The 115,343-nt window shown below is 59.9% G+C and carries 91 protein-coding genes, 2 tRNA genes, 2 pseudogenes and 1 riboswitch (2 of these 96 cut by a window edge); of the genes and pseudogenes, 64 read left to right on the forward strand and 31 right to left on the reverse strand.

Going from position 1 to position 115,343, the window contains the following annotated elements; translation table 11 throughout:
• The 5 genes from msrA to aceE all read right to left on the reverse strand — a co-directional run.
• Positions 1-96: the 5' portion of a peptide-methionine (S)-S-oxide reductase MsrA gene (msrA, locus tag ACYZT1_RS02880; protein ID WP_462017583.1), read on the reverse strand. It extends 552 nt beyond the left edge of the window; 96 of the gene's 648 nt are visible here — the first part of the coding sequence; its start codon is at positions 94-96; the stop codon falls past the left edge of the window.
• Positions 97-191: 95 nt separating this feature from the next.
• The gene (locus tag ACYZT1_RS02885) at positions 192-2,885 is read right to left on the reverse strand and encodes a putative bifunctional diguanylate cyclase/phosphodiesterase (RefSeq protein ID WP_462017584.1); all 2,694 of its coding nucleotides are present in this window, start codon (positions 2,883-2,885) and stop codon (positions 192-194) included.
• 191 nt (positions 2,886-3,076) lie between these two features.
• Entirely contained in the window at positions 3,077-4,471 is a 1,395-nt protein-coding gene (locus tag ACYZT1_RS02890) for an alkaline phosphatase D family protein (RefSeq protein ID WP_462017585.1), read from the reverse strand.
• Between the two features lie 264 nt (positions 4,472-4,735).
• Entirely contained in the window at positions 4,736-6,706 is a 1,971-nt protein-coding gene (gene aceF, locus ACYZT1_RS02895) for a dihydrolipoyllysine-residue acetyltransferase (protein WP_462017586.1), read from the reverse strand.
• An 11-nt stretch (positions 6,707-6,717) separates the two neighbouring features.
• Positions 6,718-9,363, reverse strand: coding sequence for a pyruvate dehydrogenase (acetyl-transferring), homodimeric type (gene aceE / locus ACYZT1_RS02900; RefSeq protein ID WP_462017587.1), 2,646 nt, complete (start codon positions 9,361-9,363; stop codon positions 6,718-6,720).
• A gap of 384 nt (positions 9,364-9,747) precedes the next feature.
• Between aceE and glnE the strand changes: the two genes are divergently transcribed.
• The 14 genes from glnE (at position 9,748) to ACYZT1_RS02970 (ending at position 26,275) form a co-directional block, all read left to right on the forward strand.
• On the forward strand, positions 9,748-12,687 hold the full coding sequence (gene glnE, locus ACYZT1_RS02905) for a bifunctional [glutamate--ammonia ligase]-adenylyl-L-tyrosine phosphorylase/[glutamate--ammonia-ligase] adenylyltransferase (RefSeq protein WP_462017588.1): 2,940 nt from the start codon (positions 9,748-9,750) through the stop codon (positions 12,685-12,687).
• A gap of 194 nt (positions 12,688-12,881) precedes the next feature.
• Positions 12,882-13,916 (forward strand): lipopolysaccharide heptosyltransferase II, encoded by a 1,035-nt coding sequence (gene waaF, locus ACYZT1_RS02910; protein WP_462017589.1) that lies wholly within the window; start codon positions 12,882-12,884, stop codon positions 13,914-13,916.
• Position 13,917: 1 nt separating this feature from the next.
• Positions 13,918-14,979, forward strand: coding sequence for a lipopolysaccharide heptosyltransferase I (gene waaC, locus ACYZT1_RS02915; RefSeq protein ID WP_462017590.1), 1,062 nt, complete (start codon positions 13,918-13,920; stop codon positions 14,977-14,979).
• On the forward strand, positions 14,979-16,100 hold the full coding sequence (locus tag ACYZT1_RS02920) for a glycosyltransferase family 4 protein (RefSeq protein ID WP_462017591.1): 1,122 nt from the start codon (positions 14,979-14,981) through the stop codon (positions 16,098-16,100). The genes waaC and ACYZT1_RS02920 overlap by 1 nt, the downstream gene beginning before the upstream one ends.
• Positions 16,100-16,906 (forward strand): lipopolysaccharide core heptose(I) kinase RfaP, encoded by an 807-nt coding sequence (rfaP, locus tag ACYZT1_RS02925; protein WP_462017592.1) that lies wholly within the window; start codon positions 16,100-16,102, stop codon positions 16,904-16,906. Before ACYZT1_RS02920 ends, rfaP begins: the two co-directional genes overlap by 1 nt.
• The gene (locus ACYZT1_RS02930; RefSeq protein WP_462017593.1) at positions 16,906-17,640 is read left to right on the forward strand and encodes a lipopolysaccharide kinase InaA family protein; all 735 of its coding nucleotides are present in this window, start codon (positions 16,906-16,908) and stop codon (positions 17,638-17,640) included. The genes rfaP and ACYZT1_RS02930 overlap by 1 nt, the downstream gene beginning before the upstream one ends.
• Positions 17,637-18,389, forward strand: a complete 753-nt coding sequence (locus ACYZT1_RS02935) for a lipopolysaccharide kinase InaA family protein (RefSeq protein ID WP_462017594.1) — start codon at positions 17,637-17,639, stop codon at positions 18,387-18,389. Before ACYZT1_RS02930 ends, ACYZT1_RS02935 begins: the two co-directional genes overlap by 4 nt.
• Positions 18,389-19,840: a lipopolysaccharide kinase InaA family protein gene (locus ACYZT1_RS02940; RefSeq protein ID WP_462017595.1), complete on the forward strand. Its 1,452-nt coding sequence runs from the start codon at positions 18,389-18,391 to the stop codon at positions 19,838-19,840. Before ACYZT1_RS02935 ends, ACYZT1_RS02940 begins: the two co-directional genes overlap by 1 nt.
• Positions 19,841-19,958: 118 nt before the next feature.
• On the forward strand, positions 19,959-20,294 hold the full coding sequence (locus tag ACYZT1_RS02945) for a YceK/YidQ family lipoprotein (RefSeq protein WP_462017596.1): 336 nt from the start codon (positions 19,959-19,961) through the stop codon (positions 20,292-20,294).
• 173 nt (positions 20,295-20,467) lie between these two features.
• Positions 20,468-22,225 carry a carbamoyltransferase family protein gene (locus ACYZT1_RS02950; protein ID WP_462017597.1) on the forward strand — a complete coding sequence of 586 codons (1,758 nt, stop codon included), beginning with the start codon at positions 20,468-20,470 and terminating at the stop codon, positions 22,223-22,225.
• Complete coding sequence (locus tag ACYZT1_RS02955; protein WP_462017598.1) at positions 22,209-23,339, forward strand: glycosyltransferase; 1,131 nt, start codon at positions 22,209-22,211, stop codon at positions 23,337-23,339. The genes ACYZT1_RS02950 and ACYZT1_RS02955 overlap by 17 nt, the downstream gene beginning before the upstream one ends.
• 19 nt (positions 23,340-23,358) lie before the next feature.
• Positions 23,359-24,315: a glycosyltransferase family protein gene (locus ACYZT1_RS02960; protein ID WP_462017599.1), complete on the forward strand. Its 957-nt coding sequence runs from the start codon at positions 23,359-23,361 to the stop codon at positions 24,313-24,315.
• A 55-nt stretch (positions 24,316-24,370) separates the two neighbouring features.
• Complete coding sequence (locus ACYZT1_RS02965; RefSeq protein WP_462017600.1) at positions 24,371-25,132, forward strand: glycosyltransferase family 2 protein; 762 nt, start codon at positions 24,371-24,373, stop codon at positions 25,130-25,132.
• Between the two features lie 48 nt (positions 25,133-25,180).
• Positions 25,181-26,275, forward strand: a complete 1,095-nt coding sequence (locus ACYZT1_RS02970; RefSeq protein ID WP_462017601.1) for a glycosyltransferase — start codon at positions 25,181-25,183, stop codon at positions 26,273-26,275.
• Here the strand turns inward: ACYZT1_RS02970 and ACYZT1_RS02975 are convergent.
• Positions 26,270-26,875: a BUD32 family EKC/KEOPS complex subunit gene (locus ACYZT1_RS02975; RefSeq protein WP_462019176.1), complete on the reverse strand. Its 606-nt coding sequence runs from the start codon at positions 26,873-26,875 to the stop codon at positions 26,270-26,272. The genes ACYZT1_RS02970 and ACYZT1_RS02975 overlap by 6 nt on opposite strands.
• 108 nt (positions 26,876-26,983) lie before the next feature.
• Between ACYZT1_RS02975 and ACYZT1_RS02980 the strand changes: the two genes are divergently transcribed.
• The 3 genes from ACYZT1_RS02980 to hldE all read left to right on the forward strand — a co-directional run bounded on the left by ACYZT1_RS02980 (position 26,984) and on the right by hldE (position 31,597).
• On the forward strand, positions 26,984-28,156 hold the full coding sequence (locus ACYZT1_RS02980) for an O-antigen ligase family protein (protein WP_462017602.1): 1,173 nt from the start codon (positions 26,984-26,986) through the stop codon (positions 28,154-28,156).
• A gap of 15 nt (positions 28,157-28,171) precedes the next feature.
• On the forward strand, positions 28,172-29,980 hold the full coding sequence (msbA, locus tag ACYZT1_RS02985; protein ID WP_462017603.1) for a lipid A export permease/ATP-binding protein MsbA: 1,809 nt from the start codon (positions 28,172-28,174) through the stop codon (positions 29,978-29,980).
• Between the two features lie 195 nt (positions 29,981-30,175).
• Positions 30,176-31,597 (forward strand): bifunctional D-glycero-beta-D-manno-heptose-7-phosphate kinase/D-glycero-beta-D-manno-heptose 1-phosphate adenylyltransferase HldE, encoded by a 1,422-nt coding sequence (gene hldE, locus ACYZT1_RS02990; RefSeq protein WP_462017604.1) that lies wholly within the window; start codon positions 30,176-30,178, stop codon positions 31,595-31,597.
• A 64-nt stretch (positions 31,598-31,661) separates the two neighbouring features.
• Here hldE and ACYZT1_RS02995 read toward each other — a convergent pair whose 3' ends face one another.
• From ACYZT1_RS02995 to ACYZT1_RS03010, 4 genes are all read right to left on the reverse strand, one after another.
• Complete coding sequence (locus tag ACYZT1_RS02995) at positions 31,662-32,630, reverse strand: metal ABC transporter ATPase (protein WP_462017605.1); 969 nt, start codon at positions 32,628-32,630, stop codon at positions 31,662-31,664.
• A 33-nt stretch (positions 32,631-32,663) separates the two neighbouring features.
• Positions 32,664-33,476, reverse strand: coding sequence for an aldo/keto reductase (locus tag ACYZT1_RS03000; protein WP_462017606.1), 813 nt, complete (start codon positions 33,474-33,476; stop codon positions 32,664-32,666).
• The gene (locus ACYZT1_RS03005) at positions 33,473-34,648 is read right to left on the reverse strand and encodes an NAD(P)/FAD-dependent oxidoreductase (protein ID WP_462017607.1); all 1,176 of its coding nucleotides are present in this window, start codon (positions 34,646-34,648) and stop codon (positions 33,473-33,475) included. The genes ACYZT1_RS03000 and ACYZT1_RS03005 overlap by 4 nt, the downstream gene beginning before the upstream one ends.
• Positions 34,649-34,839: 191 nt before the next feature.
• Positions 34,840-35,172 (reverse strand): DMT family transporter, encoded by a 333-nt coding sequence (locus ACYZT1_RS03010; protein ID WP_015093202.1) that lies wholly within the window; start codon positions 35,170-35,172, stop codon positions 34,840-34,842.
• A 97-nt stretch (positions 35,173-35,269) separates the two neighbouring features.
• Here ACYZT1_RS03010 and ACYZT1_RS03015 point away from each other — a divergent pair, with 97 nt between their 5' ends.
• Positions 35,270-36,172 carry a LysR family transcriptional regulator gene (locus tag ACYZT1_RS03015; protein WP_462017608.1) on the forward strand — a complete coding sequence of 301 codons (903 nt, stop codon included), beginning with the start codon at positions 35,270-35,272 and terminating at the stop codon, positions 36,170-36,172.
• An 11-nt stretch (positions 36,173-36,183) separates the two neighbouring features.
• Positions 36,184-37,497, forward strand: coding sequence for a lipid IV(A) 3-deoxy-D-manno-octulosonic acid transferase (gene waaA / locus ACYZT1_RS03020; protein ID WP_462017609.1), 1,314 nt, complete (start codon positions 36,184-36,186; stop codon positions 37,495-37,497).
• Here the strand turns inward: waaA and ACYZT1_RS03025 are convergent.
• Entirely contained in the window at positions 37,481-38,914 is a 1,434-nt protein-coding gene (locus tag ACYZT1_RS03025) for a TolC family outer membrane protein (RefSeq protein WP_462017610.1), read from the reverse strand. The genes waaA and ACYZT1_RS03025 overlap by 17 nt on opposite strands.
• Before the next feature lie 202 nt (positions 38,915-39,116).
• Positions 39,117-39,222: riboswitch (TPP riboswitch) on the forward strand.
• A gap of 163 nt (positions 39,223-39,385) precedes the next feature.
• Here ACYZT1_RS03025 and thiC point away from each other — a divergent pair.
• On the forward strand, positions 39,386-41,275 hold the full coding sequence (gene thiC, locus ACYZT1_RS03030) for a phosphomethylpyrimidine synthase ThiC (protein ID WP_462017611.1): 1,890 nt from the start codon (positions 39,386-39,388) through the stop codon (positions 41,273-41,275).
• 98 nt (positions 41,276-41,373) lie between these two features.
• On the opposite strand, the gene ACYZT1_RS03035 is transcribed toward thiC, so the two are convergent.
• Positions 41,374-42,120, reverse strand: coding sequence for an RsiV family protein (locus tag ACYZT1_RS03035; protein ID WP_462017612.1), 747 nt, complete (start codon positions 42,118-42,120; stop codon positions 41,374-41,376).
• A gap of 214 nt (positions 42,121-42,334) precedes the next feature.
• Here ACYZT1_RS03035 and ACYZT1_RS03040 point away from each other — a divergent pair, with 214 nt between their 5' ends.
• The 9 genes from ACYZT1_RS03040 (at position 42,335) to ACYZT1_RS03080 (ending at position 51,745) form a co-directional block, all read left to right on the forward strand.
• Complete coding sequence (locus ACYZT1_RS03040; RefSeq protein WP_462017613.1) at positions 42,335-42,952, forward strand: NUDIX domain-containing protein; 618 nt, start codon at positions 42,335-42,337, stop codon at positions 42,950-42,952.
• Positions 42,943-43,395: a DUF1249 domain-containing protein gene (locus ACYZT1_RS03045; protein ID WP_462017614.1), complete on the forward strand. Its 453-nt coding sequence runs from the start codon at positions 42,943-42,945 to the stop codon at positions 43,393-43,395. Before ACYZT1_RS03040 ends, ACYZT1_RS03045 begins: the two co-directional genes overlap by 10 nt.
• 95 nt (positions 43,396-43,490) lie before the next feature.
• Complete coding sequence (cpdA, locus tag ACYZT1_RS03050) at positions 43,491-44,306, forward strand: 3',5'-cyclic-AMP phosphodiesterase (protein WP_462017615.1); 816 nt, start codon at positions 43,491-43,493, stop codon at positions 44,304-44,306.
• A gap of 186 nt (positions 44,307-44,492) precedes the next feature.
• The gene (locus ACYZT1_RS03055) at positions 44,493-45,101 is read left to right on the forward strand and encodes a YqiA/YcfP family alpha/beta fold hydrolase (protein ID WP_462017616.1); all 609 of its coding nucleotides are present in this window, start codon (positions 44,493-44,495) and stop codon (positions 45,099-45,101) included.
• 54 nt (positions 45,102-45,155) lie between these two features.
• A complete protein-coding gene (parE, locus tag ACYZT1_RS03060) occupies positions 45,156-47,063 on the forward strand; it encodes a DNA topoisomerase IV subunit B (RefSeq protein ID WP_462017617.1) in 1,908 nt (635 codons plus the stop codon).
• The gene (locus ACYZT1_RS03065; RefSeq protein WP_462017618.1) at positions 47,063-48,052 is read left to right on the forward strand and encodes an esterase-like activity of phytase family protein; all 990 of its coding nucleotides are present in this window, start codon (positions 47,063-47,065) and stop codon (positions 48,050-48,052) included. Before parE ends, ACYZT1_RS03065 begins: the two co-directional genes overlap by 1 nt.
• Entirely contained in the window at positions 48,049-48,573 is a 525-nt protein-coding gene (locus ACYZT1_RS03070; RefSeq protein WP_462017619.1) for a retropepsin-like aspartic protease family protein, read from the forward strand. Before ACYZT1_RS03065 ends, ACYZT1_RS03070 begins: the two co-directional genes overlap by 4 nt.
• A 7-nt stretch (positions 48,574-48,580) precedes the next feature.
• On the forward strand, positions 48,581-50,848 hold the full coding sequence (parC, locus tag ACYZT1_RS03075) for a DNA topoisomerase IV subunit A (protein WP_462017620.1): 2,268 nt from the start codon (positions 48,581-48,583) through the stop codon (positions 50,846-50,848).
• Between the two features lie 186 nt (positions 50,849-51,034).
• Positions 51,035-51,745 (forward strand): PqiC family protein, encoded by a 711-nt coding sequence (locus tag ACYZT1_RS03080; protein WP_462017621.1) that lies wholly within the window; start codon positions 51,035-51,037, stop codon positions 51,743-51,745.
• Positions 51,746-51,983: 238 nt separating this feature from the next.
• Here the strand turns inward: ACYZT1_RS03080 and ACYZT1_RS03085 are convergent, their stop codons facing one another.
• Entirely contained in the window at positions 51,984-53,513 is a 1,530-nt protein-coding gene (locus ACYZT1_RS03085; protein WP_462017622.1) for an AhpA/YtjB family protein, read from the reverse strand.
• 134 nt (positions 53,514-53,647) lie between these two features.
• Here ACYZT1_RS03085 and serB point away from each other — a divergent pair, with 134 nt between their 5' ends.
• Entirely contained in the window at positions 53,648-54,862 is a 1,215-nt protein-coding gene (serB, locus tag ACYZT1_RS03090) for a phosphoserine phosphatase SerB (RefSeq protein ID WP_462017623.1), read from the forward strand.
• Positions 54,863-55,063: 201 nt separating this feature from the next.
• Here serB and ACYZT1_RS03095 read toward each other — a convergent pair whose 3' ends face one another.
• From ACYZT1_RS03095 to ACYZT1_RS03110, 4 genes are all read right to left on the reverse strand, one after another.
• Positions 55,064-56,848 carry a molecular chaperone gene (locus ACYZT1_RS03095; RefSeq protein WP_462017624.1) on the reverse strand — a complete coding sequence of 595 codons (1,785 nt, stop codon included), beginning with the start codon at positions 56,846-56,848 and terminating at the stop codon, positions 55,064-55,066.
• A 126-nt stretch (positions 56,849-56,974) separates the two neighbouring features.
• Positions 56,975-57,835 (reverse strand): archaetidylserine decarboxylase, encoded by an 861-nt coding sequence (gene asd, locus ACYZT1_RS03100; RefSeq protein ID WP_462017625.1) that lies wholly within the window; start codon positions 57,833-57,835, stop codon positions 56,975-56,977.
• A 19-nt stretch (positions 57,836-57,854) separates the two neighbouring features.
• Positions 57,855-58,670, reverse strand: a complete 816-nt coding sequence (locus tag ACYZT1_RS03105; RefSeq protein WP_462017626.1) for a rhodanese-like domain-containing protein — start codon at positions 58,668-58,670, stop codon at positions 57,855-57,857.
• A 42-nt stretch (positions 58,671-58,712) separates the two neighbouring features.
• Complete coding sequence (locus tag ACYZT1_RS03110; protein ID WP_462017627.1) at positions 58,713-60,251, reverse strand: HDOD domain-containing protein; 1,539 nt, start codon at positions 60,249-60,251, stop codon at positions 58,713-58,715.
• 166 nt (positions 60,252-60,417) lie between these two features.
• Here ACYZT1_RS03110 and motA point away from each other — a divergent pair, with 166 nt between their 5' ends.
• Together motA and motB are read left to right on the forward strand one after the other, a co-directional pair.
• Positions 60,418-61,269 carry a flagellar motor stator protein MotA gene (motA, locus tag ACYZT1_RS03115; protein ID WP_462017628.1) on the forward strand — a complete coding sequence of 284 codons (852 nt, stop codon included), beginning with the start codon at positions 60,418-60,420 and terminating at the stop codon, positions 61,267-61,269.
• A gap of 3 nt (positions 61,270-61,272) precedes the next feature.
• Complete coding sequence (gene motB, locus ACYZT1_RS03120; protein ID WP_462017629.1) at positions 61,273-62,304, forward strand: flagellar motor protein MotB; 1,032 nt, start codon at positions 61,273-61,275, stop codon at positions 62,302-62,304.
• Positions 62,305-62,659: 355 nt separating this feature from the next.
• On the opposite strand, the gene ACYZT1_RS03125 is transcribed toward motB, so the two are convergent.
• From ACYZT1_RS03125 to rsgA, 4 genes and pseudogenes are all read right to left on the reverse strand, one after another.
• Positions 62,660-63,145 carry a toll/interleukin-1 receptor domain-containing protein gene (locus ACYZT1_RS03125; RefSeq protein ID WP_462019177.1) on the reverse strand — a complete coding sequence of 162 codons (486 nt, stop codon included), beginning with the start codon at positions 63,143-63,145 and terminating at the stop codon, positions 62,660-62,662.
• 107 nt (positions 63,146-63,252) lie between these two features.
• Positions 63,253-63,375 (reverse strand): annotated as a pseudogene (locus ACYZT1_RS03130) (caspase family protein); the annotation flags it as partial.
• Between the two features lie 2 nt (positions 63,376-63,377).
• Positions 63,378-63,506 (reverse strand): hypothetical protein, encoded by a 129-nt coding sequence (locus ACYZT1_RS03135; RefSeq protein ID WP_462017630.1) that lies wholly within the window; start codon positions 63,504-63,506, stop codon positions 63,378-63,380.
• Between the two features lie 210 nt (positions 63,507-63,716).
• The gene (gene rsgA, locus ACYZT1_RS03140) at positions 63,717-64,748 is read right to left on the reverse strand and encodes a small ribosomal subunit biogenesis GTPase RsgA (RefSeq protein WP_462017631.1); all 1,032 of its coding nucleotides are present in this window, start codon (positions 64,746-64,748) and stop codon (positions 63,717-63,719) included.
• A 107-nt stretch (positions 64,749-64,855) separates the two neighbouring features.
• On the opposite strand from rsgA, the gene orn reads away from it, so the two are divergent.
• Both orn and ACYZT1_RS03150 read left to right on the forward strand, forming a co-directional pair.
• A complete protein-coding gene (orn, locus tag ACYZT1_RS03145; protein WP_462017632.1) occupies positions 64,856-65,398 on the forward strand; it encodes an oligoribonuclease in 543 nt (180 codons plus the stop codon).
• Positions 65,399-65,557: 159 nt separating this feature from the next.
• The gene (locus tag ACYZT1_RS03150) at positions 65,558-66,169 is read left to right on the forward strand and encodes a trimeric intracellular cation channel family protein (RefSeq protein ID WP_462017633.1); all 612 of its coding nucleotides are present in this window, start codon (positions 65,558-65,560) and stop codon (positions 66,167-66,169) included.
• 22 nt (positions 66,170-66,191) lie between these two features.
• Here ACYZT1_RS03150 and queG read toward each other — a convergent pair whose 3' ends face one another.
• Positions 66,192-67,256 (reverse strand): tRNA epoxyqueuosine(34) reductase QueG, encoded by a 1,065-nt coding sequence (gene queG, locus ACYZT1_RS03155; protein ID WP_462017634.1) that lies wholly within the window; start codon positions 67,254-67,256, stop codon positions 66,192-66,194.
• A gap of 63 nt (positions 67,257-67,319) precedes the next feature.
• On the opposite strand from queG, the gene ACYZT1_RS03160 reads away from it, so the two are divergent.
• From ACYZT1_RS03160 to ACYZT1_RS03215, 12 genes are all read left to right on the forward strand, one after another.
• Entirely contained in the window at positions 67,320-68,819 is a 1,500-nt protein-coding gene (locus ACYZT1_RS03160) for an NAD(P)H-hydrate dehydratase (protein WP_462017635.1), read from the forward strand.
• Positions 68,807-69,277, forward strand: a complete 471-nt coding sequence (gene tsaE / locus ACYZT1_RS03165; protein ID WP_462017636.1) for a tRNA (adenosine(37)-N6)-threonylcarbamoyltransferase complex ATPase subunit type 1 TsaE — start codon at positions 68,807-68,809, stop codon at positions 69,275-69,277. The genes ACYZT1_RS03160 and tsaE overlap by 13 nt, the downstream gene beginning before the upstream one ends.
• On the forward strand, positions 69,278-70,705 hold the full coding sequence (locus ACYZT1_RS03170) for an N-acetylmuramoyl-L-alanine amidase (RefSeq protein WP_462017637.1): 1,428 nt from the start codon (positions 69,278-69,280) through the stop codon (positions 70,703-70,705). It begins immediately after the preceding gene.
• Positions 70,702-72,612: a DNA mismatch repair endonuclease MutL gene (gene mutL / locus ACYZT1_RS03175; protein ID WP_462017638.1), complete on the forward strand. Its 1,911-nt coding sequence runs from the start codon at positions 70,702-70,704 to the stop codon at positions 72,610-72,612. The genes ACYZT1_RS03170 and mutL overlap by 4 nt, the downstream gene beginning before the upstream one ends.
• On the forward strand, positions 72,612-73,583 hold the full coding sequence (gene miaA, locus ACYZT1_RS03180) for a tRNA (adenosine(37)-N6)-dimethylallyltransferase MiaA (RefSeq protein WP_462017639.1): 972 nt from the start codon (positions 72,612-72,614) through the stop codon (positions 73,581-73,583). Before mutL ends, miaA begins: the two co-directional genes overlap by 1 nt.
• Positions 73,584-73,677: 94 nt before the next feature.
• Complete coding sequence (gene hfq, locus ACYZT1_RS03185; RefSeq protein ID WP_007902656.1) at positions 73,678-73,938, forward strand: RNA chaperone Hfq; 261 nt, start codon at positions 73,678-73,680, stop codon at positions 73,936-73,938.
• A gap of 12 nt (positions 73,939-73,950) precedes the next feature.
• Entirely contained in the window at positions 73,951-75,252 is a 1,302-nt protein-coding gene (gene hflX / locus ACYZT1_RS03190; RefSeq protein WP_462017640.1) for a ribosome rescue GTPase HflX, read from the forward strand.
• A gap of 96 nt (positions 75,253-75,348) precedes the next feature.
• Positions 75,349-76,521, forward strand: coding sequence for an FtsH protease activity modulator HflK (gene hflK, locus ACYZT1_RS03195; protein ID WP_462017641.1), 1,173 nt, complete (start codon positions 75,349-75,351; stop codon positions 76,519-76,521).
• Positions 76,521-77,390 (forward strand): protease modulator HflC, encoded by an 870-nt coding sequence (gene hflC, locus ACYZT1_RS03200; RefSeq protein ID WP_462017642.1) that lies wholly within the window; start codon positions 76,521-76,523, stop codon positions 77,388-77,390. The genes hflK and hflC overlap by 1 nt, the downstream gene beginning before the upstream one ends.
• Positions 77,391-77,702: 312 nt before the next feature.
• Entirely contained in the window at positions 77,703-78,890 is a 1,188-nt protein-coding gene (locus tag ACYZT1_RS03205) for an ATP phosphoribosyltransferase regulatory subunit (protein WP_462017643.1), read from the forward strand.
• 55 nt (positions 78,891-78,945) lie between these two features.
• Positions 78,946-80,235 (forward strand): adenylosuccinate synthase, encoded by a 1,290-nt coding sequence (locus ACYZT1_RS03210; protein ID WP_462017644.1) that lies wholly within the window; start codon positions 78,946-78,948, stop codon positions 80,233-80,235.
• A 150-nt stretch (positions 80,236-80,385) separates the two neighbouring features.
• On the forward strand, positions 80,386-82,320 hold the full coding sequence (locus ACYZT1_RS03215) for a methyl-accepting chemotaxis protein (RefSeq protein ID WP_462017645.1): 1,935 nt from the start codon (positions 80,386-80,388) through the stop codon (positions 82,318-82,320).
• 30 nt (positions 82,321-82,350) lie between these two features.
• Here ACYZT1_RS03215 and ACYZT1_RS03220 read toward each other — a convergent pair whose 3' ends face one another.
• The 4 genes from ACYZT1_RS03220 to ACYZT1_RS03235 all read right to left on the reverse strand — a co-directional run bounded on the left by ACYZT1_RS03220 (position 82,351) and on the right by ACYZT1_RS03235 (position 85,719).
• The gene (locus ACYZT1_RS03220) at positions 82,351-83,916 is read right to left on the reverse strand and encodes an ABC transporter permease (RefSeq protein WP_462017646.1); all 1,566 of its coding nucleotides are present in this window, start codon (positions 83,914-83,916) and stop codon (positions 82,351-82,353) included.
• Complete coding sequence (locus ACYZT1_RS03225; protein ID WP_462017647.1) at positions 83,916-84,926, reverse strand: extracellular solute-binding protein; 1,011 nt, start codon at positions 84,924-84,926, stop codon at positions 83,916-83,918. The genes ACYZT1_RS03220 and ACYZT1_RS03225 overlap by 1 nt, the downstream gene beginning before the upstream one ends.
• A gap of 452 nt (positions 84,927-85,378) precedes the next feature.
• Positions 85,379-85,465 (reverse strand) — tRNA-Leu (locus ACYZT1_RS03230).
• Positions 85,466-85,632: 167 nt separating this feature from the next.
• Positions 85,633-85,719, reverse strand: a tRNA-Leu gene (locus ACYZT1_RS03235).
• A 226-nt stretch (positions 85,720-85,945) separates the two neighbouring features.
• Between ACYZT1_RS03235 and rnr the strand changes: the two genes are divergently transcribed.
• The 11 genes from rnr to ACYZT1_RS03290 all read left to right on the forward strand — a co-directional run bounded on the left by rnr (position 85,946) and on the right by ACYZT1_RS03290 (position 102,862).
• The gene (gene rnr / locus ACYZT1_RS03240; protein WP_462017648.1) at positions 85,946-88,576 is read left to right on the forward strand and encodes a ribonuclease R; all 2,631 of its coding nucleotides are present in this window, start codon (positions 85,946-85,948) and stop codon (positions 88,574-88,576) included.
• On the forward strand, positions 88,573-89,334 hold the full coding sequence (gene rlmB / locus ACYZT1_RS03245; protein WP_462017649.1) for a 23S rRNA (guanosine(2251)-2'-O)-methyltransferase RlmB: 762 nt from the start codon (positions 88,573-88,575) through the stop codon (positions 89,332-89,334). The genes rnr and rlmB overlap by 4 nt, the downstream gene beginning before the upstream one ends.
• A gap of 236 nt (positions 89,335-89,570) precedes the next feature.
• Entirely contained in the window at positions 89,571-89,993 is a 423-nt protein-coding gene (gene rpsF, locus ACYZT1_RS03250) for a 30S ribosomal protein S6 (protein ID WP_462017650.1), read from the forward strand.
• A 28-nt stretch (positions 89,994-90,021) separates the two neighbouring features.
• Positions 90,022-90,252, forward strand: coding sequence for a 30S ribosomal protein S18 (gene rpsR, locus ACYZT1_RS03255; RefSeq protein ID WP_002551829.1), 231 nt, complete (start codon positions 90,022-90,024; stop codon positions 90,250-90,252).
• Positions 90,253-90,288: 36 nt separating this feature from the next.
• Positions 90,289-91,182, forward strand: coding sequence for a hypothetical protein (locus ACYZT1_RS03260; protein WP_462017651.1), 894 nt, complete (start codon positions 90,289-90,291; stop codon positions 91,180-91,182).
• 19 nt (positions 91,183-91,201) lie between these two features.
• The gene (rplI, locus tag ACYZT1_RS03265; protein WP_150580985.1) at positions 91,202-91,648 is read left to right on the forward strand and encodes a 50S ribosomal protein L9; all 447 of its coding nucleotides are present in this window, start codon (positions 91,202-91,204) and stop codon (positions 91,646-91,648) included.
• A gap of 122 nt (positions 91,649-91,770) precedes the next feature.
• A complete protein-coding gene (gene dnaB, locus ACYZT1_RS03270) occupies positions 91,771-93,165 on the forward strand; it encodes a replicative DNA helicase (RefSeq protein ID WP_109627711.1) in 1,395 nt (464 codons plus the stop codon).
• A 319-nt stretch (positions 93,166-93,484) separates the two neighbouring features.
• The gene (locus tag ACYZT1_RS03275) at positions 93,485-95,788 is read left to right on the forward strand and encodes a YgiQ family radical SAM protein (protein WP_462017652.1); all 2,304 of its coding nucleotides are present in this window, start codon (positions 93,485-93,487) and stop codon (positions 95,786-95,788) included.
• Between the two features lie 342 nt (positions 95,789-96,130).
• On the forward strand, positions 96,131-99,397 hold the full coding sequence (locus tag ACYZT1_RS03280) for a transglutaminase family protein (RefSeq protein WP_462017653.1): 3,267 nt from the start codon (positions 96,131-96,133) through the stop codon (positions 99,395-99,397).
• Positions 99,398-99,485: 88 nt separating this feature from the next.
• On the forward strand, positions 99,486-101,972 hold the full coding sequence (locus tag ACYZT1_RS03285; RefSeq protein WP_462017654.1) for a circularly permuted type 2 ATP-grasp protein: 2,487 nt from the start codon (positions 99,486-99,488) through the stop codon (positions 101,970-101,972).
• A complete protein-coding gene (locus ACYZT1_RS03290; RefSeq protein ID WP_462017655.1) occupies positions 101,972-102,862 on the forward strand; it encodes a transglutaminase family protein in 891 nt (296 codons plus the stop codon). Before ACYZT1_RS03285 ends, ACYZT1_RS03290 begins: the two co-directional genes overlap by 1 nt.
• Positions 102,863-103,015: 153 nt before the next feature.
• On the opposite strand, the gene ACYZT1_RS03295 is transcribed toward ACYZT1_RS03290, so the two are convergent.
• Together ACYZT1_RS03295 and ACYZT1_RS03300 are read right to left on the reverse strand one after the other, a co-directional pair.
• Positions 103,016-103,207: a hypothetical protein gene (locus ACYZT1_RS03295; RefSeq protein WP_462017656.1), complete on the reverse strand. Its 192-nt coding sequence runs from the start codon at positions 103,205-103,207 to the stop codon at positions 103,016-103,018.
• 68 nt (positions 103,208-103,275) lie between these two features.
• Positions 103,276-103,440 (reverse strand): annotated as a pseudogene (locus ACYZT1_RS03300) (TIGR00730 family Rossman fold protein); the annotation flags it as partial.
• Between the two features lie 285 nt (positions 103,441-103,725).
• Here ACYZT1_RS03300 and azu point away from each other — a divergent pair.
• Positions 103,726-104,172 carry an azurin gene (azu, locus tag ACYZT1_RS03305; protein WP_462017657.1) on the forward strand — a complete coding sequence of 149 codons (447 nt, stop codon included), beginning with the start codon at positions 103,726-103,728 and terminating at the stop codon, positions 104,170-104,172.
• A 189-nt stretch (positions 104,173-104,361) separates the two neighbouring features.
• Here azu and nadE read toward each other — a convergent pair whose 3' ends face one another.
• The 3 genes from nadE to ACYZT1_RS03320 form a co-directional block, all read right to left on the reverse strand.
• Entirely contained in the window at positions 104,362-105,189 is an 828-nt protein-coding gene (gene nadE / locus ACYZT1_RS03310) for an ammonia-dependent NAD(+) synthetase (protein ID WP_462017658.1), read from the reverse strand.
• 4 nt (positions 105,190-105,193) lie between these two features.
• Positions 105,194-106,417 carry a nicotinate phosphoribosyltransferase gene (gene pncB, locus ACYZT1_RS03315; protein ID WP_462017659.1) on the reverse strand — a complete coding sequence of 408 codons (1,224 nt, stop codon included), beginning with the start codon at positions 106,415-106,417 and terminating at the stop codon, positions 105,194-105,196.
• 127 nt (positions 106,418-106,544) lie between these two features.
• Complete coding sequence (locus ACYZT1_RS03320) at positions 106,545-107,447, reverse strand: LysR family transcriptional regulator (protein ID WP_462017660.1); 903 nt, start codon at positions 107,445-107,447, stop codon at positions 106,545-106,547.
• 173 nt (positions 107,448-107,620) lie between these two features.
• Between ACYZT1_RS03320 and amaB the strand changes: the two genes are divergently transcribed.
• The 6 genes from amaB to ACYZT1_RS03350 all read left to right on the forward strand — a co-directional run.
• A complete protein-coding gene (amaB, locus tag ACYZT1_RS03325) occupies positions 107,621-109,111 on the forward strand; it encodes an L-piperidine-6-carboxylate dehydrogenase (RefSeq protein ID WP_462017661.1) in 1,491 nt (496 codons plus the stop codon).
• Positions 109,112-109,325: 214 nt separating this feature from the next.
• Complete coding sequence (gene amaA, locus ACYZT1_RS03330) at positions 109,326-110,609, forward strand: L-pipecolate oxidase (RefSeq protein ID WP_462017662.1); 1,284 nt, start codon at positions 109,326-109,328, stop codon at positions 110,607-110,609.
• Positions 110,610-110,973: 364 nt separating this feature from the next.
• Positions 110,974-112,107 carry an ABC transporter substrate-binding protein gene (locus ACYZT1_RS03335; RefSeq protein WP_462017663.1) on the forward strand — a complete coding sequence of 378 codons (1,134 nt, stop codon included), beginning with the start codon at positions 110,974-110,976 and terminating at the stop codon, positions 112,105-112,107.
• Between the two features lie 240 nt (positions 112,108-112,347).
• Positions 112,348-113,262: an ABC transporter permease subunit gene (locus ACYZT1_RS03340; protein WP_150580974.1), complete on the forward strand. Its 915-nt coding sequence runs from the start codon at positions 112,348-112,350 to the stop codon at positions 113,260-113,262.
• A 3-nt stretch (positions 113,263-113,265) separates the two neighbouring features.
• Entirely contained in the window at positions 113,266-114,549 is a 1,284-nt protein-coding gene (gene livM, locus ACYZT1_RS03345) for a high-affinity branched-chain amino acid ABC transporter permease LivM (RefSeq protein ID WP_462017664.1), read from the forward strand.
• Positions 114,546-115,343 carry the 5' portion of an ATP-binding cassette domain-containing protein gene (locus ACYZT1_RS03350; RefSeq protein WP_462017665.1) on the forward strand. 75 nt of this gene lie beyond the right edge of the window, so 798 of the gene's 873 nt are visible here — the first part of the coding sequence; its start codon is at positions 114,546-114,548; its stop codon lies beyond the right edge, outside the window. The genes livM and ACYZT1_RS03350 overlap by 4 nt, the downstream gene beginning before the upstream one ends.

Here is a 115,343-nt window from a genome sequence, read left to right on the forward strand (position 1 = left end):
TTCCGGCAGGTTCATCGGGGTTTCGCGGCCAGGCAGAGCCTGTTCTTTAGTTGGTAGCACGTTTTTGTTCACCAGAATTTCCGAGCGCAAGACCATGTTCAGTCCCCTCAGTCAGGTTGAAAGGTTGGAAGTCAGACCGCCAGTGTGCCCAAAGCTGCCCGGTTACGCACTACCGCATGGGCATGTCGATGTCAGACCAGCGGCCCGCGAGGGTAGCGTTTGAGCTTCTCAACCAGCTCCGAGCCCGGAATCGGACGGTCGAATAGATAGCCTTGGCCGACATCGCAACGGTGACGGCGCAGGAAGGCCAACTGCTCGGCAGTCTCGATGCCTTCAGCCACGACCTTGAGTTTGAGGTTATGCGCCATGGCGATCACGGCGGAGGTGATCTCCATGTCATCCTGGTTGTCCGGGATTTCGTGGATGAAGCTTCGGTCAATCTTGATGATGTCGATCGGGAATTTTTTCAAGTAGCTGAGCGACGAGTAACCGGTGCCAAAGTCATCCATGGCCAGCGTCAGGCCCAGGCGCTTGAGCTGGTCGAGCTGCAAATGGGTGTCTTCGGTGGCTTCCAGCAGCAGGCCTTCAGTCAGCTCCAGCTCCAGCAGCCGGCCCGGCAACGCTTCTTCCTTGAGAATGTTGGCAATCGATGCGACCAGATCCGGGTCGGAAAACTGTTTCGGCGACAGGTTGATCGCGACCTGCAGATCGCCCAGGCCGGCGGCGGTCAGTGCTTTGCTCATTCGGCACGCCTGACGGGCGATCCACTTGCCGATCGGAATGATCAGCCCGGTTTCTTCAGCGACGCTGATGAACTGGTCCGGGCGGATCATGCCTTTTTCCGGATGGTTCCAGCGCAGCAGTGCTTCCATCCCCAGCAAGCGGCCGCTGCGCAGGCAGAGCTTGGGCTGATAAAACACGTCCAGCTCGTTTTGCGTCAGGGCGCGTCGCAGGTTGTTTTCGACAAAGAGTTTGTAACTGGCCTCTGCGTTCAGGGTTTCGGTGAACACCTGAACCTGATGTTTGCCATTGGCCTTGGCCTTGTGCAGCGCGAGGCCGGCGTTGCGCATCAGGGTTTGCGGGTCGCGACCGTGCAGCGGCGCACAGGCGAGGCCAACGGAGCCGGTCACGCTGATCAGCTGGTTGTCGACGAACATCGGCTTGTCGAGCGTCGCCAGTAACAGGTTGGCGATTTGCTGGCCTTCCAAGAGGTCGGTGTTGTCCAGCAATACGGCGAATTCGTTACTGGCAAAACGTGCCAGGCTGCCGCTCGGGCTCAGGCTGTTGCGCAAGCGGCGGGCGAGACTGATCAGCAGTTTGTCGCCGGTCTGATGGCCGAGGCTGTCGTTGATGCGCTTGAAGTTGTCGATGTCCACCAGCACCAGGCAAATTGGCGTGTCGGTGTCGCGGGCGAAGCGTTCATCGAGGTTGCGAATGAATGAGGGGCGATTGCCGAGATTGGTCAGGTTGTCGGTGTAGGCCAGGCGCTCGATGCGCTGTTGGGCGAGTTTGGTCTGAGTGATGTCTTCGTAGATGCCGATGTAGTGCGTCAGCTCCCGGTTGTCACCGTAGACTTTGGAAATCGACAACTGGCCCCAGTACGGTTCGAGGTTTTTCCGCCGGCTTTTGAACTCGCCCTGCCAGCTGTTGCTTTTGGCCAGTGCGGAGGGCGCGTCGAACAGCAACTCGCTGAGATTCTCCAGCGCCGGCAGTTCCGACAGCCGCTGGCCGTGGACCTCTTCGGTGGTGTACTGAGTGATCGCCGTGAAACTCGGGTTTACGTATTCGACCACGCCGTCGCAATTGACCAGCAGGAAAGCGTTGGCGCTTTGCTCCACGGCCCGCTGGAACAAGTGCAAGGCGCTGGTGGCGGTGCGACGGTTGTGATTGTTGATGACCTGAGCAAACTGGTCGGCCAGCTCGCCCGCGAAGGCGATTTCGTCGGATTGCCAGGCGCGGGTGGCACCGATTTGCTCCAGGCACAGCACGCCCACCACTTGCCCGTCGACGCGGATACTGGCGTCGAGCATGGCGTTCACATCGCGCGGTCGCAGGCTTTCAGCCATCCCTCGGGTGCGCGGATCGTCCATGGCATTGTGCGCGTCGATCGCGCGGCTGCTCTGCAATGCTTCGAGATAATCCGGGAAGCCACTGATGTCGATTGGCTCGGGCATCAGGTAGTCGCCGGGCGCGCGGTGATAAGCGGAGATCGGCACCAGCATTGAGCCGTCGAGATTCCACAGGCTGGCGCAGTCGATTTCGTAAATGTCGCAGGCACTGCGGGTGATCAGTTTGGCGGCTTCCTGCAGGGAGTTGCCGTTGCTGTAGCGCTGGCGAGTCAGCAGTAGAATCAGGTCTTGTTGCGCGCGCACACGGTCCAGATGCAGGAGCTGTTCCTGCTGTGCTCGCTGATTGAGTTCCAGGGCGATTTGCAGTCGTGAATTCTGGGTTTCGAGATCGAGCGCGGCCGGCAGCGGCTCACCCTCGAACATTCCGTCGACGACCATCAGGTAGCCGCGCAACAGGTGTCGATTGTGTTGGCGATAGCGTTCGCCGACTTCCAGCAGGCTCAACGACCCGGCGGCCGTGTGCAGGGTGTAGCGGATCAGGTAATGCGAACTTTCCGTCAGTTGCTGCTGGACGGCGTCGTGCAGCTGATAACGTGCTTCCGGCTCCATCAGGCTGGCGTAGGGCGAGCCGATCAGGGCGCATAGCTCGACGGCCGGCAAACCGAACTGGCGCTCGCAGTTGGGATCGAGGAACAGCAGCGCCCAGCTAGGTTCATTCAGCCGTTCGAAACGCAGCATGCCGAGCCGCGAGGGCACGGGCAATTGCGTCACTACCTCGGCCACCATACGGCTGGTGGCATCAGGTTGGCTTTTCATAGGGAGGGAAACTCGCTTCGATTATGCTGATCGCGCCGGGCTCTCGCCCTCTTGTCTGTTGTCTGCGGCAAGGTTGCATCATTGCAACACCGACTGACAAGAGACATGAAGGCCAAGTGCTATAAGAATATGTCGGCAGGCGGGATGATTTCTCCAGCGCACGGCTGAAACTAATGGTTTCAGCCGAAAAATCATCGAAGCGCTATGGCTATCGACTGCAGCAATTTGCCGTCGCGATCATGGTAATTGACGTGAATTTGCTCGGCATCAACGACCAGATGGGCAAAGTTATCCTGGCTGATCACTTGGCTGGTCAATTCATGCCGGTAATTCCCAGCGGCCGTTCTGGCCAGTGGCTGGTCGAGAATGAACGTCGATGCCTTGGCGTACGGCAGCATTCTACTGTTGCACAGAGGCGACGACACGATGGTGTGAACCTCGAAGTCCGGGTCTGCACTGTGGGTCAGTCGACTCGTCAGGGAGCCATGCACATCGCCGGAGACGAAGAAGACGTTTTTGAGCCGACGTGTACGAACGGTTTCCAGCAGCCGTAGGCGTTGCTCGGGGAACGCCTTCCAGGCGTCATCGCCCAGGCGTTTTCGGTCGGGGTAGAACATGACACTGGTGACCACCATTTTCACCCGTGCGGGGCTGGTGATCAGCCATGTGCACAGGGCCTGCTCCTGTTCAGCGTCGAGGATGCGCCGATTGCCCGCTGATAAATTTCGTCGGGTGCGACTGTCGGTGACAAACCATTCGATATCGCCGTCGGCGAATTGATACCAATAGCGGTCAAGATCAGGGCTGACCTTCCCGTCGGCCAACAGCATGGGCGCAGGGCTGTGACTGGCCTGGTACAGTTCATAAGCGGCGATGGCGTTCTTGTACAGAGATTCATCATTGTCATTCTTCTTGGCGGGCCAGTTGTCTTCAATTTCGTGATCATCAAGGATCATGTAAGTGGGTACGCCCGACATCAACTTGCTTATATGCGGCTGAGAGAACGCTGTCCGATACTTGGTTAGTATTTCTTTGTATTCGCGGTCGGGCGCAATGATATGCAAGTCGTCGACGTAAATTTGATCCCCAGTCATCAGCATTGCGCTGATGGCGGGTTCTGCACGCTGTACCAGATTATTGATCGAAGCAAAAATGCGGTCGCCCAAATGCGGTGCCGAAGGTAGGCCCGCGGTCATCCGCAAATAACGACAGGAGCCCACGATATAAGCTCTTGGGACCTTGAGTTGGTTCGACAATGTACGAAAACGGTAAAGATCCTTGGGCCATTGCAACGGCAATTCCTGTACCGAATCAACCGTGTGCATCGGGTTCATGGGACTGAACCAGCCTGCCTGGTATTCGTATTCCGTGTTGGCGGCGAGATCGTTTAATACAATGATTTCCGCCATGTCCCGCGATGATGCCAGTTGCGCGAACGTACCTTGTGACCACTGTTGTTCGCGAGCTCGTCGATAACGGATGCCCGCAAATGCCACGGAGTTTTGTTGATGTTCGCCGCGCAGAAGAATGCGCGCGTGGTGAGAAGTGGTGTGGCCAATAATTGGTCCGACGGTAGGTTTCAGCATGATCGAGTCCATTCGAAGTTCATTTGAATTTCAGGTTTTACTCGTCTTGAAGACTTAACCAAGCCTAAGTATTGAACCTTGAAAAAGATTGAGCCGAAATGGATGTGAGTTGTAGGTGATGTCAGCTACAAAAGTAGGAAGCGGTTTCACGTTAAAAACGCAGGCAAAAAAAAGCCCCGCCAAATTGACGGGGTTGAGGTACGAGCGTGGCGCTCGGAAAACGTGGATCGCAATCGGCCCTCGAGTGAAGAGGGCCGGTCGCTGTTACAGCAGGATGGTGCGGATGTCCGCCAGCAGGTCGCTCAGACGCTTGGTGAAGCGTGCAGCAGCGGCGCCGTTGATCACACGGTGATCGTAGGACAGCGACAATGGCAGCATCAGCTTCGGCTGGAAGGCTTTGCCGTCCCAGACGGGCTGAATGGTCGCCTTGGAAACACCCAGGATCGCCACTTCCGGCGCGTTGACGATCGGCGTGAAGCCGGTGCCGCCAATGTGGCCGAGGCTGGAAATGGTGAAGCAGGCGCCTTGCATGTCGTCAGCGGTGAGCTTCTTGTCGCGGGCTTTGGCGGCCAGCGCAGCGGCCTCGGCAGCCAGTTGCAGCAGGCTCTTCTGGTCGACATTCTTGATGACCGGTACCAGCAAGCCTTCAGGAGTGTCGACGGCGAAGCCGATGTTCACGTACTTCTTGCGGATGATTGCCTTGCCGCTTGGCGCCAGCGAACTGTTGAAGTCCGGCAGTTCCTTGAGCAGGTGCGCGCAGGATTTGAGCAGCAGCGGCAGAATGGTCAGCTTGACGCCGGCTTTCTCTGCAACGGCTTTCTGCGCGATGCGGAACGCTTCCAGCTCGGTGATATCAGCCGAATCGAACTGAGTCACGTGTGGAATGTTCAACCAGCTGCGGTGCAGGCTCGACGCGCCGATTTGCATCAGGCGAGTCATCGGCACTTCTTCGGTTTCGCCGAAACGGCTGAAGTCCACTGCCGGAATCGGCGGAATGCCCGCGCCACCGGTCGTACCGCCAGCAGCGGCCGGTGCTTCCTTGGCCTTCTGCATCATGGCTTTGACATAAACCTGCACGTCTTCTTTCAGCACACGACCGTGCGGGCCGCTTGAGCTGACTGCGCTCAGCTCGACGCCGAATTCGCGGGCCAGTTGGCGTACCGCCGGGCCTGCGTGAACCTTGGCGCCCGGTTTGGCTGGCGCAGCAGCCGGCGCGGCGGGTGCCGGAGCAGCGGCCGCAGGGGCTGCTTCAGCCTTGGCGGCCGCAGGCGCGGGTGCTGCAGCGGCTGGAGCCGGAGCAGCTGCAGGCGCCGCGCCTTTGACTTTGAGCTTGAGGATCAGGTCGCCGGTACCGACTTCGTCGTCCAGCTTGATCGAAACACTTTCCACGACGCCAGCGGCAGGCGATGGGATTTCCATGCTCGCCTTGTCGGATTCCAGAGTGATCAGCGACTGATCGGCGGTGACGGTGTCGCCAGCCTTGACCAGCACTTCGATGATCTTGGCCTTGCCCGACGAACCAATGTCCGGCACGTGGATGTCCTGAACGGTGTCGGCAGCCGGCGCAACCGGAGCAGCGGCAGGCGCCGGAGCAGCAGCGGCAGCCGGCGCAGCAGCCTGAGCTGGCACGGCAGCGACCGGTGCCGCAGCACCCGCCACTTCCAGGTCCAGAATCAGGTCGCCAGTACCGACTTCGTCGTTGAGCTTGACGCTGATGGCTTTGACCACGCCAGCGGCAGGCGACGGGATTTCCATGCTGGCCTTGTCGGATTCGAGGGTGATCAGCGACTGATCAGCCTCGACGGTATCGCCGACCCTGACCTGGATCTCGATGATCTGGGCCTTGCCCGACGAACCGATGTCCGGCACGTGCACTTGCTGAACCGAGGCGGCCGCGGGTGCAGCAGCAGGCGCCACGGCCGGAGCAGCAGAAGCTGCCGCCGGTTTCTCTTCAGCCTTGGCCGCAGGAGCCGCGTCAGCCGCAGGAGCCGCTTGCGCAGCACCTTCGACTTCCAGCTCCAGCAACTCGTCGCCTTCTTTCAAGCGATCGCCCAGTTTGACTTTCAGGCTTTTGACGATACCGGCTTTGGGTGCAGGCACTTCCATGCTCGCCTTGTCCGATTCCAGCGTCAGAATGCTTTGCTCGGCTTCGATACGGTCGCCGACCTTCACAAACAGTTCAATTACTTCACCTTCACCGCTGCCGATGTCAGGTACGCGAATGAGTTCGCTCACAGGGTGTCTCCTCAGCAGTCCAGTGGGTTGCGTTTTTCCGGGTCGATGCCGAACTTGGCGATGGCTTCAGCCACCACTTTAGGTTCGATATCGCCTCGGTCAGCCAATGCTTCAAGGGCTGCCAACACCACGAAATGACGATCGACTTCGAAGAAGTGACGCAGCTTCTTGCGGCTGTCACTGCGGCCGAAACCGTCGGTGCCCAGGACTTTGAATTCCTTGGACGGGACCCACTGGCGGATCTGCTCAGCGAACATCTTCATGTAGTCGGTAGACGCAATGACCGGACCTTGACGGCCGTTCAGGCACTGCTCGACGTAGCTCAGCTGTGGTTTCTGGCCCGGGTGCAGACGGTTGCTGCGCTCGACGGCCAGGCCATCGCGACGCAATTCGTTGAAGCTGGTAACGCTCCACACGTCAGCGCCGACATTGAACTGTTCACGCAGAATCTTCGCCGCTTCGCGAACTTCACGCAGGATGGTGCCGGAGCCCATCAGCTGAACGTGGTGCGCCGCTTCGCGGGTGTCCTCTTCAAGCAGGTACATGCCCTTGATGATGCCTTCTTCAACACCGGCCGGCATGGCAGGCTGCTGGTAGGACTCGTTCATCACGGTGATGTAATAGAAAACGTCTTGCTGCTGTTCGGTCATCTTCTTCATGCCGTCCTGAATGATCACCGCCAGCTCGTAGCCGTAAGTTGGATCAAAGGTGCGGCAGTTCGGGATGGTGGCAGCCAGGATGTGGCTGTGACCGTCTTCGTGTTGCAGGCCTTCGCCGTTCAGCGTGGTCCGACCGGCGGTGCCGCCGATCAGGAAGCCACGGGTGCGGCTGTCGCCAGCGGCCCAGGCGAGGTCGCCGATACGCTGGAAGCCGAACATCGAGTAGAAGATGTAGAACGGCAGCATTGGCTGGTTGTGGCTGGAGTACGAAGTACCGGCAGCGATGAAGGAGCTCATGGCGCCCGCTTCGTTGATGCCTTCTTCGAGAATCTGGCCCTTCTTGTCTTCCTTGTAGAACATCACCTGGTCTTTATCGACTGGCTCGTAAAGCTGGCCGACGGAGGAGTAGATGCCCAACTGACGGAACATGCCTTCCATGCCGAAGGTACGGGCTTCGTCCGGGATGATCGGCACGATGCGCGAACCGATCTCCTTGTCCTTGACCAGCTGCGCGAGAATCCGCACAAAAGCCATGGTGGTGGAAATTTCACGGTCGCCCGAGCCGTCCAGGATAGCCTTGAGGGTATCGAGCGGCGGTGTCGGGATGTCGAAGCTCTTGGCGCGACGCTGTGGCACGAAACCGCCCAGTGCGGTGCGGCGCTCGCTCAGGTAACGGGCTTCGGCGCTGTTCGGCTCAGGCTTGAAGAACGGCAGGTTTTCCAGTTCTTCGTCGCGCACCGGAATGTCGAAACGGTCGCGGAACAACTTCAGGCTGTCGACATCGACTTTCTTGGTGTTGTGCGCGGTGTTTTTCGCTTCGCCGGCACCGGTGCCATAACCCTTGATGGTCTTGGCCAGGATGACGGTGGGTTGTTCTTTGTGATTGACCGCTTCGTGGTACGCCGCGTAGACCTTGTACGGGTCGTGGCCGCCACGGTTGAGTTTCCAGATTTCGTCGTCGGACAGGTCCGCAACCATCGCCTTGAGTTCAGGCGTGTTGAAGAAGTGTTCACGCACGAATGCGCCGTCTTTGGCTTTGTAATTCTGGTACTCGCCGTCGATGACTTCGTCCATGCGACGTTGCAGGATACCGTCGACGTCTTTGGCCAGCAGTGGGTCCCAGAAACGGCCCCAGATGACTTTGGTCACGTTCCACTGAGCACCGCGGAACACGCCTTCGAGTTCCTGGATGATCTTGCCGTTGCCGCGAACCGGGCCGTCGAGGCGCTGCAGGTTACAGTTGATGACGAAGATCAGGTTGTCGAGCTTCTCGCGGCCAGCCAGCGAGATCGCGCCCAGGGATTCCGGCTCGTCGCACTCGCCGTCGCCCAGGAAGCACCAGACTTTCTGCTTGCCTTGCGGAATGAAACCACGGGCTTCCAGGTACTTCATGAAGCGAGCCTGGTAGATCGCCTGGATCGGGCCCAGACCCATGGAAACGGTCGGGAACTGCCAGAAGTCAGGCATCAGCCAAGGGTGCGGATAGGACGACAGGCCCTGACCGTCCACTTCCTGGCGGAAGTTGTTCATCTGGTCTTCGGTGATGCGGCCTTCCATGAATGCGCGGGCGTAAACGCCTGGCGAGGTGTGGCCCTGGAAGTAGATCAGGTCGCCGCCGTGTTCGTCGGTCGGGGCCTGGAAGAAATAGTTGAAGCCGATGTCGTACAAGGTTGCGCTGGAGGCGAAGCTGGAGATGTGACCGCCCAGGTCAGAATCTTTCAGGTTCGTGCGCATCACCATGGCCATCGCGTTCCAGCGTACCAGCGAGCGAATGCGGCGTTCCATGAACAGGTCGCCAGGCATGCGTGCTTCGTGGGTAACGGGAATGGTGTTGCGGTATGGCGTGGTGATGGCGTAAGGCAATTGCGAACCGCTGCGGGTTGCGAGTTCGCCCAAACGGGTCATCAGATAATGAGCGCGGTCTTCGCCTTCTTTGTCGAGAACCGATTCCAGGGCGTCCAGCCATTCCTGGGTTTCGACGGGATCGAGGTCTTGCATGGCTTGCTCCAGGGCGGAAAGGCTTCCAGAATCGGTTGCCTGAGTTTGCGACTGGCCTTGTGGGCAGACGATATAAATTCTTGGATTGCCGAGAGGTAGGTTCCGGCGGCGTGTAGTTTTACTACAAATCATTGAGCATTTCAGCTATCCGAATGTATATACGAGTAGTAAAACTACAGATGAGCGGCTTGTGGCCTCCAGCTCCGTTGTGAGAATAATCGTTAAGGTTGGTCGTTTGCCAACCGAAAAAGGTGAATGCTTGATGCTCGCTGCCAACAATAAAGAAATTTCAGCTATTTCTAACTTTTGTTCGACAGTCGGTCGCGTAGTGCTTTCTGAAAATTCACTACATGCAGCCCTCCACACGCCGATCAAGGATAGACCATGAGCCTGCCTACGCTTGCCGAACTGCCCGGCATTCTCCTGCCGTTTGTCACCCGTGCCGAGCAGTCTTTGCGCGCGGCCGTCGCCGAACTGGATGACGATCAAGCGCTGTCCGCCTGGACGCCAGAGCGCTGGGCGCAGTTCGCCCGCGTGACGGCTGCCAGCGATTTTGTCATTGAACAAAGTGTGCGTGACCCTTTGATGTTGCTGGCGCTGGTGCAGTCCGGCGAACTGGACCGCAGTTTTGCCCCTGGCGAGTTATGCGCACAGATCGCGGCGGCGGCGAATGCCGCTGAAAGCGAAGATGAACTCGGGCGGGTATTGCGCCGCCAGCGCACCCGTCATCAGGTGCGGATCATCTGGCGTGACCTCAACCGCCAGGCCGATCTGATCCAGACCTGTCGCGACCTTTCCGACATGGCCGACGCGAGCATCGATCAGGCGTATCAATGGCTGTACGCGCGCCACTGTCAGCAATTCGGCGTGCCCACCGGCCGACGCAGCGGCGAGCCGCAGCAAATGGTCATCCTCGGCATGGGCAAGCTTGGTGCGGTCGAGCTCAATCTGTCGTCCGACATCGATCTGATCTTCGCCTACCCCGAGGGCGGCGAAACCGTGGGCGTGAAGCGCTCGCTGGATAACCAGGAATTTTTCATCCGTCTCGGCCAACGGCTGATCAAAGCGCTGGACCCGATGACCGTCGACGGTTTCGTCTTTCGCGTCGACATGCGTCTGCGCCCTTACGGCTCATCCGGCGCGCTGGTGCTGAGCTTCAACGCGCTGGAGCAGTATTACCAGGATCAGGGTCGCGACTGGGAACGTTACGCGATGATCAAGTCGCGGGTCGTGGCCGGCGATCAGGCCGCCGGTGCGCAACTGCAAGAGATGTTGCGTCCGTTCGTTTATCGGCGGTATCTGGATTTTTCCGCCATCGAAGCGCTGCGCACCATGAAGCAGCTGATTCAGCAGGAAGTGCGGCGCAAAGGGATGGCCGACAACATCAAACTCGGCTCGGGTGGCATTCGTGAGGTGGAGTTTATCGCGCAGGCGTTCCAGCTGATTCACGGCGGCCGCGACCTCAGCCTGCAGCAGCGTCCGCTATTAAAAGTATTGAGCACGCTCGAAGGCCAGGGTTACCTGCCGCCCGCGGTGGTGAGCGAGCTGCGCGAAGGCTATGAATTCCTGCGTTACACCGAGCACGCGATTCAGGCGATTGCCGATCGTCAGACGCAGATGCTGCCGGACGGCGCAGAGGATCAGGCGCGCATCGCCTTCATGCTCGGTTTCGACGATTGGCCGGCCTTCCACCAGCAACTGATGCATTGGCGCGGTCGCGTGGCGTGGCACTTCGGGCAGGTGATTGCCGATCCGGACGAAGAGGAGGGCACCGAGAGCGAAGTCGTGGTCGGCGGTGAATGGCTACCGTTGTGGGAAGAGGCTCAGGATGAAGAAGCCGCCTGCCGTCAATTGGGCGAGGGCGGTTTCGTCGACGCGACCAAGGCGCTGAAAGCCCTGGCCGCGCTGCGCGCCAGCCCGCAATTGCGGGCGATGCAACGTCTTGGGCGCGAGCGTCTGGACGCATTTATCCCTCGATTGCTGGCGCAGGCCGTGGAGCACGCCAACCCTGATCTGGTGTTGGAGCGGGTCTTGCCCCTGGTGGAAGCGGTTGCCCGGCGTTCCGCGTACCTGGTGTTGCTGACCGAAAACCCCGGCGCACTGCGACGCTTGCTGACACTGTGCGCGGCGAGCCCATGGATCGCCGAGCAAATCACCCGCTTCCCGCTGCTGCTTGACGAGCTGCTCAACGAAGGCCGGTTGTTCAAGCCGCCCTTGGCACCGGAGCTCGCCGCCGAATTACGTGAGCGTCTGACGCGCATTCCCGAAGATGACCTCGAACAACAAATGGAAGCGCTGCGCCATTTCAAACTGGCGCACCGCTTGCGGGTGGCCGCTTCGGAAATCGCCGGCAGCCTGCCGTTGATGAAAGTCAGCGATTATCTGACCTGGCTCGCTGAAGCGATTCTCGAGCAGGTGATGGCGCTGGCGTGGCGCCAGACCGTGGCCAAATATGGAACACCCCTGCGCAACGACGGCAGTTTCTGCGATCCAGGCTTCATCATTGTCGGTTACGGCAAAGTCGGCGGACTGGAACTGGGGCATGGTTCGGACCTCGATCTGGTGTTCATCCACGACGGCGATCCGCAGGCTGAAACCGACGGGCCGAAACCCATCGACGGTGCACAATTCTTCACTCGGCTGGGGCAGCGAATCATTCACTTGCTCACGGCCCAGACCAACTCTGGCCAGCTGTATGAAGTGGATATGCGCCTGCGGCCGTCCGGCGCTTCCGGCCTGTTGGTCAGCTCGCTCGGGGCCTTTGCCCGCTATCAGGAAAATGAGGCCTGGACCTGGGAGCATCAAGCGCTGGTGCGCGCGCGGGTGCTGGTCGGAAGTCAGGATGTCGGTCAGGCATTCGAGAAGGTCCGCGCGGTGATATTGGGCCGTCCGCGGGACCTGCCGACATTGCGTCAGGAAGTCAGCGAGATGCGCACAAAGATGCGCGATAACCTCGGCACCAGGAGCACCGCGGCCGGCACCGCAGCAAATGCATTCGAGCCCACGGCGCCGTTCGATCTCAAGCAGGACGCCGGAGGTATCGTCGATATTGAATTTATGGTGCAATACGCCGCCCTGGCGTGGTCGCAAGCACACTCGCCCTTGCTGCGCTGGACAGATAACATCCGCATTCTGGAAGAGCTGGAGCATGAAGGGCTGATGCCCGCCGAGGACGCCGCTCTGCTGCGCGAGGCCTATAAAGCCTACCGCTCAGCCGCGCACCGGCAGGCATTGCAGAAAGACCCCGGAGTGATTCCGGGCGATCAGTTCGCGGATGAGCGCCGGCAGGTCATGCGAATCTGGCGTGAGTTGGGGCTAAGCTGAAACCGGTTATTTGAAACACCTGATGCCCTTGTGGGAGCGAGCTTGCTCGCGATGGCGGTCTGACAGTCAGCATAAATGTTGTATGGGGCGGCCACATCGCGAGCAAGCTCGCTCCCACAGTGGATTTGCAGGCGTTTTGTAGAATTCTCGAGGCGGGGAGGCGTATGCCTCCCCGGTTCGTTTTTGGAAACCACATGAAAATTCTGATCGTTGGGCCCAGTTGGGTCGGTGACATGGTGATGGCGCAGACACTGTTTCAGTGCCTCAAACAGCGCCATCCGCAGTGCGAAATCGACGTGCTGGCCCCCGAGTGGAGCCGGCCGATTCTTGAGCGCATGCCCCAAGTGCGTCAGGCGTTGAGCTTTCCGCTCGGTCACGGCGTGCTGGAGCTGGCGACGCGCCGGCGCATCGGCAAGTCCCTGGCCGGTCAGTACGACCAGGCGATCCTGCTGCCCAATTCCCTGAAGTCGGCGCTGGTGCCGTTCTTCGCCGGCATCGCGAAGCGCACCGGCTGGCGTGGCGAGTTTCGCTACGGCCTGCTCAACGACGTGCGTACGCTGGATAAAGAACGTTATCCGCTGATGATCGAACGTTTCATGGCCCTGGCTTACGAGCCCGGCCTCGAGCTGCCGAAACCGTATCCGCGACCGACCCTGCAGATTAACCCGGTGACCCGCGAAGCGGCCTTGGCGAAATTCGGCTTGAGCCTCGATCGCCCGGTCCTGGCCCTGTGTCCCGGCGCCGAGTTTGGCGAATCCAAACGCTGGCCGTCCGAGCATTACGCTCAGGTCGCCGAAGCGAAAATTCGCGAAGGCTGGCAAGTCTGGCTGTTCGGTTCGAAAAACGATCACGCCGTCGGTGAAGACATCCGCGCGCGGCTGATTCCCGGTTTGCGCGAAGAATCGGTGAACCTCAGCGGCGGCACTTCCCTCGCCGAAGCCATTGATCTGTTGTCTTGCGCCGACTCGGTGGTGTCCAACGATTCCGGCCTGATGCACGTTGCCGCCGCGTTGAACCGGCCTTTGGTGGCGGTGTACGGCTCGACTTCGCCGGGCTTCACTCCGCCGCTGGCCGAGCACGTCGAAATCGTGCGCCTGGGCATCGAATGCAGCCCATGCTTCGACCGCACATGCCGGTTCGGTCATTACAATTGCCTGCGCCAACTTATGCCGCAAGCGGTGAACGAAGCCTTGCAGCGGTTGCAGGGCACTGTGGTCGAGGTCCAATAGTTTGCGGGTTCTGTTGATCAAGACATCTTCGCTGGGCGATGTGATTCACGCGTTGCCAGCGTTGACCGATGCAGCCCGGGCGATTCCCGGAATCACATTCGACTGGGTCGTGGAAGAAGGCTTCGCCGAAATCCCCACCTGGCACCCGGCTGTGGGTAAAGTGATTCCAGTGGCAATCCGGCGCTGGCGCAAGAACATCTGGCAAACCCTCAAAAGCGGCGAATGGAAACGTTTCAAGCAAAGCGTTCGGGCCACGAAATACGATCTGGTGATCGACGCGCAAGGGTTGCTGAAAAGCGCCTGGCTGACCCGTTACGTCAAAGCTCCGGTGGCCGGTCTCGACAAAAGCTCGGCACGCGAGCCGATGGCCGCGCGATTTTACAATCGGCGTCTGGCAGTTGCCCGGGGTCAGCACGCAGTGGAGCGTGTCCGTCAGTTGTTCGCCATTGCCCTGGGGTACGACTTGCCCAAAGGCCTGGGCGATTACGGCCTGAACGTCGAACGGCTGGTGGAGCTGCCGCGTAAGAATCCGTACGTGCTGTTCCTGCATGGCACCACGTGGGACACCAAACACTGGCCCGAAGCCTACTGGCGTGAACTGGCCGAGCGAGTCGGCTATCTGGGTGTCGGTGTGAAACTGGCGTGGGGCAGTCCGGCTGAAAAAGCCCGGGCCGAACGCATCGCCAAGGACATGCGCCACGTTGAAGTGCTGCCGAAACTGAATCTGGCGGGCGTCGGCAAAGTGCTTGCCGGTGCGCAGGCTTGCGTCGCGGTAGACACCGGTCTGGGTCATCTCGCCGCGGCCCTCGACGTACCGACGCTGTCACTTTTCGGTCCCACCAATCCCGGCCTGACCGGTGCCTATGGCAAGGCGCAGATTCACGTCGCCAGCGATTGGCCATGCGCGCCGTGCCTGCAAAAGAAATGCACCTATCAACCGACGGCCGAAGATGCCCGTCAGTTCGACCTGAAACGCGAGTGGCCACTGTGCTTCACGCGCCTGAATCCCGAGCGTGTCGCCACCCGACTGAGCACGTTGTTACTGGCTGAGGAGCTGCGCTGATGCAGTTGGCATTCGTCTTGTACAAATATTTTCCGTTCGGCGGCCTGCAGCGTGATTTCATGCGCATCGCCCTGGAATGCCAGCAGCGCGGCCATCAGATTCGCGTCTACACCTTGATCTGGGAAGGCGAAGTGCCGCCGGGTTTCGAAGTGCTCGTGGCGCCGGTCAAAGCCTTCTTCAATCACCGCCGCAACGAAAAACTCAGCGAATGGATGGAGGCCGATCTGGCCAAGCGTCCGGTGGACCGTCTGATCGGCTTTAACAAGATGCCGGGGCTCGACGTTTACTACGCCGCCGATGGCTGCTTCGAAGACAAGGCGCAGAACCTGCGCAATTCGCTGTACCGGCGCTGGGGCCGCTACCGGCACTTCGCCGAATACGAGCGTGCGGTGTTCGCCAAGAGCGCCAAAACTGAAATATTGATGATCTCCGAGGTTCAGCAACCCCTGTTCATCAAACATTACGACACACCGCTGGAACGCTTCCATCTGCTCCCGCCGGGCATTTCCCAGGATCGTCGCGCGCCGGCCAATGCCGCTGAGATCCGCGCCGATTTCCGTCGCGAATTCAACCTCGAAGACGATGACCTGTTGCTGGTACAGATAGGCTCCGGGTTCAAGACCAAAGGCGTCGATCGCAGCCTCAAGGCAGTGGCGGCATTGCCCGCTGATCTGAAGAAACGCACCCGACTGTTTGTAATTGGCCAGGATGACCCCAAATTGTTCCAGATGCAGAGCGCCACCTTGGGGCTCGGCGACAATGTCACGTTTCTCAAGGGCCGTAGCGATATTCCGCGTTTCCTGCTCGGCGCCGACGTTTTGATTCATCCGGCGTACAACGAAAACACCGGGACCGTGTTGCTTGAAGCCTTGGTGGCCGGGCTGCCGGTGCTGGTCAGCGCGGTCTGTGGCTACGCCCATTACATCGCCGAGGCGGAAGCCGGTCTGGTACTGGATCAGCCATTCGATCAGGCGCAATTGACGCGCTACCTGACCGACATGTTGAACGACGCAACTGCACGGGCGGCCTGGAGCCGCAACGGTCTGTCCTATGCCGAAACGGCCGACCTCTACAGCATGCCGCAACACGCGGCCGATGTGATTCTGGCGGAGCACGCTTAATGAAGTTGATGCTGGCTGAACCGTTCAAAAGCCTCTGGGCCGGACGCGACCCGTTCGTCGAAGTCGAAGGACTCGAGGGCGAGGTTTACCGCGCGCTGGAAGCGCGCCGCACCTTGCGTACCGAAGTGAATGGCGAAGGCTTTTTCGTAAAGATTCACCATGGCATCGGCTGGCGCGAGATTTTCAAGAACCTGCTGACGGCCAAGCTGCCGGTACTTGGCGCGGGGCAGGAATGGGCTGCCATCCAGCGCCTGCAGGAAGTCGGCGTACCGACCATGACCGCCGTCGCCTACGGCGAAAAGGGTACCAACCCGGCGGACCATGATTCGTTCATCATCACCGAAGAATTGGCGCCCACCATCAGTCTTGAAGATTTTTGCATGGATTGGCCGGCGCAGCCTCCCGAGCCGACACTCAAGCGCGCGCTGATCGCCGAAGTCGCACGCATGACCGGCATGATGCACCGTGCGGGGGTGAACCATCGCGACTGCTACATCTGCCACTTCCTGTTGCACACCGACAAGCCGGTGACCGCCCACGACCTGAAGCTCTCGGTCATCGACCTGCACCGCGCCCAGACCCGCCCCACGATTCCCGCGCGTTGGCGGAACAAAGACTTGGCAGCGCTGTATTTTTCCGCGATGGATATCGGCCTGACCCGGCGCGACAAGTTGCGTTTCCTCAAGGGCTATTTTCAGCGCCCCCTGCGCCAGATCCTGAGCGAGGAAAGTGGTTTGCTGGTGTGGTTGCAAAGCAAGGCCGACAAGCTCTACGACCGCAAACAGCGCTACGGGAATGCGCTCTGATGTCGGGTTGGAATCTGGAACCGGCCTATGGCGCTCTGGCTGACGATTTCGGTAGCCTGGATGCAGTGTTCGCCCTGCAAGGCGAGCGTTTGACGCGTGATCCGTTGTCCGAAGTCATCCGCGTGCAGCGCAATGGCGTCAACTATTACGTCAAGCGCTACGTGGGCGCCGGTAAAGGCCTGCGGCGGTACCTGGGCAAACCCCGGGTGAAAGCCGAATGGCAGAATCTCAAACGCTTCGCCAAGTGGGGCATCCCCACCGCCGAAGTGGTGGCCTGGGGCCTGGAACGGCGCGGCGCGACCTACGATCGCGGGGCGATGATCACCCGTGAATTGCCGCATACCGAAGATTTGTCGGCCCTTGCCGAACGTCACGATCCGAAACTGGCGGACCGCGCCTGGGTCGACACCGTCAGTCGTCAACTGGCCGGCTATACCCGGATCATGCATGACCACCGCTTCACGCATAACGATTTGAAGTGGCGCAACTTGCTGATCGACGATCAGGCGCGACTGTTCCTGATCGACTGCCCGAACGGTGATTTCTGGCGCGGTTTCTGGCTCAAGTACCGCATTACCAAAGACCTCGCGTGTCTCGACAAGGTTGCCAAATATCAGTTGTCGGCGACTCAGCGTCTGCGTTTTTACTTGCAATACCGGCAGCAGCCCCGGCTCGATGCCGCGGATAAAAAGCGCATTCGTCATGTGCTGAGATTTTTCGAGGGTCGTGAATGACAGATTTTCTCGCCGCTGAAGACCGTGCGCTGCTTGAGCGCCATGGCCTCGGTACCTTTGACGCGCTGTGGGCCAGAGAGCTCGAGGCGGTGGACGAGCCCAACAACGTGCGCGGAGGCTGGAGCAGTGTGTCCCGTCTGGACCTGGAGGGGCAGGGGTTCTACCTCAAGCGCCAGAGCAACTACCAAATGCATACGTTGCATGCGCCGTTGGGTGAGCCGAGCTTTGCCCGTGAGTTTCGCAATATCAGTCGCTACGAGAAGCTTGGCATTCCGGCGCTGAAGGCGTCGTACTTCGGTGAGCGCAGGGTCGACGGTGAAGTCCGGGCGATTTTGCTGACCCGCGCGCTCGACGGCTGGGATGACCTGGATTCGCTGTTGCAGCATTGGTCGGACCTGAGCGCGGCGCAGCAGTCGGGGATTTTGCAGGCCTGTGGCCGGCTGGCCCGACGTCTGCACGGTGCACGGCAGGTTCACGGCTGCTTTTATCCAAAACACATATTTCTTCAGGTTGCTCACGACGGATACGTGGCCCGGCTGATTGACCTGGAAAAAACCCGGCCTCTGTTGTTCGGTCGGCGTGATCGGGTCAAGGATCTGGAGCCGTTGACGCGGCGCGCGCCAGAATGGAGCGAAGCGCAGCTGCGCGAGTTGCTCGCGGCCTATCTCGAGCAACCGCAGGACGCTTCGCTGATCGACGGCTGGCTGACGCGCCTGACCGCGCGGCGCAGTTACAAGGGGGCTAACTGATGCGATTGTCCGAACTGAAAAACGCCGGCCGCCAACCTGACCTGCCCCTGAGCATTACCCTGGCCGATGCGGCCGGGCCTGCCGAGTTGCAGTTGTTGAGTCTGTTGCGGGTGTTGCCGGGCCAGCGCTATGTCGGCGCCGGCGTCTGGCGCAGTCGCCCGGTGCTGGCCAAGTTATTGGTGGGCAGTAAGGCTGCGCGGCATTTTCAACGCGAGCTGGGCGGCGTGCGCTTGCTCGCCGCGCAGGGGCTGACCACGCCGCAGCTGTTGGCCGACGGTTTGAAGGATGGCGACGGCGGCTGGCTGCTGTTCGATTTTCTGGAAAATGCCGAAAGCCTCGGAGGCGCCTGGCAACAGGTCGAGCATTTGCCGATGCTGGCCGATGAGCAATCGAGGGTGTTGGCCGATGCCTTGGGCGCGGTCGGGCAAATGCACCGCAAAGGCCTGTGGCAGGAGGACTTGCATCTGGACAATCTGCTACGCCAGGGCGGGCGACTGTACTTGATCGACGGTGCCGGGATCCGTGCCGAAACGCCGGGCCAACCGTTGTCGCGCCAGAAAGTGCTGGAAAATCTCGGGGTGTTTTTCGCCCAGCTACCCAAGTCGCTGGAGCCCTTCACCGAAGAATTGCTGGTGTATTACCTGTTGAGCAATGGCGAGCATGCGTTGCCCATGGAGGCGTTGCAAAAGCAGATCGACAAAGTCCGCGCCTGGCGCCTCAAGGATTTTCTGGCCAAGGCCGGTCGCGACTGTACGTTGTTCAGCGTTCAGCGCGGGCCGTTCGGTTTGCGGGCGACACGTCGCGATGAGGAGGCGGCGATGCTGCGGGTGCTGGAACAGGCCGATGTGTTGCTCGAACAGGGTCACCTGTACAAGACCGGTGGCACGGCCAGTGTCGGCAAGGTCGAGGTCGGCGCTCGCACATTGCTGATCAAGCGCTACAACATCAAAGGGTTCGCTCATTGGCTCAAGCGTTTCTGGCGCCCAAGTCGAGCCTGGCATTCCTGGCGCGAAGGCCATCGGTTGGCGTTCCTGGGTATCGCCACGCCAAAACCCCTGGCGATGCTCGAAAAACGCTTTCTCGGATTGCGCAGTCGGGCTTACCTGGTGACCGAGCACTTGTCCGGTCCGGATGTCATCGAGCGTTTTGCGCCTTACGTTGAACGGGGCGACGCGCCCGAAGCCGAGCTGGCGGCGCTGGATCACTTGTTTGCCGAGCTGATTCGCGAGCGCATCAGCCACGGCGACTTCAAGGGCCACAACCTGTTCTGGCAAGACAATCGCTGGGTGCTCATCGATCTGGATTCGATGCGCCAGCACGGCTCAGTGGAAAGTTTCGCCCCGGCCTACGCACGCGATCGGGCGCGGTTCATGCGTAACTGGCCGTCGAGCAGTGCGCTGTATCAGCTGATCGATCAGCGCTTGCCCCGCGACGTTTCCAGCACTGCCTGAACTGATCGGGCGAGTGAACACGGCTTGGTGAAACGTCCTACGTGATTCTCGGAACTCGTGAACTGTGTCCTGAATTAGTCCGATGGTAGCTTGCCCTGACGTTCTCGGAGGGCAAATCTTGACCATAAAAACGGCTGTCATGCTCGGCGTCTGCTCACTGGCTTTGACCGGTTGCGGAACGGTTCTCACAGTGCTGCAAGGTGACGAAGACGCCGCCCGAGGTCTCAGGAAACAGAAAACCTACTGTCAGTCCGTCCCGCGAATCTACAGCGGTCTGGCCTACGATTTTTGCCTGTTGAATGCGCCGCCCGACCCGACCGGCGTACTGATTCCGTTTGTTCTTCTGGACATCACTCTGTCCGGCGTTCTGGACACCGTGGCGCTGCCCTACACGATCTATCGGCAGGCAGCGCACGGCAATCTCGGCATTTACTGGCGGGCAGGCCGTGGATAGAAGGCTTCATGTGCTTTCCCGGCATCTTCCTCATACGGGCAATTACCGCTGGGTCTTTCCTGCCATGTTTACGCTATAATCCCGCCCTTTAGCTGCCCGTCGCCCCTTTGCGAAGGCACATTAATTTTTGAGGCGCGTTGCGCCTGCATGCAGACTTAAGAGGCTAGACCCCTGTGGCATTGACGATTCTTGGCCTGTCCGGCGCCCTTAGCCATGATCCTTCAGCAGCGTTGTACATTGACGGCAAGCTGGTCGCTGCAGCTGAAGAAGAGCGCTTCGTGCGCGATAAACATGCAAAGAACCGCATGCCTTACGAATCGGCGAAGTTTTGCCTCGAACAGGCCGGCATCAAACCGTCGGACGTCGACGTGGTGGCGATTCCATTCGCGCCAATCAGCCTGTTCGGCAAGGCGCGCTGGCACTACGCCAAGCGTTACTGGTACGCCCCGGACCGCGCACTCGACGCGATCCTGATGGGCAACCGTCGCTACAAGCGCTACCGCAACAAGATCGTCTGGTGCCTCGAGCAACTGGGCTTCGATCCGAAGAAAATCAGGATCGAGCCGGTCGAGCATCACCTCGCCCACGCCTCCAGTGCCTACCATTGCTCCGGTTTCAAAGAAAAAACCGCGATCCTCGGGATCGATGGCAAGGGTGAATACGCCACGACCTTCTTCGGTTACGGCGAGAACGGCAAGATCCACAAGATCAAGGAATTCTTCGATCCGGACTCCTTGGGTGGCCTGTACGGCGCAATCACCGAGTTCCTCGGTTTCGAGATGCTCGACGGTGAATTCAAGGTCATGGGCATGGCGCCGTACGGCGATGCCGGCAAGTATGACTTCTCGCGTCTGGCCTCGTTTGAAAATGGCGAGCTGGTGATCAACACCGATTACGCCAACGTCATCGGCCTGCGTCGCTATAAAGAGAAGGGCAAGGGTTTTTACTTCTCGCCAAAACTGATCGAGTGGCTGGGACCGAAGCGCGAAGGCGACATCGCCGACGAGCCTTACATCCACTACGCCGCGAGCATGCAAGCGCTGTTCGAGAAACTGGCGTTGCAGATGATCGACCATTACCTGGGCGACGTACTCAAGGAAACCGGCAAACTGGCCTTCGCCGGTGGCTGTGCGTTGAACGTCAAGCTGAACCAGAAAATCATCGCTCGCGATGACGTCAAAGAGCTGTTCGTTCAGCCTGCCTCCGGCGATGCCGGTACTGCAGTCGGTGCTGCGGCTTATGTTTCTCATGCCCGTGGCGTTCCGGTCGAGAAGATGGAGCACGTCTACCTCGGCCCGTCATACAGCAACGAAGACGTCCTCGCTGCCTGCGCCCGTCACCCGAGCAAACCGGTGTGGCGCAAGCTTGAGAACATGCCGGAAAACATCGCCAAAATCATGGTCGATGGCAACCCGGTGGCGTGGTTCCAGGGGCGCATGGAATTCGGTCCGCGTGCCTTGGGCGGTCGTTCGATCATCGGTTGCCCAAGCGCGACCGGCGTGGCCGACCGGATCAACCACCAGATCAAGTTCCGCGAGCGCTGGAGGCCCTTCTGCCCCTCGATGCTCGACACGGTCGCTCCACAAATGATCAAGATCGATCACCCGGCGCCCTTCATGACCTTCACTTTCGAAGTTGCCGAAGAGTGGAAGACCCGCGTGCCGGAAGTCGTCCACGAAGATGGCACTTCCCGGGCCCAGGTGCTCAAGCGCGAATACAATCCGCGCTACTACGACATGATGAAAGCCCTCGAAGTGCTGACCGGTAATGGCGTGTCGCTGAACACCTCGCTCAACCGTCGCGGCGAACCGATGATCTGCTCGCCGACCGATGCCTTGAACATGTTCTTCGGTTCCGACCTGCAGTACCTGATCATGGAAGACATTCTGGTGGTCAAAGAGGGCGCGGACGCTTATGACACGCTCGGCTGAGCGCCATGTGTTGCAGTTCTGCCACGGCTATGACGGGCCGTTTCTGGATTGCGCACGGCAGTACGCCAGCCTGTTCGCGGGGACCGGTTATCGAGTGACCACGGTTTTTTTGACCGGGGCCGCCGATGCCGACGTCGCCGCGGGCTGCTCCAGCGACGAAGTGCTGTTCATGGAATACAGCTCCAAAGCCATTCGCGGCCTGAAGCTGGGCGCCATCAGCGACCTGCGCAAGATCGCGGCTTCGCGCAATTTCAGTTTTTGTATCGCTCACCGTTCCAAGCCGATCTACATCGCCCTGCTGGGGACGTCTTTGCCGGTGATTGGCGTGCATCATGCGCTGGGCGACTACACGCGCGGCACACGCAAACTCTTCGCCGGTATTTTCCGCAAGCGCCTGAGTCTGCTCGGGGTATCCGATGCGGTGCGCGATGACATCCGCAACAGCCTGCCGAAATGGCCTGCCGGACAAATCCAGACGCTCTATAACCGCATCGATGTGCAGGCCTTGCAGGACAGCCAGGTGTCGGTTCGCGAAGCCCGGGAAGCCCTTGGTTTGTCGATGGATGCCTGGATTGTCGGCAACGTTGGCAGGCTGCATCCTGACAAGGACCAGGCCACGTTACTGCGTGGGTTTGCCGCGGCGTTACCGTGTTTGCCCGCGAACAGCCAATTGGCGATTCTCGGCGTTGGCCGGTTGGAGCAGGACCTGAAGGCGCTGGCCCACGAACTGGGGGTCGCCGACCGTGTGCTGTTCCTTGGCCAGGTTCCCGAAGCCCGGCGCTATTTTCGCGCATTCGATGTGTTCGCCTTGAGCTCCGATCACGAACCTTTCGGCATGGTGCTGCTGGAGGCGATGGCGGCCGGTTTGCCGTTGCTCGTGACCGCGTGCGGTGGCGCGAAGGAAGTGGTCGAAGGCGTCGGCATTCTGTTCCCGCTGGGCGATGCCGAGCGCATGGCCCAGGGCCTGCAACGACTGGCCGCCATGGATGATCAGGAGCGTCAGCAGTGTGCGCAGCTGATGCTCGACCGCTTGCACGAGCGCTTTTCCGATCGCGCGGTGCGTGACGTTTTCTGGCATCTGCCCTTCGTCATCGAACGTGAGCCGAGGGCTTGATGCTGGAGCAAGGAAGACGATGAAAGTTTTATTTCTGGTCCAGAAAGATCAGCGAGCCATTCTTGACCGCTTGTACGAAGGCGTTGCCGCGCACTGCGAATGCGAGATGCGCTGGCTCGGCAGTGAGGAGCAACGCAACCTGCGTGGCTACTTCCGTCGTGAGGTCGACGTGTCACGGTATGACCGCATCGTGTTCTTTCTGCGCTTCAAGCAGGAGATTCGCCAGGCCGGGTTCATTCGTACCATCCCCAATCTGGTGATTCTTGAGCACGACGCCTACCAGAACTACATTGCGTGCAAGTACACCGGCAAGTTCAGTGCGCATTATCGGCGTATGCCGTGGGCCCGAATCATCACCTCCGGTTTCGTGGTTGGCGAACGCTTGCGCGGTGAAGGGTTTGACGCCGTTTTCGTTCCCAAAGGTTACGACCAGGCGTTGTTGCAGGACCAGGGCCGCGAGCGCGATATCGAACTGGCGTTTGTGGGCAGCACCAGCAGCGGCGCCTACAGTGGTCGCAAGGCACTGCTTGATGAGTTGGCAGGTGTCGAACCCTTGGTTGTAACCCGCACCAATTCGGGTGACGAGTACCGTGACACGCTCAACCGCATACGCTTTTTCGTCAGCGCCGATGTCGGCATGGGCGAGTTCATGATCAAGAATTTCGAAGCCATGGCTTGCGGCTGTGTGCTGCTCGCCTATGATCAGGGCGCGGCCGAAAGTAATGCATTGGGCCTGCAGGATATGCACAACGTGGTGTTCTATCAGGACATTGCACAGCTCCAGGAAAAGTTGCGCAGGTTACGCGCGGATCCGGAGCTGGCGCAGCGTATTGCGTGCAACGGTCGTGACCTGGCGGTCAGCCAGTTCAGCTTTGCGCGAATCGGTCAGCGGATCGTTGAGGCGATCGAGCCGGCATTGCGTGCGCGTGCGCCGTTGAGTTTCCTCGAAACAGTTCGCCTGAATTTGGGCATTTGACACGGGCCACTCGGCGATTGATATTGCTGCCGACTCCGACTTTATTGAGAATCAGGTGCAATTTTCACAACAAAGCAACATTACATTGGTGGTCACGAGTTGTGGCCGGCTGGATTTGCTCAAGGCAACGCTCGACAGCTTTGATCGGTTCAACACGGCTGCCATTCGTGAGGTCTTCATCACCGAAGATGCCGGCGACGAGGGCGTTCGCGCGATCATTCCCGCTCACTGGAAGGATCATTGCACGGTATTCGTCAATCGCCCGAAGCTGGGTCAACTGGCGTCCATCGACCTGGCCTATGAGCACGTCAAGACGCCGTACATCTTCCATTGCGAAGACGACTGGCAGTTCTATCGCTCGGGGTTCGTCGAGGACTCGATGATCATTCTCGATGCGCGTGAGGAAATCCTCCAGGTCTGGCTGCGCAACTATATTTACGACTTGAAGGTGCACAGCCCCTACATTCATCGTGGAGAAAGAGAAGTCATCGGCGGCGTGGCCTGCTACCCGTTGATCTCCGAAAAACCGGAATGGCAGGGCTTCTCGCTCAATCCCGGGTTACGCCGGGTCAAGGAATATCGGTTGTGTGCCCCGTTTTCTGCGCACGGTGGCGAGAAGGCACTCTCACAACGCTATGCACAGCTCAACCTGAACGCCGTGACGCTCGAAGCTGACGCCGTTTTGCATACCGGTTTCGGTGAACACGTGCAGACGCCTGCCGAGCGGCAACGCAAGGCCCGCCGCAGTCGTCGCGAACAGATCAGGTCCGCATTATTTTTGTTGCTGGGAGTCTGCATTGGCTGGTTTATCAACTAGGTGCACCGCAGCTCGTTTGCAGATTTCCCGACATTGGCTCCTGCGCCTATGAGTATTCTCAACGTCATGTGGGCCGGCGGCGCGCCGTTTGCCTCGATCCACAAGGTGCATCAGCAGATATTGTCCCAAGCGGACCCTTCCATGCCGATCAAAACCTGGTTGCTGCAAGGCTCGGCGGCCGGTTGCGGCGGCAATGTTGATGAAGCCACGGAGTGGAGACTGTCATCCGCCCGGTTAAAGGGGCGGCATATCTGGCGCTTGACCAGACCCTGGATGATGGCCAGGTTTCACAAAGCCTTGAAGGACAGTGATGCCCGGGTGCTGCTGATTGACGGCTTGGGTGTCGCGCGCACGTTGTTGCCGTTACTCGAAGACCTGCCGCATATCCGCGCCGTGGTGATTTTTCACGGGTCGTCACGCCTCTATGCGGCTGATCCAGGTCTGTTTCACAGACTTGCGCCAGGTCGACTCACCCTGGCTGCGGTATCGAATACGCTTGCGGCTTCGTTGAGCCATGAACTGCAAATGCCGGTCATGACATTGCGCAGTGCCTTTGATCCTGTGGCCTTTCGCGCCGCCGCATTTTCTCGACAACAAGCCCGCAGCCGTCTGGGATTGCCCCAGGATGGCACGCCGGTGCTGGGTGCGGTGGGGCGCCTGGTCGCGGAAAAAGGCTTCGCCTGCCTGCTCGACGCTTTCGCCGCGGCGCTACGTGAGCGTCCCGATCTGCGACTGGTGATCATTGGCGAAGGGTCGGCGCGAGCCACGCTTGAAGCGCGCGTCGAGCAACAGGGCTTGCGCGACAACGTCTTGTTGCCGGGCCATCTGGACGACGCCGCGCAGCTCTACCGCGCGTTTGACTGGGTAGCGATTCCATCCTTGAGCGAAGGGCTGGGGCTGATCATGCAGGAAGCGGTCATGGCGGGCGTTCCCGTGCTGGCCAGCGAGCTGCCGGTATTTCGCGAACAATTGGCCAGCGCCGGCTGGTATGCCCCGGTTGACGATGCGCGTGGCTGGAGCGATGCCATCGTCAAAGCCTTCAGCGTTTCCCCTGAACAAATCGCCGCCGATCAATACAAGGTGCTGTCTCCCGAGGACGCCTGGCTGCGTTTCAGTCAGGACGCCCGTGCATTGCTTTCATGATGCCAGCACTGCCCTTTCCAATGATTGCATTGGAAAGGTGTCGTTCAGCTTTTCACGCGCAATATAGCGAGCGAAGTGCTGCAGGTTGCGCTTGACCAGGCGTTTGGGCAAAGGTCCTCGAAAGAAGCGCATATCCGCTACATCGATCAGGCCCATCTGGTTGTCCGGTGTGACCACGATGTTGCCCAGGTGCAAGGAGCGGAAATAGATTCCCGACTGGTGCAGGCGGTGTATCAACCCGGTCAGGGCCGGTAGCGTCTGTTGCCAGTTGAAATCCTGCTTCTCGGAGATTTGGCGCAGGGTTTCTCCGGCCAGTGGCCGGTAAAGCACAGCGGTCATGCCTGGAGCCGGCAGTCGATGAAATTGCAGGACTTGCAAGGTCGGCACGCCGCGCGTTTGCAGTTTGGCGACATTGTCGATAAAGCGTTTCGAATACGGGCGAAACAGCGCTGAAGAGAACAGACGCTTGCGCCGAAACACTTTGAGCATATTCCCATCCTGTAACAGGTAGACTTTCGGCCCAAAGCCGTCGGCCTCCAGTATTCTGGCGCCTTCAATCATTTGATCCAGTGCGTCTTGTGGAAGGCGGGAGCATTGCATCGTAAGAAGCCTTGTTGAAATGGCGGGGCACAGTAGCAGGCAATGATGCCGAAAAGTGTCGGCTTTAACCATCCGGGTTATCGGGTGAACTCTTTCAGGAGCAATCTGATGCACGAAACACGCTGGGCGCAAACATGGATGACGGTGGGGTTGTTGTGGTTTCTGCTGGCCATTGCACTCGCGCCTACGAACAAGATCTTCCAACAAGGCCTGATCGCCTTGCTCTGGTTGCCAGCCCTGGTGTTTTGCTGGTCGGCGCGGGTCCGGGTCGTGGAATTGCTCCGGGAGCAACGCTGGGTGTATTTGCCGATGCTCGGGTTGCTGATCTGGTCGCTGATCAGTCTTTCGTGGACGAATGCCGAAGAGCCGGGCCGTGAAGCCAAGCGTCTGCTCTACATCATGCTGTTCCTGCTGTTTTTCCCGGTGTTTGCCAATGGCCGCTCCGAGCGGGTGATTCGCCTCATGCAATGGGGCGGTATCGGGTTGGCGGTCACTGCGCTGATGGCCATCATCCGGTTTTACGGGATCAATCAAAACGGCTGGGTTGCGCGTGTCGAAGGATTGGGCGAGTTGTCGCATCCGATTCTGGGCGGTTATGTCATTGGTCTGGCCGCCGTCTGGCTTCTCCATTGGGTGCCACGCTCGCGCTGGATGCAGGTGGGTTGGGTGATAGCGCTGAGCTTTCTGTGCGTGTTCGTAATGCTGAGCCAGAGTCGAGGCGCGGCGTTGGCGCTGCTGCTCACGGTCCTTGCGATGCCGATCTGGTGTCGCGACCAGCGCAGTCGGGTCATCGCTGTCGCGGCGCTGGCAGTGGCCATGTTGGCGTTCTGGGTTTTCGAGCCTTTGGTCATGGCACGCGGTGTTTCCTTTCGCCCGCAGATACTGGTCTCCAGTTTGCATATGATTGCTGAGAATCCCTGGCTGGGCATTGGTCTGGGCGGAAACTACAGGGTATTGGCCGAAGGTGTGCTGTTCGATCACACGCACAATCTGTTCACCCATGTGGCCATCGAGCTGGGGCTGCCGGGGCTGTTGTTGTGGTGCACGGTGTGGCTTGCGGTGCTGCGCGAGGCCTGGAAAGCCCGGGCAACGATTTATGGTCAAGGCGTCATCGGCATCTGGTTATTTTCCTCGCTGGCCCTGCAATTCGATGCCGCCAACCTGACCGGAACACCGCGGCCCGAATGGTTCATCACGTGGCTGCCCGTGGGCCTGGCCAGTGTTTTGGTCTGGGTGCGGGGCAATCCCGGTGCTTGTGATAAAATTTCGCGTTCTACCTAACCAGTGAGCTCTACGATGAGTGACGCACCGCCCAAAGCGGGACAGGAATCCAGCCTGAAAATTTATTTTCGGCTGTTGGGGTATGTGAAACCCTATGTGGGCCTTTTCCTCCTGAGTATCGTGGGCTTCGTGATCTTTGCCTCCACCCAGCCAATGCTGGCGGGGATTCTCAAGTATTTCGTCGATGGTCTGAGCAACCCGCAAGCCGTGCTGTTCCCCAACGTGCCATATTTGAAAGATCTGCAGCTGCTGATGGCGGTGCCGTTGCTGATCATCCTGATTGCCGCATGGCAGGGCCTCGGGTCGTTCCTGGGTAATTACTACCTGGCGAAAGTCTCGCTGGGGTTGGTACACGATCTGCGCGTCGAGTTGTTCAACAAGTTGCTGGTGCTGCCAAACCGTTATTTCGACACCCATAATTCCGGGCACCTGATCTCACGCATTACGTTCAACGTGACCATGGTCACCGGCGCCGCCACGGACGCCATCAAGGTGGTCATCCGCGAAGGGCTGACCGTGGTATTCCTGTTTGCCTACCTGGTGTGGATGAACTGGAAGCTGACGCTGGTGATGCTGGCGATTCTGCCGGTGATCGCGTTCATGGTTGGCAATACCAGCAAGAAATTTCGCAAGCAGAGCAAGAAAATCCAGGTGGCCATGGGTGACGTTACTCACGTCGCGTCAGAGACCATTCAGGGTTATCGCGTGGTCCGCAGTTTCGGTGGCGAAAGCTACGAACAGCAGCGTTTTGCCAAGGCCAGCCACAGCAACACCGACAAACAGCTGCGCATGACCAAGACCGGAGCGGTCTACACCCCGATGCTGCAGCTGGTGATCTATACGGCCATGGCGGTGCTGATGTTCCTGGTGCTGTTTCTGCGCGGCGATGCGACCGCCGGTGACCTGGTGGCCTATATCACCGCCGCAGGCCTGTTGCCGAAGCCAATTCGGCAGCTGTCGGAAGTCAGTTCGACGATTCAGAAAGGCGTCGCCGGCGCAGAAAGTATCTTCGAGCAGCTGGACGTCGAACCCGAAGTCGATAAGGGTACTGTCGAGAAAGATCGGGTCAATGGCCATCTGGAAGTACGCAACTTGAGCTTCACTTACCCCGGGACCGACCGTGAAGTGCTGAAAAACATCAGCTTCACCGCGGCGCCGGGGCAGATGATTGCACTGGTAGGGCGCTCCGGCAGCGGCAAGTCGACCCTCGCCGCGTTGATTCCGCGTTTTTACCACCACGAAACCGGTGAGATTTTGCTCGATGACGTGGAAATTGAAGACTATCGCCTGCGCAACCTGCGACGCCATGTCGCTCAGGTGACCCAACACGTCACGCTGTTCAATGACACGGTCGCCAATAACATTGCTTATGGAGACCTGGCCGGCGCTCCGCGTGAGGACATCGAGAAAGCCGCGGCAGACGCCAATGCAATGGACTTTATCGCTCAGCTGCCACAAGGGCTGGACACGGACGTCGGCGAGAACGGCGTATTGCTGTCCGGCGGCCAGCGCCAGCGTCTGGCGATTGCCCGCGCATTGCTGAAAAACGCGCCGCTGCTGATTCTCGATGAAGCCACTTCGGCCCTGGATACAGAGTCGGAGCGTCACATCCAGGCGGCGCTGGACAAGGTCATGAAAGGTCGCACAACGCTGGTGATTGCGCACCGGCTGTCTACCATCGAGAAAGCAGACCTGATTCTGGTCATGGATCACGGTGAAATTGTCGAGCGTGGTACTCATGCTCAACTGCTGGCCGAGGGCGGTTACTATTCGCGCCTGCACGCCATGGGGCTGGACGAGCCTGCTCCGCTCGGCATCACCTGACCCCGCTGCGGCATGCTGGTCAGGAGAGTTTCGGTATCGATAAAAACATCCGGAGTACCCTTGGGTATCCGGATGTAATTGTTTGAACGTGAACATTTACACTTCTTGGCGCCAGCCCGATAAAGCCGCTGCGCAAGCTCTTGCCAACCCTGTGCTAATATCGCGCCCCTGTTCATTTTGTATGTGGGTTGCTCCATGAAGTTGTCCATGCCGCGATTCGATCAAGCGCCTGTCTTGGTGGTCGGCGATGTCATGCTCGACCGTTACTGGCATGGTGGTACCTCGCGGATTTCACCTGAGGCACCTGTTCCGGTGGTCAAGGTCGAGCAAATCGAGGACCGCCCGGGCGGTGCCGCCAACGTTGCGTTGAACATTGCCGCTCTCGGCGCACCTGCTTCCCTGGTCGGCGTGACCGGCGACGATGAAGCCGCCGACAGTCTGGTCAATAGCCTCAACGGCGCCGGCGTACGGGCACTGTTTCAGCGCATTGCGCATCAGCCGACCATCGTCAAGCTGCGGGTCATGAGCCGGCACCAGCAGCTGCTGCGTATCGACTTCGAAGAACCCTTCGCCACCGACGCGCTGGCGTTAGGCGAGCAAGTCGAAGAGCTGCTCGAAGGTATCAAGGTGCTGGTGCTGTCCGACTACGGCAAAGGCGCGCTGAAGAATCACCAGATGCTGATTCAGGCTGCCCGTGCCCGGGGCATTCCGGTACTGGCCGACCCCAAGGGCAAGGATTTCTCGATCTACCGGGGCGCGAGCCTGATTACGCCCAACCTCAGCGAATTCGAAACCATCGTCGGCGGTTGCGCCGATGAGCACGACCTTGTGAGCAAAGGCGCGCAGTTGATGCACGACCTGGATCTCGGCGCATTGCTGGTGACCCGCGGCGAGCACGGCATGACCCTGCTGCGCCCGGACCATCCGGCGCTGCATTTGCCAGCGCGCGCGCGCGAAGTGTTTGACGTGACCGGTGCCGGTGACACGGTGATCTCCACTCTGGCTGCCGCAATCGCCGCAGGTGAAGAGCTGCCGCACGCGGTGGCCCTAGCCAATCTGGCGGCGGGCATCGTTGTCGGCAAGCTCGGTACGGCGGCCATCAGCGCCCCGGAACTGCGTCGCGCCATCCAGCGTGAGGAAGGTTCCGAGCGCGGAGTGCTGGGCCTCGAACAACTGCTGCTGGCGGTCGACGATGCGCGTGCGCACAAAGAGCGGATCGTCTTCACCAACGGTTGCTTCGACATCCTCCACGCCGGCCACGTGACCTACCTCGAGCAAGCGCGGGCCCAAGGCGACCGTCTGATCGTCGCGGTCAATGACGATGCATCGGTCAGTCGACTGAAAGGGCCAGGCCGTCCGATCAACAGCGTTGACCGCCGCATGGCTGTTCTCGCAGGTCTGGGCGCGGTGGACTGGGTGATCAGCTTCGCTGAAGGCACACCGGAAAACCTGCTGCGCGAGGTCAAGCCGGACGTGCTGGTCAAGGGTGGCGATTACGGGATCGAGCAAGTGGTCGGTGCGGACATCGTCAGTGCGTATGGTGGGGTCGTAAAAGTGCTGGGGTTGGTGGAAAACAGCTCGACCACGGCAATTGTCGAAAAAATCCGCCAGTCGTAGGTGCTGTTTCGGCATCACCTGAATCGTAAAGTCAAAGATCGTCCGAACGGACGATCTTTTGCTTTCAAGAGCTGGCCTTTTTGCGCGGTACGATCTTCTTCAGCAGTTGCTTGGCCTTCCCGCCTAATCGGGCTAATCCGGATTTCTTCCCCGGTGGACTCAGACCCTGCTGCTGTACCCAATCCTTCCAGCGAATTCGCTCGTCGCGCACCAGCCAGCCCTCCTGCCGGGCAAAACTTTCCGCCAGGTACAACCCGCGGGTACTCGCCGGATAAAGCTGATCCTTTTTCAACGTATACAGTTCGGCCATTGGCTGGCCGTCCTGCAGTGGCATCAAATACAGATCGGGGCGCTTGCGATCCAGCCGGGTCACCAATTGATCCCCCTCCAGTCGTTCGTCAACATGGAACAGACTCAGGGATTTGGCTTCCTTTGGCACGTCGAGTCGCAAGTCATAAATCAGTTGCAATGATGCAGTCGGCAAATGCACATACGCCCACGGACGCTCCAGCAGTTGCAGGTGGCCGCACCGTACCGGGCGTGGCGCGCCGGACAACGGCGTCAAACGAAATGGCAGAGCTTCGCGATAGTGCAGCGCGGCGGCGTAGGGCGCCGGCAGCCAGGTGTCATTGAAGCGTCCGCCAAGCCAGCCTTCCGGGGTTTCCAGCATGCACTCTTCGGCAATTTCCTGAATTGCGGTGTGCAGCGGCAGGTTGAGCTCATGAGCCGGTACATATCCGGAAATCAGCTTGAGCACCACATCGCCACGGTCTTGCCGACGCTGGCGCACCAGAATCCAGTAATCGCGATTCTGCCAGTGCAGGGTCAATCGCACCGACACCCCAAGATTGGCCAGCTCCAGTGCGAATCGTTCAGGGTCGGTTACGGTGACCGGGCGGCGGCGTTGCAGGGTTTGCGCGAAATTGAGCGGCATCCCGACGCTCTGATAACTCAAGCCTTCGGGAGTCGCTTCGACGGATAACGGCAGGGTCTTGAAGTTGCTCGGATTCTTTCTGATGAGCGTGCGCGGCATGTCGGCTCCTGCTTAAGGGCCGCATGCGCGGCATCAGTTTCTACGAAGGACGTTGGCAACGGTTGCGACATTGTGGCCGAGGTGCAGCGGATTGATGGTCCCGACAATAGCACTGGCAATACCCGGACGTTCAAACAACAGCTCGAAGCTGGCGCGCACCGGGTCAACGCCCGGGCTCAGGCACACATGGCCGCTGGCCAATGCTTTTTTCACCAGGATGGCTTTGCCGTGTGCAGCAGCATAGTCAATCACCGGCCTCTCGTTCTGTTCGTTCAGATTGTAGGTGACCATTGCGCAATCACCCTGTTCCAGAGCCTTCAAACCACCTTCGACGGTTTTGCCGGAGAAACCGAAGCCGCGAATTTTACCTTCGGCCTTGAGCGCGGCGAGGGTGGCGTAAACTTCGCTGCCTTCAAGAATCGCCAGGTCGTTGCCGTCGGAGTGCACCAACACCAGGTCGATGAAATCCGTTTGCAGGCGTTGCAGACTGCGCTCCACCGAGAGCCGTGTGTGCGCGGCACTGAAATCATGGCTCGATTGCCCGTCGGCAAATTCTTCACCGACCTTGCTGACGATCACCCAGTCTTTGCGTTGACCCTGCAGTAACGGGCCGAGGCGTTCTTCGCTGCGACCGTAAGCCGGGGCGGTGTCGATCAGGTTGATGCCCAGATTACGCGCGAACGTGAGCAGCCTGCGTGCTTCGTCGTCGTCGGGGATCTTGAAACCGTTGGGGTATTTCACGCCTTGGTCACGGCCGAGTTTCACCGTGCCCAGACCCAACGGCGACACAGAAAGGCCGGTGCTGCCCAGCGGGCGATGGAGTTCGTGCAGTGTCGGTTGGCTCATGGCAGCAGTTGCTCCCAGGCGGGGATGCCCATTGGTGGTTTTGGCAAGTCGGGCAAAGGCGCTGTCTGGGTCGGCTGGATGCCGTCGCGCTCAAGGTTTGCGATGACCCGATCGGCAAAGTCCGGTGCCAGCGCCAGTTTGGTCGGCCAGCCGACCAGCAGTCGGCCTTCTTCGGCCAGGAATGCATTGTCCGGGCGGGTCAGGCCGGTTTGCAGCGGTTCGGCGCGGTCTACGCGCAATGTCGCCCATTGCGCCGTACTCAGGTCGATCCATGGCAACAATTGAGCGAGTTCTTTCTGTGCGGTGGCAATCTGCTCGGCCGGTTGACGGTTGACCCCGTCGGTTTCGGCGATGTCACCGCCGAGGTACCAGACCCATTGGCCATCAGCCGTCGGATGCGTGGTAATGGTGATGCGCGGTTTGGTTCCGCCGCCCAGGCAGTGGGCATACAGCGGTTTAAGGCCAGGGCCTTTGGCAATGATCATGTGCAGCGGCCGGCGCTGCATGGCCGGGCGACTGATACCGAGCGTTTCGAGCAAGGCTGCTGTGCCGGCACCGGCGCTGAGGACGATGCGCTGGGCGCGAATCTCGTGCTCATCGACGTTCAGCCCGACCAGTTTTCCACCTTCGAGCAGCGGTGCGATCGATTGCCCGGCGAGCAAGCTGTCGCCTCCAAGATCTGCAAGTCGCTGGATCAAACTCGGCACATCAACCACCAGTTCCGCCAAGCGATAGACTTTGCCCTTGAAACGCTTGTCCTGCAGGGCGGGTGGCAGTTGATCGCCTGTGACCTGATCGACTCGGCCACGTACGGCTTTACTGGCGAAGAAACTGGTGAGGTTGCCGGCGAGCGTGCCCGGGGACCACAGGTAATGGGCTTCGGACAGCAGGCGTACGCCGGACAGGTCCAGTTCGCCGTTGCCGGCAAGGGCTTCGCGCCAGCGCCTTGGCATGTCGGCGATGGCTTCCGAGGCGCCGGTCAGTGCGCCGTGCAAGGCGTATTTGGCGCCGCCATGAATGATGCCCTGTGACTTCATGCTCTGCCCGCCACCGAGCGTGGCGCTTTCCACCAACACGGTCGAAAACCCTTGGCGGCGCAGGCGCGCATTGAGCCAGAGGCCGGCGACACCAGCGCCGACAATCAGAACGTCGGTGGAAATAACAGATGGCATGCAGCGACCTCAGTGTTCAAGACGAGGGCGCAGTATACAGATTCATGCCGGGCGCCATATTTGTAGCAGCTGCCGCAGGCTGCGTTCGGGGACGAAGTCCACGCCTGCGGTTACTGGCCAAATCGGACGACTGCTGCGCCGTGGCGCATTGACGCCTCGGCTTGGGCGAGTCCATCCAATTACAGGGGACGTCAGTGTCCTGCGGTTTTCGAGAACAGCTGGATCACCACCACGCCGAGCACGATCAACGCCATCCCCAACATCGCCGGCACGTCCAGTTTTTGTCCGTAAATGAACAGCGCCGCGACGCTGACCATCACGATCCCCATCCCGGCCCACACGGCGTAAGCCACGCCCACCGGCACGCTGCGTACCACCAGAGTCAGCATCCAGAAGGCAATGCCATAACCGACAATAACCAGAACCAACGGCAATGGCGTGCTGAACCCTTTGACAGCTTTCATCGAAACAGTGGCGATCACTTCTGCGCAGATGGCAATGGCCAGGTAGTAATAAGCGGTCATGGATGCATCCTCGTGTGAAGTGTTGCTGATGAGATCGGCATTCTAGAGATTGTTTAGATGCGGTAAAGTCATTACCTATCTGTTTGGGAGATGGCTTATGCGCGTGCAATGGAATCTCGAGCAGCTACGCCTGTTCGTCAGCGTGGCGGAGCGTCGCTCGTTCTCGGCCGTTGCGCGTGATCTGCGTAAAGCGCAATCAGCTGTCAGCAGTTCGATTGCAATGCTCGAGGCGGATCTGGGTGTGAATCTGTTCGAGCGTAGTTGCGGTCGCCAGCCGAAACTTACCGAGGCGGGCCACGCGCTGCTCGACGAGGCGCGGGAAGTACTGCGCCAGTGCGAGCGCCTCAACGGTCGGGCGCTGGCCATGATGCGCGGTCAGGAGGCTCGTTTGCGCGTGGCGCAGGACGAAGCGATGCCGTATCAGCCGATCATCGAAAGCTTCGAGGCGCTGGCCGACACATTCCCCAGCCTGGAGGTGCAACTGACCAGCGCCGCACAGGGCGAGGTGGCACGCAAACTGGTGGAGCGCCGGGCCGACCTGGGCTTGCTGTTTTATCACGACCAGATTTCCGAAGCTCTGGAGCGGCGGGTGCTGGGCAGTGTCGAGATGGTTACGGTGTGCGGTGTGGGCCATCCGCTTGCGCAACGACATCAGGTGGACCGTCAGTTATTGGCGCAACACCGGCAACTGCTGATGTCCACACAATCCAGCGTGTACCCGGGCAGCGAGCCCGCCAGCCCGCAGGTGTGGCGGGCCGACAGTTTTTACGTGATGGCCGAATGGCTGGTCCGTGGCCTCGGCTGGGCGTGGTTGCCACGGCACGTGGTGCAATATCCGGCGTATCAGGGGCAAATGGTCGAATTGCTCAGCGAATGGACGCCGCCGGCGCTTATCGTGGAACTGGTGTGGCGCCGCGATGAGCCTTTGGGCCCGGCCGCCCGTTGGCTGGCGGAACGTTTTGCCGTGCACTTGCAGGCGATCGGTGACAAAAGCCGATAAACTCCGCCGCCATGAATAGAACTCTCTACACCGCGCTGTTTTACCTGGGGCTGCCACTGGTAGCGATTCGGCTGTGGCTGCGCTCGCGCAAGGCGCCGGCGTATGCCAAGCGCATCGGTGAGCGGTTTTCCGTCGGCCTGCCGACGATGCAACCCGGTGGCATTTGGGTGCACGCGGTGTCCGTGGGTGAGAGCATTGCCGCTGCGCCGATGATTCGTGCCTTGTTGCAACGCTACCCGGCGCTGCCGGTCACCGTGACCTGCATGACCCCGACCGGGTCGGAGCGCATACAGGCACTGTTCGCCAACGAGCCGCGCATTCAGCACTGCTATCTGCCCTACGATTTGCCGTGTGCAGCGGCACGGTTTCTTGATCGGGTTCAGCCGAAACTGGCCGTCATCATGGAGACCGAGTTGTGGCCCAACCACATTCATCAATGCGCCAGACGCGGGATTCCGGTGGCCCTGGCCAATGCACGATTGTCCGAGCGTTCGGCCAGAGGTTACGGGCGTTTCAGAAAGCTGACCGGCCCGATGCTCGCGGAGATGAGCCTGTTTGCCGTGCAAACCGAAGCAGAGGCCCGGCGCTTCCGCGATCTGGGCGCCCGTGCGCAAACCGTCGAAGTCACCGGCTCGATCAAATTCGACCTGACCATCGATCCGCAATTGCTTGAGCGCGCCGCCGCTTTACGCGGCCAGTGGCAGGCGCAAGAGCGCCCGGTATGGATTGCTGCGAGCACCCACGACGGTGAGGATGAAGTGGTGCTGGCGGCCCATCGGCGGTTGTTGACAGATCATCCCGATGCGTTGCTGATTCTGGTGCCACGCCATCCCGAGCGTTTCAACGCCGTGTTCGAGTTGTGCCAGCAGCAGGGTTTCGCCACGGTGCGTCGATCTTCCGACGAGGCGGTGACTGCCAGCACTTCGGTGTTGCTTGGCGACACCATGGGTGAATTGTTGTTTCTCTATGCGTTGGCCGATACCGCGTTCGTCGGTGGAAGTCTGGTGGCCAATGGTGGGCATAACTTGCTGGAACCGGCGGCGCTGGCCAAACCAGTGCTCAGCGGCCCGCACCTGTTCAACTTCCTCGAAATCGCCGCGCAGTTGCGTAATGCTGGAGCGTTGCAGGAAGTGGACGATGCCGAAAGCCTGGCGCTGGCGGTGCAGCGCCTGTTCGAATTGCCGCGCGATGCGCAGCGGATGGCAGAGGCGGGGTTGCAGGTGATGCGGCGTAATCAGGGTGCGTTGCAGCGATTGCTGGATGGGTTGGGGCGTTTGATCTCGCCTCAGAATGTATTCCATTCGGAGGTTAAGGCCGGGCCTTGAGTTGCTCGGCCGCAGCCTTGGCCAGATCCGGCGGGAGGAAATCCTTGTCCGGGTTGTAGTCGGCCTTGAGATAACGCTTCAGGTCCTCCAGATCCCCCGGGTTCAACGTGCCGGCCGCTTGCTTCAGGCGCAGGTTGTCGAGGATGTAGTCGTAACGGGTGTTGTTGTAATTGCGCACGGATGTGTACAGCTGGCGCTGGGCGTCCAGTACATCGACGATATTGCGCGTGCCCACCTGATAACCGATTTCGGTCGCTTCCACCGCGCTCTGGTTGGAGATGATCGACTGCTTGCGCGCCTGTACCTGTTCCACATCGGTATTCACCGCGCGGTGCAGGTTGCGGGTGTTCTCCACCACTTGCCGGCGCAAGCCTTCACGCTGTTGCTCGGTCTGATTCAGGCGCGCGTACGACTCGCGCACCTGTGAGCTGGTCAGGCCGCCGCTGTAGATCGGAATATTCAGTTGCAGCGCCAGGGTGCGTTGCTCGACCGGGCCACCGTAAGCCTGGCCGAACGCGTTGGGGTTGCTGAAGCCAAACGAATCGTTGTCGCCCTTTTCATAGCGCGCTACCGCATCCACGGTCGGTGCATGCCCGGCCTTGCGCTGCCGGAGGGTTTCTTCAGCGGCGCTAACGGCGTAGTTGCTGGCCAGCAGATTGAGGTTCTGTCGGGCCGCCGTGTCGACCCACGACTTGGCGTCATTCGGTGCTGGCGGCAGAATCGGCAAAGTGTGGACGATGCCTTGAATCGAGTTGTACTGACGGTTGGTCAGGGTGATCAACGCCTCGAATGCATCATCCACCTGACGCTGCGCGACAATCCGGTTGGCCCGCGCGGTGTCGTAGCTGGCCTGGGATTGCAGCACATCGGTCTTGTCCGACAGGCCGACGTCGAAGCGCTCGTTGGACTGATCCAGCTGACGCTTGAAAGCGGCTTCTTCGGCCTTGGTCGAGGCCAGGTTGTCCTGACTGCGCAGCACATTGAAATAGCTCTCGGCGCTTTGCAGAATCAGGTTCTGCTCGGTCGCCGACAGTTGCAGCGCAGCTTGCTCGTTGACGTCCTTGGCCGCCTGATACTGGAACCAGCGATCGGCGCGAAACAGCGGCTGGGAAAGCGTCGCCTGATAAGAGTTGGCGCTGCGGTTGGCCACTGCCGACGGTTGATTGATGTCGGTGCGCACGTTGGCCACCTGGCCACCACCGGACAGGTTCGGCAGCAGCCCGGCACGGGCCTGGGGCACGACTTCTTTTTGCGCGCCATATTGCGCGCGGGCAGCGGCGAGGTCAGCGTTGTTGTCGACCGCTTCCTGATAAACGCTGACCAGGTCGGTATAGGTGGATAGGGGCGCTTCGGCAGCCCAGGCCATTCCATTGGAAGCACAAGACACGGCAAGGGCCAGTGAAAGTTTGCGCAGCATGCGGCCATCCCAAAAAATTACACTGAAAATTGGCGCCGGTTCACAGCGCGACGTTGTCTATGTCGAAAGCGCAGCATCAATCTGCTGCGCGGCGTAGCGAGTGTAGTTGCGCGCACGTTCGGCAACAATCCTGTAATTGCGCCATTCATCACGGTGTTTACTGCGGTGTTGGCGTTCTTTGTCAGTTGTGTCTAGACTGGCCGGGTTCTTGTCGGGGTGCCTTGCTATGAGGCTGAGATCGAATAATTTCGGATCCCGTTGAACCTGATCAGGTTAGCGCCTGCGTAGGGAACAAGATTTCTCGTCACCCGGCGAGTCCTCTTGTGCTTCGTCCGGGATGTTGTTCGACAATCGAACACCCTCGAGCACTGAGCACAGCACTGCTGGTTACACCAGCGCCCGTGCTTCCATTCGTTTACAGGTTCGCTCCGACAAAAATCCACTGCCTGGATGTTGTCTGGAGAGCCCGTGATGACGATAAAACTAAAAAACACAACGAACCTGAGTGACTCGGCACAAGTCGATCAACAGTCTGTTCAGCCGTTTACCCGCTCGCAAAAAATCTACGTCCAGGGCTCGCGTCCGGACATCCTCGTGCCGATGCGCGAAATCAGCCTCGACGTGACGCCGACCGACTTCGGTGGCGAGATCAACGCGCCTGTCGTCGTGTACGACACCTCGGGCCCGTACACCGACCCCAACGTCATCATCGACGTGCGCAAAGGCCTCGCCGATGTGCGTTCGCCGTGGATCGAATCCCGTGGCGACACCGAGCGCCTGCCGGGCCTGAGCTCCAATTTCGGCCAGGAACGTCTCGCCGATGCCGAGCTGACCAAGCTGCGTTTCGCCCACGTCAACAACCCGCGCCGCGCCAAGGCCGGGGCCAATGTCAGCCAGATGCACTATGCGCGCAAAGGCATCATTACCGCCGAGATGGAATACGTCGCCATCCGCGAAAACATGAAGCTTGAAGTTGCTCGCGCGGCTGGCCTGCTGGACCAGCAACATGCCGGCCACAGCTTTGGCGCCAGCGTTCCGAAAATCATCACTCCCGAATTTGTCCGTGACGAGATCGCCCGCGGTCGCGCAATCATTCCGGCCAACATCAACCACACCGAACTGGAACCGATGATCATCGGCCGTAACTTCCTGGTGAAGATCAACGGCAACATCGGCAACAGCGCCCTCGGTTCGTCCATCGAAGAAGAAGTGGCGAAACTGACCTGGGGCATTCGCTGGGGTTCGGACACGGTCATGGACTTGTCCACCGGCAAACACATTCACGAAACCCGCGAGTGGATCATTCGCAACTCGCCGGTGCCGATCGGCACCGTGCCGATTTATCAGGCGCTGGAAAAAGTCGGCGGCGCAGCCGAAGACCTGACCTGGGAGCTGTTCCGCGACACGCTGATCGAACAGGCCGAGCAGGGCGTCGACTATTTCACCATCCACGCCGGCGTGCTGCTGCGCTACGTGCCGCTGACCGCCAAGCGCGTGACCGGCATCGTCTCCCGTGGCGGTTCGATCATGGCCAAGTGGTGCCTGGCGCATCACAAAGAGAACTTCCTCTACACCCATTTCGAAGACATCTGCGAAATCATGAAGGCCTACGACGTCAGCTTCTCGCTGGGCGATGGCCTGCGTCCGGGCTCGATTGCCGACGCCAACGATGCCGCGCAATTCGGCGAGCTGGAAACCCTCGGCGAGCTGACCAGGATCGCCTGGAAACACGACGTGCAATGCATGATCGAAGGCCCCGGCCACGTGCCGATGCAGTTGATCAAAGAGAACATGGACAAGCAGCTCGAGTGCTGCGACGAGGCGCCGTTCTACACCCTCGGCCCGCTGACCACCGACATCGCGCCGGGCTACGACCACATCACCTCCGGCATCGGTGCGGCGATGATCGGCTGGTTCGGGTGCGCGATGCTGTGCTACGTCACGCCCAAGGAACACCTGGGCCTGCCGAACAAGGATGACGTGAAGACCGGGATCATCACCTACAAGATCGCGGCGCATGCTGCCGACCTCGCCAAAGGTCATCCGGGTGCGCAGATTCGTGACAATGCCTTGAGCAAGGCGCGCTTCGAATTCCGCTGGGAAGACCAGTTCAACCTGGGGCTGGACCCGGATACGGCGCGCTCGTATCACGATGAAACCCTGCCGAAGGATTCGGCCAAGGTCGCGCATTTCTGCTCGATGTGCGGGCCGAAATTCTGCTCGATGAAGATCACCCAGGAAGTCCGCGAGTACGCGGCCAACCAGCGCATCGAAACCGTCGACGCCGACGTTGCCCAAGGATTGGCGGAGCAGGCTGAGCGCTTCAAGCAGGAAGGCAGTCAGCTTTATAAGAAAGTTTAAGCGGCAAGCGGCAAGCGGCAAGTTTAAAGCACGCGTCACGCCCGCTTTTACTTGCAGCTTGAAGCTTGAAACTTGTAGCTATCAGCCTGTGAGCGCCCTCAGCTACGGCCGGGAAACAGCTCGGGCTTGAGAATGCCATTCAGGCGCGGATAAGGGATCTTCAATTCGACGTGACCCAGCGCATACGGGGCGATGGTGCTGGTTTCGTACTTGAGGATCACGCCGCCGTAGGTCAGTGCCACGTTCTGGGTTTTCTGAAATTGCCATTGTTTGAGGAATTCCGGTTCCTGATCGAGCTTGGTGCTGATCAGCCAGCTGTTGTGTGCCACCTGCGCGGCTTTCCAGAACGCTTCTTCCTGGCCTGGCAGCAACATGTCCGACAGGGTCAGCACTTTATGCTGTTGGCGCGAATAGTTGATGAAACTGCGACCCGGCGTGCCATGGGCACCGCCGGTGTCCAGGTAGCTGGAGAATTCGATGATCACCAAGCCGTCATGCTGCTCGCGTACCTTCGCTTGCAGGTAGCTGCTGTTGCGCGGGCCGGCGTTGCGCAGGAACTCGTCGCGATAGGCTGCCAGGGTTGGCGCTACCGGTGCATCGGGCGCGGTGCGGGTCATTTGCAGCAGGCGTTTTTCAACGATGCCATCCAGTTGCGGTTCGCCCGGAAAACGCAGCGTGTCGATGTTCACCAGCGGGCAATCCTGACTGGCGCAACCGGGTTTCAGTTGTTCGGAGGCGTCTCGGGTGGTTTCCAGCGGTGCCCGGAAAGTGGGCTGGAACAAACTCTGGCAGGCGCCCAGGGTCAGGGCGATTGCAGCCACGGAGGCGATTTTAAAAAGCGACATGGGCGTCCTTCATAAAACAGGGAAAGGCGAAAAGTTACCCGCTTCGACTGTCAGCGAGGGAATCAGTTCGCCACTAAGCTCATTAGAGTTGGTTTCGCCCTCACCGTCTATCCCGCTTGCTGGAAAGGGGCTGCATCAAATGTCACCCGCGCGTTAGGATGGCGCGAAGTCGAGGCTGGAGCTTCGCAACGGATTTGTTTAAACGAGGATTGTCATGACTGATTTTGCCAACGCCATTCCGTCCGCCGTCGAGATCGTGCGGCGCGAAAAGTGCTACGAGGGCTTTTACAAGCTCGACCGTGTGCACTTGCGCCACGAGTTGTTCGCCGGGGGCATGAGCCGCGAAATCAACCGGGAAGTGTTCGTCCGCCATGACGCCGTCTGTGTGCTGCCGTATGACCCGCAGCGTGACGAAGTGGTGCTGATCGAGCAGTTTCGCGTGGGCGCCATGGGCAAGACCGATAACCCTTGGCTGATCGAGCTGGTCGCCGGTCTGATCGACAAGGATGAAGTGCCGGAAGAAGTTGCTCACCGCGAAGCGCAGGAGGAAGCTGGGCTGGTATTCGGGGCGCTGTGGCCGATGACCAGATATTTCCCGTCGCCGGGCGGCAGCAATGAATTCGTGCATTTATTCCTCGGGCGTTGCGAGACAACCGGGGCCGGCGGCCTGCATGGGCTGGAGGAAGAAGCGGAAGATATTCGCGTGACGGTGTGGGCCTTCGAAGATGCCCTGCAAGCCGTGCGCGACGGACGTATTGCCAACGCGGCCAGCATCATTGCCTTGCAATGGTTGGCGCTGAACCGCGCTGAAGTGAGGGGGTTATGGTCGTAAACAAGCTGCGCGATCGCTATCGGGTAGACCTCGTGGGGCTGCAAGCCGCGTGCGAGGCCAACTACGCGCGTCTCATGCGACTGCTGCCGGACATGCGCAGCGAACCGGCGGCGCGGCGCATTGCCGTGACCCATGGCGATCAAATGCTGGGTGTGCTCGCTCTCGAAGTGCTGCAGGTCTGCCCTTACACCACGACGTTGCAAGTACGCCAGGAACACAGCCTGCCCTGGTTGCCGGTACCGCAGCTGGAAGTTCAGGTCTATCACGACGCCTGCATGGCCGAAGTGGTCAGCGCCGAACATGCACGACGCTTCCGCGGCATCTATCCTTACCCGAACGCCGCAATGCACCAGCCGGACGAAAAGGCCCAGCTGAACCTGTTCCTCGGCGAGTGGTTGAGCCATTGTCTCGCGCTGGGACATGAGTACGAAGTCGTGCGCTAAGTGTGAACTGCGTCAGATTCACGCGTTCCTCTTTTGCCCATCCCCCAGCATAATCGCGGCATTCATTCATCCCTTGTTCGCCCTGGGAGAACGCCTTGCCGAGCGTATCCACATTGTCTACTGCCGATTCGGTGCTGCTGGTGCAGCTTTCCGACAGCCACTTGTTTGCCGGAGCGGACGGTACGTTGCTGGGCATGAATACGCGCGAGAGCTTGCAGCAGGTGATCGAGCTGGTCAGGCAGCAGCAGCCGCACATTGACCTGATCATCGCCAGTGGCGATATTTCCCAGGATGGTACGCTGGAGTCTTATCAGCAGTTTCGCGATCTGACCCGCCAACTCGATGCGCCGGCCCGGTGGATTCCGGGCAATCACGATGAACCGCAAATCATGGCCGAGGCTGCGGTGCAGACTGCGTTGCTGGACCCGGTGGTGGACGTCGGCAAATGGCGCGTGACCTTGCTCGATTCAGCGGTACCGGGCTCGGTGCCCGGGTTTCTGCAGGACGAACAGTTGCAACTGCTGGCCTGCTCGCTGAGTGAGACGCCGGAGCGCCATCACCTGGTGTGTTTCCACCATCACCCTGTGTCCATCGGTTGTGCCTGGATGGAGCCGATCGGATTGCGCAATCCTGAAGCATTGTTCGCCGTGCTCGACCGGTTTCCGCAAGTGCGCGCGGTGCTCTGGGGGCATGTGCATCAGGAAATCGAGCAGATTCGTAACGGCGTGCGTCTGATGGCTTCGCCATCGACCTGCATTCAGTTCGAGCCGGGCAGCGACGATTTCAAGGTGGGTAAGCAAGCTCCGGGGTATCGGTGGCTGCGACTGCTGCCTGATGGCCAGCTCGAAACCGGCGTGGAACGCGTAACGGGTTTCGAATTTGAGGTCGATTACGGCTCAAACGGCTACTGAATATCTGCGGTGCTGCCATCGCCAGCAGGCTGGCTCCCACATTGAATCTGCGTCGTGCACAGAACCCTGTGGGAGCCAGCCTGCTGGCGATGGCGTCCGCTCGGACGGCATCAATTCCACGGATATCCCCGATTCCCCAAACACCCTGTAAACTCCGTCTCTTTGACCGACGCACAGGGAGCTCAGATGTCCGGTTCGATCCTTTATATCCACGGTTTCAACAGCGCACCTTCGTCGAAGAAGGCCTGCCAGTTAATCGATGTGATGGGCCGCCTGGGCTTGAGTGATCATTTGCGCGTTCCGGCGCTTCATCACTATCCGCGCGAGGCCATCGGTCAGCTCGAAGAGGCGATTTCGCAGCTGGGGCGGCCATTGCTGGTCGGCAGCTCACTCGGCGGCTACTATGCGACTCACCTGGCCGAGCGCCATGGCCTCAAGGCTCTGTTGATCAACCCTGCCGTCAGCCCGCACCGTATGTTTGACGGGTATCTGGGAACGCAGAAAAACCTGTACACCGAAGAAACCTGGGAGCTGACCCACGACCACGTCACGGCCCTTGCCGAACTGGAAGTGCCGGCGCCTCAGGACCCGCAGCGGTTTCAGGTATGGTTGCAAACCGGTGATGAAACGCTCGATTATCGCCTCGCCCAGCAGTATTACCGCGCCTGCGCCCTGCGCATCCAGGCCGGTGGCGATCACAGTTTTCAGGGCTTTGCCGCGCAACTGCCGGCAATGCTGAGTTTTGCCGGCATCGGCGCAGACGTGTACCAGGCGATCGATTTCGCTGCACTGTGAATCGTCGCTCCTTTGACAGCCCCTATTTTCTACAGACACTGACGACGAGACCCTATGGCCACTCCCAGCGCTAGCTCCTATAACGCCGACGCCATCGAAGTCCTCTCGGGCCTCGACCCGGTGCGCAAACGCCCCGGCATGTACACCGACACCAGTCGGCCGAACCACCTCGCCCAGGAAGTCATCGACAACAGCGTCGACGAAGCCCTGGCCGGCCACGCCACCTCGGTACAGGTCATCCTGCACGCCGATCACTCCCTGGAAGTCAGCGATGACGGCCGGGGCATGCCGGTGGACATTCACCCGGAAGAAGGCGTTTCCGGGGTCGAGCTGATCCTCACCAAGCTTCATGCGGGTGGCAAGTTTTCCAACAAGAACTATCAGTTCTCCGGCGGTCTGCACGGGGTGGGTATTTCCGTGGTCAACGCCTTGTCGACCGAAGTGCGGGTACGCGTGAAGCGTGACGGCAACGAATACCAGATGACTTTTGCCGACGGTTACAAGAACACCGATCTTGAAGTGGTCGGCACTGTTGGCAAACGCAACACCGGCACCAGCGTGTTTTTTGCCCCGGACCCGAAATATTTCGATTCGCCGAAATTCTCCATCAGCCGTCTCAAGCACGTGCTCAAGGCCAAAGCCGTTTTATGTCCGGGCCTGCTGGTCAGCTTCGAAGACAAAGGCACCGGCGAGAAAGTCGAGTGGCATTACGAAGACGGCCTGCGCTCGTACCTCGTGGATGCGGTCAGCGAATTCGAACGTCTGCCCAATGAGCCGTTCTGCGGCAGCCTGGCCGGCAACAAGGAAGCGGTGGACTGGGCGCTGTTGTGGTTGCCCGAAGGCGGCGACAGCGTGCAGGAAAGCTACGTCAACCTGATCCCGACGGCGCAGGGCGGTACCCACGTCAACGGTTTGCGTCAGGGCTTGCTGGATGCCATGCGCGAATTCTGTGAATTCCGCAGCCTGTTGCCGCGCGGCGTGAAGCTGGCGCCGGAAGACGTCTGGGAACGCATCGCCTTCGTCTTGTCGATGAAAATGCAGGAGCCGCAATTTTCCGGCCAGACCAAGGAACGCCTGTCCTCCCGTGAGGCAGCGGCGTTTGTCTCCGGCGTGGTCAAGGACGCCTTCAGCCTGTGGCTCAACGCCCACCCGGAAACCGGCATGCTGCTGGCCGAGCTGGCGATCAACAACGCCGGCCGTCGTCTGAAAGCCAGCAAAAAGGTCGAGCGCAAGCGTATTACGGCGGGGCCGGCGTTGCCGGGCAAACTCGCGGACTGTGCCGGGCAGGACCCGATGCGTTCCGAGCTGTTCCTGGTGGAAGGTGATTCCGCCGGCGGTTCGGCCAAGCAGGCGCGGGACAAAGAGTTTCAAGCGATCCTGCCGTTGCGCGGCAAGATTCTGAACACCTGGGAAGTGGACGGCAGCGAAGTGCTGGCCAGCCAGGAAGTGCACAACATCGCCGTGGCCATCGGCGTTGATCCGGGCGCGGCGGACTTGAGTCAGCTGCGTTATGGCAAGATCTGCATCCTCGCCGACGCCGACTCCGACGGTCTGCACATTGCGACGCTGCTCTGCGCCTTGTTTGTCCAGCATTTCCGCCCATTGGTGGATGCCGGTCATGTCTACGTCGCAATGCCGCCGCTGTACCGGATCGACCTCGGCAAGGAAATTTATTACGCCCTGGACGAAGCGGAGCGCGATGGCATCCTCGATCGTCTGGTCGCCGAGAAAAAACGCGGAAAGGTGCAGGTGACCCGATTCAAGGGGCTGGGTGAAATGAACCCGCCGCAGCTGCGTGAAACCACCATGGACCCGAACACCCGGCGCCTGGTGCAACTGACGCTCGGTGACACCTACGAAGCCACCGCAGAAATGATGGACATGCTGCTGGCCAAGAAACGCGCCGGCGACCGCAAGACCTGGCTCGAATCCAAAGGCAACCTGGCCGAGGTTCTTGGCTGATGCGGGTTGGTTTTGCCTTGGCCTGTGCGTTGCTTGTGAGTTCGCTGTCGGCGTTGGCCGCCCCGGCTCCACAGTTGCGCCTGGTGTCCGAGCACCCGGTGGACGGCATGCACGGCGGCAACCTGTCCGGGTTGGCGCAGTGCGGCAAGGACATGTGGACGGTGTCGGACCGCGATGACGCGCAGATCTACCGCCTCGATACCGGCCAAAGCACCTGGCAAGCCGAAACCGTGCACATCGACGCACCGCCGGTGCCCGACAGCGGGTTGCCCTGGGGCTTGCGCTCGCGGACCTGGGTGGCGTCATTCGTGCGCGGCGGGAATCTGGATTTCGAAGGCATCACCTGCGACAGCATCGGCACGCGCTATATCGTCAGCGAGGCGCATGCCGCCGTCCTGCAAGTGCCGCTGTTCGGGCCGGCGTCATGGCTGAAGATTTCGCCGATGCTGGTTCGCGAAGCACGCGCCAGCGGTTTGTTGCTGAACTTCAACTCGTTGTTCGAGGGGCTGGCGATCAACCCGGCTGGCGATCATTTATGGCTGGCCGCCGAGCGTGAGCGGCGCGGTTTGCTTTTGCTCAAGCGCAAGCAAACTGTCTGGAATTGCGACGGCAGCTGCGTGTTGCTCAGCGAAGCCGGCAAGGAAATGCAGCCGCCGCAATTCAGCAAAACCAACGTGGTAGCGCGGGATTTCGCTGATCTGTCTTTGTTCAACGGCAAGTTGTTCACCCTTGAGCGCTTCGACCTGGAGATCTGCCGCCGCGACGCGCAAACCGCCAAGGTCGAGCGTTGCTGGTCGTTTGCCGATGAGGCGATGCTGCCCGATCGACGCTATCCACAACCCTACGGGCTGGCAGAAGCGCTGGTAGTAGACGCGCAAGGCGCCTGGGTCGGCATCGACAACAATTTCACCCCCCGCGCTGATGGCGAGCAGCGCCCGGTGGTCTGGCGTTTCGCCGCGCCCGAAGGTGGCTGGAGTGCCAAGCCATGAGCCAGCAAACGCCGGGCAAACGCATCGGCCGCGTGCTGATGGTGCTGGCGTGGTGCGCGGCGCTGTTTCTGGCCACACGCTTTTTCGGCCAGTGGGAGCAGCGTCAGCACAATCCCAATGCGGTGGTCAGCTCGGAGCAGGGCGAAGGTTTCATCGAAGTGAAACTGGTCGGCAACCGTCAGGGCCACTTCGTTGCCAGCGGCCAGATCAACGGTCAGCCGGTGGATTTAATGCTCGATACCGGAGCGACCGATGTCGCCATTCCCGGCGGCCTTGCCGAACGGCTCAAGCTCGAAAAAGGTTTTGCAGTGACCTTGAGCACTGCCAGTGGCCGAACCGAAGGCTATCGGACTCGTATCCAGCAATTGCAACTGGGCGACATTGTCTTGCGCGATATTCGCGGGCTTGTCGTGCCAGGCCTTGAAGGCAATCAGGTGCTGCTCGGCATGAGCGCACTGAACCAACTTGAATTTACCCAGCGCGGTGGCACCATGCTGCTGCGCCAGACAACGAACCGATGAGGCCCGCATGAGCGACATCCTTGCAGACAGCTTAGACGGCATTGAACGCCGATCGCTGGCTGACTTCACCGAAAGTGCCTACCTCAACTATTCCATGTACGTGATCATGGACCGTGCCTTGCCGCATATCGGCGACGGCCTGAAACCGGTACAGCGGCGCATTATTTACGCCATGAGCGAGTTGGGGCTGGACGCCGACTCCAAACACAAGAAATCGGCGCGGACCGTTGGTGACGTGCTCGGCAAGTTTCACCCGCACGGCGACTCCGCCTGCTACGAAGCCATGGTCCTGATGGCCCAGCCCTTCAGCTACCGCTACACACTGGTCGACGGTCAGGGCAACTGGGGCGCTCCGGATGATCCAAAATCCTTCGCCGCCATGCGTTACACCGAAGCGCGGCTGTCGCGTTATTCCGAAGTGCTGCTCAGCGAACTGGGCCAGGGCACGGCGGACTGGGGTCCGAACTTCGACGGCACCCTCGACGAACCGCTGGTGTTGCCGGCGCGTTTGCCGAACATCCTGCTCAACGGCACCACCGGCATTGCCGTCGGCATGGCCACCGATGTGCCGCCGCACAACCTGCGCGAAGTGGCGACCGCTTGCGTTCGCTTGCTGGACGAGCCGAAAGCCACGGTTGAACAACTCTGCGAACACATTCAGGGCCCGGATTACCCGACCGAAGCGGAAATCATCACGCCGCGCGCCGACCTGCTGAAAATCTACGAAACCGGGCGCGGCTCAGTGCGCATGCGCGCCGTGTATCACGTCGAAGACGGCGACATTATTGTCACCGCGCTGCCGCATCAGGTTTCCGGCGCCAAAGTGCTGGAACAGATCGCAGCCATGATGCAGGCCAAGCCATCCAAGGCGCCGCAGATTGCCGATTTGCGTGATGAATCCGATCACGAAAACCCATGCCGCATCGTGATCATCCCGGGCGCACGGAAAAATTTCGACCACGACGCGTTGATGCAGCACCTGTTCGCCAGCACCGAGCTGGAATCGAGCTACCGGGTCAACATCAACATCATTGGTCTGGACGGCAAGCCGCAGCTGAAAAACCTGCGCGCGCTGTTGGTGGAATGGCTGGAATTCCGCGTGCGGACCGTGCGTCGGCGTCTGCAATTCCGCCTCGACAAGGTCGAGCGTCGCCTGCACCTGTTGGACGGTTTGTTGATTGCTTACCTCAACCTGGATGAAGTGATCCACATCATCCGCACCGAGGAACACCCCAAAGCTGCGTTGATCGCGCGCTTCGCCCTCAGCGAAATCCAGGCCGACTACATTCTCGATACCCGTTTGCGTCAGTTGGCGCGACTGGAAGAGATGAAGTTGCGTGCCGAGCAGGATGAACTGCTCAAGGAACAAGCCAAGCTGCAAGCCCTGCTGAGCAGCGAAGCCAAACTGAAAAAACTGGTGCGCACCGAACTGATCAAGGATGCCGAAACCTACGGTGATGATCGTCGTTCGCCTATTGTCGAACGTGCAGAAGCCAAGGCGCTGACCGAGCACGACCTGCTGCCGAACGAGAAAGTAACCGTCGTGCTCTCGGAAAAAGGCTGGGTTCGCTCCGCCAAAGGGCATGACATTGATGCTACCGGGCTTTCCTATAAAGCCGGGGACGGTTTCAAAGCATTGGCGCCGGGACGTTCCAACCAGTTCGCAGTGTTTATCGACTCCACCGGGCGCAGTTATTCGGTGCCGTCGCACACGTTGCCATCGGCCCGTGGCCAGGGCGAACCGTTGACCGGCCGCCTGACGCCGCCGCCGGGTGCAAGCTTCGAATGCGTGCTGATGCCCGAAGACGATTCGCTGTACGTCATCGCCTCCGACGCCGGTTACGGGTTTGTGGTCAAGGGCGAAGACTTCCAGGCGAAGAACAAGGCCGGCAAGGCGCTGTTGAGTCTGCCGAACAATTCCAGGGTTATCCTGCCGCGTCCGGTGTCTGATCGCGAGAATAACTGGCTGGCATCGGTGACGACCGAGGGTCGTCTGTTGATCTTCAAGATCAGCGATCTGCCACAATTGGGCAAGGGCAAGGGCAACAAGATCATCGGGATTTCCGGTGAACGCGTAGCCAGCCGCGAAGAATACGTCACCGACATTGCAGTTCTGCCGGAAGGCGCTACCTTGGTGCTGCAGGCCGGAAAACGTACGTTGTCGCTTAAAGCGGACGACCTTGAACATTACAAAGGTGAGCGAGGGCGTCGGGGTAACAAGTTGCCCCGTGGCTTCCAGCGAGTGGATGCACTGCTCGTCGAAAACCTCAATTAGCCGAGGACGCCCTCCCTAGAGCGCTCGACCTGCGAAATAACGCGCAGATCGACGCTTTGGCGCTGGAGTCGGGAGGAATATTCACGGATGATATGCCCTTTCCAGCGCCGGCGTGGCCGAGCGTTCTTCATATTTATTGAGTATTTTCACTGTGGTTAGCCTTGTGGCAGCCACCTGGATGGGACGATGACTGCTCTGCGCCTTCCTTTTATTTTGATGCTCGCCGGCGTTCTTGGCCTGGCGGGTTGCAGCGTACATCAACCGGTGTCGCTGTATCAGCTGGACAGCGGCAGTCCGGCGCCGCCTGCGCAAAGCACAGGCATGGCGGTTTTGCTGGGTCCGGTCACCCTGGCTGATTACCTGCAGCGTGAAACCCTGCTTCAGCGTCAGCCGGATGGCAGCTTGCAGGCGTCCACCGACGGCCGCTGGGCTGGCAGCCTTTCATCCGATATCGACCAACTGTTGCTGCGCCAGGTCGCGGGGCATCTGGATAGTCAGCGCGTAGTGCTGTCGCCGGCAACCGGTGGCTTCACCCCGGATGTCCAGGTTCTTTTGACCATCACCCGTCTGGATTCAGGAGAGTCCCAGCCGGCGATCCTTGATGCGCAATGGCGCCTGATCGACCGTCGCGGCAAGGTGCGCGATAACCGCATCGTCCATTTGCAGGAACAGCATGCGGGCGGTACGGCTGCTCAGGTCCAGGCACAGGGCCTGTTGCTGCAGCGCCTGGCCCAGCAATTATCGGTGGCGCTCAAGCCACTGGCTAATCAGCCGCCAATCGCCGAGACACGCAAGCCGGCGGCCAAACCCGCTGCGCCGGCAAAAGAGCAGGACAAGCAGCCAAAGATTCCGATGGCTTCGCCAATTCGCACGGACATGGAAGTGTTCAGGTTCTGAGCCTGGAATGATTGATAACAAAGCCCGCCCAGTGCGGGTTTTGTCGTTTCTGTGCGTAGATATCGTCGTGTCGGCTGGCCGCTTCGCGAGCAAGCTCGCTCCTACATTTAATCGGATTTCACTTGAAGGAACCCGGTCGAATGTGGGAGCGAGCTTGCTCGCGAAAGGGATCAGGCAGGCAACAAAAAGCCCGCAGACAATCATTTGTCTGCGGGCTTCTTCACATCAGGGCTTTGGCTTAAGCCCGACGCTCATGCATCCGCGCCAATTGTCGCTCCAGCATCGACGGGTACGGCTCCATCAATCGTTCTACGCAGCACGCACCTTCAGGGCTGGCAATCGGACGAATCCGCGCACGCTGGCGGATCAGCGGGTCGTCGTTGATCTTGCGTTCCACCAGCAACAGATTGCGGCTGTGTTGCGATAAGGCCAGGGCGTCCTGGGCCGGCTCGGTCAGCAGCAGGTCGATCTGGCTCAGGCCGAACAGCTCGTCACCCAGGGTCAGACCCAACTGCAATTGCAGGGTGATGCCGCTGTCAGCGACTTCGATCTGCAACTGGTGACCCAGCGCCCGGAGCAATTCACCGCAGCAGATCGCATTGGTCAGGTAATCGTCGCCACTGTTTTCGCTGTGGAACAGCATCAGCGTGCTGCCGTCATTCAGTGTGTGCAGTTCACTCTCGTACAGCGACGCCGCCTGATCGAGGCAATCGCGGTAGCGTTTGAGCAGTTCTTCCAGACGCGCGCGCGGCAAACGACGCAGCTGGTCCTGAGCGCCCAGTTGCACGGCGAGCACGGCACTGTGTTGCGGCACGTTCGAAGGTTGCGGCTTTACCAGCGGTTTTGGCGAACTGTCTACGGATACGTCGCGCAGGTCGGCGAACGGGTCCTCGTCGTCATCGTCATCTTCAACGGTGCTGACGACGCGCTTGGGCGCAGGCTTCAACGCTGCTACCGGGCGACTCTCGTCAAAGCTCGGATCGCGCAGGTTACGCACTTCAAAAGCCGGGTCGGCTTGGTCATCGTTCTCGACGTCATCGAACTCGGGCTCGGGCTCGGGTTCCGGTGCAACCGGTTCCGGCGCGTAGCTGGCGTGCAGCTGGCGAGCCAGGTCGCCGATCTCGTCCTGGCGACCGGTGCCGGGGGTGTATTCGTCGATGTTGCGCAGCCACACACGCAGTTGCATCAGCGGCGTGGTCAGATTGCGGCCCAGACGCAAGCTCAAGGCCAGCGCGAGGGCGAGCAGAATGGCGCTGAGAATGCCCATGCTCTGCAGGCTGATGGTCATCGGCTGCTGGAACTGATCCATGTCCAGACTAATGCGCAGCTGGCCGGCGGTTACATCCTGAAAGGTGATCTTGCTCTGATACATGCCCTCGGCTTCGCCCAGCAGGCTGTGCTTGGGGCGCTGACCGGCTTCGGCAAGGATGCGGTTATCCGGACTGTAGATGGCCGCGTGGGCGACCAGCTTGTTTTTGGTCAGGTTGTTGAGCAGCACGTTGAGGCTGAGGATGTCGTTGGACACCAACAGCTCGGTCGCCGAGGTAGCGGTCTGCGTGGTCAGGCTTTCGCCCAGGGCATCGGCTTGTTCGTGCATGGCCTGCTTGAACTGCAAACCCATCACACAGGCGTAGATCACCAGGGCCAGAGCGACCAGGATCACGTTGTGGCTGGCGATGCGCAATGCAATCGGTACACGGCGATGACGCAGTGCACGGAAGATCAGCAGAAAGAAGTTATCGGTTTTTACTGGCGTGGGCCGGTTCACTTGAGCTCGGCTCTTGGTCCGTGAAGTTGACGCGCAGTATAGCGACAGGCCCAGTACCGGCAAAGCGTTGACGGTGCCCGATGGTCACTGAATGTGGGTAGAATGCGATTTTTTTCCACCTGCGGGGGTGCGCCTTGCGCGAAATCGTCCTGATAAACATCACGGGAGTCGACCGTCCGGGTCTGACTGCGGCCATTACCGGTGTTCTGGCCCAGGGTGGTGTGAGCATTCTCGACATCGGTCAGGCGGTGATCCACGACACCCTGTCGTTCGGCATCCTGGTTGAAATCCCCGACACCGAGCACGGCAAGTCGGTGCTCAAGGACATTTTGTTCAAGGGCTACGAGCTGGATCAGCAAGTACGTTTCACGCCGGTTTCCGAAGAGGATTACCAGCAGTGGGTCGGCAATCAGGGCAAGAAGCGCCACATTGTCACCCTGTTGACGCGCAAAGTGACGGCCGAGCAGTTACAGCGCGTGAGTTCCATCACCGCCAAATACGGGCTGAACATCGATCACATTGATCGTTTGTCCGGCCGCATGCCGCTGGATACCCCGGCCGACAAGGGCAAGGGCTGCATCGAGTTTTCCGTGCGTGGCGAAGCGGCAGATTCGCAGGCGCTGCGCGCCGAATTCCTCAGCGTCGCGCAGGAATTGAATGTCGATATCGCCTTTCAGGAAGATTCGCTGTTCCGCCGCAACCGTCGCCTGGCGGTGTTCGACATGGACTCGACGCTGATCGAAGCGGAAGTCATCGACGAATTGGCGAAAGCGGCCGGCGTGGGTGATCAGGTGTCAGCCATCACCGAGCGGGCCATGGCCGGCGAGCTGGATTTCCGCGCCAGCTTCAAGGAGCGTCTGGCGCTGCTGCAAGGGCTGGACGTCAGCGTGCTGGACTCGATCGGCGCCTCGCTGCGCCTGACCGAAGGCGCTGAAACCCTGTTCGCCGAGCTCAAGCGGTTGGGCTACAAGACGGCGATTCTATCGGGCGGCTTCACGTATTTTGCCAAGCAGTTGCAGGCTAAATTGGGCATTGATTACGTATTCGCCAACGAGCTGGAAGTGGTCGACGGCAAGGTCACCGGCGTGGCGGTGGAACCGATTGTCGATGCGCAGCGCAAGGCTGATTTGCTGAAGGAGCTGGCGCACAAGGAGGGCTTGCGACTGGAGCAGACCATCGCGGTCGGCGACGGTGCCAACGATTTGCCGATGCTGGCGATCGCCGGGCTGGGCGTAGCGTTCCGCGCCAAGCCGCTGGTGAAGCAATCGGCCAAGCAGGCGATTTCCACGTTGGGGCTGGATGGCGTGCTGTATTTGTTGGGTTTCCGGGATCGTGACGGGCAGCTCTGAGTCTGCTCTGACTCAGAGGGCTTTGTGGCGAGCGAGTTTGCTGTGGCAAAGGGGCTTGCTGTGGCGATGAGGCTTGCTGTGGCAAAGGGGCTTGCCGTGGCGAGGGGGCTTGCTGTGGCGAGGGGGCTTGCTGTGGCGAGGGGGCTTGCTGTGGCGAGGGGGCTTGCCCCCGTGGGGCCGCGAAGCGGCCCCCCCCTCACATCAAAGCGTCTTCCACAACGAATCAAAATCTTCTTCCACACTGACCACGCCGCCTGCGGCGTTTTCGGTTCTGGCTGTCTCCAGCGAACGATAGGCGAACTGGTTGAAGCTGTTGGTGCTCGCCACCCGCCGATCCAGCCCGGCGCGCCGCTCTTCACCGTTGGTGTTGATCACCACCTTGTTGCCTTCTTCGAAGGGCAGTCGAGGCGCGAGCAGCGTCGCTGGCAGATCGATCGCACTGATTGCCGGCAATAACAGACCCCGAAGATACTGACTGTGATCGTCGCGCGTGCGCACCAGCTGCAACCCGCAAGGTTCGGCGTAGGGCGCGACTTGCTCGATGCCCATTTGCGTGCCGCCACCACGGACCTGACGAATCCAGCGCACCACGGCGATGCTCCAGCCTTGCCCGGCTGAATCTTCGATGCCGACCATCTCTCCGGCCTGCAACTCGGCAGGTACTGCCCCAGGCCACGCCAGGCAATAACCGCCAGGACTATGATTGACTACCGGCAGCGGGTAAGTCGGGAATTGCCGGTTGCGATCCGCTGCATCATGGCTGTCATCGTTCTGCAGCTGCGGGTATTCGATTTCTTCGTAAGGCAACAAGGCATCGGCGGTGCCTTGGGGCGCGGCATCGAAGGCATGGCTCCATGGATCCTTTTCCCGGCTGGTCGGCGATGTTGCGGCAAAGTACGCAGGACGAGACACCGGATTCTTCAGGATGTCGCTGAACGAACGTTGCCCGCCCAGATAAAAATGCAGCGCGCTCATGCCCACGCATACGTTCAATGTGCCTTGACTGGCGGTGCGCTGAAAGCTGCGTTCGGCCGCCTGACCCCAGGCCGCATGCAAGTGCTGCAACGTGTCTGTGCTCAAGCCGGCCGGCACCGGCAGCGGCGTCGCACTGTCGGTTTTGTGCAGATGGGCTTCGATGGCCGCCACCAGCGGTTGCGGGTCGATGCCGAGTAACGTCTCTTGCTGCTCGGCGCGAAATTTCGTGCGGTAACGCGGCCCGATATCCAGCTGCGCCGCGACGGCGAACAGGCCGATAGCCGGTTTTTCCGGTTGCAGTTGGAGCCATTGGCTCCACGGCTCCAGCACTTCGGCAAGCCGTGCGATCTGGTTCTGGCGCAGCTGATTACAGCGCGCTGCGCCCAGCAGCAGTGCTGCCACGTAAGTGTGTTCGACGCTCAGTTGATGCGTCTGGCTGGCCAGCTCATCCCGCACGCTGACATGCTGCAGCCGATGGGTGCAGGCAATTCGATAAAGCTGATGCAGGTCCAGCCACAAGCCTTCCGGCACCGGGCTGTAAAGCTGGGTGGCGCGGATCAGCGGGCCGTTGAGGCAGTGAATCGCCCTTTGCAGCGCCTGTGTCAGCAAGGGTGCACGGTCTTTGCTCAAGCGCGGCGCAATGCGCGCGACGATCTGTTTGTAGCCAATCGCCAAATGGCCCTGAAGCGCCTGGCAGAGGTTGGCGATCTTGCGCGAGCGTTCGTCGAGCACAATTGCCTGGTGCAGAAAGTGCCGCTCCAGGTGCTTGCAGACGTAATACACCTCGGGCCGCAGCAGTTCGAGCATTTGCAGACGGTTGTCGCTGGGCGTCAGCAACTGGTTGAGTTCGCTCAAGCCTTGGTAGAGCTGGCGAGCCGTCTCGCCGATGTTGGCTTTGGGCAAGTTGGCGATCCAGCGTTTCAGATCGCGCGGCGTCGCATCGCAGAACGACAGACGCGTTTGCGTCGGGATCGGCGCTCGTAGCAGGAGACGGGTATTGGAGTCATTCATGCCAAAAACCATAGCAGAATCGGAACGGTAGGAGCTGCCGCAGGCTGCGATCTTTCGCATTTAAAGCGAGATCAAAAGATCACAGCCCGCGGCAGGTCCTACGGGAGGTGGCGCAGAGGCGCTGAGTCAGACTTGCGGCAAGCCCAGGCCCTGGCCCATCTGCACCGGCGAACCGGCCGCGAGCTCTTCAGCCCACTTCACCTGATCCGGGCCGAACAGCACGACCGCCGTCGAACCGAGTTTGAAGCGACCCAATTCCGCACCTTTCTCCAGGTGGATAGGCGCACGGGCGGCTTCGTCGTAGCGGAAGGTTTTCAGCTCGCGTTTTGGTGGTGTGACCAGTCCCGCCCACACGGTTTCAATCGATGCCACGATCATCGCGCCAACCAGCACCACGGCCATCGGGCCACGCTCGGTGTCGAAAATGCACGCGACACGCTCGTTGCGGGCGAACAGTTCCGGCACGTTTTCGGCGGTGGTCTGGTTGACCGAGAAAATTCGGCCCGGGATGTAGACCATTTCGCGCAGGGTGCCGGCCAACGGCATGTGCACGCGGTGATAGTCCTTCGGCGACAGGTAAATGGTCGCGAAGTCGCCGCCCATGAACGGCGCCGCGTTGGCCGCGTCGCCACCGAGCAATTCCAGCACGCTGAAGCTGTGGCCTTTGGCCTGGAACACGCGACCGTGCTCGATCGGTCCGAGCTGGCTGACCGCGCCGTCGGCAGGGCTGAGGATCGCGCCTGGCGTTGAGTCCAGAGGACGCGCCCCGTCTTTCAGAGCACGGGTGAAAAAAGCGTTGAAATGTTCGTAGGCGGTCAGGTCTTCGACCAGCGCCTGCGACATGTCCACCTGATAGCGTTTGGCGAACCACGCTGTGAAAGCATTCTTGAACCAGCGTACGCGGCATTCGGCGATGCAGCCGGCCAACCGTGAAAGCAGGTGATGGGGCAGCAGGTATTGGCTGAGGATAAACAAATGCTTCTTCATGAACGGTCCTTTAAAAACCTTAAATCTCTACGGGGGTGTCGGGATGGTTGCCCCATTCGCCCCAGGAGCCGGCGTAGCCTTTGACCCGCGGATACCCGAGGGATTTGGCCACCAGATAAGTGAAGCCAGAGCGATGGTGAGTCTGGCAGTGGGTGATAATTTCCTTGTCTTTGCTGATCCCGAGTTGTTCGAGGATCTGCGGCATGTCGGTGCGGATGCGCAGTTGGCGCGCCTGATCCATCCCTGCTGTCCATTCGAAATTGACCGCGCCGGGAATGTGCCCGGCCTTGGCCGCCAGAACTTTTTCACCGGAATATTCCAGCGGGCCGCGAGCATCCCACACCGCCAGGTCGGCGGCGCCAAGACGGCTTTGCAGGTATTCGCGGGTAGCGGTGGGTTCGTCGTGCAGGGTCAGGCTCACCGGGCCGCCGACCGGGGCAGGCACGTCGGTTGACAACGGCAAACCTTCCGCCAGCCACGACAACAGACCGCCATCTACATAGTGGTAATTTTTGTGGCCGATGACATCCAGCAGCCAGATAAACCGACCGGCCCAACCGCCGCCTTCGTCGTCATAGACCACGTAAACCGCGTCCTTGTTGTGGCCCAGCTCACCAAACAGCGCTTCAAGTGCGGCCGGTGGCGGCATCAGCCCAGGCGCTGGCAGTTGACCCAATTGCGTGCGTTTCGGATCGACAAAACGCGCGCCGGGGATATGCCCCTCGGCATAGCGGGCGCTGCTGGTCAGGTCGACCAGTATCAGCTCGCGGGCGTCGAGCCGGGCGAGCAGGTCGCTCGGCTCGATCACCAGAGCCAAGCCAGAGAAGTCAGACATGTGAGGTCTCCAGAGCACAAAAATGGGGATTGTAACGCAGGGTCATTGGCCTCGGTGGCTAAAGCTGTGCAAGGCCTTCTCGATGCACTGCGCGGTTTTACCGAAGGCTTGCACGGTGATCTCGCAGAACGGCCCGCCGCCCTGATCAGCCACTACGATCATGATCACGCGGCCGTTGTTGACCAGTGAGCGCATCAGCAAGTGTTCGCCAGCAAACTGCGAGCGCAGGCTGGCCGGCAGCAACGCGGAAAATTGCGCCGTGTTGTCCGGGGTCAGACGCACTTGCGCCTGTTGCGAGAGCAGGCGTTGCAACAACTTGCTCTGGCTCACCACAAAATTCAGGTTGGCCGTTTCTTTTGGCAAACCGGCGATCTGGTGCACGCGCAGATTGGCGTGCGTGCGATCGGCCATCAAAATCATCACCCGGCGCATGCCGCACGCGACCAGCGCATCGCGGGCAGACGTGGTCAGGTGCATGGCGTTGGTAAAACGACTCGGCTCGACCAACAGCTCGGCGCACTGTTTGCGCCACCGCGCCAGGTCAACGGCCGTTGGCGCTGCGGCGGGGCGCAAGCCGGCGTGGATGCGGTGAGCACCGGTGGGCCAGAGCAGGGCAACGGCCGGGTGCCAGAGATCGGGCATGGCGTGCTGCCGCGCGCTGTTGGCGGCCTGTTGGTGCAACTGCTGAAGAACGTCGTCCATCGGCATTTGCAGATAAAGACTGGTCAGGTATTGCCAGCGCTTACTGTGTGGGCTGTTCCAGGCGTGTTGCGCCGACAGTGCCAGGCCGTTGGCCAGCAATACGGTATTGGCCGGCTGATTGAGCCAGCGGCGCAGGGTCGGGTCGTCGTCGAGTCGGTTTTGCTGGCGCAACGGATGGTCGCTGTCACGCGCAATCCGCAGCACTTTGACCAACTCCCGCTGCTCGCTGAGCAACAACCGATAACCCTGCTGCACCCAGATCGGCAAGTGCCAGACGTCCACCAGCGCCTGACAAATGGCCAGTAGACGCACGCCGAACAATTGCTGCTCGACCTTGCGCGCCGACTCACCCTTATGGATGACGCGCAGTTCCCATTCTTCGAGCAACTTGGGATGTGTGAGTGCCATTGGCCACAGCGGCGAAAGAAACAGCAGGCTGCCCCAATGGATGTCTTGCCACAATCGCGCCAGGCGCGCGGCAAAAAAGCCATTGGCCTGTTGGGTCGCGTGCTGGCTGATCAGTTGCAACTGGCGCAGGGCGACCGGGATCTGCGCCGCTGGCTGGGCGGGCAGTCGCTCGAGCAGTTCTTCAGTGCGCTTGAGGCCGAGACGAGTGATCGCCACCTCAAGGTTTTCCGCCGGCTCGGTCATGCTCCCTTGCGTGTGCCGATTGGCTTCACGAATCACGCTCAACGCCAGGGCAGGGCTGTCCTGCATCAGGTCGGCGATATCGCGCAGCGAACTGCGATGGTCGCCAATGGCCTTGCAAACACGGTCGTGGCTGGTTTGCGGAACCGGCAGACGGACGCCGTCGAGCAGCTTGATCCAGCCTTGGAGTGTGCTCGGTTTCGGCGTTGCAACGTTCGTTTCATTAGCCATGATTGGACGCTATCTTCGTCTGCTTTACCGATGCCCGGATCGGGCCAGATTGGCTTTTCGCCTTAACGGGCTATAGTCTGGCGCAGTTTTGCCGATAAGGAGAAGAAGAGATTTTTCAACTTCCGAATATGACCTTGAACCCGACTCATTAAGTGCTCCCCTACCTATGGCTAAAATAATCGGCATCATCGTCGTGTTCGCGAGCGTGCTCGGCGGATACGTGCTCTCCCACGGCAAGATTGCCGCCCTTATCCAGCCCTTCGAAGTGCTGATTATCGGTGGCGCGGCCCTTGGCGCATTTTTGCAAGCCAACCCCGGCTACATGACCATGCATGTACTCAAGAAATCCTTGAGCATGTTCGGCTCGCGATTCAATCACGCCTTTTATCTCGAAGTGTTGGGATTGATTTACGAGATCCTCAACAAGAGCCGCCGCGAAGGCATGATGGCCATCGAAGGCGACATCGAAGATGCCTCGGCAAGCCCGATTTTCGCCAAGTACCCGTCCGTGCTCAAAGACGAGCGCATGACCGCGTTCGTCTGCGATTACCTGCGCATCATGTCCTCCGGCAACATGGCCCCGCACGAACTCGAAGGCCTGTTCGACATGGAACTCTACAGCCTCAAGGAAGACCTCGAGCACCCGTCCCACGCGGTGAACGGCATTGCCGATGCCCTGCCTGGTTTCGGTATCGTTGCGGCGGTATTGGGGATCGTGGTGACCATGGCTTCTTTGGGCGAAGGCGACCAGGCCGCCATCGGCATGCACGTGGGTGCAGCGTTAGTGGGGACCTTCTTCGGTATCCTCGCGGCGTACGGTTTTTTTGGTCCGCTGGCCACTTCCCTGGCGCACGATGCCAAGGAAGAGTTGAACATCTACGAAGCCATCAAGGCCTCGCTGGTCGCGTCGGCCTCCGGCATGCCGCCGTCATTGGCGGTGGAATTCGGTCGCAAGGTTCTGTACCCGGCACACCGTCCCAGCTTTGCCGAGCTGGAACAAGCGGTTCGTGGTCGCTGAGTAATGGAAAATAACCAGCCGATAATCATCAAGCGCATCAAGCGCATCGCCGGTGGGCATCACGGGGGCGCCTGGAAAATCGCCTTTGCCGACTTTGCGACGGCGATGATGGCGTTCTTCCTGGTGCTGTGGCTGCTGTCCACCGCAACGCCTGAACAGAAGATCGCCATTGCCGGCTACTTCAAGGACCCGGTCGGTTTTTCCGAAAGCGGTACGCCGTACATCATCGATCTGGGCGGCTCGCCAACGCTGGCTCCGGAAAACACGCTTAATCCGGAAGTGAAGTCTCAGCCGCAGCCGGACAAGGTCACTGTCGACGCCGAGCAGGTCGAAGGCATGGCCGAGATGGTCGAGAAGGAGCGTCTTGAGCTGTTGCTGCAAGAACTGCAAAACAAAGTTGACGAGAACCCTCAGCTACAGAAATTCAAAGACCAGATCCTGTTCGAGATCACCCCGAACGGTTTGCGCATCCAGATCATGGACGCCGAAAACCGGCCGATGTTCGACTCGGGCAGTGCGCGGCTGAAACCGTACTTCGAAGACATTCTGCTCGCCATGGCCGACACCATCAAAGCGGTGCCGAACAAGATCAGCATCAGTGGTCACACCGATGCCAAGCCGTATACCGGCACGGGTGAATTCGGTAACTGGGAACTGTCGGCCAACCGTGCCAACGCGGCGCGTCGTGCGCTGGTTGCCGGCAGTTATCCGGAGTCGCAAGTGGCGCGTGTGGTGGGTTATGCGTCGTCGGCATTGTTTGATCGGGAGAGCCCGTTCAATCCGGTCAACCGTCGTATCGACATCGTCGTGTTGACGAGAAAAGCGCAAGCCGCCATCGAAGGTGCTCAAGGTGCGGACCCTGCGCCGATCCCGGGGCAGACCGCACCAGGCGAAGCACCCGGTGTTCCAGCCGCACCGGTCGACCCGAATGCCTTGCCGGAAGACCAACAACCGGTGCCCGCGCATGAACTTCGTGAGCGATTGAATCTGTTTGATGACGTTGCGCCCAAGCCGGTCGAACCGGCGAAGCCGTAGGGGTTGGAGTTTGGTTTGTAGGCCACCTGATTCGCCGCGGGCGCTGATCCAACTGTAGGAGCAGAGCTTGCTCGCGAAGGCGGCAGGTCAGGCGACTTGGGTTTGAAGGTGTACATATCCGTTTTTGGGGTGATGGCTTCTATTGGTTCCGCTTTTACAGCGGGTCACTTGGAAACGCCTACGCGGCCCGGCCCCAAGTAACCAAGCGCTTGCGCCGCTGACGTACGGCCCTTCGCTCAGGCTCAGGGTACCCTCGCTCCGGTCCTGCGCTCGGCCTTCCGACGCGGCAGATCAAGATCAACAGCCAGATCAGGATCAATTTCCATATGTACACACTCCGACCTGGATCCAACCATCAAAACCCCCGCCGAATCCGTCTTTTCAGATTGTCGTGAAACACATCGGCATCTCGCTTATACACACTGCGAATCGACTCGCTAAACGATTCCAGCCCCATCGAGCGGCTGGACAGCGTCTCTTCACGATAAGCGTCAATAAAAAAATTGATATCCGCCTCACCGCTCAGCGTCGGCCATTTATCGAGGTACAGCGGCAGGTCGCTATGACCAATCTTGAACGAACAAATCCTGCGATTACTGATGGTCGCCTCACCGATTTCAAATGGCACCCACCACGATTGCGCCGTCTCGTTCGACACCACCGCCAGCAAATGCGTGCATTCGGTGATATTGCGTGTGATCACGGCCGTGATGTCGTCGGTGTGTTGGGATTCGGTATCCAGCACATCCAGATAAGTTTTGATGTTCGCCCGCACCAGGCGATCGTTGATGGTTAACGCGTATTTGCGGTCGGTATGGCGGTAGCTGATAAACACTGGCATCAGAAGTGTCCCTTGATGTGGCGGTTGCACTATTGCAGCTGGCTGAAGATTTCACCGCTGTCGGGGTCGAAATTGGCGACCGTCGGTTCGTAGCTGGGGTCGAACGGGTTGGGGCGTCCGTTGGCGTGGCGCTCCAACACGGAGGCCATAGCCATCGCATCGTTGGTGCAACCGCTCACTGGCGTTACATGGGCGTAATGGTTGATACCGATGAACAGTCCTTTGCGCATGGTTACACCGCCGTGTGCTGTTCAATGGCATTGACGGTGCTTTTGGTGTTATCGGTGAGCATTTCGATCAGCCGGTCGTGTTTGGTGGCGTTATTCCACGAATGACTGATGAACAAATGACAGGTCTGCATGGCTTTCCCTCGGTCTCGCCAAGTGCGAAGAGGGACTGAATGTATGCAGTTGGAAGATCGCCACAAGGCCAGGGCGAATAAAGAGAATTGCCTTACAGGAAAACAGACGCTCGTCCTACAGACGGCTCTGACGTTTGAAGAGTGGGCAACGGCCAGGAGATAACAGGCAACTCGCCGCCTCGTCGGTGTCGAGGCGGCAAGTGCGTCTGTTTAATAGCTGCTTTCAGGCAAACTGGCGATGATCGAGCGGTAACTGTTCATTCGTTGCTGTTGTACACGGCCTTCTTCCAGCGCTTTGAGCAAGGCACAACCAGGTTCGCGGTCGTGCTTGCAGTCACGGAAGCGGCAGGTGCCGATCAGGTCGTTGAACTCGATGAAACCCGCTTCGACGTCGGCGCGGCTGACATGGCCCAGGCCGAATTCGCGGATACCCGGGGAGTCGATCAGCTCGCCGCCACCGGGGAAGTGGAACAGGCGCGCGGTTGTCGTGGTGTGAGTGCCCTGGCCGGACAGCTCGGACAAGGGGCCAACGCGGGTTTCGACTTCTGGCAGCAGGCTGTTGACCAACGACGACTTGCCGACGCCGGACTGCCCGACGAACACACTGATGCGCCCGTCCAGTTGCTCTTGAAGTTGCTCCATGCCATTGCCGTGGTGCGCCGAGACTTCCAGCACCGGATAACCCAACGTGCGGTAAACCGCCAGCAAGGCATTCAACGCAGGAGCGTTTTGCTCGTCGATCAGGTCGAATTTGTTCAGCAACAGCAGCGGGCGAATGCCGGCGTGCTCGGCGGCGACCAGGTAGCGGTCGATCAGGTTGGCGTGCGGTTCTGGCAAGGGCGCGAAGACAATGACGATCATGTCGACGTTGGCCGCCACCGGCTTGAGCTGGCCACGGCTATCCGGTCGGCGCAGCTCTGTTTTACGCGGCAGTTGCGCCACGATCACGCCGATGCCCTGGTTGCCGGCACGCCAGACCACCTGATCGCCGGTGACCAGCGCCGGCAGGTTGGCGCGCAAATGGCAGCGGGAAACCTGGCCGGCCAGTTCGCCTTCTAGCGCTTCAACCTCGACTTGCACACCAAAGTGCGCGATCACCAGGCCGGTCTGTTCCGGGCCCAGGTCGCCGCCCTCAAGTGCCTCGACAGCCGAGGACTCGCGTTTGGCGGCGCGGGCAGCGCGCTCGCCCTGAATTTTTTCGATGCGCCAGTTTTGACGACGATTGAGTTGGCGTTTGGCCATGGGTGTTCCGTATCAAGAATGCAGCGATTGGATAAAACGGCCGCGAGTTTAGCACGCCCGGCCACTTGCCTAGGCTAAACTGCGCAGCATTGCCTAGGAGCCGACACATGCAAAACCCGCAGAATCTGATCTGGATCGACCTGGAAATGACCGGTCTGAACCCTGATACCGACGTCATCATCGAGATGGCCACCATTGTGACCGACAGCGACCTGAACACCCTGGCCGAAGGTCCGGTGATTGCCATTCACCACAGCGACGAAATCCTCGCGGGCATGGACGAATGGAATACCCGTCAACATGGCGGCTCAGGCCTGACTCAACGCGTGCGGGACAGCCGCATCAGCATGGCCGACGCTGAAGCCGAGACCATCGCTTTCCTGGAGAAGTGGGTGCCGAAGGGCAAGTCGCCCATCTGCGGCAACAGCATCTGCCAGGACCGTCGCTTCCTTTATACCCACATGAAATCGCTGGAAAGCTACTTCCACTACCGCAATCTCGACGTCTCGACCTTGAAGGAGCTCGCCGCTCGCTGGGCGCCGGACGTGCGCGACAGTTTCCAGAAGGGCAGCACGCACCTGGCACTGGACGACATCCGTGAATCGATTGCCGAACTGCAGCATTACCGCAAGCATTTCATCAAATTCTGAATGCAGATACGGATTGCAGGAGCCGGCTTGACGATGGTGTCCTCAACGGCCTCTTCGCGAGCAAGCAGGCTCCTGCAAGGGTGTGACTGGGTGTAACGCCCTCTTTTGGTGCCACACCGAAATGGCTAGACTGCGCGCCTTCCCGCAAGGATCGCCGCCATGCTGCTGATGCTCTACCTGATCGCCATCACCGCCGAAGCCATGACCGGCGCCCTGTCTGCCGGGCGCCGCGGCATGGACTGGTTTGGTGTGGTGCTGATTGCCTGCATCACCGCACTGGGTGGGGGATCGGTCCGCGACGTGCTGCTGGGGCACTACCCGCTGACCTGGGTCAAACACCCGGAATACCTGGTGCTGACGTCCATTGCAGCGATGTTCACCGTGTTCGCTGCGCGCTGGATGCGCCATCTGCGCTCGTTGTTTCTCGTGCTCGATGCCGTTGGGCTGGTGGCGTTCACGTTGATCGGTTGCATGACCGCACTGGAGATGGGCCACGGCATGCTGGTGGCGTCGGTCAGCGGCGTGATCACCGGTGTCTTCGGTGGCATCTTGCGAGACATCTTCTGCAACGACATTCCGCTGATCTTCCGTCGCGAACTCTACGCCAGCGTCTCGTTTGCCGCCGCGTGGTGTTACATGCTGTGTCTCCATCTGCAATTACCGGGCGAACAGGCGATTCTGGTGACCCTGTTCGGTGGCTTCCTGTTGCGCCTGCTGGCGATCCGGTTCCATTGGGAAATGCCCAAGTTCGTTTACAACGACGAAACCTGACCCGACTCGTCCCTTGCAGCTGCTACAAAAGTCCGTGTTGTTTGAGGGCCCACTCGACGTGTTCGCGGACCAATTCTGAGGGATAGTCGCGCCGGGCCTTGAGCGCTTCCAGCACTGGAATGCTCGATGGCGCATTGCCCAGCCCCACCGCCAGATTACGCAGCCAGCGTTCATAACCGGCTCTGCGCAACGGCGAGCCTTCGGTGCTGCTCAAAAACTTTTCTTCATCCCACATGAACAATTGCGCTAACCCGGCATTGTCCAGATTGTGCCGTGGCTTGAAGTCGGTCTCCCCGGTAGGGCGGGCGAAGCGGTTCCACGGGCAAACGATCTGGCAATCGTCGCAGCCAAATACCCGATTGCCGATCAAGGGCCGCAAGTCTTCGGGGATCGCGCTTTTCAGTTCGATGGTCAGGTAGGAAATGCAGCGCCGAGCGTCAAGCACATAGGGGCCAACGAAGGCGTTTGTCGGGCAGATATCCAGGCACGCGGTGCAGCGGCCGCAATGTTCGCTGCTGTGCGGCGGATCCACCGGCAGTGGCAGATCGACGAACAGTTCGGCGAGGAAAAAATAGCTGCCGGCCTTGCGATTCAATACCAAAGTGTTTTTACCAATCCATCCGAGCCCGGCCTGCTCGGCGATGGCTTTTTCCAGTACCGGCGCACTGTCGACAAACGCGCGGTAGCCGAATGGACCGATCACGGCTTGAATCTTCTCTGCCAGTTGTTGCACGCGTTTACGGATCAATTTGTGGTAATCGCGGCCCAAGGCGTAACGCGAGACGTAGGCTTTTTCCGGTTCTGCCAGGCGTTTGGCCATTTCGGTGTCGCCCGGCAGGTAATCCATGCGCAGGGAAACCACGCGCAACGTGCCCGGAACCAGTTCTTCTGGATGCGAACGCTTGGTGCCGTGGGCGCCCATGTAGTCCATTTCGCCGTGGTAGCCGGCATCGAGCCAGCGCTGCAAATGCTGCTCATGCTCGGCGAGGTCGAGGCCGCTGATGCCGACTTGCTGAAAGCCCAGCTCGCGGCCCCAGTCCTTGACGGATTGGGCGAGGGCGGGCAGGTCTGTGGTAATAGCGGGCATGAGGCGAGAGAAACCGGAGCTGAGGTGCGTATAATTCTGCCAGACATCGGAGCCCGAAGACGCATGCCGCACACTAAAGATGATTTACCCGACGCGCTGTACAGTGCCGCGCAAGTCCGCGCCATCGATGCGAGCCTGATCGCGGCCGGCACGCCGGGCTTCGAACTGATGCAGCGTGCCGCGCGCGCGACCTGGCGGGCGCTGGTGCGTCAGTGGCCGACGGCAAACGAATTGAGTGTGGTGACCGGGCATGGCCACAATGCCGGCGATGGTTATCTTGTGGCGCTTTTAGCACAGCGGGCCGGTTGGCACGTGCGGGTGCTGGCGGCGGGTGAGCCGCAGCGTTTGCAAGGTGATGCAGCGCGGGCTCACGCCGAAGCGCTGGCCGAAGGTGTCGTCGTTCAAACGTGGAGTGCGCAGGCCCAATTGCGCGGTATTGTTCTGGACGCGTTGCTGGGCATCGGTGTGAGTGGTGAGGTTCGAGAGCCGTACGCCAGCGTGATCGCAGCGATCAATTCCAGCGGCTTGCCGGTGGCGGCTGTGGATATTCCTTCGGGCCTGTGTGCCGACACCGGTCGCTTGCTCGGTGCAGCGGTTCGGGCTGATTTGACTGTGACGTTTATTGGTCTGAAGGTCGGCCTGTTCACCGGCGATGCGGCGGATGTGACCGGCGAGCTGGTATTCAATGATCTGCAAGCCGAGGCGGAGCATTTGAGCGGGATCGACATCAATGCCCGTCGTCTGACATTCAGCAATCTGCCTCGTCTGGCGGCTCGTGAGGCGACTGCTCATAAAGGTCAATTTGGCCACGTATTGTTGATCGGCGGCGATCGCGGTTTCGGTGGCGCCATCCTGCTGAGCGCGCAAAGTGCCTTGCTCAGTGGCGCCGGCATGGTATCGGTCGCCACTCGCAGTGAACACGTGGCGGCCGCGCTGGCCAGAATTCCCGAAGCCATGGTGCTCGGCACCTCCTCGGCCAATCAGTTGATGGGTTTGCTCGACAAAGTATCCGTATTAGTCGTCGGCCCGGGTCTGGGGCAGGGGGCTTGGGGGCGCAGCCTGTTGTCGGCCGCGGCCAATGCCCCGCTGCCGCAAGTCTGGGATGCCGACGCGCTGAATCTGTTGTCTGAACAGTTCGCTCGCCTGTCCAAGGATTGCGTGATCACCCCGCATCCGGGCGAAGCGTCGCGGTTACTGGGGATATCGACGGCCGAGGTGCAGGCCGACCGCCCGGCTGCGGCCCATGCGCTGAGCAAAAAGTATGCAGCTGTGGTGGTCTTGAAAGGAGCCGGCAGCCTGATTGCCAGTCCCGACGGGCGTCTGGCAGTGTGTCATCAGGGGCATCCCGCCATGGCGACCGCCGGTTTGGGCGATGTCCTCGCCGGGCTGATCGGTGCTCTGCGCGCTCAGGGCATGGCTGCGTTCGAGGCGGCGTGTCTGGGCGTCTGGTTGCATGCCAATGCCGGCGCGCAGCAAGGTAAATCGGGCCGTGGGCTGGCGGCCAGTGATTTGATTCCAGCCATTCGTCAGTTGTTGGAGGAGCAAGCACCGTGTCTGAAGTAATCCTGTATCTGGCCGATGAAGAGGCGATGACCGCGTTTGGCACGCGTATCGCGAAAACCACCGAAGGGCACGGTCTGATTTTTCTTGAAGGGGATCTGGGCGCAGGCAAAACCACGCTGTCGCGGGGCATTATCCGGGGTTTGGGGCATGTGGGCGCGGTAAAAAGTCCGACGTTCACGTTGGTCGAGCCTTACGAAATCGGCGACATCCGCGCCTTCCATTTCGACCTTTATCGACTGGTCGATCCTGAAGAACTCGAGTTCCTGGGCATCCGCGACTACTTTGAAGATGACGCCTTGTGCTTGATCGAATGGCCCCAGAAGGGTGCAGGCTTTTTGCCAAAGCCCGACCTGACCATTACCATTAGCCCGCAAGACAGCGGCCGGTCGCTGAAAATTTTGTCCCAGGGCTCGCGTGGCGAGTCGTGGTGTGCCGCTTTGGCATTGGAATCCAATTAAATGATGGGGTCAGGTATGCGCTTTCGCGCGATGGTAGCTGCCGTAGGGTTGTTGTTTTTGGCGGTGACCGTCGATGCTGTGGCCGAGACGAAGGTCAACAGTGTTCGCTTGTGGCGGGCGCCCGACAACACACGGCTGGTGTTTGACCTGACAGGGCCGGTGCAGCACAGCGTCTTTACCCTGACGTCACCCGATCGGCTGGTCATCGACATCAACGGCGCCAGCCTTGGCGCTCCCCTGAACGTCAACGCCTCGAACACACCCATTACCGCCATGCGCTCGGCGCAGCGTACGCCGACCGACCTGCGCGTGGTCATCGACCTGAAAAAAGCCGTCACGCCGAAAAGCTTCAGCCTGGCGCCGAACGCGCAGTACGGCAATCGCCTGGTGGTCGACCTGTTCGACAATGCCGCCGATGCCGCGCCGATTCCGGTGCCGACCAATGTCGCCAAAGTTGCTCCGGTGCCGGTCACCCCGATTGATCCGCCGGTCAAACTGCCGCCAGCCCCGGCCGGCAAGCGCGATATCGTTGTTGTCATCGATGCCGGTCACGGCGGTGAAGACCCGGGCGCCTCGGGCTCTCGTGGTCAGCGCGAAAAAGACGTGGTGCTGGCGATCGCTCGTGAGCTGCAGCGGCAGGTCAACGGGATTAAAGGCTTCCGCGCCGAACTGACCCGCACCGGCGACTACTTCATCCCCCTGCGCGGCCGTACGGAAATCGCGCGCAAGAAGGGCGCCGATCTGTTCGTCTCGATTCACGCCGATGCGGCGCCTTCAAAGGCAGCCTTCGGGGCATCGGTGTTCGCCTTGTCTGATCGCGGCGCCACTTCGGAAACGGCCCGTTGGCTGGCCGACAGCGAAAACCGTTCCGACCTGATCGGTGGTGCTGGCAACGTCAGCCTCGATGACAAGGACCGTATGCTGGCCGGCGTGTTGCTCGACCTGTCGATGACCGCCTCCCTGACCTCCAGCCTCAACGTCGGCCAGAAAGTCCTGACCAACATCGGTCGGGTTACGCCGTTGCACAAACAGCGCGTGGAACAGGCGGGGTTCATGGTGCTGAAGTCACCGGACATCCCATCGATTCTGGTGGAAACCGGGTTTATCTCCAACGCCAACGAAGCCTCGAAACTGGCAGCCGCGAGCCATCAGCAGGCGCTGGCCCGTTCGATCAGCAGCGGTGTGCGTCAGTTCTTCCAGCAAAATCCGCCACCGGGCACGTATATCGCCTGGTTGCGTGATTCCGGGGGCATTGCCCAAGGCCCGCGCGATCACCGGGTGAATCCGGGCGAGACGCTGGCGATGATTGCCGTGCGCTATCAAGTCTCACCGGCGTCGCTGCGCAGCGCCAATAATCTGAAAAGCGACGACTTGAAAGCTGGTCAGCACCTGACTATTCCCGGCGCCGAGCTGGCGGCCAAAGAATGAATCAAGTGGTCATCAACGGCGCTCGCATAGAGCTGCTCAGCCCGCGACTGGCGAACCAGATCGCGGCGGGCGAGGTGGTCGAACGCCCGGCTTCGGTGATCAAGGAGCTGCTGGAAAACAGCCTCGATTCCGGCGCCAGACGTATCGACGTCGATGTCGAGCAGGGCGGCGTCAAGCTGCTGCGGGTGCGCGACGATGGCAGCGGCATTTCTGCCGATGATTTGCCGCTGGCCCTGGCGCGTCACGCCACCAGCAAGATTCGCAACCTGGAAGACCTTGAGCAGGTCATGAGCCTGGGTTTTCGCGGTGAAGCCCTGGCATCGATCAGCTCTGTCGCACGCCTGACCCTGACCTCGCGCACCCGTGAAGCCGAGCAGGCCTGGCAGGTGGAGACCGAAGGCCGTGACATGGCGCCTCGGGTACAGCCGGCCGCACATCCGGTCGGTACGTCGGTGGAAGTGCGCGATCTGTTCTTCAACACCCCGGCGCGACGCAAGTTTCTCAAGACCGAAAAAACCGAATTCGATCACTTGCAAGAGGTCATCAAACGTCTGGCGCTGGCGCGCTTCGACGTGGCGTTTCACTTGCGTCACAACGGCAAGACCATCCTCAGCCTGCATGAAGCCCACGACGATGCGGCTCGCGCCCGGCGTGTGGCGGCGATTTGCGGTTCAGGGTTTCTCGAGCAGGCGTTGCCGATCGAGATCGAACGCAATGGTCTGCATTTGTGGGGCTGGGTCGGTTTGCCGACGTTCAACCGCAGCCAGGCCGACTTGCAGTATTTCTTTGTTAACGGCCGTGCGGTGCGCGACAAACTTGTCGCCCACGCGGTGCGCCAGGCCTATCGCGATGTGCTGTTCAATGGGCGCCATCCTACGTTCGTGCTGTTTTTCGAAGTGGATCCGGCCGGCGTTGACGTCAACGTGCACCCAACCAAGCACGAAGTGCGCTTCCGTGACGGACGCATGGTTCACGATTTTCTTTACGGGACGTTACACCGCGCCTTGGGCGATGTGCGCCCGGACGATCATCTGGCCGCGCCGATCGCGACGGCCATCGTTCGGCCGACCGGGGCCGAGGCGGGTGAATTTGGTCCGCAAGGCGAAATGCGCCTGGCCGCCAATGCGCTGCTGGAGCATCCTCAGGCTCAACCGTCGTTCAACACGGCGGCAGGCTCGGGTGCCGGCGCCGGTTACCAGTATCAGTACAAGCCGCAGCCGCAATCCGGCGTTCCCGTTGCGGAGGCCCAAGCGGCGTACCGGGAGTTTTTCGCTCCGCTGCCTGAAGCCAACGCCGTAGCGCTGCCGGCCGGGCAAGACGATATTCCGCCGCTGGGTTATGCACTGGCGCAGCTCAAGGGCATCTATATTCTGTCCGAGAACGCTCAGGGCCTGGTGCTGGTGGACATGCACGCCGCCCACGAGCGGATCATGTACGAGCGCCTCAAAATTGCCATGGCCAGCGAAGGTCTGAGCGGTCAGCCGCTGCTGGTACCGGAATCCCTGGCCGTCAGTCAGCGCGAAGCCGATTGCGCCGAAGAAAACATCGCCTGGTTTCAACGCCTGGGTTTCGAGTTGCAGCGGCTCGGCCCCGAGACATTGGCGATTCGCCAGATTCCTGCGTTGCTCAAGCAGGCAGAGGCCAATCGGCTGGTGAGCGACGTTCTGGCAGATTTGATGGAGTACGGCACCAGCGATCGAATTCAGGCTCATCTTAACGAGCTGCTCGGCACCATGGCCTGCCATGGCGCGGTTCGGGCAAATCGGCGACTGGCCTTGCCGGAAATGAACGGTCTGCTGCGCGATATGGAAAATACCGAGCGCAGCGGTCAATGCAACCACGGCCGACCGACATGGACCCAGTTGGGCCTGGACGATCTGGACAAACTGTTCCTGCGCGGTCGTTGATGAGCCAGCTCCCTCCTGCGATTTTCCTGATGGGCCCGACTGCGGCGGGCAAGACCGATCTGGCCATCGAACTGACGAGAGTTCTGCCGTGCGAGTTGATCAGTGTCGACTCGGCACTGGTTTATCGCGACATGGACATCGGCACGGCCAAACCTTCGAAAGAACTTCTGGCCCAATTTCCACATCGCCTGATCGACATTCTGGATCCGGCAGAGAGTTATTCGGCGGCCGATTTCCGTAGAGATGCCCTTCAAGCGATGGCCGAGGTCACCGCGCGCGGCAAGATTCCGCTGTTGGTGGGCGGCACGATGCTCTATTACAAGGCGTTGGTCGAAGGTCTGGCGGACATGCCGGCCGCCGATGCCCAGGTGCGTGCACAGATCGAAGAAGAAGCCGCACGCCATGGCTGGCAAGCCCTGCATGCGCAATTGGCGGCCATCGACCCGGTCTCTGCTGCGCGTATTCATCCCAATGATCCCCAGCGCCTCAGTCGGGCCCTGGAAGTTTATCGCGTGAGTGGTCAGAGCATGACCGAGCTGCGGCGCAGACAAAGTGCGCAAAGTACCGAAGCAGCCGCTTCGGGACTGCAACAATTACCCTATACTGTCGCGAACCTGGCCATTGCTCCGACAGATCGCCAGGTATTGCACGAGCGAATTAAACAAAGATTCACTGTAATGTTGGAACAGGGATTCATTGACGAGGTCGTAGCCCTGCGTGAGCGGAGTGACCTGCATTCAGGGTTGCCGTCTATACGTGCGGTAGGCTACCGACAAGTCTGGGACTACCTGGATGGCAAGCTGACGCAAGCCGAGATGCAGGAGCGTGGAATCATTGCCACGCGCCAATTGGCGAAGCGCCAGTTCACCTGGCTGCGCAGTTGGGCTGACTTGCATTGGCTGGACAGTCTGGATTGCGACAATCTGCCGCGCGCCTTGAAATACCTGGGGACCATCTCCATATTGAGCTGAGTCCTTGCAATTGCCGTCTATCCTTGGGGGTGTGACGGTCACAAGCCATCTGTTTACCTATTTTTTATATTGAATCCTTAAAGGAGTGCGGCACATGTCAAAAGGGCATTCGCTACAAGACCCTTACTTGAATACTTTACGTAAAGAGAAAGTGGGGGTTTCCATCTACCTGGTCAACGGGATCAAACTGCAAGGCACGATCGAGTCCTTCGACCAGTTCGTTATCCTGCTGAAAAACACCGTCAGCCAGATGGTTTACAAACACGCTATCTCTACAGTGGTGCCGGTTCGTCCAATTCGTCTGCCTAGCGCAACCGAATCCGAAGCCGGTGACGCTGAGCCAGGTAACGCCTGATAGGAGTCTCCTTTGTTCTTTGAGCGCCACGGTGGTGGTGAGCGAGTAATCCTCGTTCACTTGGATGGACAGGACCCTGAGGCGCGCGAAGATCCGCAGGAGTTTCAGGAATTGGCTAATTCGGCCGGCGCCGAGACCGTTGCGTTTTTCAACGTGCCGCGTCATCGGCCTACCGCCAAGTTCCTGATCGGCAGCGGCAAGGTCGAGGAATTGCGCGATCTGGTCCATGCCGAAAAGGCAGACCTGGTGATCTTCAATCACGTCCTCACACCCAGTCAGGAACGTAACCTCGAACGTGTTTTCGAGTGTCGCGTGATCGACCGTACCGGTCTGATTCTCGATATTTTTGCCCAGCGCGCCCGTACTCATGAAGGCAAGCTCCAGGTCGAACTGGCCCAGCTTGACCACATGAGCACCCGGCTGGTTCGCGGCTGGACTCACCTTGAGCGTCAAGGTGGCGGTATCGGCATGCGGGGCCCGGGTGAAACCCAACTGGAAACCGACCGCCGTTTGCTGCGGGTTCGCTTGCGACAGATCAAGGCCCGCCTGGAAAAAGTGCGCAGCCAGCGCGAACAATCGCGCCGTGGCCGCACGCGTGCGGATATCCCTACCGTGTCGCTGGTGGGGTATACCAACGCCGGTAAATCCACGCTGTTCAACAACGTGACGAAATCTGACGTGTATGCGGCTGACCAGCTGTTCGCCACGCTGGACCCGACCTTGCGCCGTCTTGAATTAAACGACCTGGGGCCAATTGTCCTGGCCGACACCGTGGGTTTCATTCGTCACTTGCCGCACAAGCTGGTTGAGGCATTTCGATCGACTCTCGAAGAGTCGAGCAACTCCGATCTGCTGCTGCACGTGATCGATGCGGCCGAACCGGATCGCATGTTGCAGATCGAGCAGGTTATGGTGGTGCTGGGTGAGATTGGTGCTCAGGACTTGCCGATCCTTGAGGTCTATAACAAACTCGATTTGCTAGAAGGCGTCGAGCCACAAATCCAGCGCGACGAAAACGGCAAACCCCTTAGGGTGTGGCTGTCGGCGCGTGATGGCAGTGGTCTGGAATTGCTTGAACAAGCCATTTCCGAGTTGCTGGGCAGTGAGTTGTTCATTGGCACCCTGCGCTTGCCACAACGTTTTGCTCGACTGCGTGCGCAGTTTTTCGAGTTGGGTGCGGTACAGAAAGAAGAACACGACGAAGAAGGCATCTGCCTGCTGGCCGTTCGTTTGCCACGCATCGAGTTGAATCGACTGGTGAGCCGCGAGGGATTGCAGCCGATGGAATTCATCGAGCAACACACTTTGCAATAAAAGCCTGAGAAAGCGGTTGTGCCGTGGTGACAGGCATTCTGTAGCATTGGTCGGCGCGCCGTGGGTGCGTCTTTGCTTTATCAGATGGAGAGCGCTATGGCTTGGAATGAGCCGGGTGGCAACTCGAATAATCAGGATCCTTGGGGTGGCAAGCGCCGCAATAACGGCGACCGCAAGGGACCACCGGATCTCGACGAGGCCTTCCGAAAGCTGCAGGAAAGCCTGAACGGGTTGTTCGGTGGTGGTAAGAAACGGGGTGACGATGGCGGTGGTTCGGGCAGGAGTGGCGGCTTCGGCGGTCTGCTCGGCATCGCTCTTGTCGTATTGGCGGCCGTATGGCTGTACAGCGCGGTCTACGTTGTCGACGAGCAGGAGCAAGCCGTCGTGCTGCGCTTCGGTAAGTACTACGAAACGGTTGGCCCGGGTCTGAACATCTATTTCCCGCCGATCGATCGCAAGTACATGGAAAACGTCACGCGTGAGCGGGCCTACACCAAGCAAGGTCAAATGCTGACTGAAGACGAGAACATCGTCGAAGTGCCGCTGACCGTGCAGTACAGAATCAGCAACCTGCAGGACTTTGTGCTGAGCGTTGATCAGCCGGAAATCAGTCTGCAGCACGCGACCGAAAGTGCCTTGCGCCATGTGGTGGGTTCCACCGCCATGGATCAGGTACTGACCGAAGGTCGTGAGTTGATGGCCAGCGAAATCAAGGAGCGTCTGCAACGCTTCATGGATACCTATCGCACCGGTATCACCGTCACCCAGGTCAACGTACAGAGCGCAGCGGCACCGCGTGAAGTGCAGGAAGCCTTCGATGACGTGATTCGCGCCCGTGAAGACGAGCAGCGTTCGCGTAACCAGGCGGAAACCTATGCCAACGGCGTCGTGCCGGAAGCCCGTGGTCAGGCCCAGCGCATCCTCGAGGATGCCAACGGTTATCGCGATGAAACCGTCTCGCGTGCCAAGGGTGAAGCCGATCGCTTTACCAAACTGGTGAGCGAGTATCGCAAGGCCCCTGAAGTCACCCGCGAGCGTCTGTATCTGGACACCATGCAGGAAGTCTTCAGCAACACCAGCAAGGTTCTCGTGACCGGCAACAAGAATGGCCAGAACAATCTGCTGTACTTGCCGCTGGACAAGATGGTCGAAAGTGGTCGCAACACCACTGCTCCCGTGAGCGGTGCGGCAGCCACCAGCAATGAAGCGAATGCACGTGCCGCAGCTGATCTGCAACAACAGCCGGCACGTACCAGGGAGAGTCGCTGATGAGCAATAAATCGCTGATCACTCTAATTGTTGTCGTCGTTCTGGCGATTGCAGCCTGGAATTGCTTCTACATCGTGGCTCAGACCGAGCGTGCGGTGCTGCTGCAATTTGGTCGCGTGGTTCAGGCCGACGTTCAGCCGGGCCTGCATGTGAAAGTGCCTTACGTTAACCAGGTGCGTAAATTCGACGCACGCCTGATGACGCTGGATGCACCGACGCAACGCTTCCTGACGCTGGAAAAGAAAGCCGTCATGGTCGATGCCTACGCCAAATGGCGCGTGAAGGACGCAGAGCGTTACTACACTGCGACATCCGGTCTGAAGCAGATCGCCGATGAGCGTCTGTCGCGTCGTCTGGAATCGGGTCTTCGTGACCAGTTCGGTAAGCGCACGCTGCACGAAGTGGTGTCCGGTGAGCGTGATGCGCTGATGACCGATATTACGGCTTCACTGAACAAGATGGCGGAAAAAGAGCTGGGCATCGAAGTGGTTGATGTTCGGGTCAAAGCCATCGATCTGCCAAAGGAAGTGAACCGTAGCGTGTTCGAGCGCATGAGCTCCGAGCGTGAGCGTGAAGCTCGTGAGCACCGCGCCAAGGGTAACGAGCTGGCGGAAGGCATTCGTGCCGACGCCGATCGTCAACGCCGCGTGCTGCTGGCTGAAGCCTATCGTGAATCCGAAGAGGTTCGCGGTGACGGTGATGCCCAGGCTGCTGCGATCTACTCCAACGCATACGGTCAGGATCAGGAGTTCTATGGTTTCTACCGTAGTCTGCGCGCCTACCGTGAAAGCTTCGCGAACAAATCCGACGTCATGGTCCTTGACCCAAGCAGCGACTTCTTCCGTTACCTGGAAAAAGCCAAACCTTGATAATCCTGTGACCTGAAATGTCCCCCGCCTGGCGGCTAAAACCTCGGGCGGGGTGATCCTTTGGGAAAACGGGTGTATGATGCGGCAGCCGGGAAATTCCCGGCTTTTTTGCGTCTGCATGTTTGATTGCTGTACATGCAGGCGACCGGGTTGAATGACTCGACAGGTTTTTCGAGGAAAGTGGTTGGCGAAGCCGATTCAGGTTTTTTGCCGCGTTGTTCATGCGCGTGGTTTGCTCATGGGCCGATCATTTTCTGCTTCACTCAAGGCTCGCCCAAAGGCTTGCTGCCCGGATCATAGGGGAATGGCGTAATGGCAACGGTAGACCGCTGGCTGCTGCCAGATGGCATCGAAGAAGTGCTGCCACCGGAAGCGGCGCGTATTGAAGTAGCGCGCCGCCAGGTGTTGGATCTGTTCCAGAGCTGGGGTTACGAGTTTGTCGTGACTCCCCATATCGAGTACCTCGAATCCCTGCTGACCGGCGCGGGCTCGGACCTCGATTTGCGTACTTTCAAGGTCATCGACCCGCAATCAGGCCGGCAGATGGGCTTCCGTGCCGACATCACGCCGCAGGTGGCGCGCATCGATGCGCACACTCTGCGTCGCGAAGGCCCGAGTCGCCTGTGCTACGCCGGCAGTGTGCTGCACGCTCAGCCGCGCGCCTTGTCGTCCTCGCGCAGCCCGATTCAGTTGGGTGCCGAGTTGTATGGTGATGCGAGCCCGAGCAGCGACGTGGAAGTCATCAGCTTGATGCTGGCCATGCTGCAACTGGCCGATGTGCCTGATGTGCACATGGACCTCGGCCATGTCGGCATTTATCGCGGCCTGGCCCGCGCCGCCGGTTTGTCCGGTGAAGTCGAGCAGCAGTTGTTCGACGCATTGCAACGCAAGGCCATCGACGAGGTCATTACCTTGACCGAAGGCCTACCTGCCGATCTGTCGGGCATGCTGCGGGCGTTGGTCGATCTGTGTGGCGGTCGTGAGGTACTGGCCGCGGCGCGTGATCGTCTGGCCGATGCGCCGGCACCTGTGCTGGCAGCCCTGGACGATTTGCTGGCGATTGCCGAGCGTTTGTCCGTGCGTTTTCCGGAGCTGTCGCTGTATTTCGATCTGGGCGAGCTGCGCGGCTACCACTATCACACCGGTGTAGTGTTTGCCGTGTTCGTGCCGGGTGTTGGCCAGTCCATCGCTCAGGGCGGTCGTTACGACGACATCGGCGCCGACTTCGGTCGCGCGCGGCCGGCAACCGGTTTTTCCACCGATTTGAAAACCCTGGTGACCCTGGGGCGTGCTGATATCGAGCTACCGTCTGGCGGTATCTGGGTGCCGGACAGTACGGATGCAACACTCTGGCAGCAGGTTTGCCAGTTGCGCAGTGAGGGTCAGCGTGTGGTTCAGGCCTTGCCTGGACAACCTTTGGCCGCCGCCCGTGAAGCGGACTGCGACCGGCAATTGATTCAGCAGAACGGGCTGTGGCAAGTCTCGCCACTGGCTTCTTGAGTTTTCCTGTCGGCCCGTGGCCGGCACCAAGTTTGCGCGAATGAGGACAAGTGTTATGGGTAAGAATGTCGTAGTCCTGGGCACCCAATGGGGTGATGAGGGCAAAGGCAAGATCGTTGATCTGCTGACCGAACATGCTGCCGCCGTAGTGCGCTACCAGGGTGGCCACAACGCGGGTCACACGCTGGTGATCGACGGCGAAAAAACCGTTTTGCACCTGATCCCCTCGGGCGTGCTGCGCGAAGGCGTGCAGTGCCTGATCGGTAACGGCGTGGTGGTTGCACCCGACGCGCTGCTGCGGGAAATCATCAAGCTGGAGGAGAAAGGCGTACCGGTGCGCGAGCGTCTGCGCATCAGCCCGTCCTGCCCGCTGATCCTGTCCTTCCACGTTGCGCTGGACCAAGCCCGTGAAAAGGCCCGTGGCGAGCTGAAGATCGGTACCACCGGTCGCGGCATCGGCCCGGCCTACGAAGACAAGGTTGCGCGTCGTGGCTTGCGTGTTGGCGACCTGCTCAACATGCCTCGGTTTGAAGACAAGCTGCGTGAACTGGTGGATTACCACAACTTCATGCTGGTGGGTTATTACAAAGAGCCAGCCATTGAATTCGACAAGACCCTGGCTGAATGTAAAGCATACGCCGAGCTGCTCAAGCCGCTGATGCTGGACGTGACGGCCGAGTTGCACGACCTGCGTCGCGCCGGCAAAGACATCATGTTCGAAGGCGCCCAGGGCTCGTTGCTCGACATCGACCACGGTACTTATCCGTACGTGACCAGCTCCAACACCACTGCGGGTGGCGTTGCTACCGGTTCGGGCGTTGGCCCCATGTTCCTGGACTACATCCTGGGCATCACCAAGGCTTACACCACTCGCGTAGGTTCGGGTCCTTTTCCGACTGAGCTGTTTGACGACGTAGGCGCGCACCTGGCCAAGCAAGGTCACGAGTTCGGCGCGACGACCGGCCGTGCCCGTCGTTGCGGCTGGTTCGACGCCGTTATCCTGCGTCGCGCTATCGATGTGAACAGCATCTCGGGCATCTGCCTGACCAAGCTGGATGTACTCGACGGTCTGGAAACCATCAACATCTGCATCGGCTATAAAGATGCAGAAGGTAATGATGTTGCCCCGACTGACGCCGACAGCTACGCCGGTCTGCAACCTGTGTATGAAGAAGTGCCGGGCTGGACCGAGTCGACCGTGGGTGCCAAAACCCTGGAAGAGCTGCCAGCCAACGCGCGTGCCTACATCAAGCGTGTTGAAGAGCTGATCGGTGCGCCGATCGACATTATTTCGACGGGCCCCGATCGCAACGAAACCATCGTTCTGCGGCACCCGTTCGCTTAATAAGCTGTTGATGTAAAAGACAAAGGGCCCTTGATTGGGCCCTTTGTCGTATCTGCCCTCCGGACGGCATGACCTTTGCTGTGATGTTGAATAAAAGCATCGCTACCAGCGTGCCATCAATTTAATGGCGCCAAAGCCGAGGGATTCCACGTGTCAGCCGTTCTCTCATTGTTACAAAGCCGTTTGTTGCGACCTGTGTTCGTTACGCTTGGTATCGCTCTTTTGGTGCAGGTGCTGGTGGCGGTCGCTCTGACCCGGAGCACGGTGACTGCACTGGAAGCCGATCTGGGTGTGCGACTGGGTGCCGACAGTCAAAAGCTGTCCGGGGAACTGGAACAGGCTGGGCGCGAAGTGACCTCGAGCCTGGACGCACTCTCGACCAACACCCGCCAGCGTCTGACTGCCGGGTTGTCCTCGCGTTTGAAGGACGAGCAGGCGCAACTGCGGGCGACGCTGGAAAAGGACCTGAAGGATTCCGCCAACGATATGGCGCAGCTGCTGGCCTCGGTCGCGCCTCGTGCCATGTGGGACAGCGACGTGCCCACCCTGTCCGAATTCGCCCGCAGGGCGCAGCGTAATCCCAACGTGTTATTCGTGGTCTACGACGACGCGACCGGACAGCATTTGACCCGTTATCTGAACCGGGAAAACCCGATCAACAAGGCGCTTCTGGAAAAAGGCCAGGGTGAGCGAGCGCTGGACAAAGTCCTCGACGCGGCGAAAAACGATCCATCGGTTTATTACCTTGAAGCGTCGATCAACCCTAACGGCGTGGAAATCGGCAAGGTCTTGATGGGGGTCTCCACGGCTTCCGTCGAGACCGATCTGGCGGCGCTGGACAAGCGTTTCTCGGCGTTGATCGCCAGCAGCGATCAGCTGGTCGGGGACAGCCTCAAGGGAGCTGCCGCTGACAGCGCCACCGCGATGCGCGCGCGTCTGACATCGGCGCAAGCCACCGCCTCCCAAATGCAAGTCAATACCACCGACACCGTTCAGGAAGCGGCAACAACCTTGCGCTGGCGTATCGGCATGGGCCTGGCGCTGGTCGGTTTGGGCGTGTTGCTGTTGCTGGCCGTGGTGCTCGGCCGTCGCGTGGTCAATCGTCTGAAAATGCTGATCGCTGCAATGGACGATCTGGCCGCTGGCGAAGGCGACTTGACCAAGCGCGTACAGATCAACAGCAAGGATGAAATCGGTGACATGGCGTCGGCGGTCAATCGCTTTGTGGACAAGTTGCAGCCGATCGTGCGCGAGGCGGGCGATGTGGCTCAGCGTACCGGCGTTGAAATCGGTGCCATGACGTTGCGCAATGCTGGAGCCGATGCGGCGGCCGGCATGCAGCGCGACGAAGTGGCGGAAAGTCTGCGCGCCCTGTCGCAGATGGCGGATGAAGCCCAGTCTGAAAGTCACGCCATGCAGGCAGCCTTGCAGCAGGTCGTGGACATTCGCTCGGCCACAGATGAAAACACCCGGACGTCGGCGAAGGTCGGCAGTTTGATTGAGGCATTGGCCGGGCAGGTCGATACCGGGGCGAAAGTCATCGAGCGGCTCGCGCAGCAAAGTGAACAGATTGAAGTGGTGTTGACGGTGATTCACGGAATCGCCGAGCAAACCAACTTGCTGGCGCTGAACGCCGCCATCGAAGCGGCGCGTGCCGGCGAGACCGGTCGTGGATTCGCTGTGGTAGCGGATGAGGTGCGGGCGTTGGCAAGCAAGACGCAAAGCTCCACCGGCGACATTCAGGCGCACATTGTCGCGTTGCAACAAGGGGCGCGGGAAGCGGTGGCGGCAATTGGACAGGCCGGGCGTCAGGCCAGCGAAGGGCTGCTTGTTTTGCGTGACAGTGCGCGGTTGCAGCAGTCGGTGCAGGTGTCGGTCGAGCAGGTGCATGCGGCGATTGGTCTGGCGACGCAGGCCGCGGCGCATCAGGCGCAAGGTGCGCAGGCGGTGCGCGGTCGGGTCGAGACGATTCATGCCCAGGCCGAGAAGGCGGCTCAGGCGGTGGTGGAAACCACGGCCAGTGGCAAAGTGCTGGATGGTTTGGCGGCGCAGTTAAAGGCGAGTCTGGGGCAGTTCAGGGCTTAAGATCAAAAGATCGCAGCCTGCGATCTTTTATCAGCGGCTCAGATACATCCGCGTCGTCAGTAGATAAACCGGCAACCCCGACACCAATATCAACAACGCCGCATAGGGCGCCGCCGCCGCAAACTCGACATTCGCGGTATGCGCCCACACCTCTGTCGCCAGCGTGTTCAGCCCGGTCGGACTCAGCAGCAGCGTCGCCGTCAGCTCCTTCATCGCATCCAGAAACACCAGTGCAAATGCCGCACCCAGTGCCGGGAAAATAATCGGCAACGTCACCCGGCAGAACGCGGTGAAAGACGATGCGCCCAGCGTGCGGGCCGCTTCTTCGAGCTGCGGCGTCGCCTTGTTCAGCGCCGTGCGGACAGGGGCCTGAGCCAGCGGTAAAAACAACAATGCATAGGCAATCAACAACAAGGCCGAAGTCTGGTACAGCACCGGCACATAGTGCAGGGCGAAATACACCAACGTCAGCGCAATTACCAGCCCGGGCAGCGCATGCAGCAGATACGGCAAGCGCTCGGCCCAGATCGCCAATCGCCCTTTGTAGCGCACCACCAGTAATCCGACCGGTACAGCGAGCACCAGACACAGCGCCGCGCCGCCCAGCGACAATGCCAGAGACGACAGCAGCGCTTCGCTGATCGCCGCCACCGGAAACGCCGCGGACGAACCGACCGCCAGCCAATACGCCAACATCCCCAGCGGCACACCGCTGCCAATGATGGCGAGCACCAGGCAGTAAAGCTGCGCGGCGGCAGCCCAAGGCCCCAGTTGCACTTGCGCCGCACGCCGTGCCGCGCCTTGGCCGGTGCGCACATGTCGGCCCTTGCCGCGAAGCCGCAATTCAAACCACAGCAGCATCAGGCACAGCGCCAAGAGCACCGCCGACAACATCGCCGCATTGGCGTTGCTGAATTCCAGTTCGAACTGTTGATAAATTGCCGTCGTGAAGGTTTGCAGGCCAATGATCGACAATGCGCCGAATTCCACCAGCATGTGCAGCGCAATCAGCAGTGAACCTGCCAGCAACGACGGCCAGAGCAGTGGCAGGGTGACGCGGAAAAACACGCCGACACGATTATGCCCCAGCGTGCGGGCCGACTCTTCCAGCGAAGGATCAAGATTGCGCAGGGTCGCCGCGACCGGCAGAAAAATCAGCGGGTACTTGGACAGGGTCATCACCAGGATCGCCCCTCCCAGGCCCTCGAAGTTCGCGCTCAGGGATACCCAGGTAAAACTGCTGACAAATGCCGGGACCGCAAACGGCAGGCAAAGAATCACGCCCCAGATCCGCCGACCCGGTAAGTTGCTGCGCTCCAGCAACCAGGCCAGCGACAGACCGATCACGCCGCAGGCGACGGTTACGCCGATCATCAACGCCAGCGTATTGCGCAACAAACCGAACACATACGGTCGCCACAACAGATGCACGGCTTCAGCCCAGCCTGCTTGCCAGGTTTTCAGTCCGACGTAGGCGAGCGGCAACAGGCTGAGCATGACCAGCAACAAAACCGGCAGCACCAGCCAAATGGAGGGCCGCTTGGGCCGTGGCACTTCACTCCCGCGCGTGGCGGGGGCGGACAACGATACGCTCATCAGTTCAAGCCAACGTCACGTTCCAGGTCCAGGGCTTCTTCGGCGTTGCCGAGGTCTGCCGGAGTGACTTTCGGCGCTTGGAGCTCGCTGAACGGCTTGAGGCCGCGATCCGATTCCATGCCTTTGTGCAGCGGGTATTCGGCGGTGGTCTGGGTGATCACGCGCTGACCTTCTTCGCTGGCCATGTAGGCAAGAAACTGCTGGGCTTCTTTAGGGTGCTTGCTGGATTTCAGCACGGCTGCGCTGGAGACAGTGATCAATCCGCCGACGTCACCGCCGGTGAAGTAGTGCAGTTTCGAATCGAGCTGACCTTTTTCGCGCTGCAGGGCAAACCAGTAGTAGTTGTTCACCAGCACGGTCGCGACTTCGCCGTTTTCCACAGCCTTGAGGGCAACCATGTTGTTGCTGTAAGTCTTGCCGAACGCGCGCAGGCCGGTCAGCCATTCTTCAGCAGCGTCTCTGCCGTGCACTTTGATGATTGCCACGGCCTGTTCCTGAAACGCGCCGCTGGTGGGCACGAAGCCAACCTTGCCTTGCCATTTAGGGTCGGAGAATTCCATCACCGATGTTGGCAGATCTTTTTCGTCGATCAGATTTGGATTAAACGCAACCACGCGAACGCGCGCGGTGATACCGATCCAGGTGCCATTGCCGGCAACGTAGTCCTTTGGCAGGACGGCGAGGGTGGCGGCATCGGTCTGGGCCAGCAGGCCTTGTTCGCCGAGCTTGTTCAAGGGAGGCGATTCTTCGGTGTAGATAACGTCGGCGGGGGAGCGATCACCTTCTTCGACGACTTGGCTGGCGAGCTGGTTGCTGCTGCCTTTTCGCACGTTGACGTGAATGCCGGTCTTGGCTTCGAACGCCTTGGCGACGGCGTCGCCGACTTCCTTGTGTTGACCGTTATAGAGTGTCAGCGAAACCGGATCGGCCGCCTGGGTAAGGGGGGAAGCGATGGCCAGGCCGAGCAGGGTAATGCTCAGGCCGCGGCGCAGGGTATTTCGAAACATCATTCGCAGGGTTCCTCACTTGTCACATTGCAATACTTTGAAACAATCATAAACGATATTGTTTCTCAAGTGCGCTTTGCGAGGCTGGGGAGTGTCGCTGCGAGGTTGACGCTGAACCCTGTGGCGAGGGCACTTGCTGTGGTGAGGGGGCTTGCTGGCGAGGGAGCTTGCTGTGGCGAGTAGGGCTTGCTGTGGCGAGGGGGCTTGCTGTGGTGAGGGGGCTTGCTGTGGTGAGGGGGCTTGCCCCCGTTGGGTCGCGAAGCGACCCTCGTCCAGGTGGGTGCCCGCATTTCAGGACGGCGACTGCTTCGCAGCCGAACGGGGGCGAGCCCCCTCGCCACAAAAGCCTTTTTCTACAGGAAATGGGTGGCTTAAGGATTTCTGAACGCCAGAAACACAAAAACCCGCTTTCGCGGGTTTTCGGGAAACTCAAGATCGGAATCTTGAATTTGAATTGGTGCCCAGAAGAAGACTCGAACTTCCACGACCTTGCGGTCACCAGCACCTGAAGCTGGCGTGTCTACCAATTTCACCATCTGGGCATTTATCGCAAGCGTTGCCGCTGTTGATGTGGCGCACTATACGGAGCGCATTTTGATCTGTAAACCCCTGATTTGGTTTTAATAAATCAGCAGCCGGGAATGCAAAAAACCCGCTTTCGCGGGTTTTTGTATGAGTCTTGAAATTGATCTAATCTCAAGCTCGAAATTGGTGCCCAGAAGAAGACTCGAACTTCCACGACCTTGCGGTCACCAGCACCTGAAGCTGGCGTGTCTACCAATTTCACCATCTGGGCAGTATCGGCAACGCGTCTGCGTCGTCAATGGCGCGCACTATACGGAGCGTCATTTTAACTGTAAACCCCCGGCATCAAAAAAACCTTGAAATTTTTACCAGTGGTCTTTAAATCAGCATCCGGGCGTCGATAAAGGGCTTTAGATGGGCTGTCACCGCCTGAAATTTCCCGTTTCATTACGCCTATGCCAAACTAACCCGCATATAGACAAGGTGAAAACTCTCTAATGGCCGATTGGCAGTCCCTCGATCCCGAGGCCGCTCGTGAAGCGGAAAAATACGAAAACCCTATTCCTAGCCGCGAACTGATCCTTCAGCACCTTGCTGATCGGGGTTCGCCTGCTAACCGCGAGCAGCTGGTCGAAGAGTTTGGTCTGACCACGGAAGACCAGATCGAAGCCTTGCGCCGCCGTCTGCGCGCCATGGAGCGCGACGCTCAACTCATCTATACCCGTCGTGGCACGTACGCGCCGGTGGACAAGCTTGACTTGATCCTGGGCCGCATCAGCGGGCACCGCGACGGCTTCGGCTTCCTGGTGCCGGACGACGGCAGCGACGATCTGTTCATGAGCCCGGCGCAGATGCGTCTTGTATTCGATGGCGACCGCGCCCTGGCCCGTGTTTCCGGTCTGGACCGTCGCGGTCGTCGCGAGGGCATGATCGTCGAAGTCGTGACCCGCGCTCACGAAACCATCGTCGGTCGCTATTTCGAAGAGGGCGGGATCGGCTTCGTGGTGGCGGACAATCCGAAAATCCAGCAGGAAGTGCTGGTGACACCGGGTCGCAACGCCAACGCCAAGATCGGTCAGTTTGTCGAAGTGAAGATCACTCACTGGCCGACCCCACGCTTCCAGCCGCAAGGCGACGTGGTTGAAGTTGTGGGCAACTACATGGCGCCGGGCATGGAAATCGATGTCGCCCTGCGCGCATACGATATTCCGCACGTATGGCCTGAAGCGGTCTTGAAAGAAGCTGCCAAGCTCAAGCCGGAAGTCGAAGAAAAGGACAAAGAGAAGCGCATCGATTTGCGCCATCTGCCGTTCGTGACGATCGACGGTGAAGATGCGCGCGACTTCGATGACGCGGTCTACTGCGAAGCCAAACCAGGCAAGCTGCGCCTGTTCTCCGGCGGCTGGAAGTTGTACGTGGCGATTGCTGACGTTTCCAGCTACGTGAAAATCGGTTCTGCGCTGGATAACGAATCCCAGGTTCGCGGCAACTCCGTGTACTTCCCGGAACGCGTGGTGCCGATGCTGCCTGAGCAGCTCTCCAATGGCCTGTGCTCGTTGAACCCGCATGTCGATCGCCTGGCGATGGTGTGCGAGATGACCATCTCGAAAACCGGCGAGATGACGGATTACTGCTTCTACGAAGCGGTGATCCACTCCCACGCGCGCCTGACCTACAACAAGGTCAGCGCGATGCTGGAGACGCCCAAACTCACCGAAGCACGTCAGCTTCGCGGCGAGTACAACGACGTTCTGCCGCACCTCAAGCAACTTTACGCGCTGTACAAAGTGCTGCTGGGCGCGCGTCACGTGCGTGGCGCGATTGATTTCGAAACGCAGGAAACCCGGATCATCTTCGGCACCGAGCGCAAGATTGCCGAAATCCGTCCGACCGTTCGTAACGATGCTCACAAACTCATCGAGGAATGCATGCTGGCGGCCAACGTGGCCACCGCTGAATTCCTCAAGAAACACGAAATTCCCGCGTTGTATCGCGTTCACAACGGCCCGCCGCCGGAGCGTCTGGAAAAATTGCGCGCGTTCCTCGGCGAGCTTGGCCTGTCCCTGCACAAAGGCAAGGATGGCCCGTCGCCGAAGGATTACCAGGCATTGCTGGCCAGCATCAAGGACCGTCCGGATTTCCATCTGATCCAGACCGTCATGCTGCGTTCGTTGAGTCAGGCGGTGTACAGCGCTGATAACCAGGGCCACTTCGGCCTGAATTACGAAGCCTATACCCACTTTACATCGCCTATCCGTCGCTACCCGGACTTGCTCACGCATCGTGCGATCCGCAGCGTCATCCACTCGAAAATGGACACCCCGCACGTTCGCCGTGCCGGCGCGATGACCATTCCGAAAGCGCGCATCTATCCCTACGATGAGGCGGCCCTGGAGCAGCTCGGCGAACAGTGCTCGATGAGCGAGCGCCGTGCCGACGAAGCGACCCGCGATGTCGTTAACTGGCTCAAGTGCGAATTCATGAAAGACCGCGTGGGTGAGTCGTTCCCGGGCGTGATCACCGCCGTGACCGGTTTTGGCCTGTTCGTCGAGCTGACCGATATCTACGTCGAGGGCCTGGTGCACGTCACCGCGCTGCCGGGCGATTACTACCACTTCGATCCTGTGCATCACCGCCTCGCCGGTGAGCGTACCGGTCGCAGCTTCCGCCTTGGCGACACCGTTGAAGTACGCGTGATGCGCGTCGACCTGGACGAGCGCAAGATCGACTTCGAGATGGCGGAAAAAACCATCAGCGCGCCCATTGGCCGCAAAAAGCGTGGAACCGAAAAAACCGAGCCTGCCGGCAAATCCGCGGGCAAGACCGCCGCAGAGCCGGCCACTGCAAAGAGCGGTCGTCGTCCTGCCAAGGAGAAGGCTGTCGAGGCCTATCGCCCAAGCGATGCGGCCGCCAAAAACGCCGAGCTGCGCAAGAGCCGTGAATTGAAACAGGCTTTATTGTCTGAAGCGAAAAGCGGTGGTAAAGCGGCGTCTGAGGGAAAGACCGGACGGTCGGCGCCTGACAAGGCTTCCGGCAGCAAGCCAAGCAAACACCGTAAAGGCCCGCCAAAAGCGGGTTCGGCTCCAGCCAAGAGCGGTGGGGCACGTAAACCTAAGGCTAAATCATGAGTCTGGAAAAAATCTACGGCGTGCATGCGGTAGAAGCGTTGTTGCGTCACCACCCGAAACGCGTCAAGCAGATCTGGCTGGCCGAAGGTCGCAGTGATCCGCGCGTTCAGACGTTGATCGAGCTGGCAAGCCAAAACCGTGTTGCCGTCGGCAATGCCGAACGTCGTGAACTCGACGCGTGGGTTGAGGGCGTGCACCAAGGCGTGGTTGCGGACGTGAGTCCAAGCCAGGTCTGGGGCGAAGCGATGCTCGACGAGCTGCTCGATCGCACCGAAGGCGCACCGCTGCTGCTGGTGCTCGATGGCGTGACCGATCCGCACAACCTGGGCGCTTGCCTGCGCTCGGCCGATGCGGCCGGTGCGTTGGCGGTGATCGTGCCGAAGGACAAGTCGGCCACGCTGACGCCGACGGTACGGAAAGTCGCTTGTGGCGCGGCAGAAGTGATTCCGTTGGTCGCCGTGACCAACCTGGCGCGGACCCTTGAAAAACTCAAGCAACGTGGTTTGTGGGTCGTCGGTACGGCTGGTGAGGCCGAGCAGAGCTTGTACCAGCAAGACATGACCGGCCCAACTATCTTGATCATGGGCGCTGAGGGCAGTGGCATGCGCCGTCTGACCCGCGATCTTTGCGACTATCTGGTGCATTTGCCGATGACGGGCAGCGTCAGCAGCCTCAATGTTTCCGTGGCGACTGGCGTGTGCCTGTTCGAAGCCCAGCGCCAGCGCGGTGTCAAGGCAAGCGCTTCGCGCAAGTCGTAAACGTCTAGCTGTAAGCTTCAAGCCAAAGCGGATTGCTTGGGCTTGAAGCTTGAAGCTTGAAGCTGCTGTTCAAATAATCACCAATTGCCTTGCGCCTCTTCTGCCCCTTCTCTACAATTGCGCCCCTTGCTGTGACGGCAGGCACGCATGTGTCCATCGTCAGCAAGTCCATTAGTGTCATTCACTCCTTGTCTGACCGCTGTTGAGCGGCAGGCTACAACCCGTAAGGAGCATTCATGCGTCATTACGAAATCATCTTTTTGGTCCACCCGGATCAAAGCGAGCAAGTCGGCGGCATGGTTGAGCGTTACACCAAGCTGATCGAAGAAGACGGCGGCAAAATCCACCGTCTGGAAGATTGGGGCCGTCGTCAACTGGCCTACGCAATCAACAATGTTCACAAGGCTCACTACGTGATGCTGAACGTTGAGTGCACTGGCAAGGCTCTGGCCGAGCTGGAAGACAACTTCCGCTACAACGATGCAGTGATCCGTAACCTGGTCATCCGTCGCGAAGAAGCCGTTACCGGCCAATCCGAGATGCTCAAGGCTGAAGAAAACCGCAGTGAGCGCCGTGAGCGTCGCGACCGTCCTGAGCACGAAGGCGCTGATAGCGCTGATGGTGATGACAGCGACAACAGCGATAACGCTGACGAGTAATCCACGGACCTTTTGAGGAGCCTATTACATGGCACGTTTCTTCCGTCGTCGTAAATTCTGCCGCTTCACCGCTGAAGACGTGAAGGAGATCGATTACAAAGATCTCAACACTCTGAAAGCTTATGTATCCGAGACCGGCAAAATCGTTCCAAGCCGCATCACCGGTACCAAAGCTCGTTATCAGCGTCAGCTGGCCACCGCTATCAAGCGCGCCCGCTTCCTGGCCCTGCTGGCCTACACCGACAGCCACGGCCGCTGAGACCGGGCAGTCGACACGTAGCAAAGGATTGAATGCATGCGAGCCATAGCTGAGTTCATCATGCGCGGCCGCATGCAGGCCACTCTTGTAGTGGCTGGATGCGCGGCATTGCCGTTGTTGTATTGGTTGGGTGCTGCCGCGGGATGCTTTGTGCTCCTGCGGCGCGGATTGAAGGACGCCACAAGCGTTCTTGCTCTGGGACTGCTGCCGGCCCTGGTCTGGTGGCTTTACGCCGATGACCCACGCTCACTTCTGGTGATGCTGGGGTCTTGGAGCCTTGCGTTGGTTTTGCGCGCAAGCGAATCCTGGAACCGCGTGCTGCTGGTCAGCATAGCGATGGGAGTGGTGTTTTCGGTGGTGCTGGGGACGGTTTTCGCTCCCCAAATCGAGTTGCTGGCGCAGGCTTTGATCAAAGTCATGCCGTCGCTGCTCGGTGATGTCTACCAGAAGTTGTCGGTAGACGAGCAAGCGCATTTTGCGTCCCTGATTGCACCGGTCCTGACCGGCCTGATTGCGGCCTTGTTGCAAATCGTCAGTGTGCTGAGCCTGATTGTCGGGCGCTACTGGCAGGCGTTGTTGTACAACCCGGGCGGTTTTGGTCGCGAGTTTCGCGCCATCCGCTTTCCGCTTCTACCAGCGATGTTGCTGCTGGCGTGCATGCTTCTGGGGCCGAATATCGGTCCGCAGATGGCCATGTTGACGCCGTTGTGCAGCGTGCCGCTGGTGATTGCCGGGCTGGCCCTGATTCACGGGCTGGTGGCGCAGAAGCGACTGGCCAGGTTCTGGTTGGTGGGGTTGTACGTCACGCTGTTGCTGTTCATGCAGCTGATCTATCCGTTGCTGGTGGTCTTGGCCATCGTCGACAGCCTGATTGATTTTCGCGGTCGTTCGGCACCGAAAGATGCCGATAGCGCGAACGGTGAAGGTTAAAAGTTAAGAGGATTTTCACATGCAACTGATCCTTCTGGAAAAAGTCACCAACCTGGGCAACCTGGGTGACAAAGTAAACGTTAAGGCCGGTTACGGTCGTAACTACCTGCTGCCTTATGGCAAAGCTACCGCTGCGACCGCTGCCAACCTGGCTGCGTTCGAAGAGCGTCGCGCTGAGCTGGAAAAAGCCGCAGCAGACCGCAAGACCTCGGCTGAAAGCCGTGCCGCCCAACTGGCTGAGCTGGAGGTGACTATCACTGCCACCGCTGGCGACGAAGGCAAGCTGTTCGGTTCGATCGGTACTCACGACATCGCTGACGCACTGACCGCCTCCGGCGTTGAAGTGCAGAAGAGCGAAGTTCGTCTGCCGAACGGCACCATCCGCAACGTAGGTGAATTCGACGTAGCCGTGCACCTGCACGCCGAAGTTGAAGCCACCGTACGCGTTGTCGTGGTAGCAGCTTAAGCAGCACTTGTCGGCTGGCACCCTCGGGTGCTTGTCGGTAACATCGGGCACGATCCTGTTTACAGGTCGTGCCCTTTGTCTTTCTGTAACCCCTGCTTTTCACAACCAACATTCAAGTGGCCATGAACGATATCTCCGCTCCCGAGCAATACGATCTGCAAACCGCTGCCCTGAAGGTGCCGCCGCATTCCATCGAGGCCGAACAGGCCGTGCTCGGTGGTCTGATGCTGGACAACAACGCCTGGGAACGCGTGCTCGATCAAGTCTCTGACGGCGATTTCTATCGACATGACCACCGCCTGATTTTCCGCGCGATCGCCAAGCTCGCCGACCAGAATTCACCAATCGACGTGGTGACCCTGGCCGAGCAACTGGACAAGGAAGGTCAGACCTCGCAAGTCGGCGGCCTCGGTTACCTCGGTGAGCTGGCGAAGAACACGCCATCGGTCGCCAACATCAAGGCCTATGCCCAGATCGTTCGCGCCCGGGCAACGTTGCGCCAGTTGATCGGCATCGCCACCGAAATCGCCGACAGCGCCTTCAACCCGGAAGGCCGCACTGCGGAAGAGATTCTCGACGAAGCCGAACGCCAGATCTTCCAGATTGCCGAGGCCCGGCCGAAAACCGGCGGCCCGGTGAGCGTGAACGATCTGTTGACCAAAGCGATCGACCGCATCGACACCTTGTTCAACACCGACAACGCCATCACCGGCCTGTCCACCGGTTACACCGACCTCGATGAAAAAACCAGCGGCTTGCAGCCGTCTGACCTGATCATCGTCGCCGGCCGTCCATCCATGGGTAAAACCACCTTCGCGATGAACCTGGTGGAGAACGCCGTATTACGCAGCGACAAGTGTGTACTGGTTTACTCGCTGGAGATGCCAGGCGAATCGCTGATCATGCGTATGTTGTCGTCCCTTGGCCGGATCGATCAGACCAAGGTTCGTGCCGGTCGCCTGGACGATGACGATTGGCCGCGCCTGACCTCGGCGGTCAACCTGCTTAATGATCGCAAGCTGTTCATTGATGACACGGCAGGTATCAGCCCGTCGGAAATGCGCGCGCGAACCCGGCGTCTGGTGCGTGAGCATGGCGATGTCGCGCTGATCATGATCGACTACCTGCAGCTAATGCAGATCCCCGGCTCTGGGGGCGATAACCGGACCAACGAGATTTCCGAGATCTCGCGCTCCCTCAAAGCCTTGGCCAAGGAGTTCAATTGCCCCGTAGTGGCATTGTCCCAGCTCAACCGATCCCTTGAACAACGGCCGAACAAACGCCCAATCAACTCCGACCTCCGGGAATCCGGAGCGATCGAGCAGGATGCTGACGTGATCATGTTTGTGTACCGGGATGAGGTCTACCATCCCGAAACCGAGCACAAAGGCATCGCTGAGATCATCATCGGCAAGCAGCGGAACGGACCCATCGGCACCTCTCGGCTGGCGTTCATCGGCAAGTACACGCGCTTCGAAAACCTCGCACCGGGTAGTTACAACTTCGACGACGAGTAACGGCAGACCTGTGGCGACGAGCTTCTGTAAGAGAGAGAGGCTGTGGCAAGGGGCTTCTGTAGCAAGGTGGTTTCTGTGGCGAGGGGGCTTGCCCCCGTTGGGCCGCGAAGCGGCCCCAATACCCATCCAGCCGAACCGGATGCCGAACTTTTTAACGACTGCTCCGCAGCCGGACAGAGGCAAGCCCCCTCGCCACACAGTTCTAATGCAAACTTCCAGCAAATAGCCGCCGCGATTTCCGACCATGGCCGTCGGAATTGATCAAATTTTGTGCTATATTCCGCGCCCGCGATTTTTCATCTCAACACCGGTCATCGTCATGCAAACAGCCAAGCCGTTATTTGACTATCCCAAGTACTGGGCCGAATGTTTCGGCCCAGCGCCGTTCCTGCCGATGAGCAGGGAGGAGATGGATCAGCTTGGCTGGGATTCCTGCGACATCATCATCGTCACCGGTGACGCGTACGTCGACCATCCGTCGTTCGGCATGGCGATCATCGGCCGGCTGCTAGAGTCCCAGGGCTTCCGCGTCGGGATCATCGCGCAGCCCAACTGGCAGTCCAAAGATGACTTCATGAAGCTCGGCGAGCCGAATCTGTTTTTCGGCGTCGCGGCCGGCAACATGGATTCGATGATCAACCGCTACACCGCCGACAAGAAAATCCGTTCCGATGATGCTTACACCCCGGGTGGCATGGCGGGCAAACGTCCGGACCGCGCGAGCCTGGTGTACAGCCAGCGTTGCAAGGAAGCCTACAAAAACGTACCGATCGTGCTTGGCGGCATCGAAGCTTCCCTGCGCCGCATCGCTCACTACGATTACTGGCAGGACCGTGTGCGCAACTCGATCCTGATTGATGCCTGCGCCGACATCCTGCTGTACGGCAATGCCGAGCGTGCAATTGTCGAAGTCGCCCAGCGTCTGTCCTACGGGCACAGGATCGAAGACATTACTGACGTGCGCGGCACCGCGTTCATTCGTCGTGATACGCCCAAGGATTGGTACGAAGTCGACTCCACGCGTATTGATCGTCCGGGCAAGGTCGACAAAATCATCAACCCGTACGTGAACACCCAGGATACTCAGGCGTGTGCGATCGAGCAGGAAAAAGGGCCGGTTGAAGACCCGAGCGAAGCCAAGGTTGTGCAAATTCTCGCCAGCCCGAAAATGACCCGCGACAAGACTGTGATTCGTCTGCCATCGGTTGAGAAGGTCCGTGGCGACGCCGTTCTTTACGCTCACGCCAACCGCGTGCTCCATCTGGAAACCAACCCGGGTAACGCCCGCGCGCTGGTGCAGAAGCATGGCGAAGTCGACGTCTGGTTCAACCCGCCGCCGATTCCGATGACCACTGAAGAAATGGACTACGTGTTCGGCATGCCGTACGCCCGCGTTCCGCACCCGGCGTATGGCAAGGAAAAAATTCCTGCGTACGACATGATCCGTTTCTCGGTGAACATCATGCGTGGCTGTTTCGGCGGCTGCACCTTCTGCTCGATCACCGAGCACGAAGGCCGAATCATCCAGAATCGCTCCGAAGAGTCGATCATTCGAGAAATCGAAGAGATTCGCGACAAAGTGCCGGGCTTCACCGGGGTGATCTCCGACCTCGGCGGACCGACCGCGAACATGTACCGCATCGCCTGCAAGAGCCCGGAAATTGAATCCGCGTGCCGCAAGCCTTCATGCGTGTTCCCGGGTATCTGCCCGAATCTGAACACTGATCATTCGTCGCTGATCCAGCTGTATCGCAGCGCCCGTGCGTTGCCCGGTGTGAAGAAAATCCTCATCGCTTCCGGACTGCGCTACGACCTCGCGGTCGAATCGCCGGAATACGTCAAGGAGCTGGTGACCCACCACGTCGGTGGATACCTCAAGATCGCCCCGGAACACACCGAGGAAGGTCCGCTCAACCAGATGATGAAACCGGGCATCGGCAGCTATGACAAATTCAAGCGCATGTTCGAGAAGTACACCAAGGAAGCCGGCAAAGAGCAGTACCTGATTCCTTACTTCATCGCGGCCCACCCGGGCACCACAGACGAAGACATGATGAACCTGGCCCTGTGGCTCAAGGGTAATGGCTTCCGCGCTGATCAGGTGCAGGCGTTCTACCCGTCGCCGATGGCCACCGCGACCGCGATGTACCACTCGGGCAAAAACCCGTTGCGCAAAGTGACGTACAAGAGCGATGCGGTGACCATCGTCAAGAGCGAAGAGCAGCGTCGTCTGCACAAGGCGTTCTTGCGCTATCACGACCCAAAAGGCTGGCCAATGCTGCGCGAAGCGCTGACCCGCATGGGCCGCGCCGATTTGATCGGGCCGGGCAAGAATCAGCTGATCCCGCTGCATCAGCCGGCTACCGACAGCTACCAGAGCGCCCGTCGCAAAAACTCGACACCAGCGGGCAGCCACAAAGTGGCCGGTGAGAAGACCACGAAGATTCTTACGCAGCACACCGGGCTGCCGCCACGCGCCAGTGATGGCGGTAACTCGTGGGACAAGCGTGAGCAGGCCAAGGCAGCGGCATTCGCCCGCAACCAGCAGGCAGCCAAAGACCGTAAGGACGCGGCGAAAGGCAAAGGGCCCAAGCCTGCGCGCAAGCCGGTCGTACCACGCTAAACACTGAGCGCTGTTAACAGAACGCCAACCTTCGGGTTGGCGTTTTGCGTTTGGTCCGAGCTGAAAGTTGTGTTGGATTTACTGGCCTCTTCGCGGGCAAGCCCGCTCCCACCCTGGAATGCCGTCTCCTGTGGGAGTGAGCTTGCTCGCGAAGACGCCGATACAGCCAGCGCATAACGCGGCCGATCGCCACATTTGTGTGCACCTCAATCCGCCTCATTTCTAACAGCGCCCGGTTTTGGTGCTGCACCCCCGCCACCCAGCACCGAATGTCCCGCCGCCTCTGCATGGCATAACTCTTGCGCGTTCTTGAGTATGCTCAAGGCTCGCAGGAGGCACGCCGTGTCGATTCATGTCGCATTGCACCACGTCACGCATTACCGCTACGACCGCGCCGTCGAACTCGGTCCGCAAATCGTGCGTCTCCGGCCGGCTGCTCACAGTCGTACGCGGGTGCTTTCCTACGCGCTGAAAGTCACGCCAGAGAAGCATTTCATCAACTGGCAGCAAGACCCCCAAGGCAATTACCTGGCGCGGTTGGTGTTTGCGGAAAAAACCAGCGAGCTGCGCATTGAAGTTGATCTGATTGCCGAGATGGCGGTTTTCAACCCTTTCGATTTCTTTCTGGAGCCGTACGCGGAGAAAATCCCGTTCGCCTACGCAGCGGACGAGCGCAAAGAGCTGGCGCCCTACCTTGAAACCCTGCCCCTCACGCCGACGTTCAAGGCGTACCTGGACAGCATCGACCGCACACCGCTGCCCAGCGTGGATTTTCTGGTCGCGCTCAACCAGCGTGTAAGCGATGACATCGGTTACCTGATTCGCATGGAACCCGGCGTGCAGACGCCCGAACACACGCTGGAGCATGCCTGCGGTTCCTGCCGCGACTCGGCGTGGCTGCTGGTGCAGCTGCTGCGTAATCTCGGGTTGGCGGCACGTTTCGTTTCTGGTTATCTGATTCAACTCACCGCCGACGTCAAAAGCCTTGATGGCCCGTCGGGCACCGAGGTGGACTTCACCGACCTGCATGCCTGGTGCGAAGTCTATTTGCCCGGTGCGGGCTGGATCGGCCTGGATGCGACCTCCGGGCTGTTTGCCGGTGAAGGACACATTCCGTTGGCCTGTAGTCCCGATCCCGGCTCTGCGGCACCGATCACGGGGCTGGTGGAACCTTGCCAATGCGACTTCAGCCACGAGATGTCCGTGGAGCGGATCTGGGAGGCGCCGCGGGTTACAAAGCCCTACACCGAAGCGCAGTGGCAGGCGATTCAGGCGCTGGGCCGGCAGATCGATGCCGACTTGCTGGAAGGCGACGTCCGCCTGACGATGGGCGGCGAGCCGACGTTCGTTTCCATTGATGACCCCGACGCTGAAGAGTGGAACACCGCCGCGCTGGGCGCAGACAAACGCCGGTTGTCTGCCGAGCTGTTTCAACGCATGCGTAAGCATTACGCGCCCAAGGGCCTGGTGCATTTCGGGCAGGGCAAGTGGTACCCCGGCGAGCAACTTCCGCGGTGGTCGCTCAATTGCTATTGGCGCCGGGACGGTGTGCCGATTTGGCACAACAGTGCGTTGATCGCTGACGAACAGCTGGATTACGGCGCCGATAGCGCGCTAGCCGGGCGATTTCTCACCAGCGTCGCCGAGCGCCTGCAAATCCCGACACGTTTTGTTTTCCCGGCCTACGAGGACAATCTCTATTACCTCTGGCGCGAAGGGACTTTGCCGCAGAACGTCAGCGCCCAAGACTCGCGTCTGGAAGAGCCGTTGGAGCGCGCGCGTCTGCGCAAAGTCTTCAATCAAGGCCTCGGAAAGGTCATTGGGCACGTTTTGCCGCTGGCACGAACGGCCAAGGGTGATCAATGGCAAAGCGGTCCCTGGTACCTGCGTGACGAACATTGCCGACTGGTGCCGGGGGATTCGTCGTTGGGCTATCGACTGCCACTGGGTTCGCAGCCGTGGGTGAAAGCGGCGGACTATCCGTTCATCCACCCCACCGATGCGAATCAGGATTTCCCGCCGCTGGCCGACAACGCGCTTTTGCAGACTCCCGCTGATGCGGATGAACGCAAACCGAACTTTGATGAATCCGCCGACTGGCTGACCCGCACCGCGTTTTGTGCCGAGGCGAGGGAAGGGCGGCTCTACCTGTTCATGCCGCCGCTGGAGCGGGTTGAAGATTATCTGGAACTGGTCGCGGCGATCGAAGCCAGCGCCGAAGAACTGCGTTGCACGGTGTTGCTCGAAGGCTATGAACCGCCGAGCGATCCGCGTCTGAGCAACTTTCGCATCACGCCTGACCCGGGTGTGATCGAGGTTAATGTACAGCCATCGGCGACCTGGGATGAGTTGGTTGAGCGCACTGAATTCCTCTACGAAGAGGCCCGTCAGACCCGCCTGACCACCGAGAAATTCATGATCGACGGCCGCCACACCGGCACCGGCGGCGGCAATCATTTTGTCCTCGGCGGCGCGACGCCGGCTGACTCACCGTTTCTGCGCCGTCCGGATCTGCTGCGCAGTCTGATCAGTTACTGGCACAACCACCCGTCCTTGTCCTACCTGTTTTCCGGATTATTCATCGGCCCGACGTCTCAAGCGCCGCGCGTCGACGAGGCGCGTAACGATGCGTTGTACGAGCTGGAAATCGCGTTTGCGCAAATGCCTGCGCCGGGCGAGGACTGCCCGCCCTGGCGGGTGGACCGGCTGCTGCGCAACTTGCTGATCGATGTAACGGGCAATACCCATCGCGCCGAATTCTGCATCGACAAGCTTTACTCGCCAGACGGGCCGACCGGTCGCCTGGGTCTGCTCGAGCTGCGCGCCTTTGAAATGCCCCCCCATGCGCAGATGAGCCTGGCTCAGCAACTGTTGCTGCGAGCGTTGGTCGCGCGATTCTGGCGCGAGCCCTATGCGCCGCAAAAGTTGGTGCGATGGGGCACAGAGCTGCATGACCGCTTCCTGCTGCCGCACTTCATCGAGCAGGATTTCGCCGATGTCATCGTCGATCTCAATACAGCCGGTTATCCGCTGCGGGCCGAATGGTTCGCCGCGCACTTGGAGTTTCGCTTTCCCAAGGTGGGCGATTATGCGGTCAGTGGTATCGAGCTTGAAGTGCGCCAGGCCCTCGAACCCTGGCATGTGCTGGGTGAGGAGGGCGCGGTCGGTGGCACCGTACGCTATGTGGATTCGTCCCTGGAGCGCTTGCAGGTCAAGCTCACCGGCTTGCCGCCGCAGCGTTATCTGCTGACGTGCAATGGGATCCCCGTGCCTCTGCAGTCGACCGGACGAGTGGGCGAATTTGTCGCTGGCGTACGTTTTCGCGCGTGGCAACCGGCCAACGGCCTGCAACCGACCATCCCGGTGCATGCCCCCCTGGTGTTCGACCTGCTCGACACCTGGATGCAACGCTCGCTGGGTGGCTGTCAGTACCACGTGGCCCATCCGGGTGGACGCAATTACGACAGCCTGCCGGTAAACGCGAACGAGGCCGAGAGCCGGCGCATGGCGCGTTTTTTCCGTATCGGACACAGTCCCGGGAAACTTCCTGTGCCCATTGCAGAAATCAGCGACGAGCTACCCCTGACGCTCGATCTGCGACGTTTCTAATCCCTGCGCGACGCTCGGATTTTTTGTCTGTCAGGGTGTCATGAGCCTGCGTTAGTCTGACCGTTCCTCGCTGTCTGCCGAGTGTTCCATGCCTGATCTGCTAGACCGCTACCCGCTGACGGCGGGCACTTATCACGAACTGCTCGACGACAGTGGCGCCGTGCGTGCGCATTGGCGTCGGCTGTTCGACTATCTGCAGCGCAGCACGCCGGCGCAGTTGCTGCAGCGTCAGGCATTGTTGAACCGTCAGATTCAGGAAAACGGCGTCACCTATAACGTCTACGCCGACCCCAAAGGGGCTGATCGACCGTGGGAACTGGACCTGCTGCCGCACGTCATCAGCGCCGATGAGTGGGCGCTGCTATCGGCCGGAATCGCTCAGCGGGCGCGGCTCCTGAATGCAGTGTTAGCGGATTTGTACGGCCCGCAGCGGTTGATCGCCGAAGGCTTGCTGCCAGCGGAACTGGTGTTCGGGCATAACAATTTTCTCTGGCCCTGTCAGGGTATCGCGCCGCCCGACGAGGTTTTTCTGCACCTTTATGCGGTGGATCTTGCACGCACCCCCGACGGTCGCTGGTGGGTGACGGCAGACCGTACGCAAGCACCCTCCGGCGCCGGCTACGCGCTGGAAAATCGCACGATCGTGTCGCGGGCCTTTCCCGAGTTGTACCGTGATCTGAAGGTGCAGCATCTGGCGGGGTTTTTCCGCACGCTGCAGGAAACCCTGGCGCGGCAGGCACCCAGCGACAATGAAGTGCCGCTGGTGGTGCTGCTGACGCCGGGCCGCTTCAACGAAAGCTATTTCGAACACATCTATCTGGCGCGGCAGCTCGGTTACCCGTTGGTGGAGGGCGGCGACCTCACGGTGCGCGACGCCACGGTGTACCTGAAAACCTTGAACGGTCTGCGAAGGGTGCACGCGATCATGCGTCGGCTCGACGATGACTTCTGTGACCCGCTCGAACTGCGTACCGATTCGGCGCTCGGCGTACCCGGATTGCTTGAGGCCGTACGGCGCGGCCGGGTGCTGGTCGCCAATGCCTTGGGAAGTGGTGTGCTGGAGTCGCCCGGGCTGCTGGGTTTCCTGCCGAAGATCAACCGGTTTTTGTTCGGTGATGAACTGATCCTGCCGTCCATTGCGACCTGGTGGTGCGGTGAACCGCCGGTGCTGGCGCAGGCACTGGAAAAGCTGCCGCAATTGCTGATCAAACCGGCGTTCCCTTCGCAAAACTTCACGCCGGTGTGGGGACGCGAGTTGAACGAAGCCCAGCGACAGGCGCTTGCCGAACGCATGCAGGCGCGGCCATACGCCTATGTCGCGCAAGAACTCGCGCAGCTGTCTCACGCGCCGATCTGGCAGCCTGAAGCCGCGCAGCTGCAACCCCGGGCCATCGGCATGCGCATGTACGCAGTGGCCAGTCGTGAGGGCTATCGAGTATTGCCCGGCGGTTTGACCCGCGTCGCGGCCGACGCGGATGCCGAAGTGGTGTCGATGCAGCGCGGCGGTGCGAGCAAGGACACCTGGGTGCTGGGCGATCAGCCCCCGAGTGGCGAGCAATGGCAGACTCAACGTACGATCAGCGTGCATGACCTGGTGCGGCGCGATCCCTATCTGCCGTCGCGGGTGGTGGAAAACCTGTTCTGGTTCGGCCGCTACTGTGAGCGTTGCGATGACAGCGCGCGTTTACTGCGGATCATGCTGGCGCGCTATGTCGACGGCGATGACCCGCAAGCGCTGCAGGCGGCGGTCAATCTCGGCGAGCGGCTGAATCTGTTGCCCGAGGAGGGCGAGCTGTCGGCACGGTTGCTCGCGGCGTTGCTGGGCGATGACTGGCCGTTCAGCCTGCGCGACAACCTGCAACGCTTGCAGTGGGCAGCGTCCCAGGTGCGCGGCAAACTGTCCCGGGAGAACTGGCAAGCGCTGGTGGAGTTGCAGCGCGAAGCCCTGGAACTGGACAACGAAGCGCCGGACTTCGGCGAGCTGCTGGATTTTCTCAACCGCCTGGTGATGTCGCTCGCGGCACTGTCCGGTTTCGCCCTGGACGACATGACGCGGGACGAGGGCTGGCGCTTCCTGATGATCGGTCGGCGGATCGAACGCCTGCAGTTTCTCAGCGCCAGCCTCGCGGGTTTCCTGCGTGGCCCAGGGTCGTTCGATCAAGGAGGTCTGGAGTGGCTGCTGGAATTGGGCAACAGCAGCATCACTTACCGGTCGCGTTATCTGGCGGTAGCGCAGTTGATTCCGGTGTTGGACCTGTTGCTGCTGGATGAACAAAATCCTCACGCCGTGCTGTTCCAGCTGAAACTGGTGACCCGCACGCTCAAGCGTTTGAACGATGACTTTGGCGCGTCGCGCGAGACGGTTTTGCCGACTCTGGTCGAGCGCCTGGCGCGTTTCGATCTGGGCTGCCTGGAGAATTCGCTGTTCGGTGCGGCCAGCGTAGACGCCGCCGTCAATGGGCTGGCCGATATGCTGCAAGACATCGCCGATGCCAGCGGGCAAGTGTCGGATCGGCTGGCGTTGCGTCATTTCGCCCATGTCGATGATGTCAGCCAGCGAACGGTATCGGTCTGATGGTCGCGCATTATCAGATTTTTCACGACACCCACTATCACTACGACAGCCCGGTGTCCTTGGCGCAGCAATTGGCGCACCTGTGGCCTCGGCCCTGCGCATGGCAAAGGTGCAGCGCCCGGCAACTGCAGATCAGCCCGCAGCCGACGTCGCGTCGGGATGAACTGGATGTATTCGGCAATCCGCTCACACGGCTGGCTTTCGAACGCCCCCACGATGAATTGCTGGTCAACGCCAGGCTAACGGTGGAGGTGCTGGCGCGGCCTGCGCTGGATTTCAATCAGTCACCCGCATGGGAAGACACCTGCAGCGCCCTTGCTTACAGCGGCCGGCCGATGTCACTCGAACTGCTGGAAGCGTGCCGCTACCGATTCGAATCGCCCTATGTGCATTTGAAGCGCAATTTCGTCGAGTTTTCGCAAAGCTGTTTTCCTGCTGGTCGGCCGCTGCTGCTGGGCGTCCAGGCGCTAATGGAAAAGATTTTCAGCGAGTTCACATTCGATGCCCAAGCCACGCAAGTGGCGACACCGCTGGTGGAAGTGCTCGAGCGACGGCGCGGGGTTTGCCAGGATTTTGCGCACTTGATGCTCGCGTGTGTGCGCTCTCGCGGGTTGGCGGCGCGTTATGTCAGCGGTTACTTGCTAACCCTGCCACCACCCGGTCAGCCACGCCTGATCGGCGCCGATGCTTCGCACGCCTGGGTGTCGGTGTTTTGCCCGGTACTGGGCTGGGTGGATTTCGATCCGACCAACAATGTGCAACCGGCGCTGGAACACATCACCCTGGCCTGGGGCCGGGATTTCTCCGATGTTTCGCCGTTGCGGGGGGTGATTCTGGGTGGCGGTAACCACGACCCGGAAGTTCGGGTCACCGTAATGCCACTGGATTGACAAGATCCTTGCAGGAGCGAACTCGCTCGCGGTGAACGTCAACGATGACGCGTCCTGTCTGGAAAAACGCGCCGTCTTCGAGACTTTCGCGAGCAAGCTCGCTCCTACACACAGATCCGGTGGGCCTGATCAGATCATCGGGCCCTGAGGGTTTCAGGCGTCGGGCGCCTGATCTTTCGGTGTCTCACCATCGCTTTGTGTGGCCACTTCACCTTCTGCATCCGGGTTCAGTGCTGCTGCTTCTTCTTCAGCTGTAGCTTTCTTGCGCTGAAGCTTTTCCTCTTTCTTCTGCTCCTTGGCCAAGTCTCTCTGACGTTTGGCGAAGGAATAATTAGGTTTAGCCATGGGCGATCCTCTGGGGTCGAAGGTGAGGTTGAGCGGCGCATATTCTGCCCTGTATCGGTGCCGAGCCGTTAGCCGGGTTTTTGCTCTGTGCGTTTTGGCACCCATGTCGGCTGCCACGCGTCCAGGGCATCGAGCAGTGTTTGCGGTGTTTCGCTTACCTGCAGCATGTCACGGTGCGCGCCGCGAACGAAGCTTTCGCCGACGATATGATCAAGAAAACCGGTCAATTGGGCTGTATCCAGAATCTAAATGTCGCGCTTGGGCGTTCCACAGGTGCCACTGGCGCCGCAGGCGTAGGCGGCGAGCAAACTGCACATAAGGCTGTTGATGAACATGTCGGACACTCCGTTTGAAGATGATGGCCCGATGATAGGGCCTGTCCAGAGGTCTGGTTGGTAGATAGCCTTGATCGAGGTCATAGCCAAAAAGTTGTATACAATTTTTGACTCAAGTCATAGGAACTTGCGAAGTTTTCAGGCAGTCTTCTGTCCATATTAACCCTGCCTTGGAGATTCACCATGTTTGCCAAACTCGTTGCGGTATCCCTGTTGACACTGGCCAGCAGCCAACTGATGGCTGCCGAGTGCAAGACTATCGTAGATTCCACCGACCAGATGACCTTCAACACCAAAGCCATCGAAATCGACCAGAGCTGCAAGACGTTCACCGTTGAATTGACCCACTCCGGCAGCTTGCCGAAAACTGTCATGGGTCATAACTGGGTGCTGAGCAAGGAAGCCGACATGCAGCCGATTGCCACCGATGGCCTGGCCGCCGGGATCGACAAGAGCTACCTGAAAGATGGCGACGCCCGCGTCATAGCCCACACCAAAATCATCGGTGCCAAGGAAACCGACTCGGTGACGTTCGATGTGTCGAAGCTGGCGGCTGGCGAGAAATACGGTTTCTTCTGCTCGTTCCCCGGCCACATCTCGATGATGAAAGGTACGGTTACGCTGAAGTAAGCGAATCTTGTATACAAAAAAGCGTCCAGAACGGGACGCTTTTTTGTGCCTGACGGTTGACCGCGTCATCGTTCTTCGCGGGCAAGCCACGCTCCCACGGGTTTTGTGTCGGAGCCCGTAGTGGGCGCGACGCAAAACCTGTGCAAGCGTGGCTTTCCCGCGAAGGCGTCGGCTCAGACGCCCCCTGACTCATGGTGCAAACGGCATCACGCGCTTGTGATGAGTTTTTCTGTACGTATCGCAAATGATCTTGAAGGCTTCCTCGCCCACAGGCTCGCCGTGTAGAAACGCATCAATTTCGGCATAGGTCACGCCGTGGGCCGCTTCGTCCGGTTTGCCCGGCGACAGGTCTTCGAGGTCCGCGGTCGGGATCTTTTCCACCAGCGATTCCGGGGCGCCGAAATTGCGCGCAATCGCCCGCACCTGGTTTTTTACCAGCCCGCTCAACGGGGCCAGGTCACAGGCGCCGTCGCCGAACTTGGTGTAGAAACCCATGACCGCTTCTGCCGCGTGGTCGGTGCCGATCACCAGGCCCTGACATGCGCCAGCGATCGCGTACTGCGCGACCATGCGCATACGCGCTTTGGTATTGCCGACAACAAAATCCACCGATACCGCGTGCTGACCTTCGAACGCCGTGATTTCGCCGGCCAGGGCTTTGACTGATGGGCCGATGTTGACGGTGTGGCGCTCGTCCGGGCCGATGAAGTCCACTGAGTCTTGAGCGTCCTGTTCGTCAAACTGAACGCCGTAAGGCAGGCGCACGGCGATGAATTTGTAACTGTTATCGCCACTACGCTCGCGCAATTCCCGCACAGCTCGCTGGGCCATGAGCCCGGCAGTCAGCGAGTCGACGCCGCCGCTGATGCCGAGTACCAACGCTTTGAGCCCGGAGTTGACCAGGCACTCTTGAATGAACGAAATGCGCCGGACGACTTCAGCCTCAAGGGCAGCACTGTCGGCGAATGGCGGTTGAACACTGAGCTGCTCGGCAATCTCACGCTGTACGGCTTGCATGAATTCACTCCTTGCTTGTTGGGCTTGAAAGGGCGGCAGGAACTTTGAACACGTGTCGCAAATACGCGACGAAATTGGGGTCTTTGCAGTGTGTCTTGCCCGGCTCGTCCGAGATCTTGGCGACGGGTTGGCCATTGCAGGAAGCCATTTTAAGCACGATGCTCATCGGTTCGACACCCGGGATATCGCACGTCAGATTCGTGCCGATACCGAAACTGACATTGATCCGGCCGCGCAGTGCCCGAAAAATCTCCAGCGACCTGGGCAGCGTCAAGCTGTCGGAGAACACCAGCGTCTTGCTCATCGGGTCGATGCCGAGCCGGTGGTAATGGGCGATGGCCTTCTCGGCCCAGATAACAGGGTCACCGGAATCATGACGCAGGCCGTCAAAAAGCTTGGCGAAATACAGATCGAAATCGTTGAGGAAAGCGTCGGTGGTGATGCAATCGGTCAGCGCGATCCCGAGCAAACCACGGTATTCACGCACCCAGCAATCCAGCGCGGCGATCTGGCTGTCGATCAGGCGCGGGCCGAGTTGCTGGTGCGCCATGATCCACTCGTGCGCCATGGTGCCCAACGGTTTCATGTCCAGTTCGCGAGACAGGTGCACGTTACTGGTGCCGACGAACCGTCCAGGGAAATCATGCTTGAGCACGTTGACCACTTCTTCCTGGACGCGGAAAGAAAAGCGACGACGCGTGCCGAAATCGGCTACCTGCAATTCCGATAATTCGTCGCTGCCAGCGTTGGCAGTCAGCCAGTCGAATTTGCGATAGAGCTGCTCGCGGGCCTGTTTCAGGACGATTTCCCGGTAGCGATAGCGATTGCGCACTTCGCTGACGATGGAGAGCAGCGGCACTTCGAACAAAATGACGTGCAGCCAGGGCCCGCGCAGGCGGATGAACAGTTCACCGTTCTCAATACCGGTTTGCACGTAACGCAGGTTGAAGCGAAACAGCCCCAGAAAACGCAGAAAGTCCGGTTTCATGAAGCTGATACGCTCCATGAAACTCAGCTGGTCCGGGCTCAGGCTCAACTCAGCCAGGCGCTCGATCTGGAACCGGATTTCCGCCAGATAAGGGCGCAGATCCTCACTGTTGCGGCAACGAAACTCCCATTCGACTTCCACGTTCGGGTAGTTGTGCAGCACCGCCTGCATCATCGTCAGTTTGTAGAAGTCGGTGTCGAGCAGGTTCTGCACGATACGATCGGCAAACACATCGCTCATAACGGGGATCTCCGGGCTGGCCGCGGCCCTGATGGCGCGGCATTGCAGCTGTCTGATAAATGGGCGTAGTGCCTGTAAGCCGCCAGTTTCGCCGGCGACGGATAACCCTGTAGAGTTTCTCGTTTCTTTAAAGGTCCGGGCTTTCAATCTGCTCCAGCATCCACTTCACGAAATTGCGCACCTTGGGCACGTCCGCCGAGTGTTCGGGGTAGGCCAGGTAATAGGCGTCGGAACTTGGCATCGCGTGCTGCCAGGCAATGACCAGTTTGCCGTCAGCCAATTCCTCTTCCACCAGAAACCGCGGCAGCAGCGCCACGCCACAGCCTACCTGCGCAGCGCGAATGCACATGTAGAAGGTTTCGAAGCGCGGGCCGTGATAGCTGTGTTCGGTGTGGTAGCCCTGACTGTCGAACCAGTCGTGCCACGCCTGAGGTCGGGACGCGTTCTGCAACAGCACCAGGTCGGCGAGTTGCGTCGGGTCGTTGAAAGGCGTGTCGGGCAGGCTGCCGGGCGCGCAAACCGGCACCAGTTCTTCTCCGAACAGTTTCAGGCATTCCGTGCGCGGGCGCGCGCCTTGGCCGAAATAAAACGCCAGGTCGCTGCGACCTTGTAGCAGGTCATCGGCTTCCTGTTCGCTGCACAGGTCCAGATGGATTGACGGATGACGCAAGCGCCAGCCCTTCAGACGTGGGACCAGCCAGCGCGCGCCGAAGGTCGGCGGTGTGGATACGCGCAGGACTTCGGTTTCACCGCCGTAGGAACGCAGGTAATGAGTCGACATTTCGACCTGCGTAAGGATTTTCCTTACTTCCACCAGGTACAAATCACCGGCCGGGGTCATTTGCAGGCGTCGGCGCACCCGGCGAAACAGCAGGTGCTGGAGCAATTCCTCAAGCTGCGCCACCTGTTTGCTGACGGCGCTCTGGGTCAGGTTCAGCTCTTCGGCGGCGCGGGTGAAGCTCAGATGCCGGGTCACAGCCTCAAAACACTGGAGCGCAGTGATCGACGGCAGGTAGCGTTTATTCAACATGGGTGGTCCTTTTTCTTGTTTCTTTTACGCCAACTATTCAAAGCATGAATAAACGGAATGATATCTCTCTTAAAGGTCGTTTGTTGGGTAACCTGGGGAGCGCTAAAACTATAAGCCTGATCGGCCGAATCCATCCGGCCGCACGTTTTCTGTTTTCGCTTGAGGAGTGACCCATGGTTGCCGCATTGCTTGATCGTCTTGGTGTGAGCCCGGCCCTGTACCAGAACGGCAAGGTGCCGGTGCATTCGCCGATTGACGGCAGCCGGATCGCCGCTGTGAACTGGGAAAGCGCTGCCGAAGTCGAGCAGCACATCAGTCGCGCAGAGCATGCTTTCGAATTGTGGCGCAAGGTTCCGGCCCCGCGCCGTGGTGAGCTGGTGCGTCAACTGGGCGATATCCTTCGTGAGTACAAGGCCGACCTCGGCGAGCTGGTCTCCTGGGAAGCCGGCAAGATCACTCAGGAAGGCCTGGGTGAAGTGCAGGAAATGATCGACATCTGCGATTTCGCCGTGGGCCTGTCCCGTCAGTTGTACGGTTTGACCATCGCTTCGGAACGCCCTGGTCACCACATGCGTGAAACCTGGCACCCGCTGGGCGTGGTCGGCGTTATCAGTGCGTTCAACTTTCCGGTCGCGGTCTGGGCCTGGAACACAACGCTGGCGCTGGTTTGCGGTAACCCGGTGATCTGGAAACCTTCCGAAAAAACCCCGCTGACCGCGCTGGCCTGCCAGGCGCTGTTCGACCGCGTTCTGAAGAATTTCAGCGATGCGCCGCCACACCTGAGCCAAGTGATCATCGGCGGCCGCGATGCCGGCGAAGCGTTGGTCGACGACCCGCGTGTCGCGCTGATCAGCGCCACCGGCAGCACCCGCATGGGCCGCGAAGTGGCGCCGAAAATCGCCGCACGTTTTGCCCGCAGCATTCTTGAGCTGGGCGGTAACAACGCCATGATCCTCGGCCCAAGCGCCGACCTGGACATGGCCGTGCGCGCGATTCTGTTCAGCGCCGTCGGTACCGCCGGCCAGCGCTGCACCACGCTGCGTCGCCTGATCGCCCATGAATCGGTGAAGGAAGAAATCGTCACCCGTCTCAAAGCCGCCTACTCCAAAGTGCGCATCGGCAACCCGCTGGAAGGCAACCTGATCGGCCCGCTGATCGACAAACACAGCTTTGAAAACATGCAGGACGCGCTGGAGCAGGCACTCAGCGAAGGTGGTCGCGTGTTTGGCGGTAAACGTCAGCTGCAAGACCAGTTCCCGAATGCCTATTACGTCTCCCCGGCGATTGTCGAAATGCCCGAGCAGAGTGATGTGGTTCGCCATGAAACTTTCGCGCCGATCCTGTACGTGATTGGTTACAAGGATTTCAACGAAGCACTGCGCCTGAACAACGAAGTGCCGCAAGGCCTGTCGTCGTGCATATTCACCACTGACGTGCGCGAAGCCGAGCAGTTCATGTCGGCGGTGGGCAGCGACTGCGGCATTGCCAACGTCAACATCGGCCCGAGCGGTGCGGAAATCGGCGGCGCGTTTGGTGGCGAGAAGGAAACCGGAGGCGGTCGCGAATCCGGCTCCGATGCATGGCGCGGCTACATGCGTCGTCAGACCAACACCGTGAATTATTCGCTGGAATTGCCGTTGGCGCAGGGGATTACGTTCGACTGAGTGGTGAACCCATTACAGGAGCGAGTCTTTGTGGCGAGGGGGCTCGCCCCCGCTGGGTCGCAAAGCGGCCCTTGAACCTGCAACTCCGGTGTATCAGGTACACCGAGTGCAATCGTTCACGACTGCTTCGCAGCCGAACGGGGCCAAGGCCCCTCGCCACAAAGGTCCCCCACAATTTAATGGTGTGTTGGTTAGGTTTCCTTGGAGTCTGGCAATGCCGTTACGCGAAGAGTGTCTGTGGGAAAAACTAACGCCGCAACGACCCGATAACGCGGCGCTCCAGGGCGAAGTCAAAGTAGACGTTTGCGTCATCGGCGCCGGTTTCACCGGTCTGTCGGCGGCGGTGCACTTGCTCGAGCAGGGCAAAACGGTGGGTGTGCTGGAAGCTCATCGCGCCGGTCACGGCGGTTCCGGGCGCAACGTCGGGCTGGTGAACGCGGGGATGTGGATCCCTCCGGACGAGATTGAAGCCGGTTTTGGCGAAGCGGTGGGCAGTCAGCTCAATCGCATGCTGGGTGCAGCGCCTTCGCTGGTGTTCAGCCTCGTGGACAAATACACCATCGATTGTCAGTTGCGCCGCGAAGGCACGTTGCACATGGCGCATAACGCCCGTGGTGAAGCGGACCTGCGCAGTCGGGAACAACAGTGGAAACGCCGCGGCGCCCCAGTCGAGTTGCTGACCGGCGAGGCGTGCGAGCAGGCCACTGGCACGAAAAAAATCGCTGCGGCGCTGCTTGATCGTCGTGCCGGCACGATCAATCCGATGGCGTATACAGCGGGGCTGGCAAAAGCGGCAATCGGTCTGGGCGGCCAGCTGTTCGATCATTCGCCGGTGATCCGGCTCGAGCGTCAGGGCCAGTTCTGGTCGGTTCAAACTGCACAAGGCTCAGTGCAGGCCGAGCAAGTCGTGATCGCCTCAAACGCTTATACGGAAGGAGACTGGACCGAGCTTCGGCGCAATTTCTTCCCCGGTTATTACTATCAAGTCGCTTCGGTGCCGTTGACCGAAGAGGCCGCTGCGCAAATCCTGCCGGGTGGCCAGGGTTCGTGGGACACCCGCCAGGTGCTCAGCAGTATCCGCCGGGATAAAGAGGGGCGCCTGTTGCTGGGCAGCCTCGGCAACGGCAATCAGAAGCCGACGTGGTTTCTCAAAGCCTGGGCCGATCGTGTCCAGCAGCATTATTTTCCGTACCTTAAACCCGTGGAATGGGAATGCACCTGGACGGGCTGTATCGCGTTCACCCCCGATCATTTGATGCGCCTTTTTGAACCCGCGCCCGGTTTGGTGGCGGTCACGGGTTACAACGGGCGCGGAGTGACCACGGGGACGGTGGTGGGCAAAGCCTTTGCCGATTATCTGTGCAAGGGCGATGTGCAGGCGCTGCCGATTCCGTTCGCACCCATGCAGCCTCTGGCCGGTGCGGGCCTGCGCAGCTGTTTGTATGAAGCCGGATTCTCCCTGTACCACGCAGGCCAGTGCTTGCGGATCGTGATTTGATTGTTGAAATATGTTGCTGAAAGCTGCGCTTTTCGCCTTAGCGACTAGCCTGTAGTGGTGCGCGTTGTAGCAGTCCGCGCACCAGCGGTGTGCACTTCGGTGACGCGTATTGTTACAGGTTGGTTGCACGTCGTTTCGCACTGCGGTTGCAATGATGGCGCAGACGGGTTGCGCCGTAGAAAGTTATCGGTTTCACCTTCAGCGGTTTAGACGGTTGCACGCTCAATGAAAATGGGCTCGAAACAGTCGAAATAACAATAACGCAGCGACTTTTTTCAGAATAAAAAACCGATGGCACGGCACTTGCTCTGAGCATTTGGTGAAGTCGCAGTGCCAACTAAAAAAAACCTTGGAGCACCACCTCATGTCCCAGACGTTTTACAAGAAAGGCTTTCTGGCCCTCGCAGTGGCGACTGCTTTGGGTGTTTCTGCGTTTGCGCAGGCCGATGTAAAAATTGGTGTGGCAGGTCCGATGACAGGCGCCAACGCGGCGTTTGGCGAGCAGTACATGAAGGGTGCACAGGCTGCGGCCGACGCGGTCAACGCAGCTGGCGGCGTCAACGGGGAAAAAATCGTACTGGTACAAGGCGATGACGCCTGCGAACCGAAACAGGCTGTGACGGTCGCCAAGGACCTGACCAACCAGAAAGTTGCCGGCGTAGTCGGTCACTTCTGCTCCTCTTCCACCATCCCGGCCTCCGAGATCTACGACGAAGCAGGCATCATTGCAATTACCCCAGGCTCGACCAACCCGGCGGTAACCGAACGCGGCCTCAGCGCCATGTTCCGTATGTGCGGGCGTGACGACCAGCAAGGCATCGTCGCCGGCGACTACATTGTCGACGTGCTCAAAGGCAAAAAAGTAGTGGTCCTGCATGACAAGGACACCTACGGCCAAGGGCTGGCAGACGCAACCAAGGCACAGCTGGAAAAACGCGGTGTGAAGCCTGTGTTGTATGAAGGCCTGACCCGTGGCGAGAAAGACTTCAGCACCATCGTTACCAAAATCCGCGGCGCGGGTGCCGACGTTGTCTACTTCGGCGGTCTGCACCCGGAAGCCGGTCCGCTGGTTCGTCAATTGCGTGAACAAGGCCTCAAGGACGTCAAGTTCATGTCCGATGACGGTATCGTCACCGATGAGCTGGTCACCACCGCCGGCGGTCCGCAATTCGTCGATGGCGTGCTGATGACTTTCGGCGCCGACCCACGCCTGCTGCCGGACAGCAAGACTGTGGTAGACGAGTTCCGCAAGAAAGGCACCGAGCCTGAAGGCTACACCCTGTACGCCTACGCCTCGGTTCAAACCCTGGCGGCCGCGTTCAATGGCGCCAAGTCCAACAACGGCGAGAAAGCCGCCGAGTGGCTGAAGAAAAACCCTGTGAAAACCGTGATGGGCGATAAGACCTGGGACGCCAAGGGCGACCTGAAAGTCTCCGACTACGTGGTTTACCAGTGGGACAAGGACGGCAAATACCACCAGCTGGAAAAACAGAAGTAAGGGCTGACGCGATCACCTGATCTGACGCACTCCGTGTAGGAGTGAGTCTGCTCGCGATGACGAACTGACAATCGACAACCGTGTTGAATGTCATGACGCTATCGCGAGCAGGCTCGCTCCTACAGGATCCGGGTCTGGTCGGGTGGATTGTGGCTGACATTGCTCCGACGTATATCTGTATTTTCCTTAGAAGAACCGCACCCCCCCGGTGTGCAGGTTCTCACTGCGTGAGATTGCGTTATGGATGGTATTTTCCTGCAGCAACTGGTCAACGGCCTGACCCTCGGGTCGGTCTATGGCCTGATCGCCATCGGCTACACAATGGTCTATGGCATCATTGGCATGATCAACTTCGCCCACGGCGAGGTTTACATGATTTCCGCTTACCTCGCGGCAATCAGTCTGGCGCTGCTGGCATACTTCGGTATTGAATCCTTCCCGCTCCTGATGCTCGGCACGCTGATCTTTACCATTGTGGTAACGGCGGTTTATGGCTGGGTCATCGAGCGCGTCGCCTACAAACCGCTGCGCAACTCTACCCGCCTGGCGCCGCTGATCAGCGCCATCGGTATCTCGCTGATCCTGCAAAACTACGCACAGATTGCTCAGGGCGCCAAACAACAAGGCGTTCCGACCCTGCTGACCGGCGCCTGGCGCGTCGACATCGGCACCGGTTTCGTGCAATTGACCTACACCAAAGTGTTCATCCTGATCGCCGCGTTTGCCGGCATGGCCCTGCTGACCTACATCATCAAGTACACCAAGCTCGGCCGCATGTGCCGTGCGACCCAGCAAGATCGCAAGATGGCGTCGATCCTGGGGATCAACACCGACCGGGTGATTTCCTATGTGTTCATCATCGGTGCTGCGATGGCGGCGCTGGCCGGCGTACTGATCACGATGAATTACGGCACATTCGACTTCTATGCCGGCTTCATCATCGGTATCAAGGCGTTCACTGCAGCGGTGCTTGGCGGGATCGGCTCACTGCCTGGTGCGATGCTTGGCGGAATCATCCTCGGGATTTCCGAGTCGCTGTTCTCCGGTCTGGTCAATTCCGACTACAAAGACGTGTTCAGCTTCTCGCTGCTCGTTCTCGTTCTGGTCTTTCGGCCCCAAGGCCTGCTCGGCCGTCCTCTTGTGTCGAAGGTGTAAGCGATGTCTTCAACCACTCAAAAAACCATAGATCTGAAAAGCAGCCTGGTTGACGCCATACTCGCCGGCCTTGTCGCGCTGATTGTATTTGGGCCGATTGTCGGCGTGGTCCTCGACGGCTACGGTTTCAACATGGAAACGACGCGGGTGGCGTGGATTGTCGCCATCGTCATGGCGGGCCGCTTTGCGCTGAGTCTGTTCCTGCAAACGCCCAAAGGCCTGCGCATTCTCGAAGGTTTTGAAAGCACTGGCTCCGGCGTGCATGTATTGCCGCCCGATTACAAATCCCGGTTGCGCTGGGTCATTCCGGTGCTGATTGTCGTAGCGGTGATCTTCCCGTTCTTCTCCAACTCCTACCTGCTGGGTGTGGTCATCCTGGGGTTGATCTACGTGCTGCTGGGGCTGGGGCTGAACATCGTGGTCGGCCTGGCCGGGTTGCTCGATCTGGGCTATGTGGCGTTCTATGCCATCGGCGCCTATGGCCTGGCGCTGGGTTATCAGTACCTGGGGCTGGGTTTCTGGACGGTGTTGCCACTGGCAGCGATCATGGCCGGACTCGCCGGTTGCATCCTCGGGTTTCCGGTGCTGCGACTGCATGGCGATTACCTGGCCATCGTCACCCTGGGCTTCGGTGAAATCATTCGTCTGGTACTCAACAACTGGCTGTCGCTGACCGGCGGACCAAACGGTATGGCGGCGCCGCTGCCGACTTTCTTCGGTCTGGAGTTTGGCAAGCGGGCGAAGGAGGGCGGTGTTCCCTTTCACGAGTACTTCGGCATCGCCTACAACCCCGACGTGAAGTATTACTTCATTTACGCGGTGTTGTTCCTGGTCGTACTGGTCGTGCTGTACGTCAAACATCGCCTGACCCGCATGCCGGTCGGCCGCGCCTGGGAAGCCTTGCGCGAAGATGAAATCGCCTGCCGTTCCATGGGCCTCAACCACGTGCTGGTGAAGCTCTCGGCGTTCACCATCGGTGCTTCCACGGCCGGTTTGGCGGGGGTGTTTTTCGCCACCTACCAAGGCTTCGTCAACCCGACCTCGTTCACCTTCTTCGAATCGGCACTGATCCTCGCCATCGTCGTGCTGGGTGGTATGGGCTCGACTATCGGCGTGGTGATCGCAGCGTTCGTGCTCACCGTTGCCCCGGAACTGCTGCGTGGTTTTGCTGAATACCGCGTGTTGCTGTTCGGCGTGTTGATGGTGTTGATGATGATCTGGCGCCCGCGCGGCCTGATCCGGATCAGCCGTACCGGTGTGACCCCGCGTAAAGGAGTAGCGCCATGAGCGAAGTCGTCCTCTCGGTAGAGAAGCTGATGATGCATTTTGGCGGCATCAAGGCATTGAGCGATGTCAGCCTGAAAGTGCACCGTAACTCGATTTTTGCCCTGATCGGCCCCAACGGCGCCGGCAAGACCACGGTGTTCAACTGCCTGACCGGTTTCTACAAGGCGTCTGGCGGCAAGATCGAACTCAATGTTCGTGGTGAAGAAACCAACGTTATCCAATTGTTGGGTGAGTCGTTCAAACCCGCCGATTTCGTTTCGCCGAAGTCCTTCCTGAGTCGCCTGTACTACAAGATGTTCGGCGGCACACACCTGGTCAACCGGGCGGGTCTGGCGCGGACCTTCCAGAACATTCGCCTGTTCAAGGAAATGTCGGTGCTGGAAAACCTGTTGGTGGCCCAGCACATGTGGGTCAACCGCAATCTGCTGGCCGGCATTTTTAACACCAAGGGTTATCGCAAAGCCGAAAGCGATGCGCTTGATCACGCGTTCTATTGGCTGGAAGTCGTCGATCTGGTGGAGTGTGCCAACCGGCTGGCCGGTGAATTGTCCTACGGCCAGCAACGCCGTCTGGAGATTGCCCGGGCCATGTGCACCCGGCCGCAAATCATCTGCCTCGACGAACCGGCCGCCGGCCTCAACCCTCAGGAAACCGAAGCGCTGAGCGCGATGATCCGTCTGCTGCGCGACGAGCACGATCTGACCGTGGTGCTGATTGAACACGACATGGGCATGGTGATGAGCATTTCCGACCACATCGTGGTGCTGGACCACGGCATCGTTATCGCCGAAGGC

The organism is Pseudomonas sp. PB3P13 (assembly GCF_054897735.1).

Excerpts from the sequence above, each read along its gene's own strand:
- ACYZT1_RS02885 (WP_462017584.1), bottom strand. The coding sequence starts at position 2,885 with ATGAAAAGCCAACCTGATGCCACCAGCCGTATGGTGGCCGAGGTAGTG.
- ACYZT1_RS02890 (WP_462017585.1), bottom strand. The coding sequence starts at position 4,471 with ATGCTGAAACCTACCGTCGGACCAATTATTGGCCACACCACTTCTCAC.
- aceE (WP_462017587.1), bottom strand. The coding sequence starts at position 9,363 with ATGCAAGACCTCGATCCCGTCGAAACCCAGGAATGGCTGGACGCCCTG.
- glnE (WP_462017588.1), top strand. The coding sequence starts at position 9,748 with ATGAGCCTGCCTACGCTTGCCGAACTGCCCGGCATTCTCCTGCCGTTT.
- waaF (WP_462017589.1), top strand. The coding sequence starts at position 12,882 with ATGAAAATTCTGATCGTTGGGCCCAGTTGGGTCGGTGACATGGTGATG.
- ACYZT1_RS02920 (WP_462017591.1), top strand. The coding sequence starts at position 14,979 with ATGCAGTTGGCATTCGTCTTGTACAAATATTTTCCGTTCGGCGGCCTG.
- rfaP (WP_462017592.1), top strand. The coding sequence starts at position 16,100 with ATGAAGTTGATGCTGGCTGAACCGTTCAAAAGCCTCTGGGCCGGACGC.
- ACYZT1_RS02930 (WP_462017593.1), top strand. The coding sequence starts at position 16,906 with ATGTCGGGTTGGAATCTGGAACCGGCCTATGGCGCTCTGGCTGACGAT.
- ACYZT1_RS02935 (WP_462017594.1), top strand. The coding sequence starts at position 17,637 with ATGACAGATTTTCTCGCCGCTGAAGACCGTGCGCTGCTTGAGCGCCAT.
- ACYZT1_RS02940 (WP_462017595.1), top strand. The coding sequence starts at position 18,389 with ATGCGATTGTCCGAACTGAAAAACGCCGGCCGCCAACCTGACCTGCCC.
- ACYZT1_RS02955 (WP_462017598.1), top strand. The coding sequence starts at position 22,209 with ATGACACGCTCGGCTGAGCGCCATGTGTTGCAGTTCTGCCACGGCTAT.
- ACYZT1_RS02960 (WP_462017599.1), top strand. The coding sequence starts at position 23,359 with ATGAAAGTTTTATTTCTGGTCCAGAAAGATCAGCGAGCCATTCTTGAC.
- ACYZT1_RS02970 (WP_462017601.1), top strand. The coding sequence starts at position 25,181 with ATGAGTATTCTCAACGTCATGTGGGCCGGCGGCGCGCCGTTTGCCTCG.
- ACYZT1_RS02975 (WP_462019176.1), bottom strand. The coding sequence starts at position 26,875 with ATGCAATGCTCCCGCCTTCCACAAGACGCACTGGATCAAATGATTGAA.
- ACYZT1_RS02980 (WP_462017602.1), top strand. The coding sequence starts at position 26,984 with ATGCACGAAACACGCTGGGCGCAAACATGGATGACGGTGGGGTTGTTG.
- msbA (WP_462017603.1), top strand. The coding sequence starts at position 28,172 with ATGAGTGACGCACCGCCCAAAGCGGGACAGGAATCCAGCCTGAAAATT.
- hldE (WP_462017604.1), top strand. The coding sequence starts at position 30,176 with ATGAAGTTGTCCATGCCGCGATTCGATCAAGCGCCTGTCTTGGTGGTC.
- ACYZT1_RS02995 (WP_462017605.1), bottom strand. The coding sequence starts at position 32,630 with ATGCCGCGCACGCTCATCAGAAAGAATCCGAGCAACTTCAAGACCCTG.
- ACYZT1_RS03000 (WP_462017606.1), bottom strand. The coding sequence starts at position 33,476 with ATGAGCCAACCGACACTGCACGAACTCCATCGCCCGCTGGGCAGCACC.
- ACYZT1_RS03005 (WP_462017607.1), bottom strand. The coding sequence starts at position 34,648 with ATGCCATCTGTTATTTCCACCGACGTTCTGATTGTCGGCGCTGGTGTC.
- ACYZT1_RS03010 (WP_015093202.1), bottom strand. The coding sequence starts at position 35,172 with ATGACCGCTTATTACTACCTGGCCATTGCCATCTGCGCAGAAGTGATC.
- ACYZT1_RS03015 (WP_462017608.1), top strand. The coding sequence starts at position 35,270 with ATGCGCGTGCAATGGAATCTCGAGCAGCTACGCCTGTTCGTCAGCGTG.
- waaA (WP_462017609.1), top strand. The coding sequence starts at position 36,184 with ATGAATAGAACTCTCTACACCGCGCTGTTTTACCTGGGGCTGCCACTG.
- ACYZT1_RS03025 (WP_462017610.1), bottom strand. The coding sequence starts at position 38,914 with ATGCTGCGCAAACTTTCACTGGCCCTTGCCGTGTCTTGTGCTTCCAAT.
- thiC (WP_462017611.1), top strand. The coding sequence starts at position 39,386 with ATGACGATAAAACTAAAAAACACAACGAACCTGAGTGACTCGGCACAA.
- ACYZT1_RS03035 (WP_462017612.1), bottom strand. The coding sequence starts at position 42,120 with ATGTCGCTTTTTAAAATCGCCTCCGTGGCTGCAATCGCCCTGACCCTG.
- ACYZT1_RS03040 (WP_462017613.1), top strand. The coding sequence starts at position 42,335 with ATGACTGATTTTGCCAACGCCATTCCGTCCGCCGTCGAGATCGTGCGG.
- ACYZT1_RS03045 (WP_462017614.1), top strand. The coding sequence starts at position 42,943 with ATGGTCGTAAACAAGCTGCGCGATCGCTATCGGGTAGACCTCGTGGGG.
- ACYZT1_RS03055 (WP_462017616.1), top strand. The coding sequence starts at position 44,493 with ATGTCCGGTTCGATCCTTTATATCCACGGTTTCAACAGCGCACCTTCG.
- parE (WP_462017617.1), top strand. The coding sequence starts at position 45,156 with ATGGCCACTCCCAGCGCTAGCTCCTATAACGCCGACGCCATCGAAGTC.
- ACYZT1_RS03065 (WP_462017618.1), top strand. The coding sequence starts at position 47,063 with ATGCGGGTTGGTTTTGCCTTGGCCTGTGCGTTGCTTGTGAGTTCGCTG.
- ACYZT1_RS03070 (WP_462017619.1), top strand. The coding sequence starts at position 48,049 with ATGAGCCAGCAAACGCCGGGCAAACGCATCGGCCGCGTGCTGATGGTG.
- parC (WP_462017620.1), top strand. The coding sequence starts at position 48,581 with ATGAGCGACATCCTTGCAGACAGCTTAGACGGCATTGAACGCCGATCG.
- ACYZT1_RS03080 (WP_462017621.1), top strand. The coding sequence starts at position 51,035 with ATGACTGCTCTGCGCCTTCCTTTTATTTTGATGCTCGCCGGCGTTCTT.
- ACYZT1_RS03095 (WP_462017624.1), bottom strand. The coding sequence starts at position 56,848 with ATGAATGACTCCAATACCCGTCTCCTGCTACGAGCGCCGATCCCGACG.
- asd (WP_462017625.1), bottom strand. The coding sequence starts at position 57,835 with ATGAAGAAGCATTTGTTTATCCTCAGCCAATACCTGCTGCCCCATCAC.
- ACYZT1_RS03105 (WP_462017626.1), bottom strand. The coding sequence starts at position 58,670 with ATGTCTGACTTCTCTGGCTTGGCTCTGGTGATCGAGCCGAGCGACCTG.
- ACYZT1_RS03110 (WP_462017627.1), bottom strand. The coding sequence starts at position 60,251 with ATGGCTAATGAAACGAACGTTGCAACGCCGAAACCGAGCACACTCCAA.
- motA (WP_462017628.1), top strand. The coding sequence starts at position 60,418 with ATGGCTAAAATAATCGGCATCATCGTCGTGTTCGCGAGCGTGCTCGGC.
- motB (WP_462017629.1), top strand. The coding sequence starts at position 61,273 with ATGGAAAATAACCAGCCGATAATCATCAAGCGCATCAAGCGCATCGCC.
- ACYZT1_RS03125 (WP_462019177.1), bottom strand. The coding sequence starts at position 63,145 with ATGCCAGTGTTTATCAGCTACCGCCATACCGACCGCAAATACGCGTTA.
- ACYZT1_RS03135 (WP_462017630.1), bottom strand. The coding sequence starts at position 63,506 with ATGCAGACCTGTCATTTGTTCATCAGTCATTCGTGGAATAACGCCACC.
- rsgA (WP_462017631.1), bottom strand. The coding sequence starts at position 64,748 with ATGGCCAAACGCCAACTCAATCGTCGTCAAAACTGGCGCATCGAAAAA.
- orn (WP_462017632.1), top strand. The coding sequence starts at position 64,856 with ATGCAAAACCCGCAGAATCTGATCTGGATCGACCTGGAAATGACCGGT.
- ACYZT1_RS03150 (WP_462017633.1), top strand. The coding sequence starts at position 65,558 with ATGCTGCTGATGCTCTACCTGATCGCCATCACCGCCGAAGCCATGACC.
- queG (WP_462017634.1), bottom strand. The coding sequence starts at position 67,256 with ATGCCCGCTATTACCACAGACCTGCCCGCCCTCGCCCAATCCGTCAAG.
- ACYZT1_RS03160 (WP_462017635.1), top strand. The coding sequence starts at position 67,320 with ATGCCGCACACTAAAGATGATTTACCCGACGCGCTGTACAGTGCCGCG.
- ACYZT1_RS03170 (WP_462017637.1), top strand. The coding sequence starts at position 69,278 with ATGATGGGGTCAGGTATGCGCTTTCGCGCGATGGTAGCTGCCGTAGGG.
- mutL (WP_462017638.1), top strand. The coding sequence starts at position 70,702 with ATGAATCAAGTGGTCATCAACGGCGCTCGCATAGAGCTGCTCAGCCCG.
- miaA (WP_462017639.1), top strand. The coding sequence starts at position 72,612 with ATGAGCCAGCTCCCTCCTGCGATTTTCCTGATGGGCCCGACTGCGGCG.
- hfq (WP_007902656.1), top strand. The coding sequence starts at position 73,678 with ATGTCAAAAGGGCATTCGCTACAAGACCCTTACTTGAATACTTTACGT.
- hflK (WP_462017641.1), top strand. The coding sequence starts at position 75,349 with ATGGCTTGGAATGAGCCGGGTGGCAACTCGAATAATCAGGATCCTTGG.
- hflC (WP_462017642.1), top strand. The coding sequence starts at position 76,521 with ATGAGCAATAAATCGCTGATCACTCTAATTGTTGTCGTCGTTCTGGCG.
- ACYZT1_RS03205 (WP_462017643.1), top strand. The coding sequence starts at position 77,703 with ATGGCAACGGTAGACCGCTGGCTGCTGCCAGATGGCATCGAAGAAGTG.
- ACYZT1_RS03210 (WP_462017644.1), top strand. The coding sequence starts at position 78,946 with ATGGGTAAGAATGTCGTAGTCCTGGGCACCCAATGGGGTGATGAGGGC.
- ACYZT1_RS03220 (WP_462017646.1), bottom strand. The coding sequence starts at position 83,916 with ATGAGCGTATCGTTGTCCGCCCCCGCCACGCGCGGGAGTGAAGTGCCA.
- ACYZT1_RS03225 (WP_462017647.1), bottom strand. The coding sequence starts at position 84,926 with ATGATGTTTCGAAATACCCTGCGCCGCGGCCTGAGCATTACCCTGCTC.
- rnr (WP_462017648.1), top strand. The coding sequence starts at position 85,946 with ATGGCCGATTGGCAGTCCCTCGATCCCGAGGCCGCTCGTGAAGCGGAA.
- rlmB (WP_462017649.1), top strand. The coding sequence starts at position 88,573 with ATGAGTCTGGAAAAAATCTACGGCGTGCATGCGGTAGAAGCGTTGTTG.
- rpsF (WP_462017650.1), top strand. The coding sequence starts at position 89,571 with ATGCGTCATTACGAAATCATCTTTTTGGTCCACCCGGATCAAAGCGAG.
- rpsR (WP_002551829.1), top strand. The coding sequence starts at position 90,022 with ATGGCACGTTTCTTCCGTCGTCGTAAATTCTGCCGCTTCACCGCTGAA.
- ACYZT1_RS03260 (WP_462017651.1), top strand. The coding sequence starts at position 90,289 with ATGCGAGCCATAGCTGAGTTCATCATGCGCGGCCGCATGCAGGCCACT.
- rplI (WP_150580985.1), top strand. The coding sequence starts at position 91,202 with ATGCAACTGATCCTTCTGGAAAAAGTCACCAACCTGGGCAACCTGGGT.
- dnaB (WP_109627711.1), top strand. The coding sequence starts at position 91,771 with ATGAACGATATCTCCGCTCCCGAGCAATACGATCTGCAAACCGCTGCC.
- ACYZT1_RS03275 (WP_462017652.1), top strand. The coding sequence starts at position 93,485 with ATGCAAACAGCCAAGCCGTTATTTGACTATCCCAAGTACTGGGCCGAA.
- ACYZT1_RS03285 (WP_462017654.1), top strand. The coding sequence starts at position 99,486 with ATGCCTGATCTGCTAGACCGCTACCCGCTGACGGCGGGCACTTATCAC.
- ACYZT1_RS03290 (WP_462017655.1), top strand. The coding sequence starts at position 101,972 with ATGGTCGCGCATTATCAGATTTTTCACGACACCCACTATCACTACGAC.
- ACYZT1_RS03295 (WP_462017656.1), bottom strand. The coding sequence starts at position 103,207 with ATGGCTAAACCTAATTATTCCTTCGCCAAACGTCAGAGAGACTTGGCC.
- azu (WP_462017657.1), top strand. The coding sequence starts at position 103,726 with ATGTTTGCCAAACTCGTTGCGGTATCCCTGTTGACACTGGCCAGCAGC.
- nadE (WP_462017658.1), bottom strand. The coding sequence starts at position 105,189 with ATGCAAGCCGTACAGCGTGAGATTGCCGAGCAGCTCAGTGTTCAACCG.
- pncB (WP_462017659.1), bottom strand. The coding sequence starts at position 106,417 with ATGAGCGATGTGTTTGCCGATCGTATCGTGCAGAACCTGCTCGACACC.
- ACYZT1_RS03320 (WP_462017660.1), bottom strand. The coding sequence starts at position 107,447 with ATGTTGAATAAACGCTACCTGCCGTCGATCACTGCGCTCCAGTGTTTT.
- amaB (WP_462017661.1), top strand. The coding sequence starts at position 107,621 with ATGGTTGCCGCATTGCTTGATCGTCTTGGTGTGAGCCCGGCCCTGTAC.
- amaA (WP_462017662.1), top strand. The coding sequence starts at position 109,326 with ATGCCGTTACGCGAAGAGTGTCTGTGGGAAAAACTAACGCCGCAACGA.
- ACYZT1_RS03335 (WP_462017663.1), top strand. The coding sequence starts at position 110,974 with ATGTCCCAGACGTTTTACAAGAAAGGCTTTCTGGCCCTCGCAGTGGCG.
- ACYZT1_RS03340 (WP_150580974.1), top strand. The coding sequence starts at position 112,348 with ATGGATGGTATTTTCCTGCAGCAACTGGTCAACGGCCTGACCCTCGGG.
- livM (WP_462017664.1), top strand. The coding sequence starts at position 113,266 with ATGTCTTCAACCACTCAAAAAACCATAGATCTGAAAAGCAGCCTGGTT.